The following is a 111692-nucleotide window of genomic DNA, read 5'->3' as shown; positions in this document are numbered from 1 at the left end:
GAACTTGCGCTCGACGAAGGAGATCATCGCCAGCTCCGAAAGAAGCGTTCCGCGGCCGACCGTGTCGACGACCTCGACGCTGCCATCTACCTGGCTGCGGGTGAGACTGAACGAGCCGCTGGCAATGGCGAACGCGCAATCGGCCGGTGCGCCCTCGCGAAACAGCTGCTGGCCCCGGCTCAGCCGGCGGCGCTCGGCCCCGAAGGCGATCAGCCGCAGCTTGTCGTCGTCGATATCCGCAAATAGCGGCACGAGGGACAGAAGGGCGATGTCGTCATTCAGCGACAAGGGAATACCTCGCAGGAAGCATAAGGCCGGGTGTCGTCACGCCCCCATGTCTTCAGGGAACGATCTTGTACCCGCCATTCTCTGTCACCAAAATCTCCGCATTGGAAGGGTCGCGCTCGATTTTCTGGCGCAGCCGGTAGACATGGGTCTCGAGCGTGTGGGTCGTCACGCCGGAATTGTAGCCCCAGACCTCTTCGAGCAGCACGTCGCGCGTCACCACCTTCTGGTCGGCGCGATAGAGATAGCGGATGATCGCCGCTTCCTTTTCGGTGAGCCGGATCTTCTGGCCGTTTTCCAGCGTCAGCAGCTTCTGCCCCGGTTTGAACGTATAGGGACCGACGGTGAAGGTCGCATCCTCGCTCTGCTCGTGCTGGCGCAGCTGCGCCCTGATGCGGGCAAGCAGCACGGCGAAGCGGAAAGGCTTGGTCACATAGTCGTTGGCGCCCGCCTCCAGCCCGAGGATCGTGTCGGAATCGGTGTCGTGGCCGGTGAGCATGATGATCGGTGCCTTGAAGCCGCCCTTGCGCAGGAGCTTGACCGCCTCGCGCCCGTCCATGTCCGGCAGGCCGACATCCATCACCAGAAGGGCGATCTGCTGGTTGCGGGCCGTATGGATGCCCTTGGCCGCCGTCGGCTCCTGAAGAATGGTGAATTCCTCATAGAGGGACAGCTGCTCGGTCAGCGTTTCGCGCAGGTCGTTGTCATCGTCGACGAGAAGAATGGTGCGGGCCGACATGCTGAGATCCCTCCTTGCTTCCGGATTGAAACTAACTCAAACGCTACCTTAAACAAGCCTGGAAGCTTCACCCGTTTGTTACATGTTGTGTAGTGCTATGGTGTGGTTTCCACTCACGGACAACGCAAAAAACTGTGTGTAAAATGCGACGAAAACCCCGCAAGGCCGCAAATCCCGTCCGCACCATCGTCGTCAGGAGAAAACCGGGAAATCACAGCCGCGCGCTTCTCACCTTCGCGGGCCGTACCGAGGAGGCCGCGATCGGCCGCGGCGGCATCAGCTCGCGCAAGCGCGAGGGCGACGGCGCCACCCCGATTGCCGCCATGCGCCTGATCGGCGGCTATGTCCGCCACGACCGCATCACCCCGCCGCCGACGGCCCTGCCGCTCCGCTTCACGCCGCAAAACCTGCTCTGGTGCGACGAACCGCGCGATGCCAACTACAACCGCCCGGTCACCGCCCCGTTCGCGCAAAGCCACGAAAAGATGCGCCGCGCCGACGGCCTCTACGACGTCTGCCTGGTGATGGACTGGAATTTGCGCCGCCGCAAACGCCATGGCGGCTCGGCCATCTTCTTCCATCTCGCCAAGCCCGGCTATATGCCGACCGAGGGCTGCGTCGCCGTCAGCCGGCCCGCGATGACGCGGCTGTTGCGGTTGATGCGGCGGGGGACCGTGGTGAGGGTGGTGGGATGACGGCCAGGGATGGGAACGTATCGGGTAACACAGCCCTCTATATCGCCGTGGAAAAATTCGATCCGTCAAAAGGATTGCAATGGCGCGACTACATCGTCTGGTCGGGCCTGACACAACTTGATGAGGTCGTTTCGCTTGACGGGATGCTTTGCCCCGTCATTCTCAAGGAAACCAAGGCCAGCTATTGGGATCACATCGTCAACGAAGACGGCATGCTCAACTTCTTCACCGATCTCGATTTCCTGAAGCAGCAACTCGGCGCGCCCGCGAACCTCAACATCCTCGCGGTTCTGCGCAATCCAACGGAAGAGGCGGTCCGGGAAGGTCTGGGCGATCGCTTTCGATTTGTCGGCTATGACCTCCTGGACCAGGACCAGGGCGTCAGCGCGCTTACCAACTGCGGCGGCTTTCCGGATGTCTTTGCCAATGCCGAGCTGTCAACAAAGGGTTTGCTGCAAAGCTACAGCAGGGCAAGAGAGGTTCAGCGCGACCTGAAGGAGCGGTACCCGGAAGAGTGCCACGCGGATTGCAACATCTGGGCCATTTTTCGGCTGGACGCGGCATGACATCCATCCTCCTTGTCCGCCTCAGCCCACGGATCGCGGCGTCACGAACCACTTGAGATAACCGCTGCCCGCTGCAACCTCGTCCCAGCCGTCGACATCGAAGTCGATGACGGCAAGGCCAGCCGTCGGGAACTTCGCCTTCATGCGGCCCATGGCATCCGCATCGCCATCCGCAACCAGCAGCGACGCGGCATTCTCCATGCCCGGATTGTGGCCGACGATCAGCAGGGTGCGGATAGCGGGCTCGACGGTGCGGATCACCTCGAGGATGCGCTCGGCCGCAACCTCGTAGATATCAGGCGTCTCGCGCTCGGCGACCTTTTTCGACAGGGCCTCGCGAACGAGTTTCCACGTCTCCTGCGCGCGGCGCGCGGGCGAGACGAGGGCGAGATCGGGAATCAGTTTTTCACGCGCCATATGGGCGCCGATGACGGGTGCGGCCTTGCGTCCGCGCTCCGCCAAAGGCCGCTCACGGTCGGCCACACCGTCCGGCCAGGCGGATTTGGCGTGGCGCAAAAGGATGAGGCGGTGTTTCGGCTTCGGCGATTTCTTGGTCATCTGGTAACCTCCCCCTTCTCCCCCGCGGGGAGAAGTGCCGAGCGTATGCGAGGCGATGAGGGGGCTTTCTCGGCGATTTCGGTGCCGCCCCCTCATTCGGCCCTGCGGGCCACCTTATCCCCGCCGGGGAGAAGAGGGAGAACCGCAAGCCCTCCCCCGTCAAGGGGAGGGGAGAAGTCTTACTTCCACTCGCGGATATCGACGAAGTGGCCGGAGACGGCGGCAGCCGCTGCCATGGCTGGCGACACCAGATGGGTGCGGCCCTTGAAGCCCTGGCGGCCTTCGAAGTTGCGGTTGGAGGTCGAGGCGCAGCGCTCGCCCGGCTTCAGGCGGTCGTCGTTCATGGCAAGGCACATCGAGCAGCCCGGCTCGCGCCAGTCGAAACCGGCCGCCTTGAAGATCTTGTCGAGACCTTCGGCTTCCGCCTGTTCCTTGACGAGGCCCGAGCCCGGCACGATCATCGCCGACACGGTCGGGGCGACGGTGCGGCCTTCCACCACCTTGGCGACTTCGCGCAGGTCCTCGATGCGGCCGTTGGTGCAGGAGCCGATGAAGACGCGGTCGATGGCGATGTCGGTGATCTTCGTGCCCGGCTTCAGGCCCATATAGTCGAGCGCGCGCCACTTGGACGTGCGCTTGTTCTCGTCCTGGATCTCGTCCGGGTTCGGAACGATGCCCTGGACGGAGACGACGTCTTCCGGCGAGGAGCCCCAGGAAACGATCGGCGGCAGGGCGGCGGCATCGAGCACGACGACCCGGTCGAAATGGGCGCCCTCGTCGGTGTGCAGCGTCTTCCAGTAGGCGATCGCCTGTTCAAGTTCTTCGCCCTTCGGTGCCCGCGGCTTGCCCTTGATGTATTCGAAGGTCTTCTCGTCCGGCGCGATCAGGCCGGCGCGGGCGCCGCCCTCGATGGTCATGTTGCAGATGGTCATGCGGCCTTCCATCGACAGCGCGCGGATCGCTTCGCCGGCGAACTCGATGACGTGGCCGGTGCCGCCGGCGGTGCCGATCTCGCCGATGATGGCAAGGATGATGTCCTTGGCGGTGACATGCTCCGGCAGTACGCCGTCGACACGCACCAGCATGTTCTTGGCCTTCTTCTGGATCAGCGTCTGGGTGGCGAGCACATGCTCGACCTCGGACGTGCCGATGCCGTGCGCCAGCGCCCCGAAGGCGCCATGCGTCGAGGTATGGCTGTCGCCGCAGACGATGGTCATGCCCGGCAGGGTGAAGCCCTGTTCCGGACCGACGATGTGGACGATGCCCTGGCGCTTGTCGCTGGCCGAATAGTATTCGACGCCGAAATCGGCGGCGTTCTGGGCCAGCGCCTCGACCTGGATGCGGCTTTCCTCGTTCTTGATGCCGAGATGGCGATCCGGCGAGGTCGGTACGTTGTGGTCGACGACGGCGAGCGTCTTTTGCGGCGCCCGCACCTTGCGGTTCGTCATGCGCAGCCCCTCGAACGCCTGCGGGCTCGTCACTTCATGGACGAGATGGCGGTCGATGTAGAGAAGACAGGTTCCGTCGTCCTGCTGATCGACCAGATGGTCGTCCCAGATTTTATCGTAGAGAGTACGCGGTGCGCTCATGGCTTTTCATCCAACATGAAGAAGAAGGTCTGGAAAATATCCGGCAAAAAGGGCGCCGGCAGCCGCATCAGGGATCAGCCCCAAGTCAGGAAAGTCGGCTGTTGAGCGCGCCTGAAACGCACGCAAAAAAACGTGCCGGCAGACGCTTGTGATCCTGCAGCACGACGATTTTCTGCGCAAAACATCCGAATTTGGATTCCATATGCGGTCACATAGCAATTTTTAAGCGGTTCATCAATTGCCATCGTGTCAGCATTGGTTCGATGAACTTAACGCCCGACGTTTATGTCTCTGTGGGCGTGCGCCGTGGCCAGTATATATGACTGAAAAGCGTCCACGCCCAATTGATCGAAAGCATTAAGATCAAAACAGTCAGAATCCAGGCAGTCACACCGCTCAGCGCAAACGCATTGGCCAGAACGTAAACCGGAAGGAGGAGCACTGCGGAAACAATCTTAACGGAAAGCGCGAAAAACAGGAGCCATTTTGCTGCAAACTTTAAAGCGATCATATTGATCCCTCAACCGAACCTAGGCTCAACCTATAGATGAATTTGGAGCGCACATCAACGATTGCTATCGGGCTGTCCGCCGCAGCCTCTTCTCCAACTGCCGCAACCCCAGCGACAGCCCGATCGTCAGGATCAGGTAGATATAGGCGACGATCGAATAGGTCTCGAAAAACCGAAACGAACCCGATGCGTAGATCTTGCCCATCTGGGTGATGTCGGCGACGCCGAGCACGGAGACCAGGGAACTATCCTTCACCATCGCGACGAAATCGTTGCCGAGCGGCGGCAGGATGACGCGGATCGCCTGCGGGAAGACCACCAGGCGGAACCGGTGGTAGCGCGACAGCCCCAGCGCCTTGGCCGCCTCGATCTGCCCCTTGTCGACCGACTGGATGCCGGCGCGAAACACCTCGGCGATGAAGGCGGAATAGCCGATAGTCAGCGCCATGATCGCCCGCCACATCAAGGACACATCGCGCACCAGAAGCGGCTTGGCATAGCCGGCCTCGACCAGCGGGCTGAGAACCGTGTTGACAAGTGTCACCAGTGCCGGCGCACCGACAAAGGCGATGTAGAAGAGCAGCACGAGGATCGGGATGCCGCGGATGACCTCGGTATAGAACCGGGCGATCTGGCGCAGGGCAGCGCGCTCCGACAGCGCCATCAGCGCGATGCCGAGCCCGAGCAGCGTGGCGAAGAAAAACCCCAGCAGCGTCACCAGGATGGTGATGCCGATGCCGGCCGAAACAATGCTGAAGACCTGGGTGTAGATATCATTGGAAACGATCACCACGGCGAGCGCTGCGGCGATAATGGCAAGGGCGACCAGCCACCAGGGATAGTCGCCCTTCTGAGACATGTCTTGCGGCTGCGCAGGCGTCATCGGGGAGCGATCATTCGCCCATCTTGTAATCGACGAACCATTTCTGGTTCAGCTTGTCGAGCGTGCCGTCGGCCTTCAGCGCGGCGATCGCGGCATTGACGGGCGCAACCAGGTCCGAGCCCTTCTTGAAGATGAAGCCGAAATCCTCCGTGCCGAGCGGTCCGCCGATCACTTTCAGCGCGCCGTTGGAGGAATCGACGTACCCCTTGGCTGCGACGCTGTCGGTCAGCACCGTATCGACATCGCCGGCTTTCAGCGCCTGCACCGTCGCCCCAAACGTCTCGAACAGCTTTATCCGCGGGTTCTGTTCGTTGCCGTCGAGGATTTCATAAACGGCGGTGTAAAAAGGCGAGGTGCCCGGCTGGGCGCCGACGAACCCGTCGGCAAGCGCGGCGAAGGACTTGGCGTCGGTGAAGCGGCTTTCGTCGCCGCGCACCAGCATGAACTGCTGCGACCGCATATAGGGATCGGAGAAGTCAACCTGCGTTTTGCGCTCGTCCTTGATGGTGATGCCGGTCATGCCGATGTCGTACTGGCCGTCGGAGACCGCCTGGATCATCGCGTCCCAGCTTGTGTTCTGGATTTCCAGCTTGAAATTCAGCCGCTTGGCGATCTCTTCCATCGCGTCGTATTCCCAGCCGATCGCCTTGCCCGACTTCGGCTCGACGAACTGCAGCGGCGGATAGGCATTCTCGGTCACGACGACCACCGTCCGGCCACCAAGATCCGGCAGATCGGCCGCGGAAACGCTCAAAGGTGCAAGGACGAGGGCGGTCAGCCCGGCAAGAACGGTACGGCGGGAAAGCATGAAAGGCTCCTGAATTGTGGCGGGCAAGACTGTCACGAAACCTCCGGCCAAAGCAAGCAGGGATCGCCCCTTGTGGCGGTGTTTCGACGGCGGGCGCTGGCACTATCGCCGATGAATCGGTGACGTGCTGGGAACCTGGTTCTCTTTTGCGCACCATGGGTGGAAAAACTGCCGTCTTTTCCTGCCGCCTCACAGGCTCTAGCGTCTGTCGAATGGCGGCAGGGATAGGCTTGCCGCTCACATCAGGCCGTGTGCCGGACCACAAGGAAAGACAATGAAAGCCGCTATAGCATCCGCCGTTCTCGCCCTGTCGCTGGGCGCAGCACTTTCGGCTCCTGAAGCGCTGGCCCAGGAAGCCGTGCTGGCGGCCGCGGACGCCGAAGCGCTCTTCACCAGTCCCGACCCGAAGCTGAATGCCAACAAGCAGGTGGTCTACGGCATCATCCGCGACCTCCTGGAAGCCAACCACTGGGACAAGGCCGGCGACTATCTGACCGAGCGCTACATCCAGCACAATCCCAATGCCGCTTCCGGCCGCGCCGGCGTGGTCGCCTATTTTACCGAGGTCCTGAAACTTAAGCCCGCGCCGATCCCCGAGAAGATCAAGACCCCCGTCGCCTTCGTCACCGCCGAGGGCGATCTCGTCACCGTCGGCTATGTTCGCGAAATCAAGAACGAGAAGGACCCGGCCAAGTCCTACACGACCACCTGGTTCGACACGTGGCGGATCAAGGACGGCAAGGCCGACGAGCATTGGGATCCCGCCACCCGGCCGGAGTGATCCGATGCATCTTGCGTGAGGCGCGCATCGGTCCTGACGCGGAGCGATTCAGGCGGCCTTCGTGGCCCCGACCGAAAACGACAGCGGCATTCTTGGATAGGTAGGCCCCAATCCGAACTGGTCCTCGCCCGTCTCGATCATGCCGGGATAGTGCCGCCAGGTCAGGATCTCGTGTTCGTTCAGGAAATCCAGCCGCAGCCCGGATTTCAGCAGCGCGTTGACGACATCGCCCACGGGATGGAACCATTCATACATGCGCTTGTGCGTCAGCGGCCGCGTGTCGCCGGTATAGGTATGGGTTTCCTCGAACAGGAGCGGCGCATCGTGCGGCGTGCGCCAGCTGTGAGCCGGCCGGAGCCTGCCTTCCAAGGCCTCATGCTGGAACATCTGCGGATGCCCATCGAGCAGGTAGAGCTTTCCACCGGGCCTTCCCCCATTCCCCGATGAAGGCCGCGCGCAAAGAAAAAGGCGGCCCGAAGACCGCCTTGTCCAACAATCGCTATGGATTGGAACTTATTCCGCTGCGGTTTCCGCAGCAGCAGCGGCTTCGGCCGCGGCCTTTGCTTCAGCGGCTTCGGCTGCTGCCTTTTCGGCGGCCAGAGCCTGTGCTGCTGCAACCTTTTCAGCTTCCAGACGTGCCTTTTCGTCGGCAACGGCCTGGCGCTCGGCGTCGTTCAGCTTGCGGGCGCGAACGCCGGTGTCTTCAACGATACGGGCCGACTTGCCGCGGCGATCGCGCAGGTAGTAGAGCTTGGCGCGGCGAACCTTACCGCGGCGAACGATCTCGACGCTCTCGACGAGCGGAGAGTAAACCGGGAATACGCGCTCGACGCCTTCGCCGTAGGAGATCTTGCGCACCGTGAAGCTTTCGTTGATGCCGCCGCCGGAGCGGGCGATGCAGACGCCTTCATAGGCCTGGATACGGGTACGCGAACCTTCCGTCACGCGGACGTTGACGCGAACGGTGTCGCCGGCGGAAAATTCAGGCAGGGTGCGCTTGGCTTCGATCTTGGCGGCCTGTTCGGCTTCCAGCTGCTGGATGATGTTCATTTGTCTAACCTTCTCGAGTTCTTCTGAAACAGCCAGAGCGCTCAACCATGCCTCTTGGATCGACCCTTTAAGAGGGCGCCGCCAGGATTTGTTTCTCGGCAAGAGAAACAGGAGCGAATTCACCATTCTTTGTTTTGCAGGCGACGGGAGATTCCCGAACCGGTCGGGCGAATACACCAAAGCCCGGCGTTTGTCATCCCCGAATGACAAAAATTCTCCGGCCCGCAAGCGCACGGATGTCAATTTCGGCGTCTTGCCGCCGGTTGAGCCGCAGGCTATGTCGTTTTCTATCGCCGGAGGAGCGTCATGTCCATCATCACCGCCTGCTTGCTGTTTGTCGCCGGCTTCCTGTCCGGAGCCGTCAATGCCGTGGCCGGCGGCGGCACGTTCCTGACCTTCGGCGCCATGACGCTTGCCGGCCTGCCGCCCATCGTCGCCAACGCCACCTCCTCGATCGTGCAGTTCCCGGGCTATGTGACCTCCGCACTCGCCTATCGCCGCGAAATCCGCAAGGATTTTCGCGAAGCCGCTATTCTCAGCATCATCTCGCTGATCGGCGGGCTGGCCGGAGCGCTGATCCTCCTGTCGCTGTCCAACCCGTCGTTCCGGGCGATGGTGCCCTGGCTGCTGATCGCCGCAACCGCGATCTTCGCGCTCGGCCCGCTTTTGCGCCCGAACCCGAAGGAAGGTGGCACGCCCGTCGGGATGGCCGGTTTGATCGGGCAATTCGTCACCGCCATCTATGGCGGATTCTTCGGCGCCGGCATGGGCATCATGATGCTTGCCGTGCTCGGCCTGTCGACCGGCGGCGACTACCACCGCGTCAATGCGCTTAAGAACTTCCTCGCCATGGTGATCGCCGCCGTCGCCATCGTTGTCTTTGCCGGCGGCAATGTCATCGGCTGGCTGCATGCCGCCTTCATGATCCCCGGCGGCGCGCTCGGCGGCTACGCCGGCGTCTGGCTCGCCCGCCGCGTGCCGCAGGTCTTCATCCGCGCGATCGTCATTGCCGTCGGGCTGCTGCTGGCGGTTTACTACTTTGTGACGGGGTGAGGCAAAAGATCCGGCCGCCGTTCGGCCGTCAGCTTGCGCGCCTCGGCCTCGCGCCATTTCTCGATCTCACCGTGATGGCCCGACGTCAGCACCGCCGGGATTTCCATGCCTTCGAACACCTGCGGCCGGGTATAGTGCGGATGCTCCAGGAGCCCACCCTCGAAACTCTCGTGGACGCCGGAGAGATCATTGCCCATGACGCCCGGCAGGATGCGCACGACGGCGTCGAGCAGCGTGAGCGCCGCCGGCTCGCCGCCCGAGAGGATGTAATCGCCGATCGACACCTCTTCGAGATGGCGACTGTCGATCACCCGCTGGTCGACACCCTCGAACCGCCCGCAGACGATGATCGCGCCGGGACCTGCCGCAAGTTCGCGCACGCGCTTCTGTGTCAACGGCCGCCCGCGCGGGCTCATCAGGAGCCGGGGGCGATCGTCGCCGGCGCAGGCATGGTCGATGGCCTTGGCGAGGATATCGGCGCGGAGCACCATGCCGGCGCCGCCGCCGGCCGGCGTGTCATCGACGGTGCGATGCTTGTCCTCGGCAAAATCGCGGATCTGCACGGTATCGAGCGACCACTGGCCGCGCTCCAGCGCCTTGCCCGACAGCGAATGGCCAAGATGGCCCGGAAACATGTCCGGATAAAGCGTCAGAACGGTCGCGCGAAAGCTCATCGTCCGGCCGTCACTTTTTCTTCTTCGGCTTGAACGGTGCGCTCGGGTCGTCCCGGTTGTCGTCGATCAGCCCGGCCGCCAAAGGATCGACCAGCATGGTGCCGGCTTCGAGATCGATTTCCAGTACCGACCATTCGGAGAACGGGATCAGCACCGGCCTCTTGCCGGGGCCTTTCAGCTCCAGCAGATCGCCGGCGCCGAAATCGAAGACGCCGGTGACGGTGCCGTAGCTCTTGCCTTCGCCGTCGAGCGCTTCCAGTCCCTCGAGGTCGGCATAGAAGAATTCATCGTCGTCGAGATCGTCGTCCGGCAGGTTGTCGCGCTCGACGTAGAGATCGAGCCCGTTCAGCGCCTCGGCGGCATTGCGGTCGTTGATGCCACGCAGGCGCACGATCACGACGTTCTTCGCCTCGCGCACCTCGAGCACCTCGAAGGAGCGGCCGTCCTCGGCATGGAGATGGCCGTAGTCGCCGATCGCCGTCGGTTCGGTGGCAAAGGATTTGACGCGCACCTCGCCGCGCAGGCCCTGCGCCGCGCCGATCGTTCCCATCAGGACAGGATTTTTCAGTTTGCTCATCGCCGTGCCGGTCTCCAGTGTGCCCTTCGAATAAACGAAAACGGGCGGCATGAAAACGCCGCCCGCCTTCAAAAAATATGCTGTTGCGCGGCTTATTCGGCAGCAGCTGCAGCGGCGTCTTCAGCCTTCTGCTTGGCTTCGGCGGCGCGCTCCTGGGCCTTCTTGCCCGGGACTGCCTTTTCCGGGTTGTTGCGGACTTCGCGCTTGGCGATGCCGGCTTCGTTGAGGAAACGCAGCACGCGGTCGGTCGGCAGCGCGCCGTTCGACAGCCAATGCTGGATGCGCTCATTGTTCAGCTCAACGCGCTTGGCGTCGTCCTTCTTCAGCATCGGGTTCCACGAACCGACCTTTTCGAGGAAGCGGCCATCGCGCGGCGAACGCACGTCGGCAACGACGATCTGGTAGAACGGGCGCTTCTTGGAACCACCGCGGGCGAGACGAATTTTCAGTGCCATGTCATGTACTCCTTGAGATATCCAACCGCCTCTGGCGGCCTTGTTTGTGTATTTGTCAAAGCTGATTTCCTTGGGATTGATCTGGCCCGAAAACCGGTACCCGCTTTTCGGGATCAATCCTTGAGATCGGCAGCGATTGCTTCATGATGCCGGATCACCTCGTGGATGATGAAGTTTAAAAACTTCTCCGCGAAATCCGGGTCCAGATGTGCGTCGGCGGCAAGCTGCCGCAGACGGGCGATCTGGTATTCCTCGCGCGCCGGGTCCGCCGGCGGCAAATTGTACTTGGCCTTCAGCACGCCCACCGCCTTGGTGCAGCGAAACCGTTCGGCCAGCATGTGGACGAGTGCCGCGTCGATATTGTCGATCGACTGGCGGTAGCTCGACAGTTCTGTTTTGACGGCAGGATCAACCATGCTCCCCGATCCTCACTTCTTCTTCGGCAGGCCGGGAAGCCCCGGGAAGCCGCCGCCGAGACCGGGCAGCTTGATGCCATTGCCCCCTAGACCTGGTAGACCACCCGGCAAACCACCGCCGCCGGGCAGGCCCTTGCCGAGACCGGCAGCTTCGGCCTGCTTCTGCAGGGCTTCGAGCTGCTTGGGGTCCATCTTGGAAAGGTCCGGCATGCCGCCCATTCCGCCGCCCATGCCGCCGAGGCCCATCTTGCCGGCAAGGCCGCCCATCATCTGCTTCATCATGCCGCCGCCCTTCTTGCCGCCCATCATTTTCATCATGTCGGCCATCTGGCGGTGCATTTTCAAAAGCTTGTTGATGTCGGCCGCATCCGTGCCGGAGCCCGCCGCGATGCGCTTCTTGCGCGAATGCTTGAGGATATCGGGATTGGCGCGCTCGGCCTTGGTCATCGAGGAGATGATGGCGAGCTGGCGGGAAAACAGCTTGTCGTCGAGACCGGCGGCGGCCATCTTGTCCTTCATGCCGGACATGCCGGGCATCAGCCCCATGATGCCGCCCATGCCGCCCATCTTCTGCATCTGACGCAACTGGTCGGCAAGATCGTTGAGGTCGAACTTGCCGGTCTTCATCTTGGCGGCCATCGCCGCCGCCTTCTCGGCATCGATGTTTTCGGCGGCCTTCTCGACGAGCGAGACGATATCGCCCATGCCGAGGATGCGGTCGGCGACGCGGCGCGGATGGAACTCTTCGAGCTCCGACATCTTTTCGCCGACACCGATCAGCTTGATCGGCTTGCCGGTGACGGCGCGCATCGAAAGGGCTGCACCGCCACGGCCGTCGCCGTCCATGCGGGTGAGCACGAGGCCGGTGATGCCGACGCGCTCGTCGAAATTGCGCGCCAGGTTGACCGCATCCTGACCGGTCAGCGCATCGGCGACGAGCAGGATTTCATGCGGGTTCGAGCGGCGCTTGATCTCCGCCATCTCGATCATCAGCGGCTCGTCGATATGGGTGCGGCCGGCGGTGTCGAGGATGACGATGTCATGACCGCCAAGCTTGGCGGCCTGCACGGCGCGCGCAGCGATATCGGTCGGCGACTGGCCGGCGATAACAGGCAGCGTATCGACGCCGGTCTGGGCGCCGAGCTGGCGCAGCTGTTCCTGCGCTGCCGGACGGCGCGTGTCGAGCGACGCCATCAGGACCTTCTTCCTGTCCCGCGTCGTCATGCGAAGGGCGATCTTGCCCGTCGTCGTCGTCTTGCCCGAGCCCTGCAGACCGACCATCATGATGACGACCGGCGCCGGTGCATTGAGATCGATCGGCACGCCTTCGGAGCCGAGCATGGCGATCAGCTCGTCATGGACGATCTTGACCACCATCTGGCCGGGCTTGATCGATTTCAGGATTTCCGCGCCGACGGCCTTTTCCCGCACCTTGTCGGTAAAGGACCGCACGACCTCGAGCGCGACGTCGGCTTCCAGGAGCGCACGGCGAACCTCGCGCAGGGCCGCCGACACATCGGCTTCCGACAGCGCGCCACGGCCGGTCAATCCATTCAGGATTGACCCAAGGCGGTCCTGGAGACTTTCAAACATCGCTTCATCCTTGTCGCTTCGGGTTTATGGTTTTGCGCCTATGCCCGGCTTTCTCGGCTTCGCCTCGAAAGGGACATGCGCGGATGCCCGAAACGTTGTGCTTTTCCTTGACGAAAACAAGACGCAAAGCCAAAAGGCACCCGAGGGCGCAACGCGCTGTCGGGTGTTGACCTCCGGGATCTGTTTATACCGCAATGGGTCCCGGTCGGCGGCTACAAGTCTCAGTTCTTGTCGCAGATTGCGGGCGGTAAACACGAAAGTGGCGGCAAAGTCAAGGATAGAGGCCAAAAATGCCGGAACGAGCGGCATCCGCCCTTACAAAGACGCTAGCGGCCTACCAGATCATCCTTCTCATCCTGTCGATCGGTCCCGCATGACACAGACATCACCATCAAAGAAAACGCGCAATCGCTATTACACCGGCCCCATATCAGATCATTTCGACGGTACGTTCTTCTTCAACCCCGAAGGCGAGGCGCCGCTCGGCTTTCGCGAACTGATGCGCTGGCAGTTCGGCGGCGGCAGGAGCCCCTGGCCGAAACAGGCACCAAGTCCGTTCCCGCCGGCAAAGCCCGACGAGCGCGTCGATGGCCTGCGTGTCACCATGGTCGGCCACGCCACGCTGCTGATCCAGGTCGCCGGCCTCAACATCCTCACCGATCCCGTCTGGTCGCCGCGCACCAGCCCGTTTTCGTTCGCCGGCCCGAAGCGCGTCGTCGAGCCCGGCATCCGCTTCGACGACCTGCCGCCGATCGATATCGTGCTCGTCACCCACAATCACTACGACCATCTCGACCTCGCAACACTGAAACGGCTGCACAAGGCGCACGAACCGCACATCGTCACGCCGCTCGGCAACGACATGATCATCCGCCGCGCCATTCCCGCGGCGAAGATGTCCGCGGTCGACTGGGGCGACCGGCTCTCCCTCCGGGACGGTGTCAGCATCGACTGCGAACCCTGCCACCACTGGTCGGCGCGCGGCACGCGTGACCGCCGCATGGCGCTCTGGGCCGCCTTCGTCGTTTCGACGCCCGCCGGAAAAATCTACCACATCGGCGACACCGGCTTTCACGGCGGCATCAACTACCGCGCTGCCTGCAGGAAGCACGGCTCCTTCCGCCTCGCCAACCTGCCGATCGGCGCCTATGAGCCGCGCTGGTTCATGAAGGCGCAGCACCAGAACCCGGCAGAAGCGGTGAAGGGCATGCGGCTCTGCCAGGCGGCCTATGTCGCCGGCCATCACTTCGCGACGATCCAGCTGACGAATGAGGGGATCGAGGAGCCGGTGGCGGCGCTGGAGAAGGCATTGAGCGAGCAAGGCGTTGCGCCGGAGCGTTTTCGGGCGCTGCGGGCGGGCGAGGTGTTCGATGTGCCTGAGGTCTAGCGGCAACCCGCCTCTTCTCCCAGCGGGGGAGAAGGTGGCGCGCAGCGCCGGATGAGGGGGCGAAGCCACCTGCATTGAACTTGCCGAACCACCCCTCATCGCCTCGCATGCGCTCGGCACTTCTCCCCGCTGGGGAGAAGAGGGAGCAAGCCGCCAGCCCTCAATCCTGCGGAAACTCCCGATACTGCGGCAAACCGTCGGTGATCTCGTACCACGGCGCCTTCGATCCCACGAAAATGTGCCCCGACGGGCGGATCGTCGGTGCATCCACCAGCGTGCCCATGGCAACGTGGACATAGGCGCCCTCGCGCACCACCGAATAGACGAGCGATCCGCAGGTGCTGCAGTGCACGTCATGGGCAGCGTCACCATCGCCGTAGATAAGCGCTGCGCCATCGCCCTTGACGACCCGCAGCCGCTCCCGCCTGATCCCGGCGAATGGCTTGAAGGCCGATCCCGTGGTGCGGCTACAGTTGGAGCAATGGCAGTTCATCGAATATTCGAAGGCATCGTCGACCGCATATTCGACGGCACCGCACATGCATTTTCCGGTCAGGACGGAAGATGTTTCAGGCATTTGTTGTCTCCGGTCTGGTCACAGACGGCAGTCAGGATGACCGGCGACCAGCAAGATGGCAATGCCTCGACCGACCGCCTCCCCGCAGTTTCCCCGCTGATCCCCGCCCCGAAAACCTGTGCGATGATCGTGGCGTTCCGTCATCGGCTACCCCGCGAGGCGTCGCGGCGAGGCGGGACCGGTGCCGGGTTAAGGAAGGACGTGAGCCTTTGCCCGGTGGACNGGCAGAAAATGGTTTCCCTCTCGTCTGAAACAGGACGGGGCGTGCCTGTGAGGCACACATCAGGACCGGCGACTGGCGTGTCGAAAGACAAGCCTTTCGTGGCGCCGTCGATGCTGGAGCAATCCGGCATCGGTCGAGCGCCACCCTGTACCGAAAAAAGGTGCCGCCATCCCCGCAGAGAAACCGGAGTTGTCCGTCGACCAACACTGAACGGGGCGCTGGAAGGCGTCATATAAAATTACTTCGTTGCGGCACTTTCCAGCGCCCCGGCCAAGTGAGACTGAAGCAAAACCACGGCGGACTTTTCCGGGCGTGGATAAAGGCGTTTGAACGAGATGCGATGGAAAGCAAACGCCGCGACACGCTCCCTCTTCTCCCCCCCCCCGCGGACCCACAAGGGGAGAACGTGGCGCAAAGCGCCGGATGAGGGGGCCACAAACTCCGAGCCAGCCGCCCCACTTCGCCTCAAGTAAGCGCGATTCGCACCACTGGTAATTTCCCTGCATTTCCGCCATATACACCGCGAGAAACGATGGAACGCACCTCATGAGCACAACGGTCGAATTCGCAAGGATGAACGGGCTTGGCAACAAGATCCTGGTCGTCGACATGCGCGGCCGCAAGGACAGGGTGACGCCGCAGGCGGCGATCGCGCTCAATGCCGATCCCGAGACCCAGTTCGACCAGATCATGGCAATCCACGATCCGAAGGCGCAGGGAACCGACGCCTTCATCGACATCCTGAATTCCGACGGCTCGAAGGCACAGGCCTGCGGCAACGGCACGCGCTGCGTCGTCCAGGCGCTGGCCAGCGAAACCGGCAGACGCGTTTTCACCTTCCAGACCGTCGCCGGCATCCTGAATGCCGAAGAGCATGCCGACGGAACGATCTCGGTCGATATGGGCACGCCGGTTTTCGAGTGGAACCGCATCCCCCTGTCGGAGGAATTTTACGACACGAGCCGCATCGAGCTGCAGATCGGCCCGATCGACGACCCGATCCTGCATTCGCCCTCCGTCATGTCGATGGGCAATCCGCACGCGATCTTCTGGGTGGATCGCGACGTCATGTCGTTCGATCTCGAACGCTTCGGCCCACTGCTCGAAAACCACCCGATGTTTCCCGAGCGCGCCAACATCACGCTGGCTCAGGTCACCTCACCTTCGTCGCTGACGACCCGCACCTGGGAACGCGGCGCCGGCCTGACGCTTGCCTGCGGCTCCGCCGCCTGTGCCGCCGCTGTTTCCGCCGCCCGCACCGGCCGCACCGGTCGCAACGTGGCGATCACGGTCGCCAGCGCCACCCCGCCCGGCATCCTGTCGATCGAATGGCGCGAGCGCGACGACCATGTCATCATGACGGGACCTGCCGAATGGGAATGGTCCGGGACGGTCGATCCCACGACCGGACTGTGGTCGCGCGAAGAAGTCGCGGCCACGGAAAGCCGGGCGCTTTGAGCGGCGTCGACGTCATAACCTTCGGCTGTCGCCTCAACACCTATGAATCGGAAGTGATGCGGGGAGAGGCCGAGAAGGCGGGGCTGAACAATGCCATCCTCGTCAATACCTGCGCCGTCACCGGCGAGGCCGTGCGTCAGGCCCGCCAGGCGATCCGGCGCGCCCGCCGCGAAAACCCTGGTGCCCGCATCATCGTCACCGGCTGTGCCGCCCAAGTCGAAAAGCACGCCTTTGCCGAGATGCCCGAGGTCGATGCCGTGCTGGGCAACGAGGAGAAGCTGAAAAGCGCCTCCTACCGGTCGCTACCCGATTTCGGTGTTTCGGCAGAAGAAAAGCTGCGCGTCAACGACATTATGAGCGTGCGCGAGACAGCGCCCCAGATGGTGAAGCTCATCGAAGGCCACGTGCGCGCCTTCATCCAGGTGCAGAACGGCTGCGACCACCGCTGCACCTTCTGCATCATCCCCTATGGCCGCGGCAATTCCCGCTCCGTGCCGATGGGCGCCGTCGTCGACCAGGCGCGCAAGCTCGCCGAAAGCGGCTACCGCGAAATCGTGCTGACTGGCGTCGATGCCACGAGCTACGGCGCCGACCTGCCCGGCACGCCGACGCTCGGCCTGCTGGCAAAGACCGTTCTCAAACAGGTGCCCGAAATCCGCCGCCTGCGCCTTTCCTCGATCGACAGCATCGAGGCCGACAGCCATCTCATGGACCTGATCGCCGATGAGCCGCGCTTCATGCCGCATCTGCATCTGTCGCTGCAGCATGGCGACGACATGATCCTGAAGCGGATGAAACGCCGCCACAGCCGCACTGATGCCCTGCGTTTCATCGACGACGTCCGCCGGCTGCGGCCGGCAACGAGCTTCGGCGCCGACATGATCGCCGGTTTCCCGACCGAGACAGAAGAGATGTTTACGAATGCCGTGAGCCTCGCCGAAGAGGCCGGCATCGCCCATCTGCACGTCTTTCCCTACAGCCCGCGAGAAGGAACGCCCGCCGCCCGGATGCCGCAGCTCGACCGCGCTCTGGTCAAGGAGCGTGCCGCCCGGCTGCGCACCACTGGACTTCAGCTCCATCAGGCCCATCTTGACAGCATGATCGGAACGCAGCAAAGCCTGCTCGTCGAGAACAACGGCCTGGCGCATACCGAAAATTTCACGCTTGCCGCTGTCCCCGGCCTGACGCCGCGCGATATGGTTGAGGTGACGATCACCGGCCACAACGGCAAGCACCTCACGCATGTCACCCAAGCCCGCTCAGCGGCCTAGAGGTGAGATGTGAGAACGACAAAGACCTGAAGCGCGTCGCGCTTTGGACATGCAACTGACGGCCCCGACCCGGCCCGAGTTTACGGATACCCAATGGCGCTCAGCTTTCTCAAAAAGGTCTTCACTTTCGGCAAGGACAAGCCGATCGAAGCCGAGCCCGCCGCCGAGCCTCCGGTAGACGAAGTCTTGGATCTCGCCGAATCGGCCTTCACGCCTGAAGAAACCCGGGCGATCGAAGCCGAGCTCGAGCCGGGCTTACGCGAGGACCACCTGCCGCTCGCCACCGATCCGGTGCTGGCGCAAGAAATGGACGCCGGCGACGGCCCCGCTGCCGATAGCGCCGCTGCGCCGGAGCTCGCGGCAGAGACCGCGGAAGAACAGGAACACGCCCTTCTGCCCCCGACCGAACAGATCGGCGATCTCGGACTGATCCCGCTGTCGCTGCTGGAGGCCGAGGCAGAAGATTCTGCGGTTGAGGAAAGCGTGACACCCCCCTCTGTCCCGGAGCCTGTCCTCGGGCTTGCCGAAGGCAAGAGCCGGGGGGGACATCTCCCCCACAAGGGGGGAGATCAGGCGGAGCAAGCGTCGACCTCCGCGAGCACAGAGGTCCTGACAACGGAGGAGCATGCCGCGAGTCCAATCTCCCCCCTTGTGGGGGAGATGTCGGCGGAGCCGACAGAGGGGGGTAGGCCCGCCGCAACGCTGGACGCCGATCAGCTGAGCGAAAGCGCGCCGCAAGCGATCTCCCCCCTTGAGGGGGAGATGCCCGGCAGGGCAGAGGGGGGTGACTCTTCTGCCAGCACGACAGATGCCGCAGAACCGCAAGCAGCTCCCATCCTCCCCAAGGGTTTTGCCACGGGCCGCGCTGCCGTCGAAGCCCAGCCCGAAGCACCGAAACAGAAACTCACCTGGTTCCAGCGCCTGCGCCAGGGCCTTGCCCGCACCTCGTCGCAGCTGACCGGCCAGATCGCGGCCCTGTTCACCAAGCGCAAGCTCGACGACGAGACACTGCAGGACCTCGAAGACCTGCTGATCCAGGCCGATCTCGGCGTCGAAACGGCGCTGCGCGTCACCGACACGCTGGCTTCCGAGCGCTACGGCAAGGACGTGACCGGCGAGGACGTCACCCGCATCATGGCGGCCGAGATCACCAAGGTTCTCGCCCCTGTCGCCAAGCCGTTGCAGCTCGATCTCTCCCACAAACCGCATGTCATCCTCGTCGTCGGCGTCAACGGCACCGGCAAGACGACGACGATCGGCAAGCTCGCGGCCAAGCTTTCAGGCGCGGGCCTCAAGGTCATGCTGGCGGCCGGCGACACTTTTCGCGCGGCAGCGATCGAGCAATTGAAGATCTGGGCCGAGCGCACCAAGTCCGACATCGTCTCCTCGAAACTCGGGGCGGATGCTGCGGGCCTTGCCTATGAGGCTTTCGAGCAAGCGAAACTGAAGAAGAGCGATGTGCTGATCATCGACACCGCCGGCCGCCTGCAGAACCGCACGGAACTGATGGCAGAGCTCGAAAAGATCGTCCGCGTGCTCGGCAAGCTCGATCCCGACGCGCCGCACACCGTGCTGCAGACGCTCGACGCCACCACCGGCCAGAACGCCCTGAACCAGGTCGAGATCTTCCGCAATGTCGCCGGGGTCAACGGCCTGATCATGACCAAGCTCGACGGCACGGCGCGCGGCGGCATCCTCGTGGCCATCTCCGCCAAGCACAAGCTGCCGGTCTATTTCATCGGCGTCGGCGAGGGCGTCGATGATCTCGAGCCCTTCGAGGCCGGCGACTTTGCCCACGCCATTGCCGGCATTGGCCATTGATGCCACAGATATGCCGTGGAAAGCGCCCATGGCGAGGCGAAACGAACAGGTTTGACCGACGCATGAAATTCGAAAGCGATACCACACCCACTGCCGAAGACCGGCACCACCCGATGCTGAAGCTCGCGCTCGAACTGGGGCCCTTGCTCGTGTTCTTCTTCGCCAATCTGCGCGGCGAATGGCTGGCGGCGAATTTTCCGGTTCTGGCGACGCTCGGCGGGCCACTGTTCATCGCCAGCGGTCTCTTCATGGCCGCAACGGTGGTTTCGCTCGTCGTCTCGAAGGTGGTGCTCGGCCACCTGCCGTTGATGCCCTTCGTCTCCGGCATCGTCGTCATCGTCTTCGGCGGCCTCGGCATCTACCTGCAGGACGAGCTGTTCTTCAAGATGAAGCCTACCATCATCAACACGCTGTTCGGCGTGGTGCTGCTCGGCGGCCTTGCCTTCGGCAAATCGCTGCTCGGCTATGTCTTCAACGCCGCCTTCCAGCTTGACGCCGAAGGCTGGCGCAAGCTGACCCTGCGCTGGGGCGTGTTCTTCCTGTTCCTCGCGATCCTCAACGAGATCGTCTGGCGCGGCGCCAATGCCTATTACCTGCCCGATGCCAAGGCCGCCGACAATTTCTGGGTCGCCTTCAAGGTCTGGGGCACCATGCCGATCACGCTTGCCTTCACCATGTTCCAGATGCCGCTGATCATGAAGCATTCGCTCAATCCGCCGGAAGAGGCCGGCAAGTGAGCGCCATCGACGCCCGCAACCCCGCGCAGCGGCAGGCCGTCTGGCTTGCCGCCTGCGCCGCCATCGTCGTGCTGCAGGCCGTCATCATGTACTGGATGGGCCGCATCCCGATCTGCGAATGCGGCTATGTCAAGCTGTTTGAACCAATTGCCAACGGCCCCGGCAATTCGCAGCATCTGGCGGACTGGTACACCCCCTCGCACATCATCCACGGCTTCCTGTTCTACGGCCTTGCCCATCTCCTGCTGCGCCGCAGGCCGATCGCCGCCGGGCTGCTTCTGGCGCTGGTGATCGAGGTCGGCTGGGAACTGCTGGAAAACTCGCCCATCATCATCGACCGCTACCGCGCCGCGACGATCTCGCTCGATTATTACGGCGACAGCATCCTGAATTCGGTGATGGACACCATCTTCATGGCGCTCGGCTTTCTGTTTGCCTGGCGCGCGCCGGTCGCGGCCACCGTCGCCATCGCCATCGTCTTCGAGATTTTCACCGGCTGGCTGATCCGCGACAACCTTACCTTGAACGTGCTGATGCTGGTTTATCCACTGGAGGCCGTGAAGGCCTGGCAGTCGTCTCTTTGAGATGAGTCGGTGCCGGTCTCAGGAGCCTGCCATCGCCTTTTCGATCGCCGGAAAAAGCCCTTCCTTCAGGCTTTTCTCATCGAACGGTCCGACGCGCTTGTAGACGATCGTGCCGGAGGCGTCGACGAGGTAGGATTCCGGGATGCCGTAGACGCCCCAGTCGATTGCCGCCTTGCCGCGCGGATCGATGCCGATGGCCGAGAAGGGGTTGCCGAGTTCGCCGAGGAACCTGAGCGCGTTGTCCGTCTGGTCCTTGTAGTTGATCCCGACCACCGTCAGGCGCGGGTCCTTCGCCAGGTCGAGGATGATCGGATTTTCCTCGCGGCACGGCAGGCACCAGGACGCCCAGACATTCACCAGCGTCAGCTTGCCTTTCACCGCCGCATCGTTCAGCGCCGGCATGGGGGCGCCCTTGAAGGTCGCGCCTTCGAGCGGCGGCAGGTCGAGCGACGGCGCCTTGGTGCCGATCAGCGCCGAGGGGATTTCGCTGATGTCGCGGCCGGAACCGAGCTGGCTCCAGAAAATTGCCGCCAGCCCCGCAAAAATCACCAGCGGGAGAAGCGCAAGGACGATGCGCGTCTTGCCTGGCCGGCCACCCTGCAGCTCGGTTGCTTCGTCGCTCATGGCGCCTCTCCACCTTGGGCCGAACGGCGGCGGATGCCGGCCTTCTCCAGCGCCTGCAATTCGCGGCGGCGCGCGCGTCCGTCAGTCCAGACCCAGAGGATCAGCGCCACCACCGTAAGGGCGGCGGTGCCATAGCTTGCGGCGACATAGGCGGTATGGGTCATCATGGTCAGGCCTCCCGGCCAGCGGCGCGCGCCGCCTGACGGCGCATCGAGGTCACCCGGCGGCGCCAGATCTCGTTGCGCATCGCGGCGATATGTAGCGCGAAGAACAGAAGCGTGAAGGCAACCGCCATCACCAGCAGCGGCCACAGGAATTCCGGATCGATCGCCGAGCCGCCGAGCCTGAGGACGCTCGCCGGCTGATGCAATGTGTTCCACCATTCGACCGAGAACTTGATGATCGGGATATTGACGAAGCCGACGAGGATCAGGATGGCCGATACCTTCGCCGCCTTGCCCGGATCGTCCATCGCCCGGTTGAGCGCGATCAGCCCGAGATACATCAGGAACAGCACGAAGACCGAGGTCAGCCGCGCGTCCCAGACCCACCAGGCGCCCCACATCGGCTTGCCCCACAGCGAACCGGTAACGAGGGCGAGAAAGGTAAAGCCGGCCCCGATGGGCGCTGCGGCGCGGGCGGAAACATCTGCGAGCGGATGCCGCCAGACCAAGGTCCCCAGCGCCGAGACCGCCATCACCGTGTAGCACATCATCGACAGCCAGGCGGCAGGCACATGCACATACATGATGCGCACCGTCTCGCCCTGCTGGTAATCGCCCTCGGTGGTGAAGGAAAGATAGAGGCCAATCGCAAACAGCACGACGGTCAACCCGATAAGCCACGGCAGCACGCGCGCCGCCAGCCCCAAAAACCGTGTGGGATTGGCGAGATCGCTGAATTTGCGGATGGTCAGGCTGTTTTCGCTCATGATGGTTCTTTAACGCCGAAGGACCTTCTCTTCAATGAATACCATGCGATCACATTTGCGTCAGTCCGACGCGGCCCTCAGCGCCAGTGCCGCCGAAAGCGGCCCGATCACTGCAAAGAAAAGCGTGATCGCGATCAAAATCAGGAAGGGCGGCAGGAAGGGCGTCGGATCCTCGACCGCCGCATAGGCTGCGCTGACCCCGAAGATCAGGACGGGAATGGTAAGCGGCAGCACCAGGATCGACACCAGCAGGCCGCCGCGCGGCAGCGTCACGGCGACGGCAGCACCCGCCGCGCCGATGAGCGTAATCGCTGGCGTGCCGGCAAGCAGCGTCAGCATGGTCGCACCGATCGCAACCTCGTTCATGTTCATGAACAGCCCCAGCAGCGGCGCGGCGATCACCAGCGGCAAGCCGGTCGCCGTCCAGTGCGCCAGGCACTTCATCAGCACCGTCAGCACCAGCGGTGTCTGCTGCATCAGCATCAGGTCGAGCGAGCCATCCTCACGCTCGGCCTGGAACAGACGGTCGAGCCCGAGCAGGGAGGCAAGCAGCGCGCCGATCCACAGGATCGCCGGCCCGATCCGCGACAGGAGATTGAGATCGGGACCCACGGCAAACGGCACCACGGCGACGACGGTCATGAAGAACAACACACCGATCAACGCCCCGCCGCCGGCGCGCATGGCAAGTTTGAGGTCGCGGAGGAAGAGGGAGGTCATGAAGCGATCTCCGCAATGTTTTGCGAAAGCCCCCTCATCCGACCCTTCGGGCCACCTTCTCCCCATGGGGGAGAAGAGGGAGTTTGCCGCCGCTCCTTCGAACTCAGTGTTTCGTTGACACGAGACGTGGGGATTTCTTCGTGGGCTTGCCGCAGCCACCCTCTTCTCCCCGTCGGGGAGAAGGTGGCCCGAAGGGTCGGATGAGGGGGGACGGCACGGCAGAGCGCCAGCCGATCTGCCCCCGTGAGGGGGAGATGCCCGACAGGGCGGAGGGGGGTGATTGCGGCAAACTCGATATTCAAACCAACTCCCCCACACCCGCAAACCCCGTCATCCGCAACTCCCTGGCCTCAACCCCCAATGGCTGATGCGTCGCGGCGACGACGATGCCGCCCGCGCAAAGATGCCGGGTCACCAACGTCGCAAATAGCCGGTCGGCGCTTGCATCGAGCGCCGCTGTCGGCTCGTCGAGCAGCCAGACGGGACGATAGGCGACGAGCAACTTGGCCATCGCCATGCGCCGCTGCTGACCGGCCGAGAGATAGCCGAATGGCAGATGCGCAATGCCGCCGAGCCCCAGCGCCTCGGCGGCTTCCTCGATGCCTGTCCCGACCCCGCCTTCCGAATCACCCATGAAGGATTTCCAGAAGGAAAGATTCTCTTCGACGGTCAGTTCCCGCTTCATCGCGTTGCGATGGCCGAGGTAGTGGCAGAGCTCGCGCGGATGGCCGATGTCACCCACCATTCCGTCAAGCAGCATGCTGCCGGATTCCGCTGCCAGAAGTCCCGCCAGAACGCGCAGCAGTGTCGACTTTCCGGACCCGTTCGCACCGGTCACGATCAGGGCCTCCCCGACTGTCAGAACAAAGGAAATATCCTTGAAAATCAGGTCCTCGCCGCGCTTCGCACTGAGGCCTTCGACGACGAGGCTGATCGGCATTCACATTCCTTTTACGACGTTCGTCGCAACGCAAAAAAATTGTCTCAAATTGGTCGCGCATGGTCTGGCACGTTCCGGAGAAATTATCTATAACCGCCCCAACACGCCAGCGGTCGGCGTGAATTTCATCCTAGCGCCGAACATGGAATGATTTCCACGTACGGACAGCGGAAATGGCCGTACCCGCATCCCATATCGCGCATAAAATGCGCTCGGGCGTTCGTACGTCACTTTGGCGATCAAACGGAACGGGGTATCCAGTGTCCAAATCCCTTGACAGTTTCAATTGTCGGTCGACGCTTTCGGTCAACGGCATAGACTATGTCTATTACAGCCTGCCGAAAGCCGAAGCGAACGGCCTCGCCGGCGTCTCCAAGCTCCCCTATTCGATGAAGGTTCTGCTCGAGAACCTGCTGCGCTTCGAAGACGGCCGCTCGGTCACGAAGGAAAACATCCTTGCCGTCGCCGAATGGCTGACCAACAAGGGTCTCGTCGAAAACGAAATCGCCTATCGCCCGGCGCGCGTGCTGATGCAGGACTTCACCGGCGTTCCGGCCGTGGTCGATCTCGCAGCCATGCGCGACGCGATGGTGTCGCTCGGCGGTGATCCGGAAAAAATCAACCCGCTCGTTCCCGTCGACCTTGTCATCGACCATTCCGTGATCGTCGACGAATTCGGCACGCCGACCGCCTTCGCCAAGAATGTCGAGCTCGAATACGCGCGCAACGGCGAGCGCTACCGCTTCCTGAAGTGGGGCCAGCAGGCTTTCAAGAATTTCCGCGTCGTTCCTCCCGGCACCGGCATCTGTCACCAGGTCAACCTTGAATATCTCGGCCAGACCGTCTGGACGAAGGAAGAAGACGGCGAGATCACCGCCTATCCGGATACCTGCGTCGGCACCGACAGCCACACGACCATGATCAATGGTCTCGGCGTTCTCGGCTGGGGCGTTGGCGGCATCGAGGCTGAAGCGGCCATGCTCGGCCAGCCGGTCTCCATGCTGCTGCCCGAGGTCATCGGCTTCAAGCTGACCGGCAAGCTCAAGGAAGGCGTCACCGCCACCGACCTCGTGCTGATGGTCGTGCAGATGCTGCGCAAGAAGGGCGTGGTTTCGAAGTTCGTCGAATTCTTCGGTTCCGGCCTCGACAACATGACGCTCGCCGACCGCGCGACGATCGGCAACATGGGCCCGGAATACGGCGCGACCTGCGGCTTCTTCCCGGTCGATTCGGAAACCATCAACTATCTCACCATGTCCGGCCGCGAAGAGCAGCGTATCGCGCTGGTCGAAGCCTATTCGAAGGCGCAAGGCATGTGGCGCGAAGGCGACGGCTCCGACCTCGTCTTCACCGACACGCTCGAACTCGACCTCGGTCAGGTGGTTCCGGCCATGGCCGGCCCGAAGCGGCCGGAAGGCCGCATCCCGCTCGAAAACATCGCATCCGGTTTCGCCGGCTCGCTTGAGAACGACTACAAGAAGCCGGGCCAGCTCGCCCTGCGTTACGCAGTCGAAGGCACGGACTACGATATCGGCCACGGCGACGTGGCGATTGCCGCCATCACCTCCTGCACCAACACGTCGAACCCGTCGGTGCTGATCGCGGCCGGCCTCCTGGCCCGCAACGCCGTTGCCAAGGGCCTGAAGACGGCACCTTGGGTGAAGACTTCGCTCGCACCCGGATCCCAGGTCGTCGGCGAATATCTCGCCAAGTCCGGCCTGCAGGATTCGCTTGATGCGCTCGGCTTCAACCTCGTCGGCTTCGGCTGCACGACCTGCATCGGCAACTCCGGCCCGTTGCCGGCACCGATCTCGAAGACCATCAACGAGAAGGGCCTGATCATGTCCGGCGTCCTCTCGGGCAACCGCAACTTCGAAGGCCGCATCTCGCCGGACGTCCAGGCGAACTACCTCGCCTCGCCGCCGCTGGTGGTCGCCTATGCGCTGGCCGGTACGGTCCAGAAGGACCTGACGACCGAGCCGCTCGGAACAGGGAGCGATGGCAACCCGGTGTTCCTCAAGGACATCTGGCCGACCTCGCAGGAAATCCAGGAATTCATCCTGAAATACGTCACCCGCGCACTCTACGCATCGAAATATGCCGACGTGTTCAAGGGCGACGCCAACTGGCAGGCGGTTCAGGTTCCGGCCGGCCAGACCTATGCCTGGGACGACAACTCGACCTACGTGCAGAACCCGCCCTACTTCGTCGGCATGGGCAAGACCGGTTCGGGCATTTCCGATATCAAGGGCGCGCGCGTGCTTGGCCTGTTCGGCGACAAGATCACCACCGACCACATCTCGCCGGCCGGCTCGATCAAGGCGGCGTCTCCGGCTGGTGCGTATCTCATCGGCCATGGCGTCGGCGTTGCCGACTTCAACCAGTACGGCACGCGCCGCGGCAACCATGAAGTGATGATGCGCGGCACCTTTGCCAACATCCGCATCCGCAACCACATGATGGGACCGAACGGCAAGGAAGGCGGCTATACGATCCACTATCCTTCGAAGGAAGAGATGTCGATCTATGACGCGGCCATGAAGTACAAGGAAGAGGGCGTTCCGCTGGTCATCTTCGCCGGTGTCGAATATGGCAACGGCTCGTCGCGCGACTGGGCGGCCAAGGGCACCAACCTGCTCGGCGTCAAGGCCGTGATCGCCCAGTCCTTCGAGCGTATCCACCGCTCCAACCTCGTCGGCATGGGCATCGTGCCCTTCGTCTTCGAGGAAGGCACGACATGGGAATCGCTCGGCCTGAAGGGTGACGAGATCGTCGATATCGATGGGTTGACCAATGTCCAGCCGCGCGAAAAGCGGGTCGCCAGGATCAGCTACAGCGACGGTTCGGTGAAGGAAGTCCCTCTCATCTGCCGTATCGATACGCTCGATGAAGTCACCTACATGAACAATGGCGGCATCCTGCAGACCGTTCTGCGCGACCTCGCCGCTTAAATCCATCCGGGTGAAAACAAGGGCCGGGGCTGCAAAGCCCCGGCCTTTTTGCGTCTCGTGCGCGCAGCGCCTTCGATGTCGTTCGCCTCACTCCAACGTGACTTTCTGTTGAAAGGCGAGCGGCGTATGAAAGGCTTCAATTGCTTCGCAGCTCCCCGCATCCTTTGAAATGGAACGACGCCCGATGCCTGGATCCCCTAACCTTCGCCGCATCATGCTCGCCTGTGGCCTCGGCCTGATGGCGCTGCCGGTCATAGCCGGCGAGCCGGCAGGTGTCGTCGAACTGTTCACCAGCCAGGGCTGTTCTTCCTGCCCCCCGGCGGATGCGGCGTTGAAGAAACTGATCGATGACGGCAAGGTCGTGGCGCTTTCCTATCACGTCGACTATTGGAACTATCTCGGCTGGGCCGATACGCTCGCCACCAAGGACAACACCGCCCGGCAATACGCCTATGCCCGGATGCTCGGCCGCAGCGGCGTCTACACGCCCCAGGCCATCCTCAACGGACGCGACCATATCAACGGGGCCGATCTCGACGGCATCAACCGGCGACTGACGGAAATGCGTGAAAAGGGCAAGGGTCTGACCGTCCCGGTTAATGCCACCGTGCGCAAGGACGAGGTCGACATCAATGTCGGTGCCGGCGACGGCAAGGCCAATGTCGTCGTCGTCTATTTCAACCGCGAGCAACTGGTTGACGTGAAGAAGGGTGAGAACAGCGGCAGGACGATTTCCTACTGGCATTCCGTGCGCGATGTCCAGACGATCGGCATGTGGGACGGCAACCCCGCCAATTTCGTGCTGCCGGCCTCCGTTCTCAGTGAAGGCGACAATGACGGCTGCGCCGTGCTGCTGCAAAAGATGAAGGACAATGAAACGCCCGGCGCAATCCTCGGCGCGACGACCGTCATGGCGGACGGCACCGCGAACTAATCTATGACGGGTCAAGTTAACTGGTTCGGCCCGGCAGCATCGAGGGGCTGGGGCTGAGGGTTCGAAGATACCGGACCGAACCGACCAGGCTTCTTGGCAACGGGCGTTGCCAGAAAACGTGGCGTTTGGAGTGGCCGCGCCCGATGGGCGCTGATGGCCAACCACTCCAACACTGCTCCCGCTCGAAAAACGCATCCCTCGAGCAGACAGCAGACCGGACAATCGGGAGGACTCCCCATGTCGGCGAGCGCGAGTGTCGTTTCGAAATGGGGCGCGGTTTTGACTGAAATGCGGCATACAGAAGAAAGTCTCTGGCAAACCGGTGCGGCTTGCGGCTTGCATTTCAGCGAAGGTCAGGCAAACTGTAACCGTCCTGTCACAATAAAGGCCGGGGTAAAGATGACCGATCAGCCGGATTTGCCGCAAGGCGAGACCCGTTCCGAAAGGCAGCCAACCTCCAATGTGGTTGTCCACCTGCACGAATACCGCAGCAGCAGCCAGGATCCGCCACCCATCACCTTCCACCGCAGGGAACTCGACCTGATCCTCAGAGTCTATGGCCGCATGGTCGGCGAAGGCGAGTGGCGCGACTATGCGATGGATCACCTGCGCGACCGGGCGGTGTTCTCGGTGTTCAAGCGTTCAGGCGAGTTGCCGCTCTTCAGGATCGAGAAAAACCCGAAGCTTGCGGCCAAGCAGGGTGCCTACAGCGTCGTCAATACACACGGCATGATCCTGAAGCGCGGCCACGACCTGCAGCAGGTCTTGAAAGTCTTCGACAAGATGCTGAAGCTGATCGAAACCTGAGTCAGCCGCGATAGAGCGTATCCGGATAGACGCCGGGCTCGGGATCGGTCGTCACGCCATCGCCGAGCGGCAATTGCATGATGATCGTATCGAGCCAGCGGCCGTGCTTGAAGCCGGTCCCCTTCATCAATCCGCCATGCTCGAAGCCGGCCGCGCGATGGACCGCCACCGAAGCCGGATGCGCGCCGCCGATGACGGCGACCATCTGGCGGAAGCCGAGTTCCGTGCAGCGCCGGATGAGTTCGGCAAGCAGAGCCTTGCCCGCGCCCTGCCCCCGCGCCTGCGGCGCCAGATAGATCGAATCCTCGACCAGGAAACGATAGGCCGGCCGTGTCCGGAACGCAGATGCATAGGCATAGCCGAGCAGGACGCCATCCGGAGCGACTGCGGCGATATAGGGGTAACCGTTGCTGATGATCGCCGAGAACCGCGACGCCATTTCCGCTTCGGCCGGAGGCGTCATCTCATAGGAGGCAACACCGTTCAGCACGGATTCCCGGTAAATATCGGTGATGGCCGGAATGTCGGAAGGGGTGGCGTCGCGCAGGGTGAAAGACATCGGCAGGCCTGATTGGATAAAACAACTCGTCCTTCATACCGGGATAGAGCAATCAGGCAAGCGCCAAACGTCACGGATCAGGCAACAAAAAAGGCGGCCAAGGCCGCCTTTTTCGATTGTCTCGGGGTTCCGGTTATTCGCGGTTTCCAAGGAAACGCAGCATGAACAGGAACAGGTTGATGAAGTCGAGGTAGAGCGTCAGGGCGCCCATGATGGCCTTGCGGCCGGCGACTTCGGCACCGTCTGCTTCGAAGTACATTTCCTTGATCTTCTGGGTATCCCAGGCGGTCAGGCCGGCGAAGATCAGAACGCCGATGACGGAGATCGCAAAATCAAGCGCGGACGAGCCGAGGAAGATGTTGACGATCGAGGCGATGATCAGGCCGAACAGACCCATGATCAGGAACGAGCCCATACCGGAAAGGTCGCGCTTGGTGGTATAGCCGTAGAGCGACAGACCGCCGAACGAAGCCGCCGTGACGAAGAACGTCTGGACGATGCTCTGGCCGGTATAGATCAGGAAGATCGACGACAGCGAAAGACCCATCAGGCCCGCATAGACCCAGAAGGTGGTCTGCGCGGCGGACACGCTCATGGAGTTGATCCGGAAGCTCATGTAGAACACCAGAGCCAACGGCGCGAGCATGACGACCCACTTCAGCGGGCTCACATAGATCGCCTGACCGAAGGCGGTCAGCTGTCCGTCCGCAAATGCGAATTGGAACGCAGCGAAGGCGGCGATACCGGTGATCGCCAGACCAAGGGCCATCAGGTTGTACACCTTGAGCATATAGGTGCGCAGACCTTCATCGATTACGGCCCCCGCCTGCGCACCAGTCTGCGCCGTCCGGGTTTGGTAGTTTCTAAGATCAGCCATTGTTTCCTCTTATAAGCCCCGGTTAAGTTTACGGTGTCAGGCCACGAGGGCGCATCATCTGAATGATGCCAGCCACTCGGCCCAGGCGCCGCTGCGGGGCTCCAGCATGCCTTGGTAGAATATGATGTCGAAATATGACTTGCACAAGACCGGCAGGGCCGCGAATCGATCGAAAAGCCGCTGCGAACGCCCTTTTGCGCCATAGCATTAACGGTTAACTGGCCGATCAGAGTGCCCGCAGCACCGGTGCAGCCTTCTGACCGAGCACCCGCCAGGTGCCGGCAAGGCCGAAACCGACCGTGACGACCAGCGCGACGGCCATCGTCGCCAGGGCGACATCCGGCAGGAAGGACGACGGCAAGGTCATGATCCGGCTCACCACGTACCAGGCCGCCACGCCGCCGGCGAACAGAGCGAAGATGGCCGTCGACAGGCCGAGCATCGCGTATTCGTAGCAGAAGGCACGGATCAGGGTCGAACGTGTCGCCCCGAGAGTCTTCAGGACGACGGCATCGTGGGTGCGGGCCCGGTTGCCGGCGGCAAGAGCGCCGGCCAGCACCAGAACAGAGGCCACCAGCGCAACGGCGGCTGCGGCGCGGATGGCCGTCGCAAGCTGCCCCAGCAATTGGTTGATGATATCGAGCGCATCCTTGACGCGGACGCTGGTGATCGTCGGATAGGCATTCGTCACCGCCTTCAGCGCTGCCGCCTCGTCGGCCGCCGTGGCGTTGGGATCGATCACCGTGGCGAGCCAGGCATGCGGAGCGCCGGCAAAGGTGTTCGGCGAGAAGACCATGACGAAATTGATCGACAGGGATTCCCACTCCACCGTGCGGAAATTGGCGATCCGGGCCGTGATGTTGCGGCCAAGCACGTTGACGGTGACGGTGTCGCCGAGCTTCAGGCCCAGTTCGCCGGCTTCCTCCGCCGAAAACGAGACGAGCGGCTCGCCGGAATAGTCCGGCGCCCACCAGCTGCCCTGCGTCAGGGACGAATTTTCCGGTCGGTTCTCGGCATAGGTGATGCCCCGGTCGCCGCGCAGCACCCATTGCCCGCCCGGCGGCACGGTCATCTTGCTGACATCCTGCCCGTTGAACGCAAGGATGCGGCCACGCAGCATCGGCACTTCGACGATCTTGCCCTCAGGCAGGCTTTTCTGCAGCAGCGAGCGGAACCCCTCCACCTCGGCGCCCTGAATATCGACGAAGAAGAAGTTCGGCGCCCGCTCCGGCAGGCTGCCGGTGAGCTCGCGGCGCAGATTGCCGTCGATCAGCGCCAGCGTGACGAGAAGCGCAAGCCCGAGACCGAGCGACAGGACCACCGACGGCGTCAGCGCGCCGGGACGATGGATATTGCCGATGGCGAGCCGAAAGGCCGGCGAGCTGACGCGCGGCGCCCGGCGGGCAAGCATGGCGACGAGAACGGCGACGCCGCGCAGCACGATGAAGGCGAAGGCGATGGCGCCGAGGAAGGTGAGCGAAATCCGCCGGTCATAGGCCGTCAGGATGGCAAGGCCGGCAAGCGCTGCAAGGCAGAGAGCGGCGGCAAGCAGATAGGGCCAGGACGGCAGGCGCGACCGTTCGAAGCTCTGCTCGCGGAAGAGCGCGGTCGCCGGTACTTCGCGGGCGTGGCCGAGCGGCAGGATGGCAAAGGCGAGCGCCGTCAGAAGGCCGAACAGGGCGGCAAGGCCAAGCGCTTGCGGGTAGAGCTGGAACGCGGTCGACACCGGCAACATGTTCGCCAGGAATTGCGCGGCGACGAAGGGGATAAGCGCGCCGAGCACAAGGCCGACGACGATGCCGATCAAGGCGATCATCAGGATCTGGATGAGATAGATGGCGGTGACCATCGCGGCGGGCGCGCCGACGCATTTGAACGTTGCGATGACGCCGCGCTTGGAATCGAGGTAGGAGCGCACCGCATTGGCAACGCCGACGCCGCCGACGATCAGCGCCGTCAGGCCGACGAGGGTCAGGAACTGCGAGAAGCGGGTGATGTTGGCCGTCAGCGCCGGCGCCGCGTTCTGGCTGGTGCGAATCGACCAGCCGGCCTGCGGAAATTTCTCCTCGGCCTGTCGGCGCAAGGCCGGAACGCTGGAGGGATCGTCGACCTTCACCTTGTAGGCATGTTCGACGAGGCTTCCCGTCTGCACCAGGCCGGAGGCAGCAAGCGCATCTGCTGACAAGAGCAGGCGCGGCGCAAAGCCGAACCCGTCCGACAAGGCGTCCGGCTCGCGCACGATCAGGCCGGAAATGCGGATGCGCGCCGTGCCGAGCAGAATTTCGTCGCCGGTCTTGATGCCGAGCCGCTCCAGAAGCAACGGGGCTGCCAGCGCATCATGGACATCGCCATGGCTGGCCAGAAGCTCGCCGAGTGGTGCCACCGGCTCGCTTTCGAGCTTGCCGTAGAGTGGATAGGCGCCATCGACCGCCTTCAGCTCGACCAGCGCCTGGTTGGAGCCATCGGGCAGCCTTGCCATGGAGCGCAGGCCGGCGGATACCGCGACCGTGCCCATGTCGTCGACGAAGGCCTTTTCCTCTGGCGTCGCGACGCGGTTGTTGAGTTCGAAGCGGATATCGCCGGCGAGCAGCTCGCGGCCCTGGCTGGCGATCGAGCTGGTGATCGACTGCGACAGCGAATTGACGCCGGCAATCGCCGCCGTGCCGAGCGCAACGCAGGCGAGAAAAATGTAGAAACCCTTCAGGCCGCCGCGCATTTCCCGCAGCGCCAGGCGAAAGGCGAGCCCGGGACGAAAACCGTTGGCAACACGGCCCGTCACGCGGAAACCGCCTTCGACAGCGATGCGGCAAGAGCCGGGTCATGGCCCGAGCCGGAAACGATCTCACCGGAGCGGACCCGCACCTGGCGCGAGCAGCGGGCTGCAAGCGAGGCATCATGGGTCACGAGGACCAGTGTCATGTCGCGCTCGGCCTGCTTGGAGAAGATGAGATCGGCCACCTGGCGGCCGGTTTCGGCATCGAGATTGCCGGTAGGCTCGTCGGCGATCAGCAGTTTCGGCGCCGGCGCCAGGGCGCGCGCGATCGCCACGCGCTGCTGCTCACCGCCGGAAAGCTGGCCGGGATAGTGCGACAGCCGCTCGCCGAGGCCGACGGAGGCGAGCTCCTGGCGGGCAATGTCGAAGGCGTTGCGGACATTGGCAAGCTCGAGCGGCACCGCGACGTTTTCGAGCGCCGTCATGTTCGGGATGAGATGGAAGGACTGGAAGACGATGCCGATATTGCGGCCGCGGAATTCCGCCACCCGGTCTTCGCTCAAGCCGTGCAGCGGCGTGCCGTCGATGATGATTTCACCGCTGTCGAGACGCTCCAGACCGGCAAGAACCATCAGCAGCGTCGACTTGCCTGAGCCCGAGGGACCGACGATGCCGACGGACTCACCGGCCCCGATGGTCAGGCCCATTCCCTTCAGCACATGAACGGACGCAGCGGCCTGGCCGAGTGTCAGATCCGCATTTTTCAGTTCGATCATGGTTTTTGCCAAAGGAACCTGTCCTATATGTAGGATATGGAGATTGCCGAGCGGCTGATGTTTTACCGATTTAAGGGCGCATTCATGCGAATAAAAGGTTTCATGGCTTTTTTGTTGGCGATCACGGCAATTGTGATCACCGCGATCCCGGCCCGTTCCGCCACGCTCAATCTCGTCGGCTTCGGCGACAGCCTGATGGCCGGCTACCAATTGCCGCCGGAAGACGCCTTTCCCGCCCGTCTGGAAAAGGCCCTGCGCGCAAAGGGCCATGACGTGACGATCGCCAATGCCGGCGTTTCCGGCGACACGACCTCGGGCGGGCTGGCGCGGATCGACTGGTCGGTGCCGGATGGCACCAAGGGCGTGATCCTCGAACTCGGCGCCAACGACGCGCTGCGCGGCATCGCCCCCGAAGAAAGCCGCAAGAACCTGATAGCCATGATCGAGAAGCTTAAATCGCGCGGCATCCCGGTTCTCCTGGTCGGCATGCTGGCGCCGCCGAACATGGGCGACGACTATGCGGGCCGGTTCAATCCGATCTATCCGGAGCTTGCCAAGGCCTATGGCACGGAACTCTATCCGTTTTTTCTTGACGGCGTCGTGGAGAATGCGAAGCTGAAGATCGAGGATGGCATGCATCCGAACGGCGACGGCATCGGCGTCATGGTCGAGCGCTTCCTGCCGGTCGCCGAACGCTTCGTACAATCGCTTTCAACGGGAGGCTGAGGAAACCAAAAAAATAATCTCTTGTTCAACGACTGATAATTGCGTTGGATAAATATTGCAGGTGCGAAATTATAGTTGCGTGCAGATGTCAAGCGTGATTCGCTGACGATATCTGCCAGAGATTCGGGGAGCTCGTCATGCCGAGACTTTTCACCGCCCTCGAGATTCCGCGTAATGCCGCAATGAGCCTTTCATTGTTACGTGGTGGTCTTCCCGGTGCCCGTTGGATCGATGTGGAGAATTACCACATCACACTCCGCTTCATCGGTGACGTCGACAACCGGACCGCAGACGAGATCGTCGACCGGCTCGACCGCATCGAACGCCCGGAATTCCAGCTGCAGCTCACCGGCACCGGCGCCTTCGGTTCGAAGAAGCCGCATTCCGTCTGGGCCGGGGTCAGCAACCCGCCGGAACTCTATGCCCTCCAGGCCGAAATCGAGCGCATCTGCCAGCGGCTGGGCCTGCCGGCCGACCCGCGCAAGTTCACGCCGCATGTGACGCTCGCGCGGCTGCGCTCGTCGCGGGTCGAGGATGTCGTCGGTTACCTGTCAGGACGCGGCGGCTTCTACACCAACCCCTTCACCGTCTCGCGCTTCGTGCTCCTGTCGTCGCGCGATTCGATCGGCGGCGGCCCCTACATCACCGAGGAGGTCTTCCCGCTCTACGAGCCGATCTCTTCCAGCCTGCCGATCAGCGAAGAGCAGCCTTCGAAGAGCATGCTGTAGACGGTCTGGAAGCCTTCCGGGCCTCCATAATAGGGGTCGGGCACGTCGCGCTCGACGCCCAGCGTATAGCTGAGGAAAAGATGCAGCTTGTGCTGCGTGGCCGGCGGTGCGAGCGCGCGCAGCGTCGCCAGATTGTTCCGGTCCATCGCAAAGATCAGATCGAAGGCCGCAAAATCGCCGGCATCGATCTTGCGGCCGCGCTGGCCGGCAATATCAATGCCGTGGCGCCGGGCGACGGCAATCGAGCGAGGATCCGGCAGGTCACCGATATGCCAGCCGCCGGTTCCGGCGGAATCGACATCGACGGGGTAACCCAGCGACAGATGCCGCAAAATGCCTTCGGCCAGCGGCGAACGGCAGATATTGCCGAGACAGACAAAGAGAATTCTGACAGGTTTCATGCTATCCAACGGGCAGGAGAAAAATTGAACCTATCCAAGGCTGTCGCGTTGTGAAACCACAATGTTGCCGTCACAAAAAGAGGGATTGTCATGAAACAGGAAAAGCTCAGCCCTGAGACCGTTACCGAGAACCTGCACAAGATGGACGGCTGGGTGCTTGCTGAAGATGGCCTTTCGATCTGGAAGACCTTCCGCTTCAAGAGCTTTGTCGAAGCCTTCGGCTTCATGAGCGAATGCGCGCTGGCGGCGGAGAAGTTCGGCCATCACCCCGAATGGTTCAATGTCTACAACAAGGTGGACGTGACGCTGACCACCCATGATTCCGGCGGGCTGACCGAGCTGGACTTCAAGCTCGCCGCCAGAATGGACCGCGCGGCAGCCGGGCGCATGCCCGACCATATGAAGGAAGCCCATTTGAAATAGGCGCCGCGCTCACCCATATGCTTTTTCATGAAGGACGAGACGAAGAAGATGGATGACGTCAAGATCGGCGAGATTCTGCTGCCTGGCGAGGAGAGCGAGCAGGAGGCAAAGGCCCGCAAGGTCGAGCGCCGCTTCTGGCCGACGCTCAAACGCGCGATGCGGCAGGTGCCGTTCAGCCGCGACCTTGTTGCCGCCTATTATTGCGCCATGGACCCGGCGACGCCGATGCGCACCCGCGGCATCCTTCTCGGCGCGCTTGCCTATTTCGTCCTGCCGTTCGATTTCATCCCGGACGTTCTGGCCATGGTCGGCTTTTCCGATGACATCGCCGTGCTGACCGCCGCCTTTGCCGCGATCAGCGGCCAGATCAAGGAACAGCACTACGTCAGGGCGGACGAGGCCTTGCAGGATAAACTGCCCGACTGAGCCGCTCTGGCGCTTGACGAAATGCCGGCCTGCTTACCCGCCCTGCCCCACGTTTTCTCGCTATCCCCCGCCAGACACGAGGCTTTTTTCGAAGGTCAAACTCTTGCCTGATTCTTTGTGACATAAACGCGCGTCGAGCACGCTTTGGCTGATGGGCAAGCGCTCAGCAAGCCAAGCGCGCACGGCAGACGGAATTCGGCACGTTCTCGCCGGGAACCGTTCCCTGGATTTTCGCAAAACCGTGAAGCAATCAGGCTGGCATCGTTCGGGCGCGCCCTGGCTAGCCTGAAGATCTTGCGAAGCCTGACCTGAAGCAGGATTTGCGTCGCAATGTGTTCCGTATTAAAGCGGGTGCGCAGTGAATTCAGAGAATGTTGACGGTTTGGTAACCTGAATTAAGTCAAAATAAATCAAATCATGACCATGCGTTGCCCGGCTGATGCTGATCGGGCACCGGCGCCCAAGAAACCGGCAGGACAAGATGTTTGTAAGAAAGCTCATCACCGCACTCGCACTCGTGACGGCATTCGCCGGCGTGGCCTCGGCCCAGTCGCCGACCCGTATCCAGCAGTTCAATGCCTGGGGTGCCTATTCCTATACCTCCGGTTCCAGCAAGGTCTGCTACGTTCTTTCGGTACCGAAGGAAAAGAGCCCGGCCAATGTCGACCATGGCGATATCTTCTTCCTCGTGTCGCAGCGCCCGGGCCAGAACATCTCCTACGAGCCACAGGCCATGATGGGCTATCCGCTGCAGGAGAATTCGAAGGTGACAGTCACCATCGACGCCAAGGATTTCGTGATGTTCACCAAGGGCAATTCCGCCTGGGTCGAGAACGCCGCTGAAGAGCCGGCGCTCGTCGCCGCGATGAAATCCGGCAAGGCGATGTCGGTTGCCGCAAAGTCGCGCAAGGGCACGCCGACGGCCTACTCCTATTCCCTGTCGGGCATTTCGGCCGCGCTGAAGCAGATCGAAGGCTGCAAGTAGGCCGTTCTATCTGATCGTTGTTGCAGAAGGCCGGTTCGTCCGGCCTTCTGCCGTTAAGGCATCTGTCTGTTTGCAGGTCTGCCCTGCTGCGCCGGAGGGTGACGGCGGGCGAAATCCGTGCTAAAGGCCCGCTCCATGATGGCTGCGCGGATCCTTGGCGATCCCCAGGCGCGGCAACCGAACTCTGATCTCAGCATTTTACGCGACCGGCTCCAGGCGAAAACGCTGGAACGGGCATTGCGTAACCAGGACACGGGAACTGGCGAGAATGGCCGCGACTGAAGCACTCAATCTGGACCGCCCCTCGAAAGCGCCGGTCCGCCCGGCCATGGCGGCCGAAATGCCGTCGCTGATCGGTCTTTCGCGCGAGGACATGGGCACGGCCCTGGTCGAGATCGGCCTTCCGCAGAAGCAGGTGAAGATGCGGGTGAGCCAGCTCTGGCACTGGCTCTATGTGCGCGGCGTCTCCGACTTCGACCACATGACCAATGTGTCGAAGGACATGCGCGAGATGCTGAAGAAGCATTTCACCATCGCCCGGCCGGAAATCGTCGAGGAGCAGATCTCGACCGACGGCACCCGCAAGTGGCTGTTGCGCTTCCCGCCGCGCGGCGCCGGTCGGCCCGTCGAGATCGAGACCGTCTACATTCCCGAGGAAGGTCGCGGCACGCTGTGCATTTCCAGCCAGGTCGGCTGCACGCTCACCTGTTCCTTCTGCCACACCGGCACGCAGAAGCTGGTGCGCAATCTGACGGCCGAGGAAATCCTGGCGCAGCTTCTGCTGGCCCGCGACCGGCTGGGCGATTTCCCGGACCGCGATACGCCGGCCGGCGCCATCGTGCCCGCCGAGGGCCGCAAGGTCTCCAACGTCGTCATGATGGGCATGGGCGAGCCGCTCTACAATTTCGAAAACGTCAAGACGGCGCTTTTGATTGCCACCGACGGTGACGGGCTCTCGCTGTCGAAGAGGCGCGTGACGCTCTCGACCTCCGGCATCGTGCCGGAAATCCACCGTACCGGCGCCGAGCTCGGCGTCATGCTGGCGATCTCGCTGCATGCCGTGCGCGACGACCTGCGCGACATGCTGGTGCCGATCAACAAGAAATATCCCCTGAAGGACCTGCTCGATGCCTGCCGCGCCTATCCCGGCCTGTCGAACGCGCGCCGCATCACCTTCGAATATGTGATGCTCGAGGGCGTCAACGATTCGCTTGAAGACGCCAAGGAACTGGTGCGGCTCCTGAGGGGCATACCCGCCAAGATCAACCTCATCCCCTTCAATCCCTGGCCCGGCACGAACTACCAGTGTTCCTCCTGGGAGCACATCGAGAAATTTGCCGACTTCATCAACGCGGCCGGCTACGCCTCACCGATCCGCACGCCCCGCGGCCGCGACATTCTCGCCGCCTGCGGCCAGCTGAAATCCGAGTCCGAGCGCATGCGCAAGGTCGACCGCATGGCCTTCGAGGCCATGATGATCGCCAATCACGGCGAGGATTGATCAGCAAATTTGATGAATGCCGGTCTCCAAGTCGATTGATTTAGCCTGTCGCGCTTCCTAAGAAGGCCGAAAAAATCAGTCTCGGAGGACACCCATGCGCTCAATCCTGCTTGCTCTCGCAGCAACCGTCGCCCTCGCCCTGCCCGCGCGGGCAGACGAAGTGACCGTCGCCGTCACCGCCATCGTCGAACACCCGGCGCTCGATGCCGTGCGTGACGGCGTCAAGGAAGCACTGGCCGCAGCCGGCTACAAGGAAGGCGAAAACCTCAAGTTCCTCTATGAGTCCGCCCAGGGCAATCCGGCGACGGCAGCCCAGATCGCTCGCCAGTTCGCCGGCGAAGGACCGGATGTCATCGTTCCGATCTCGACGCCCTCGGCGCAGGCTGTGGTCTCCTCGACGCGCGACATTCCGGTCGTCTTCACCGCCGTGTCCGATCCGCTCGGCGCGCAGCTCGTGAACGACATGGACAAGCCGGGCGGCAACGTCACCGGTCTCTCCGATTTGTCGCCGGTTGCCGAGCATGTCGCGCTCATCAAGGAAATCCTGCCGAACGCGAAATCGATCGGTTATCTCTACAATTCCGGCGAGGCGAACTCGGTTTCGCTGCTCGCCGTTCTGAAGACGCAAGCCGAGAAGGCCGGCCTGACCGTCGTCGAATCCGCCGCGACGAAGTCCGCTGAAGTCCAGGGCGCCGCTCGCGCCCTCGTCGGTCGCGCCGACGTCATCTATATCCCGACCGACAACACGATCATCTCGGCGCTCGAAGGTGCTGTCGCCGTCGCCGAGGAAGCCAAGCTGCCGCTCTTCACGGCCGATACGGACTCCGTTTCGCGCGGCGCGGTCGCTGCTCTCGGCTTCAACTACCATGATGTCGGCAAGCAGACTGGCGACGTCGTCGTGCGTGTCCTCAAGGGTGAAAACCCGGGGGATATCGCCGTCAAGGTCGCAGCCGGCACCGATCTCGTCATCAACAAGGCTGCCGCCTCGAAGATGGGCGTGACCTTCCCCGAAAGCGTGCTCGGCCGCGCCACGCGCGTCATCGAATAGGCGCGCATCGCATCACGCCTTGCACAATCCGATTGATTTCGAACCGCCCTCCTTCCATACGGGGGCGGTTCATCTGTAAAAGCACGCGCCCTTCCATTTGCCGATGCGGGCGGAAGCGCGCGAAGACGTCAAGAGAAGAGGACCGACAGCGGTGAGCCAAATTGCCTTCTGGGGAGCGGTGGAACTGGGGCTCGTCTACGCCTTCGTCGCCATCGGCGTGTTCCTTGCCTTCCGCGTACTCGACTTTCCGGACCTGACCGTGGACGGCTCATTTCCACTCGGCGCCGCCGTTACCGCCGTGCTGATCATCGCCGGCGTCAATCCCTGGCTTGCCGCCGGCGTCGCCATGGTCGCCGGTGCCGCCGCCGGGATCGTCACGGCCATCCTCAATGTGCGCTTCCGCATCCTCAATCTGCTGGCTTCGATCCTGACGATGATTGCGCTGTTCTCGGTCAATCTGCGCGTCATGGGCAAGCCGAACGTCGCGCTGATCAATGCCGACACGATGCTTTCGCCCTTCTACGGCCTCGGCCTGCGCGATTTCTATGTCCGGCCGCTGTTCGTCGGCCTGCTCGTCGTGGTCGCGGCGCTCGCCGTGTGGCGCTTCCTCGAAAGCGACGCCGGGCTTGCCATGCGGGCAACCGGCGCCAATGCGCGCATGGCCCGGGCGCAGGGCGTCGACACCAGCCGCCAGATCTATCTCGGCATGGCGATGTCGAACGCTCTGGTCGCACTCGGCGGCGCGCTGTTTGCCCAGACGAACGGCTTTGCCGATGTCACATCCGGCGTCGGCACCATCGTCGTCGGGCTCGCGGCCGTCATCATCGGTGAGACCCTGCTCGGCAGCCGCGGCATCCTGATCGCGCTTGCCGGCTGCGTGCTCGGCTCGATCCTCTATCGCATCGCCATCCAGCTCGCGCTTTCGACCGACATGCTGGGGCTGCAGGCCTCCGACCTCAACCTGGTCACCGCAGCACTCGTCACCGTCGCCCTCGTCCTTCCCCGCCTGCGCCGCGGAGGTGCCGCATGATCAAGCTCGACAACATCCAGGTCGTCTTCGGCAAGGGTACCCCGCTCGAGAAGCGGGCGCTGAACGGCATCAGCGTCACCATCGAGGAAGGCACCTTCGTCACCGTCATCGGCTCGAACGGCGCCGGCAAATCGACCGTGCTCGGCGTTCTGGCCGGCGACGTGCTGCCGACCGGCGGACAGGTGACGATCGGCAACGCGGACGTGACCCGCAAGGGAACCGCCGCCCGCGCCGGGCTCGTTGCCCGCGTCTTCCAGGACCCGCTGGCGGGAAGCTGCGGCGCGCTGTCGATCGAGGAAAACCTGGCGCTTGCCGCCAAACGCGGCGAAAGCCGCGGGCTGACGCCGGCGCTCGGGGCCAAACGCCGCGCGTATTTCCGCGAACGCATCGCCGAACTCAACCTCGGCCTCGAAAACCGCATGGGCGACCGCATGGACCTGCTCTCGGGCGGCCAGCGCCAGGCCGTCTCGCTGGTGATGGCGACCCTCGCCGGCTCCGAAGTGCTGCTGCTCGACGAACACACGGCAGCGCTCGATCCCGGCATGGCCGAGTTCATCATGAACCTTACCCAGAAGATCGTTTCCGAGCGCAAGTTGACGGCGCTGATGGTCACCCACTCGATGCGCCAGGCGCTCGATTTCGGTCACCGCACGATCATGCTGCACGCCGGCGAAGTCGTGCTCGACGTCTCCGGCGACAGCCGCAAGACGCTGCAGGTCGAGGATCTCATCGCCATGTTCCGCCGCATCCGCGGCCAGACGCTGGATGACGACGCGCTGCTGATCGGCTGACGCCGGTCAGCGCGTCTGGGTGAACAGGATCTTTACCGCGAAGATCGAGAACACGCCGGCAAACGCATAGTCGATGCCGCGCATGACGCTCTTCTTGCGCTGCAGCCAGCCGGACAGCCAGTCGGCCGTCAGGATGACCAGCATATTGACCGGCATCGCGGCCACAATGAAGAAGAAGCCGAGGAACAGGAGCTTCTGCGTCACGGCCGGATCGTTGGCAGTGACGAATTGCGGCAGGAAGGTCATGAAGAAGATGATGACCTTCGGGTTGAGCAGGTTGACCCATAGCCCGGTCGAGATATTGTCCAGGGCGGACGCGCCGGTATCCTCCACCTTCTTCACCGACAGGCTCGACCCGTAACGGATCGCCTGCACTGCCAGCCAGAACAGATAGGCAGCGCCGCCGGTCTTCAGCACCATGAAGGCCGTCGGCGAGGCGGTGATCAGCGCCGAGATGCCGAAGGCAACGAGCAGCGTATGCACGACGCAGCCAAGGCTCGTGCCGATTACCACGAAGAAGGCGGCGGCCTTGCCCTGCGACAGCGCCCGGCTGATCGACAGCGTCATGTCGGGACCCGGCGTCGCCGCCAGAAGCAAAGTCGCCGCGGTGAAGGCAAGAAGCGTCGGCAGGCTGGGCAGAAAATCCATGGCGTAAGATCCTCGAATGACAACGGGCGCGATCCCTGGAGCATGTAGCGAAAACACAACGATGCTACCAGTTCTTTCGCGGGAAAACGCGCTCTGTTTCGCATAGTGAAACTCTTTGTATTTTCAGGTATCCTTATAGATGGAGACAGGAAAAGGAGAAGGGCTGAAACAGGAGAGAAGCGGATGAGAAAACTCGCGATCGTGATTATTTCGCTGATCACAGCTTTCATGAGCGTAGCGCCGGCACAGGCTTTTCCACGCGTCAACACAGCCAACGCCGTTAAAAATCCGGATGTCATCGACGTCCGTTATCGGCGTTATTACGGCGGGCACCGCCACCACGGGCACCACGGCCACGGGCACCATTATGGCGGCGCGATCATCGGCGGTTTCGCGACCGGCATGATCCTTGGCGGCCTGCTCGCCAGCCCGTATTACGGGTCGGGTTACTATGGCCCCGGGACTTACTACGGCCCGGGCGCTTATTACGGTCCCAGAGCCTACTATGGCCCGCGGGCTTTTTATGGCTACGGAGGCTATTATGGCCGTAGAGCCTACTATGGTCCGCGAGGCTACTATTATGGTCCCAGAGCTTATTATGGCCGCAGAGGCTATTATCGCGACTGGTAGGAAGGTGTGATGAGATAGAGTGACCTGATCAGCGCCCGCCACCATCCCTGGCGGCGGGTTTGCTGTTTTGGCGTCGGCCGACACTCGGACCCTGTTCACCCCCTGGGCAGGCAAAGGCGCGCTCTCAGCAATTCCCTTGGCCGAAAGGCTTGCACACCCCGGCAATCTCGCTAAAAGTGCCGCAGAATTTTTGTGGCACGATCCCGTGCCTTTCCGACAAGACGGGCAGATTAACATGGCAAAGCAAGTGAAAAAGGTCGTTCTCGCCTATTCCGGCGGTCTCGACACATCGATCATCCTGAAATGGCTGCAGACCGAACTGGGCGCCGAAGTCGTCACCTTCACCGCCGATCTCGGCCAGGGCGAAGAGCTGGAGCCGGCCCGCAAGAAGGCAGAGATGCTCGGCATTAAGGAAATCTACATCAAGGACGTCCGCGAGGAGTTCGTGAAGGATTTCGTCTTCCCGATGTTCCGCGCCAATGCCGTCTATGAAGGCGTCTACCTGCTCGGCACCTCGATTGCCCGGCCGCTGATCTCCAAGCACCTGATCGAGATCGCCCGCGAAACCGGTGCCGACGCGATCGCTCATGGTGCCACCGGCAAGGGCAACGACCAGGTCCGTTTCGAACTGTCGGCTTACGCGCTCAATCCCGACATCAAGATCATCGCGCCCTGGCGCGACTGGTCGTTCAAGAGTCGCACCGACCTGCTCGAATTCGCCGAAAAGCACCAGATTCCGGTTGCCAAGGACAAGAAGGGGGAAGCGCCCTTCTCCGTCGACGCCAACCTCCTGCACTCCTCCTCCGAGGGCAAGGTGCTCGAAGACCCGGCCCAGGAAGCCCCCGAATACGTGCATATGCGCACGATCTCGCCGGAAGCCGCTCCGGACAAGGCGACTGTCATCAAGATCGGTTTCGAAAAGGGTGATGCCGTCTCGATCAACGGCGTCCGCCTCTCGCCGGCGTCCTTGCTGGCCAAGCTCAACGAGTATGGCCGCGACAATGGTATCGGGCGTCTCGACCTGGTCGAAAACCGCTTCGTCGGCATGAAGTCGCGCGGCGTCTACGAGACCCCCGGCGGCACCATCCTGCTCACCGCCCATCGCGCCATCGAATCGATCACCCTGGATCGGGGTGCAGCCCATCTCAAGGACGAGCTGATGCCGCGCTATGCCGAGCTGATCTATTACGGCTTCTGGTTCTCGCCGGAGCGCGAGATGCTGCAGGCACTGATCGACAAGAGCCAGGAACATGTCGAGGGCGAGGTCACACTCAAGCTCTACAAGGGCAACGTCATGGTCACCGGCCGCGAGAGCGACAAGTCGCTCTATTCCGACAAGCTCGTCACCTTCGAAGACGATCAGGGCGCCTACGACCAGAAGGACGCCGCCGGCTTCATCAAGCTCAACGCGCTTCGCCTGCGCACGCTGGCTGCCCGCAACCGCGACAAGTAAGGGCGGAAAACGCCTTTCGAATTGAAGGCCCGCTTCCGGCTGAACTCGCCCCTAAAAGTTGGACACAGCTTTCTGGGTCGGTTCACCAAGCGGGTTTTTGTTGTTGCCACCGGCCGCTTCCGCCCTGGCGCACGCGTTTCGACAGGCAACGACGGGCAATCCCCTCAAGTCACGACCGGCCGCTGAAAGCGAATGTCTAGGAACAATCCGGTACTTATGTCTCCGGGTCGGACAAACGGTGAATGGCGGAGAGGGTGGGATTTGAACCCACGATACCCTTGCAGGTATGCCGCATTTCGAGTGCGGTGCATTCGACCACTCTGCCACCTCTCCGGATGTTTTGGTCGGCGCTTGTCAGCGCGAGGCGGTTCATAGCGGCAGTTTGGTGCAATGACAAGGGGGTAGGGGCAAGGAATATTTGACGAATTCGTCACGCTTGCCTTGACAGTTTTCCCGGCTTCCATTAATCCGCGCAACTGAAGTGGTGTGGCATGTCCTCACCGCGCCGGGTGTCCATTACGCCCGTTCACCGGCAAGGTCCTGTGGCCTTGTCATGTCCGACTGGCAAAAAGACGGCCCCACTTTCTTAAGGTGGAGAGCCGGAACGAACATGAAAGGATAAAAAATGTTCGCAGTCATCAAGACCGGCGGTAAGCAGTACCGCGTGGCCGCCAACGATGTCGTCACGATCGAAAAGCTCGACGGCGTAGCAGGCGACAAGATTGAATTCACCGAGATCCTGATGGTCGGCGTCGGCGCAGACGCAACCATCGGCGCTCCGTTTGTCGAAGGTGCCGTTGTCAGCGCCGAGGTCGTGGAACAGGGTCGCGCCAAGAAGGTCATCGCCTTCAAGAAGCGCCGCCGCCAGAACTCGAAGCGCACCCGCGGTCATCGCCAGCATCAGACGACTGTCCGCATCCTGGACATCGCTGCTGCCGGCAAGGCGAAGAAGGCTTCCAAGAAGTCTGAAGTCGCCGCCGAAGCTGCAAACTGAGACAACGGATCTAAGGTTTAAAGGAGAACACCAATGGCACACAAAAAAGCTGGCGGTTCGTCGCGCAACGGTCGTGATTCCGAATCCAAGCGCCTTGGCGTGAAGAAGTTCGGCGGCGAAGTCGTCGTAGCGGGCAACATTATCGTGCGTCAGCGCGGTACGCAGTGGCATCCGGGCGCCAATGTCGGCCTCGGCAAGGATCACACGATTTTTGCGCTTACGGCGGGCAACGTGGACTTCCGTACGAAGGCCAATGGCCGCGTGTACGTGTCTGTAATGCCGAAAGCCGAAGCAGCGGAATAAGCCGGTAGCGCTCTAAAACAGCCGGCGTCTCATCGACCCGGCTGACCGCACCTGGTTCAGGCCAAGATCAAAAGGGGAGATGGGGCAAGACCCAACTCCCCTTTTTCACGTCTTGGAGGACTGACCATGCAGAGCGAATTGTTGAGGGAGAGCCAATCGCGGTCTCCCCGGGAAGATTCCCTGGAATCTTCTCAGGAGAGGCCGAGGCCTCAGCGGTCAAGGACCGATTGCCCGATATTGTTATCGCCCCGGCTCGTTTTGCGCGCGCCGCATGAAGACGATATCGACGCCCTTGCCCATCTTGCCAACAACGCCAATATCGCCACCATGGTTTCGCGCATGCCGCACCCGTACACGGTGGCCGATGCCGCGGATTTCGTACGCCGTACGAAGACGGGCGCGATTGGCAAGTGCGTCTATGCGATTACCAAAGCGGACAATGGCGCATTCCTGGGCTGCTGCGGTATCGAGCCGCATCCCGACGGCAAGACGGCAGAGCTCGGCTACTGGCTGGGCGAGCCCTACTGGAACAAGGGTTATGCCACCGAAGCAGCGCAGGCACTGACCGACATGGCCTTCCGCACCCGCGACATAGACCAGATCGATGCGCGCTGCCGGGTCATGAACGTCGCCTCGCGGCGGGTCATCCAGAAATGCGGTTTCCAGTTCCAGGGATCAGGCATGGTCGGCAGCCTGGCGCTCGGCGGCATGATGTCTGTCGAATGGTACCGGCTCGACCGCAAGACCTGGATGTCGCTCAGAAGCTGGGGAGGTCTGCGATGACCGCTCATCTTCGCGAACGGCCGAAGATTGCGGCCCGTCCCGATCCCGGCCCCTGCCCGGTCATCGAGACCGCGCGGCTGACCCTGCGTTCGCACCGGCTCTCCGACGCGGACGCGGTGGCGCAATCGCTTGGCGACTACCAGATCTCGCGTATGCTGGCGCGCGTGCCGGTGCCGTATCATCGGCAGGATGCACTCGACTGGCTGGTGCGCCAGACGGCAGGCCTCAACGGCGATTGGACGCTGGCGATCACCACCGGCGACGATGTCCATATCGGCTGCGTCGGCATCGAGCTTATGCATGGCCAATGGCATCTGGGCTACTGGCTGAACCGCTACTACTGGAGCCGCGGCTATGCGAGCGAAGCAGTTCATGCGGCGGTCGGGCGGTTCTTCCAGCGCATGCCCGACACCGTGCTTCATTCCGGCGTGTTTGCCGACAATGCGGCCTCGCTGAAGCTGCAGAAGAAGCTCGGTTTCGAGATCACCGGCTGCAGCCAGATCTACGCGCTCGCCCGCAACAGCCTGGTGAGCCATATCGAAACCCGCATCACGGCAGGCGACCTGCGCAAGCCGTGACACGAGATGAAGCCCGCGGCAGCGATGCCGCGGGCTTTTTGCCGTCATGCGAGTTCGAAACCGACGGGCAGGTGATCGGAGCCGAACGCGTCGAAATCGATCCAGGCATCCTTCAACCGCGGCACGAGCCCGCTGCTCAGGAAACAATAGTCGAGATGCATGCGCTTGCTATGATTGGCGGGATCGATCCAGCTATAGCTGTCCGGCGTCAGCCGGCCGAGATGCGCCAGTGCATCGACCGGGTTTTCAAGACGCAGCGAGCGTCCGTAAAAGGCGTCGCGCGTGCCGGCCATCGCGCAGTATTCGGGGCTCTCCGGCACCATGTTGAAATCGCCCATCAGCACGAAATCGTCGGGATGCGGCAATTCGTCGAAACCGAAATCGGCGCCGCCGGTCATGGCGCCGCCTTCGATGCCATAGGAAATTGCCCTGGCCTTCAGGTAGGAAATCTGGGCGATGCGTTCGGCGGGATAGACATGGTCGAGATGCACCGAATAGACGCGCAGCGGACCGCTTGGCGTATCGATCAGAGCTTCGGTTGCACCCCGCTGCGGGTTGATCGGCGAGATCGTGCGGGTGCGCGGCAGGGGAAGCAGGCGCGTCGACAGGATCGGGAAGCGCGACAGGATCATGTTGCCGAACTGGAAGCGCCGGTCGACGGCGCGGCCGTTCTCGATCGCCGATCCGGCATCGATCTCGCAGGCCGGCCAGAAGGCGCAGAAGTATTGCGGCTTGAGGTCGCGGAAAATCGCGACGAGATCGGCATTGCCGTTGCGATGAAAATTCCGCGTCACTTCCTGCAGCGCGATGATGTCGGCCCCCTCGAGGCTTCTGGCAATGCGCTCAGGATCAAAACGGCCGTCGAGACCGACGCCGTACTGGATGTTGTAGCTCAAAAACTTCACGATATTCTTTGACCTCCGGGGTAAGCGCCTATATCGATGGCGGCAAATACGGCAGGCAAATACACCCAACAGATGGCAGTGCGATGAAATTTCTCGACGAAGCAAAAGTCTATATCCGCTCCGGCGATGGCGGGGCTGGCGCTGTGTCGTTCCGGCGCGAGAAATTCATCGAGTTCGGCGGCCCGGACGGCGGTGACGGCGGCCGCGGCGGCGATGTCTGGGTCGAGGCCGTCAACGGCCTCAACACGCTGATCGATTTTCGCTTCCAGCAGCATTTCAAGGGCGGCACCGGCGTTCACGGCATGGGCCGCAACCGCACGGGCGCCGGCGGCGCCGATGTGACGCTGAAGGTGCCGGTCGGCACGCAGATCTTCGAGGAAGACGGCGAGACGCTGATCGTCGACATGATCACCGAGGGCCAGCGCTTCCGGCTCGCGGCCGGCGGCAATGGCGGCTTCGGCAATGCGCATTTCAAGTCCGCGACAAACCAGGCGCCGAGCTGGGCCAATCCGGGCCTGGAGGGCGAGGAAAAGACCATCTGGCTACGGCTGAAGCTGATCGCCGATGCCGGCCTCGTCGGCCTGCCCAATGCGGGAAAATCGACGTTTCTGGCAACGACGACACGCGCCCGGCCGAAGATCGCCAACTATCCGTTCACGACGCTGCATCCGAACCTCGGCGTCGCAACAATCGACGGCCGCGAATTCATCCTAGCCGATATTCCCGGCTTGATCGAGGGCGCCCATGACGGTGTCGGCCTCGGCGACCGCTTCCTCGGCCATGTCGAACGCACCCGCGTCCTCCTCCATCTCGTCTCGGCGCAGGAAGAGAATGTCGCCAAGGCCTACAAGACGGTGAAGCATGAGCTCGAAGCCTATGGCGGCGAGCTCACCGACAAGCCGGAAATCGTCGCCTTGTCGCAGATCGACGTGCTCGATCCAGACGAGCTGAAGAAAAAACAGAAGGCGCTGGCCAAGGCGAGCGGCCAGACGCCGCTGCTTCTGTCGGCCGTCGTCGGCACCGGCATGACCGATACGCTGCGGGCGCTGCGCGACGTCATCGTCCGCGCTCAGACCTACGGGGACGAAAACTGATATGGCCACCACCCGCAAACCGCTGGAAAAACACCGCCGGATTGTGATCAAGATCGGCTCGGCTCTGCTCGTCGATCGCAAGAGCGGCCTGAAGAAACAATGGCTGAACGCCATGTGCGCCGACATCGCCGTGCTGAGGGCCAAGGGCGTCGACGTTCTCGTCGTCTCCTCGGGTGCCATCGCGCTCGGCCGCTCGGTGCTCGATCTCGCCCCCGGCGTGCTGAAGCTCGAGGAAAGCCAGGCGGCCGCGGCCGTCGGCCAGATCGCGCTCGCGCGCGCCTGGTCGGAAAGCCTGTCGACCGGCGAGATCGTCGCCGGCCAGATCCTTTTGACGCTCGGCGACACCGAGGAGCGCCGCCGCTATCTCAATGCCCGTGCGACGATCAACCAGCTTCTCAAGATGGGCGCCGTGCCGATCATCAACGAGAACGACACGGTCGCCACCACCGAAATCCGCTATGGCGACAACGACCGGCTTGCAGCCCGCGTCGCGACGATGACCGGTGCTGACCTGCTCGTCCTTCTTTCCGACATCGACGGCCTCTATACGGCGCCGCCGCACCTCGATCCGAACGCCCGCTTCCTCGAAACCATCGCGGAAATCACCCCGGAGATCGAGGCGATGGCGGGCGGTGCGGCATCCGAGCTGTCGCGCGGCGGCATGCGCACCAAGATCGATGCCGGCAAGATTGCCACGGGCGCCGGTTGCGCCATGATCATTGCCTCCGGCAAGGCCGATCATCCGCTTTCGGCCATCGGCACTGGTGCCCGCTCCTCCTGGTTCGCGCCGTCGCGATCACCGGTCACGGCGCGGAAAACCTGGATTGCCGGTCAATTGTTGCCGGCCGGCAGCCTGATCATCGACGCAGGCGCCGAGACCGCCCTGCGCTCCGGCAAGAGCCTGCTTCCGGCCGGCGTCCGCCAGGTCACCGGTTCCTTCAGCCGTGGCGATACGATCGCCATCATCGGTGCCGAAGGCCGTGAGATCGCCCGCGGGCTGGCCGGCTACGACGCCGACGAAGCGCGGCAGATCGCCGGCAAGAAATCGGCTGAAATTGCCGTTATTCTGGGATACGCAGGCCGCGCGGCGATGGTGCATCGCGACGACATGGTGATGACGGCACCGGCAAAACGGGACATGGATGCGGCAAGGAGCGACGCGCATGCTTGACGACGTGCGGAAAAAGGAAATTCAGGAGCTGATGGCGGTGATCGGCAAGCAGGCCCTTGCCGCCAGCCGGCCGCTCGCCACCGCTTCCGCCGAACGCAAGCACGCCGCCCTTGTCAGCATGGCGAGCAACATCGTCGCCCGCAAGGACGACATCCTTGCCGCCAACGCGCTCGACCTGGAGCATGCCCGCGAAACCGGCGTCGCCGCTTCGTTCCTCGACCGCCTGACGCTGTCGGAAGGCCGCGTTCTCGACATGGCCAACGCGATCCGCGCGATTGCCGAGCTCCCGGACCCGGTCGGCGACGTTATCGCCGAATGGGACCGCCCGAACGGACTGCATATCGAGCGCGTCCGCACGCCGCTCGGCGTGATCGGCGTCATTTATGAAAGCCGCCCCAATGTGACGGCGGATGCCGGCGCGCTCTGCCTCAAGGCCGGCAATGCCGTCATCCTGCGCGGCGGGTCTGACAGCCTGCATTCATCGCAGGCTATTCATGCCTGCCTCGTGCAGGGTTTGAAGGATGCCGGCCTTCCAGAGCATGCGATCCAGATGGTGCCGGTGGCCGATCGCTCCGCCGTCGGCGCCATGTTGACCGGTCTTGGCGGCACGATCGACGTCATCGTTCCGCGCGGCGGCAAGAGCCTCGTGGCCCGCGTCCAGAACGAGGCGCGCGTGCCTGTCTTTGCCCATCTCGAGGGCCTGTGCCATGTCTATGTCGATGCTTCGGCCGACCTGGAAATGGCAATCAAGATCGTCGTCAACGCCAAGATGCGCCGCACCGGCGTCTGCGGCTCGGCCGAAACGCTGCTGATCGACCGCAAGGCGAAAGACACGTTCGTCACGCCCCTCATTGCCGCGCTGTGCGATGCCGGCTGCGAAGTCCGCGCCAGCGAAGACATCCGCGCCATCGTTCCGGACCTGATTGCGGCGACGGAAGAGGACTGGGCGACCGAATATCTCGATTCAATCATCTCGGTGAAGCTGGTGGATGGCATCGATGGCGCCGTCGATCATATCGCCAACTGGTCTTCGTCCCATACGGAGGCGGTGATCGCCGAGGATCCGGCGGTCGTCGAGCGCTTCTTCTCGGAAGTCGATTCGGCCATCCTCCTGCACAATGCCTCGACACAGTTTGCCGATGGCGGCGAGTTCGGCATGGGCGGCGAGATTGGCATCGCCACCGGCAAGATGCATGCGCGCGGCCCGGTCGGCGTCGAGCAGCTCACCTCGTTCAAGTACAGGGTGCGCGGCACCGGACAGGTGCGGCCTTAAGTGCATCCTGTGCAGCCTGACAGGGTCGATCCGTTCTACCTGAAAATGCCGCATGTGGAGAGCGGCATGACGGTCGGCCTGTTCGGCGGCTCGTTCAATCCGCCGCATGACGGCCATGTGCTGGTCGCCGATATCGCGCTGCGCCGTCTTGGGCTCGATCAGCTCTGGTGGATGGTAACCCCGGGCAACCCGTTGAAGAACCGCAACCATCTCGCTCCGCTCGCCGAGCGCATCAGCCTCAGTCAGGCGATCACCCATGACCCCCGCATCAAGGTGACCGCGTTCGAGCAGTCGCTGGGGCAGAGCTACACGGCCCGCACGCTGGAAAAGATCCGCGATCGCAACCGCGACATCCGCTTCGTCTGGGTCATGGGCGCCGATAACCTGAAAAACTTCCATCTCTGGCAGGACTGGCAAAAAATCGCCCGCACCTATCCCATCGCCGTGATCGACCGGCCGGGCGACACGCTGTCCTATCTCTCCTCAAAGATGGCGAAGACTTTTGACTATGCGCGCGTCGACGAAGCCCATGCCGCAAGTCTCGCCTGGCGCAAGGCGCCGGCCTGGACCTTCATTCACGGACCACGCTCTCCGCTCAGCTCGACGGCGCTCAGGGCGCAATCGTGAACAATGATTAACCGTCATTTACTTCTCACGTCTTGAAACGTTAAGGCATTGGTGCCTACATTTACCATAGCGGTTCGACCGACATTCGAATCGTGGTGCCTGTTCTGTTCAACTGGAAAGGAAAGACCCTGACAACAGTACACGCGAAGGGAAATGTCACACGCATTTTCCCGCAAAGCCCGGATCGCAGCGACGAAGCCGCTGCCCGTGCTCTTCACCTGGTCCTCAACAGTCTCGAGGACTCGAAAGCAGAAGATATCGTCACCATCAACATTGCCGGAAAATCGGCGCTGGGAGACTACATGGTCGTCGTCTCCGGGCGCTCGAGCAGGCATGTCATGGCGATTGCCGATCACCTGATGACCGACCTGAAGGACGAAGGCCATGGCAATGCCCGCGTCGAAGGCCTGGAAACCGGTGACTGGGTGCTGATCGACAGCGGTGACATCATCATCCACGTCTTCCGTCCGGAAATCCGCGAGTTCTACAACATCGAAAAGATGTGGGCCGCGCCGGATATGGAAGACGGCAGGCTGCACTAGGATCCTGTGATGGTCGCACAGGTGAAACCATCTGGTTGCGGCCGGTAGCAGAACGGAATCGCGCGCCGGCGTTTGCCGGAGAAAATCGACTGCGTGTCAGGCGGCCATCGCGGAAATGCCTGCATGACTGTCGGCGCGCCGATAAATAGAGGAAATGACATGCGGGTTGGTCTCTTTGCCGTCGGGCGCCTCAAGGCCGGCCCGGAGAAAGATCTTGCGGCCCGCTATCTCGACCGCTTTTCCAAGGCGGGACCGGCGATCGGCCTCGAACTGTCCCGCGTCACCGAAGTCCCCGAGAGCCGCGCCTCCAGCGCCGAGACGCGCAAGCGCGAAGAAGCGGTCCTGCTTGAAAAATCCCTCCCCGATGCCAGCCTTCTCATCCTGCTTGACGAGCGCGGCAAGGCGCTGGATTCGGAAGGTTTCGCCTCGCTCATCGGTTCGTTCCGCGACAGCGGCAAACGCGACATGGTGCTGGCGATCGGCGGTGCCGACGGCCTCGACCCGTCGCTGCACGGCAAGGCAGATGCCGTCATCTGCCTCGGCAAGATGACCTGGCCGCACCAGTTGGTGCGCATCCTGATCGCCGAACAGCTCTACCGCGCCGTTACCATTCTCTCCGGCCATCCCTATCACAGGGTCTAGGCGCAGCCGCCCGCCATGCGGATGCCGCAATTGCCGGGGATGGCTGTTGGCGGCGACGGCCAAATCAGCGTAGGGTTTTGCCCGACAGGTGGCTGACAACGAATGGCAGAATGACGACAGGGTTGAAGAGGCGGGGAAACAGGGGGCAGCCGGCCCATGCCGGCTGGCGCGGCTTGTGCACGGGCCTGTTGACCATCGGTCTCCTGCTTGCCGCCGACGCGGCCGCGCAGACCGCCGAGACGACGGATCGGGTCTCCCAGGCCAACGCCGGACAGGCGCCCGCGCAGGCCGATCCCATCGCCGATCTCGCACTCAGGCGCGACAGTACCCGCAGCGAACTGGAAGCCCTGTCGAAAACCATCACTCTTTCGAAGGACCGGGCAGCCGCGCTGCAGGCCGGCATCGCCGAGCTTGAAAAGACCAGCGAGTCACTGAGAGCGGCGATCGTCGACTCGGCGAACAAGCGCAAGGCGCTGGAACAGCAGATCGTCGACGGCGAAGAGAAGCTGACCGCGCTGCGGACGAAGCAAGATGCCGTTCACGCATCGTTGCGCGCCCGGCGCAGCGTGCTGGCCGAGGTGCTGGCGGCGCTGCAGCGGATGGGGCGCAATCCGCCGCCCGCCCTGCTCGTGACGCCAGAAGATGCGCTGGCCTCCGTTCGCAGCGCCATCCTGCTCGGTGCCGTTGTTCCCGGTATCCGCCATGAGACGGAAGACCTGGTCGCCGACCTGCAGGCCCTTGCGGGTCTCAGCAAGGAAATCACCGCGCAGAAAAAGGCGCTCGGCGACGACATGGCATCCCGGCTCGAGGAAGAGCGGCGCATGAACATGCTGATCGCCGAAAAGCAGAAACTGAAGCAGCGCAGCGCCACCGAGCTGGCCGCCGAGCGCCACAAGGCCGAGCAGCTGGCTTCACAGGCGACCAGCCTCGAAGGCCTGATCGGCTCGATCGAGAGCGAGATCGCCTCGGTGCGCGACGCCGCGGCCGCGGCCCGGGCCGAAGAGGAAAACCGCAGGCGGATGTCGGAGGAACAGCGGGCTCAAGCCCGCGAGCTGGCCAACAGCGTTACGCCCGACAAAAACCGCATTGCGCCTGCATATGCATTTTCGGACCTGCAGAAGAAGCTCGCATTGCCGGTTGCCGGCTCGATCCTGCGCCGGTTCGGCGACGCGGACGGTACCGGGCATTCGCTTCAGGGCATGATGCTCGAAACCAATGCGGGAGCCTTGGTGACGGCGCCTTCCGATGGATGGATCGTCTTTGCCGGAACGTTTCGCAGTTACGGCCAGATGATCATCCTCAATCCCGGCGACGGTTACCACATCGTCCTGTCCGGGCTTGAAGGCGTAACAGTGCAGCAGGGGCAGTTCGTCGTCGCCGGCGAGCCGCTCGGCACCATGGGTAACAAAAGAGTGGCAAGCGCTACCGCATTGGCGCTGGAAACCGAGCGTCCAACGCTTTACATTGAATTCAGGAAAGACGGAAAACCGGTTGATTCCCGACCGTGGTGGACCGCAGCAGACACCGGAAAGGCACGCAATGATTCGTAGAACGTCACTTGTTCTGGTCGGGGCACTCATGGGTGCAGCGGCCACGGGCGTTGTATATTCCTCCATCGTCCCGGCGGTCGCGGCCAACGCGTCCACCTATCGCGAGCTATCGATCTTCGGCGATGTCTTCGAACGGGTCCGTGCGCAATATGTGACGCCGCCGCAAGACGACAAGCTGATCGAGAATGCCATCAACGGCATGCTCTCCTCGCTCGATCCGCATTCCAGCTACATGAATTCCACCGACGCCGAGGACATGCGCACCCAGACCAAGGGTGAATTCGGCGGTCTCGGCATCGAAGTCACCATGGAAGACGATCTCGTCAAGGTGACCAGCCCGATCGACGACACGCCGGCCGCCAAGGCAGGCGTTCTTGCCGGCGACTTCATTTCGAAGATCGACGGGCAGGACGTGCGCGGCCTCAAGCTCGAGGAAGCCGTCGACAAGATGCGTGGCGCCGTCGGCAAGCCGATCAAGCTGACCATCCTGCGCAAGGGTGCTGAAAAGCCGATCGAACTGACGATCATCCGCGACATCATCGCGGTGCGCGCCGTCAAGTTCCGCGTCGAGGGTGATGTCGGTTACCTGCGGGTGATTTCCTTCACCGAAAAAACCTATGACGACCTGAAGAACGGCATCGAGAAGATCAAGGCCCAGGTCCCGGCCGACAAGCTGAAGGGCTTTGTGCTCGACCTGCGCCTCAACCCGGGCGGCCTGCTCGACCAGGCGATCAATGTCTCCGACGCCTTCCTGGAACGTGGCGAAGTGGTCTCCACCCGCGGCCGCAATCCGGACGAAACCCGCCGCTTCAATGCCACGGCGGGCGACCTGACGGATGGCAAGCCGGTGATCGTGCTCGTCAACGGCGGCTCGGCTTCGGCCTCGGAAATCGTCGCCGGCGCCCTGCAGGACCTGAAGCGCGCCACCGTTCTCGGTACGCGCTCCTTCGGCAAGGGCTCGGTTCAGACGATCATTCCGCTCGGTGAGGCCGGCGCGCTTCGCCTGACGACTGCGCTTTACTATACCCCCTCCGGCAAGTCGATCCAGGGAACCGGCATCTCGCCCGATATCAAGGTCGAGCAGCCGTTGCCGCCGGAACTGCTTGGCAAGGTCGAGACGACCAGTGAATCCAGCCTGCGTGGCCACATCAAGGGGCAGAACGAGAGCGAGGAAGGATCGGGTTCGGTTGCCTACGTGCCGCCGGAGGCCAAGGACGACCTGCAGCTGAACTATGCGCTCGACCTCTTGCGCGGCAAGAAGTCGGATCCGGCCTTCCCGGCCAATCCGGAAAAGGCAGAACTGAAGCCGTAAGCCTCTCGTCCGTGGTTTAGCGGACGCCGATAAACATCGCCGCCTGGCTCCGGCCGGGCGGCGGTTTCGATTCTTGAACCAGCGGCCTGCCAAGCTTTCCGCCCCTTGCAACCCAGATCGACAGAGGCCCTCTTGGGAACAGACCTCAACGCTCCTCTTGGTCAGAACCGCAAGGCGCGCCCTTCCGAACCGCAAAAATCCGCCCTTTCTCTCGGCCGCATTCTTCTGGGCGTTAGCGTGGCAGTGCTGATTGGCGTCTCCGCATGGACCGTGTTGCGGCCGACCGGCCTGATCGAACCGACGCCTGCAGCGGAAACGGTGACCGATGCCGCGAATTCGGCTGAAAAGCCGGAAAACGGCGCAACCCCGACCGGCAGCAAACTGACGAAACCACAGACGAGCGGGGCGCTGTCCGGTGCGCATGTCAAGGAAACGCTGACCAACGACGGCTCGGTTGTCACGACGTTCTCGCCCAAGCAGCGCGACGGCGACGGCCCTGCCTTCATCGAAGTGGGAGGAACCAAGGGGCAGGATCCGCGCATGGCCGCCTTCCCGAACGATGCCCTGCTGGAGGATGCGCCGGAAGGCCGCCTGCCGATCACCGGTCCGGATGGCCTCAGACCGATGGACCAATATGCGCGGCCGTGGTCGGGCGCGCGCGGCACGCGCATCGCGCTGGTCGTCGGGGGCCTCGGACTGAGCCAGACGGGCACGCAAAACGCTTTGCGCCAGCTTCCACCCGAAATCACCATGGCCTTTGCGGCCAGCGGCAACAGCCTGGAGCGCTGGATGCAGGAAGCCCGGCGCAACGGCCACGAAATCCTGCTGCAGGTACCGTTCGAGCCCTTCGATTACCCGGACAACAATCCTGGCCCCCATACGCTGCGCGTCGGCCTGGATGCCAGGAAGAATCTGTCCGAACTGCGCTCGTCACTTGCCAGGATCACCAATTATACCGGCATCATGAATTTCCTCGGCGGCCGTTTCCTCTCGGATGCCGATGCGCTCGAGCCGGTGATGCGCGATATCGGCCGGCGCGGCCTGCTCTTTCTCGACGATGGCACCTCGGCCCAATCGCTGACAGGCACGCTCGCAGAAACGATCGGTGTACCGCATGGTTTTGCCGACATGGTCATCGATACCGAGCTCGACCGGACCGCCATCCTCAAGAAGCTTGACGAACTCGAGCGCATCGCCCGCCGCAATGGCAGCGCCATCGGCGTCGCCTCGGCCTTCGACGAGAGCGTCGAGGCAATTTCCCAATGGGCCGACGAGGCGGGCACCCGCGGCATCGAATTCGTCGGCGTCTCGGCGCTCGTCAAAGATCCGCAACAACAATAGCCTAAGCCTGCGAGACGGGCGAAATCCGCACGGGCCTCAGCGGCGCGCGAAAACATGATCAGCAAGGAACACTCGGATGAGCAAGGACAAGTCGAAACCGGTCAAGGCGGAAGATCTTCCCTATCGCCCCTGCGTCGGCATCATGGTGCTGAACAGCAACGGTCTGGTCTGGGTCGGACGGCGCATTCCGGTCGGCAACTCCGAATATGACGGCTCCGCCCAGCTCTGGCAGATGCCGCAGGGTGGCATCGACAAACATGAGGACCCGCTGAAGGCGGCTTACCGCGAGCTTTATGAGGAAACCGGCATGCGCTCGGTCTCGCTGCTTGCCGAAGCGCCGGACTGGATCAACTACGATCTGCCCGACCACCTGATCGGCATCGGCCTCAAGGGCAAATACCGCGGCCAGACCCAGCGCTGGTTCGCCTTCCGCTTCGAGGGTGACGAGTCCGAAATCGCCATCAACCCGCCGCCGGGCGATCACGATCCGGAATTCGACGAATGGGCGTGGAAACCGATGCACGAGCTGCCCGCGCTGATCGTCGCGTTCAAGCGCAAGGTCTATGAGGACGTCGTGGCGGCTTTCCGGCATCTGGCTGGATAGGCGGCAGATGCCGGCAGCGATGTTGGCGCCGGTGATGACATCGCCGTGGAGATTTCGCGTCGACGCGCGGCGCCGGAGCGATTGCCTTTGGTGAGCATCGGGGTGACACTCTTTGATGTGGCGCCGCGCCGGCCGCCATGCCTGCCATCAATGGAGACAACCATGAAGCTCCGGTCTCTTGTCACTGCGGTCGCGATAGCATTTTCGATTGTGACGATTTCTGCATGCCAGAGCGGGCCGAGCTACGATAGCCGCCCCGCCGACCACGGGTCTGGCGGAGGCAACTCAGGCTATTAGTTCTGGCAACGGCCACCATGGATCAGCCGCGGGCTGGCCGCGTCCCCCACGGCCGAAATGGCCGATCGCTCACTGCATCGTATAGACGTCGATGGTGAAATACTTGTCGTTGATCGCCTTGTAGGTTCCGTCGGCGCGAATATCGGCCAGTGCCTTGTTCAGCTTTTCGCGCAGATCATTGTCATCCTGGCGCACGGCGATGCCGACGCCTTCGCCGACGAACTTCGGATCGGTGATCGGTGTGCCGATCAGTTCGCAGCATTTGCCGTCGTCGTTCTTGCTCACCCAGTCGAGCATAGGCAACATGTCGCCCACCTGGATGTCGAGGCGGCCATTGACCATGTCCAGATTGGCTTCGTCCTGCGTCGGGTAGAGCTTGATCTCGGCGTCGGGATAGGTTGCGGCGATAAAATCGGCCTGCGTCGTGCCGGATTGCGCGCCGATCACCTTGTCCTTCAGCGCCTCATTGGTGAACGTTGTGATGCCGGCGCCCTTCGGTGCCACATGGGTCATGGCGGCGAGGTAATAGGGGTCGGTGAAGGCTACCTGCTTCTTGCGCTCCTCGGTGATGAACATCGAGGCGATGATCAGGTCGTATTTCCTGGCGATCAGGCCGGGAATGATGCCATCCCAATCCTGCGCCACCACCTCGCACTCGACCTGCATCTTGGCGCAGAGCGCGAGACCGATATCGACGTCGAAGCCGCCGATCTTGCCGGCGGAATCGACGAAATTGAATGGCGGATAGGCGCCCTCCGTGCCGATCTTCAACTTTTCGGCCGCCGTCGCCGACGTTGCGGAAAAAGCCGCGGCACAGGCGAGCACCAGCGCAATGATTTTCTGTCTCATCTCTTCAGTTCCCCTTTTGCGCACCGTTCCTCGATGCTTCACCGAACTGTAGGGCTGGCGACTGCATAAACGAAATAGATAGAGACAATAGCTGGTATAAATCAGCATGATGGTATTGCGTGTTACGCGAGGAAGACGCGTTAGAATGTCGGCGGCGTGTTGATCCACAACAGCACCGTCTCGCCGTCGTGCCGGTTCGACCAGGCGTGATGCCGCCGGCTGTCGAAATACAGTGAATCGCCGGCGTTCAGGTCATGGAACTGATCGGAATCGAGCACGAACTCCACCCGTCCCGATAGCACATAGACAAACTCCTCGCCTTCATGCTTGTAGGCGCCTTCGCTGGAAGCTCCGGGTTCGAGCACGAAACGATGGCAATCCATCTGGTTGCGACCTTCGGCGAGAAGCTGAACCGTCACGCCCGGCGTTGTGCGCGGCCAGGTTCGCCATTCGCCGGCGCGGACCAGCGCCCGGACCTCAGGCTCGTCCTCGCCGGAAAGGCTGGAGACCGTCGTTCCGAAATATTCGGCAAGATTGTGCAGCACGGCGACGGACACACCCTGTGAGGTGCGCTCCAGCGTCGAGAGCACCGAGGCCGCAATGCCGATATCGCCGGCCACCTGCTCGAGCGTTTTGCCCGCCGCGTGACGCAGGCTCCTGAGCTTGCGTCCCACCTGCGATGCCGGATTGGCATCTGCGGCGGCGCTGGCGTCATCGGTCTCGCCGGCTTCCGCCTCGAGCGCTTCGCGAATGGCTGCCGGATTGAGGCCACGCTCGGCGCGGAACCAGGAGACGCGCTTCAGCTGGGCGACGTCGCTCTCGCTATATTGCCGGTGTCCGGTGGCGGAGCGCTCCGGCACCACCAGCCCCTGCGTCTCCCAGAGCCGCAAAGTCGAGGCCGAGACGCCGGCAAGCCGGGCCGCCTCCGCCACCTTGTATCGAACGGGGATGGCGTCGCTCATGGGCCACCACTGGGAATTCTCATGCCGTCAATGTTCCAGATCGCGAAACAGATCTTCGCCGCTGTCCAGATGGCGAGAGCCGCGCTCGCCGGCCTGCACCGGATCGCCATTCGGCACCTTAAGTTCGAACGGCAGGCGCTTTTCCTCGGCAATGCGCAGCATCAGGAGACGAATTGCGTCGGAAACCGAAAGGCCCATGGCGTCCAGCGCCGCAATCGCCTTCTGCTTCGTTGCGGAATCGATGCGGGCACGGATAATGGCATCAGCAGTCATCGGCATCATTCTCCTATTGCTACGCGTTACACTGATGCGGCGCGAACCCCGAAAACAGGCCACTCGGCCATCATTGCGAAAATTCTAAGTGTTCGAACTATCAGAAAAATATCCGTCCAATGCTCCAAGCATCAATGTAGCCACACATGCCGCCGGGTGACAAGAAAAAGCATCACAAACGGTGTATTTGTGATCACCATATTTAATTTGCAAACTTACAGAAAAAATGTAGGATTTGCAAATTATTCCTCTCACCTCAGGATGACGACCGTGACCAGTTTGACCGATCGCAAGAATGCAGCCATTTCCCGCGGCGTAGGCATGACCACGCAGATTTACGCGGACCGGGCGGAAAATTCCGAAATCTGGGACAAGGAAGGCAATCGCTATATCGATTTTGCCGCCGGCATCGCCGTGGTCAACACCGGCCACCGTCATCCCCGCATCGTCGAGGCCGTCAAGGCGCAGATCGACCGCTTCACCCATACCTGCCATCAGGTCGTACCCTACGAGAGCTACGTTCACCTCGCCGAGCGCCTGAACACGCTGACCCCCGGCAATTTCGCCAAGAAGACGATTTTCGTCACCACCGGTGCGGAAGCCGTCGAAAATGCCGTCAAGATCGCCCGCGCCGCGACAGGCCGCCAGGCCATCATCGCCTTTGGCGGCGGCTTCCATGGCCGCACCTTCATGGGCATGGCGCTGACCGGCAAGGTCGTGCCCTACAAGGTCGGCTTCGGCGCAATGCCCGGCGATGTCTTCCACGCCCCCTTCCCGATCGAGCTGCACGGCGTCAGCGTCGAGCAGTCGATTGCCGCCCTGAAGAAGCTGTTCGCCGCCGATGTCGATCCGGGCCGCGTCGCCGCCATCATCCTCGAGCCTGTCCAGGGCGAAGGCGGGTTCTATCCAGCGCCCGCAGCCTTCATGCGCGCCCTCCGCGAGATCTGCGACCAGCACGGCATTCTCCTGATCGCCGACGAAGTGCAGACCGGCTTTGCCCGCACCGGCAAGCTGTTTGCCATGGAGCACCATGACGTGGCGCCCGACCTGATGACCATGGCAAAGAGCCTTGCCGGCGGCTTTCCGCTTGCTGCGGTCACCGGCCGCGCGGAAATCATGGATGCGCCCGCACCGGGCGGGCTCGGCGGCACCTATGGCGGCAATCCGATCGGCATTGCGGCCGCGCACGCCGTTCTCGATGTGATCGAGGACGAAAAGCTCTGCGAGCGCGCCGAGCAGCTCGGCAGCCGCCTCAAGCAGCGCCTCGCCGCCATCCGCGAACAAGCCCCGGAAATCGTCGACATCCGCGGCCCGGGCTTCATGAACGCCGTCGAGTTCAACGACGTGAAGACCAACCTCCCGAGCGCGGATTTCGCCAACCGGGTGCGCCTGATCGCCCTGGAAAAGGGACTGATCCTCTTGACCTGCGGCGTCCACGGCAATGTCATCCGTTTCCTCGCGCCCATCACCATCCAGGACGATGTCTTCGCCGAGGCGCTCGACATCCTCGAAGCGTCGATCATGGCAGCGCGAGCCTGACCCGGACATTAGTGAAAATCCCATCGGGCAGCCGTTCTGCCGCTGCCCGGTGGACCAAGCCGCGTTTATCGGCTATCGGCATCGTCCCGCGACGACATATGCCGCCCCGCGCCCTTGATGGGTGGACCGCCAGAAAGAACCACCGATGATCTTTACCGAGACGCTGATCGCCCATGTGAAGGAGCCGCATCTGCTCGGGCTGGTCGGCGCGGCCGGAGCGGCCACGACAAAGACCTTCGACGTGCATAATCCGTCCAACGGCGCGCTGCTCGCGACCTTGCCCGATATGGGCGTGGCGGAAACACGAACCGCGATCGATGCGGCCTATGCGGCACAGTTTCCCTGGGCGGAACGCCCGGCCGGCGACCGTAGCGCGATTCTTCGCCGCTGGCATGATCTCGTCATTGCCCATCTCGATGATCTCTCCGCAATCCTGACCGCGGAAATGGGCAAGCCGCTGCCCGAATCCCGTTCCGAACTGCAGCACGCGGCCGCCTATATCGAATGGTATGCTGAAGAAGCCAAGCGCATCTACGGCGAGACTATTCCCGCCCCCTCGACCGACCGCCGCATGCTGGTGATCAAGCAGCCAGTCGGGGTCGTCGGCACGATCACGCCCTGGAACTTTCCGGCCTCGATGGTCGCGCGCAAGATATCGCCGGCGCTTGCCGTCGGCTGCACGGTCATTCTCAAGCCCGCCGAACAGACGCCGCTCATTGCGCTTGCCATGCACGCGCTGGCGATCCGCGCCGGTTTTCCGAAGGGCGTCTTCAACCTCATCCTCGCTTCGCAAGGCGACGCGATCGGCCGCGAACTCTGCGCCAATCCCAGGGTGCGCAAGATCAGCTTCACCGGCTCGACAGAGGTCGGCCGCATCCTGATGCGGCAATGCTCCGACCAGATCAAGAAAATCAGCCTCGAGCTCGGCGGCAGCGCGCCCTTCATCGTCTTCGACGACGCGGATATCGATGCCGCCGTCGACGGCGCCATCCAGGCGAAATATCGCAATGCCGGCCAGACCTGCACCTCGGCGAACCGGATCTACGTGCAGAGCGGCGTTCATGACGAATTTGCCCGCAAGCTGGCGGCGCAGGTCGGCAAGCTTTCGGTTGGCGACGGCTTTTCGTCCGGCGTCGCGATCGGCCCGCTGATCGACGACCGGGCGATCGAGAAGGTCGAGGCGCATGTGAACGATGCGACCGCGAAGGGTGCATTGCTTCTGTGCGGCGGAAAGCGCGTCTCCGGCGCCTTCTTCGAGCCGACCGTGCTTTCCAATGTCGACAAGAGCATGCTGGTCGCCTGCGACGAAACCTTCGGGCCTGTGGCGCCGATCATCCGCTTCGAGACGATGGAAGACGTCATCCTGCAGGCCAACGACACGATCTACGGTCTTGCCGCCTATTTCTACGCAACCGAACTGAAAAAGGTCTGGCGTGTGGCCGAAGCGCTGGAATACGGCATGATCGGCATCAATACCGGTCGCATGTCTTCCGAAGCCGCCCCTTTCGGCGGCCTCAAGCAATCCGGCATCGGCCGCGAAGGCTCCCGCCATGGCGCGGAGGATTATCTGGAGATGAAGTATCTCTGCATGGGGAATATTTGAGGCGGCCGCACATTTGGGGTGGTCACAATCAAGTGTCCTCGTCGGTCCAGGGGCGTCGCCTCGGAATATATTCCACATCCGGTTGGCTGCCGCCAAGCTCCGCCAACCTCGTTGAGGCTTCATGCTGTATGAGTGATTTCAACGCGTGCCAGATGACCGCCGATTTCTTCGCAAATCCTGTGTAGGCCTGCGCCATGGCAAATATTTCATCGTCCAGAACGACTGTAATCCGCATAAGCCAATCCCCAAAAAGAGACGCAGTCTACCACCGAACAATCCCTAGTTGAATGCGTCCGGCCGCATCCCGATCTCTGCCAGGACCTCCTGCGTATGCTCGCCCAGCCGTGGAGCGCCGTGATCCAGCGCGAGGTCTGCCGCTGAAAACGTGATGGGCGTACGCACGCCCGGCGCCGTTCCCGAGGCGGCTCCGGTGTGCGGGGTGTCGATCCGCATCCCGCGATGGATGATCTGCGGATCGGAAAAGACATCCGACACGGTATTGATCGGCCCGCCGGGAACACCGGCCGCTTCGAGCTTCGCAAGCAGGTCATCGCGGCTGAACGTTGCCGTCCGCGCCGCGAGCTCCGGCGTCAACGTGTCGCGGTGCTTTACGCGGGTCGCATTGGTCAGGTACCGCTGATCGGTCGCCAGTTCATCCACCCCCAGCAGCTGGCAGAACTTGACGAATTGCCGGTCGTTGCCGACGGCGACGATCAGGTGACCGTCGGAGACCGGGAAGACCTGATAGGGCGCGATGTTCGGATGCGCATTGCCGAGGCGGCGGGGCGATTTTCCGGAGACGAGGAAATTCAGTGCCTGGTTGGCCAGCACGCCGGTCATGCTGTCGAACAGCGCCATGTCGATCTGCTGGCCAACACCGGTCCGCTCGCGCATGTGAAGCGCCGCCTGGACGGCAATGACGCCGTAGAGCCCGGTGAAGATATCGGCAAAGGCGACACCGATCTTCTGCGGCTCCCCTTGCGGATCACCGGTCAGGTCCATGATGCCGCTCATCCCCTGGATGATGAAGTCGTAGCCGGCGCGGTGCGCATAGGGCCCGTCCTGGCCGAAGCCGGTGACCGAACAGTAGATCAGCCGCGGGTTGATCTTCTTCAGGCTTTCATAGTCGAGACCGTATTTCGAAAGGCCGCCGACCTTGAAATTCTCCAGAAGCACATCCGATTGCGCTGCCAGGCGGCGCACCGCCTCCTGCCCCTCCTCGGTGGTGAAGTCGAGGACGACCGACCGCTTGCCGCGGTTGCAGGCGTGGAAATAGGCGGCATCCAGATGGTCGCCGCCATCGCCCTCGACGAAGGGCGGCCCCCAGGTACGGGTATCATCGCCGGCCGGGCTTTCCACCTTGATGACGTCGGCGCCGAGATCGGCGAGGGTCTGGCCGATCCACGGCCCGGCGAGGATGCGGGCGAGTTCGAGAACCTTCAGTCCCTTGAGCGGCGTTTCCATCACGGCACTCAGAAGAAGGCCTGCAGCCCGGTCTGGGCGCGGCCGAGGATCAGGGCATGCACGTCGTGGGTGCCTTCATAGGTATTGACCGTTTCCAGGTTCACCATGTGGCGCATCACCTGATACTCCTCGGAAATGCCGTTACCGCCATGCATGTCGCGGGCCGCGCGGGCGATATCCAGCGCCTTGCCGCAATTGTTGCGCTTGACGATCGAGATCATCTCCGGCGCCATGCGGCCGGCATCCATCAACTGGCCAACCCGCAGCGACGCCTGAAGTCCAAGGGCGATTTCCGTCTGCATGTCGGCAAGCTTCTTCTGGAAAAGCTGCGTCTGCGCCAGCGGCCGGCCGAACTGCTTGCGGTCGAGGCCATATTGCCGCGCCGCATGCCAGCAGAATTCCGCCGAGCCGAGCACGCCCCAGGAAATGCCGTAGCGGGCGCGATTGAGGCAGCCGAACGGCCCTTTCAGCCCCTCGACCTCCGGCAGCAGCGCGTCCTCGCCGACCTCGACATTGTCGAGCACGATTTCGCCGGTGATCGAGGCGCGCAGCGACAGCTTGCCGCCAATCTTCGGCGCACTCAGTCCCTTCGTGCCCTTTTCCAGCACGAAGCCGCGAATGGCATTGCCATGCGCCTCGGATTTCGCCCAGACGACGAAGACGTCGGCGATCGGTGCGTTGGAGATCCACATCTTCGAGCCAATGAGCCGGTAACCGCCCTCGGTCTTCACCGCCCGCGTCTTCATGCCGCCCGGATCGGAACCGGCATCCGGCTCGGTCAGGCCGAAGCAACCGATCCATTCGCCGCTGATCAGCTTCGGCAGATACTTTTGGCGCTGTGCCTCGGAGCCATAGGCGTGGATCGGATAGATCACCAGAGAGGACTGCACGCTCATCATCGAGCGATAACCGGAATCGACCCGTTCGACTTCGCGGGCAACCAGGCCGTAGGCGACATAGGAGGCACCGACGCCGCCATAGGTATCCGGCACGGTGACGCCGAGCAGGCCGAGTTCGCCCATCTCGCGGAAGATCGAAGGATCGGTCGCTTCATTGCGATAGGCCTCGATCACGCGCGGCTGCAGCTTTTCCTGGGCGTAGGCGCGCGCCGTATCGCGGATCATCCGCTCGTCTTCGGAAAGCTGCTCCTCCAGCAGAAAGGGATCATCCCATTGGAATTCCTGTCTAGCCATGCCGTCCTCCCTTCGCTTTCCTTCTTGAAACGGTTATGGCAAGCCAGACGGAACGATACAAACGAAAATGCCGCACTGCCTCATGCGCTGCCGGAATGCCGCCGGCCTTGCCGTCCCGGATTACGGGGCTATCGTCGATGAACCACCGTGCTGGACAAGCCATGCCTGACAATCGCCTGGAACGCTTCGCTCATAACCTCGACTGGAATCTCTTGCGCACCTTCGTCGTGCTGGTCGAGGAGGGCAGCATCACGGCAGCGGCCAACCGGCTGCTCCTGCAACAGCCTGCCGTCAGCATGGCGCTGAAACGACTGGAACAGACCGTCGGCCAGAAGCTGATCGACCGTCGCCCCGGGCGTTTCGACCTCACCGAAGCCGGCGAAAGACTGCATCGCCAATGTCGCGATATCTTCGCCGCCGTTGTCCGGCTGCCCAACACCCTCGAAACCGCAGGCGAGGACGTGACGGGCCATGTCAGCATCCATTCGGTCAGCCATGCGCACAACCCCGCCTGGGACCGGCATCTCGAAGGTTTCTTTCGGCTGCATCCGAAGGTGACGATCAGCATTACGATCGAGACCACCGTCAGCGTCATCAGATCGGTGGAGCGCAGCATCGCGACCATGGGCCTCTGCGACGGCAATATCCCCGACGGTCTCGCCAAGGCTCTCCACATCCGCGAGCAATATGCCCTCTATTGCGGACGCGGCCACAGGCTGTTCGGCGTCAAGGGCGCGACGCTCGACTGCCTGCGCGGCGATCCCTATGTCGCCTTCACCGCCGATATTCTCGGCGGACAGCATATGAACGCGGTGACGGCCGTGCGCGCCATCGGCTCCTTCGGCCAGCAGGTTCGTGCCGTCTCCAGCAATGTCGAGGAGGTCGTGCGCTTGATCGTCGCCAATATCGGCATCGGCATGCTGCCGAACCACTTGGCAGCGGCGGGACTGGCGGCCGGCGAACTCTGGCAGTTGCCGCCCTACGATCGGCTGCCGACGACGGATGTTTTCCGCATTTCGAATCCCAATGCCATCCTCAACCCGGCCGAGGCGGCCTTTCTCAAATATGTCGAGGACGTCGAGCCGCTGGATCACAGCGCATAGCATCAATGAATTTTATAGCCACCTTTGCCACTATAAATTTGAACGGCGGTGACCACACCCATAAGGTCTTCGCACCACGAGGCGCGAAATAACAGCCGGCAGAGAACGCTTCCGGATAGCTGCGCCGATCAAGGGGCGGAGCACATCCAATGCAGACTTTCGACGTGGCGATCATCGGCGGCGGCATTGCCGGCTTGTCGCTCGCCTATTTCCTCAGCCCGCACCGTTCGGTCGTTGTTCTGGAGCGCGAAACGGCGCTCGGCTATCACAGCACCGGCCGCTCTGCCGCCGAATTGGTGCTGCGCTACAACGCGGATGAGGTCTGTGCGCTGGCAACGATCGCCAAGGACTTCTTCGACAATCCGCCGGATGGCTTCTCCGACATCCCGCTCCTGACGCAGCGCGGTGGCGTCATGGTCGCCAACGCGCAAAAGGCCGCGCGGCTGGCAGAGGTTTTTCGCGCCGGCCTTGCCTTCACGCCGGAACTCGAACCGCTTGAAGAGGAGGAATTGCTGCAGCGGGCGCCGATCCTGAAACCCGGTTATGCGGCCGCCGCCTTCTACGATCCGAACTTCTGGGACATCGAGGTCGAAAGCCTGCTGCAAGGCTATGTCAAAGGCGCGCGGCGCTGCGGTGCGGAAATCCGCGAGCGCCACGATGTCGTTTCCGCGCGCCATGACGGGAGCGCCTGGGTGATCGAGACCTCGTCGGGCACCGTGCGGGCAAGGATCGCCGTTGACGCGGCGGGCGGCTGGGCCGATCCGATGGCGGAGATCTTCGGCGTGAAGGCGCTCGGTATCGTCCCGCACCGCCGCACGGCCATTACCGTCGACCTGCCCGAAGGGATCGACACATCGTGCCTGCCGGCCATCAACGAGATCGACGAGGATTTCTACATGAAGCCCGATGCCGGCCGGCTTTTGGCTTCGCCGGCCGACGCAACCCCGTGTGAACCGAGCGACGTGCAACCGGAGGAGATCGACATCGCCTGGGCCGCGCATTACGTCGAGGAAGCGACCATCATCCCGGTCCGCCGCGTCGCCAAGAGCTGGGCCGGCATGCGCAGCTTTTCACCCGACAGGCTGCCGGTTGTCGGCCCTGCTGCCGATCGCCCGGATTTCTTCTGGCTGGCCGGCCAGGGCGGCTACGGCATCCTGACCTCACCGGCCCTTGGCGCCTTGGCGGCAAGCCTCCTCACCGGCGGCGCGCAACCGGAAGGCTTCGAGGTGCAGGCACTCGACCCGCAACAATTCAGCCCGGCGAGATTCCGGAGCTGATCTGACGGTCTTCCACGCCCTACCCGCCCTTTCACCGGACCGGGAAATTCACAAACCCTGGAACGATTGCCGGACGCGCCCGTTGTAAGCACGAACCCTCCCTTATGATTTCAGAAGGAGCCGGCGAAATGCCTTTCATCGACAAATCGAAAATCCTCATCCTCGCGACGCATGGCTATGAGCGTTCGGAACTGCGCGTGCCGTTGGACGAGCTGAAAAAGCGTGGCGCGCAGGTGAAGGTCGCATCCGTCAAGAAGGAACCGATCAAGAGCTGGGACAACAAGAACTGGGGCGACACCGTCGATGTCGATCTGCTGGCCAAGGACGTGAACATTGATGATTTCGATGCGCTTGTCCTGCCCGGTGGTCAGATCAATCCGGACATCTTGCGCCTTGAGGAGGACGCCATGCGCGTCGTCCGCGAATTCGTGAGATCCGGCAAGGTGGTGGCGGCCATCTGCCATGCGCCGTGGCTGCTGATCGAGGCGGATGCCGTGCGCGGCCGCAACGCAACTTCCTATGCTTCCATCAAGACAGACATGAAAAATGCGGGGGCCCACTGGTCGGATGAGCCCGTCGTCACCGACAAGGGCATCATCACCTCCCGCAACCCGGGCGATCTTCAGCCCTTCGTCAACAAGATCATCGAGGAAATCGAAGAAGGCCGCCACGAAACGCGCGCCGCCTGAGCATATCCGACGAGGACAATCGCCCCTGTTCAGAAAGAAAACCGGCCGTAACGGCCATTGCTGTAGACGAGCGAGTGACCGTCGCCGGCAACGATCGAGACGACACGGCCGAGAATGATGGCGTGGCTGTGCCGCTCGATCACCTCGTCGACCTCGCAGTCGATGCCGGCCAGCGCGCCGCGCAGCACGGAGGCGCCGCTGGCAAGCGTGAACCATTCGGCCCCGTCATACCGCTCGGCGCCTTTCAGTCCACCCTTGCCGGCGAAGCGGTCGGCAACCGCCTGCTGCTCGGCAGAGAGGATGTTGACGCAGAAATGGCCGTAGCGGCTGATCACCGGCCAGCTGGAAGAGCCGCGGTTGATATTGACGATCATCGTCGGCGGATCGACCGAAAGGGCAGTCGCCGACGTTACGGTCGCGCCCGTGCGCTCGTCACCGACCCCGGCGGTGATGACGGATACGCCGCCCGACATCCGCCGCATGGCTGCTTTCAGCGCGTCCTGATCAGCCACATGCTCGAAGGGCTGTTCCCGTTTGTTGACTACCGGGTCGATCGAATTTCGCAAGGCAAGGTTCATGCGCGTCCACTCTTTTGCCGTTTCCTGCAGGGTATTTACGCACGGAAAGCCCGGTTTTCTCAAGCAAAGAACGCCCGCGCATGCCCTCGACGCCGGATCGATTTTTCACTCTTCATAAAATTTATAGATTTTATTATTTTCCGGCAGGCGCGGGATTTTGCGAGAGTGATGTGCTGCCGAAATGCAGCCTTCGGCAATAAGGCACGATTTTCATAGACTATTGACAGCCTCCTCAATTGTGGCAGGATTGTGTTAACAGCCGTTAACAAATCCAAGGGAACAGCGGAGAACGAATGTTTTATCACGGTGGAATGACACTCGGTTACCTGACGCCGCCGGCCAAGCCGGAAAAGACTGTTCGCGTCGAAATATCGGCGCGCAAGGACCGGGAGGAAGCCATCGACATCGAGCAGCAACGCGATCAGGAACTGAGCCGCGCGTTTCTCACGCCCTGGCACCTTTTCTACTGACCTTCCCGTTCATTTCCCGGCCTCATTCCGGCTGCGCTGCCGATGAGGCCGACCCATTCCGGGCGTTGGTGGCAACGCTGGAATACATGCCGGTGGTGCGGAACTCCGTCGGGCTCGCGCCGAAGTAGCGCCTGAACACCTTGGCGAAGTAGTTCGGATCCTCGAAGCCGGACATGATCGCCACTTCCTTCACCGACAGGTCCGCGGCCTTCGTCAGAAGCTTGGTCGCCCGCTGCAGCCGCTTGCGCAGCACGAATTCGGCCGGCGGCATGCCCTCGCTGGCGGCAAAGACCCGGGAGAAGTGCGCCCGACTGAGGCCGGAAACGTCCGCCAGCTTCTCGACCGGAAGCGGATGCTCGAGATTGGCCATGATGTGATCGATGACGTGCTGCATCGTGCGGTATTCCTGGCTGAACACCGGATGTGCGCCGAAGACGTCGTCATAAAGCGCCATCGCCGCCTCGTAGGCGATGGCCGAGGCACTGCCCGGGGCGTCGGCACCGCCCGAGATGAGCCGCAGGCTGCAATCTGCCAGGTGCTCGATCGTCTCCGGCTTCAGCGTGAGGATCGGCCCGGTTATCGACAGGATGGCCTTGTGGATGCGCAGCGCCTCCTCGCCATTCATCGATATCCAGAAGAATTCCCAGCGACCGTTCTGTTCGAGCCAGTAGCGGTGGTTGTGCGGCACGAGCACGAGCAATGTCTCACCCTCGCGAACCCGGTAGTTGCGGCTCTCGTAGCGAAGATTGCCTGCGCCCGCGATCGTGTGCTGCAGCACGGTGAACGGAGTCTGGCCACGTTTTCGGCCGTCCCAGTCATAGCTCGGATCGGTGCGGATCTCGTATCCCGTGCTGGTCGGCATGGTGTGCAGGCTATGACGGCCGCGGGGCAGCGAAACCGTCCGCATGACCGGGCCATTCTCGATCAACTGTTTCAGCACAGAATTACCCATGAAAGCACAATACCTCTCTGGCGACGTCGGATATTATACGCATAATGCACCTCAACAAAGCAAGATGACCGGGTTGGAGCGGCATCGGCAGGGAGAACTGGGAGGATAAGAGCGCCAGAGCGCCTCATTTCCCCGTGCATTGATTTTACCCTGTCCGTTTTTCCCGGCCGAATGACCAGCGACGAGGACAGCATGAGCAGCTTCAAGATTGCCATTATTGGCGCCGGCAGTGTCGGCTTCACCAAGAAACTCTTCACCGACATTCTCTGCGTGCCGGAATTCCGCGATGTCGAGGTCGCGCTCACGGACGTCAGCGAGCACAATCTGGGCATGATCAAGTCGATCCTCGACAAGATCGTTGAGGCCAACAAACTGCCCACCAGGGTGACCGCCTCGACCGACCGTCGCGAGGCAATCGCCGGTGCGCGCTATATCATCTCCTGCGTGCGCGTCGGTGGCCTCGCCGCTTACGCGGACGATATCCGCATCCCGTTGAAATACGGCGTCGACCAGTGCGTCGGTGATACGATCTGCGCCGGCGGCATTCTCTATGGCCAGCGCAACATCCCGGTGATCCTCGATTTCTGCAAGGATATCCGCGAACTCGCCGAACCCGGCGCGAAGTTCCTCAACTACGCAAACCCGATGGCGATGAACACCTGGGCGGCGCTTGAATATGGCAAGGTCGATACGATCGGTCTTTGCCATGGCGTCCAGCACGGTGGCGAACAGATCGCCGAGATTCTCGGCGCCAAGGATGGCGAACTCGACTACATCTGCTCGGGCATCAACCACCAGACCTGGTTCGTCGATGTGCGTCTCAAGGGCCGCAGAATAGGCAAGGACGAACTCGTCGCCGCTTTCGAGGCGCATCCGGTCTTCTCGCAGCAGGAAAAGCTCAGAATCGACGTTCTGAAGCGTTTCGGCGTCTATTCCACCGAAAGCAACGGCCACCTGTCGGAATACCTGCCCTGGTACCGCAAACGGCCGGAGGAAATTACCCGCTGGATCGACATGTCCGACTGGATCCACGGCGAAACCGGCGGCTACCTCCGCTATTCGACCGAGACCCGGAACTGGTTCGAAACCGAATTTCCGCAGTTCCTCAAAGATGCCGAAAAGCCGATCGATCCGGCCCGCCGCTCCAATGAGCATGCCAGCCACATCCTTGAAGCGCTGGAAACCGGGCGCGTCTATCGCGGCCACTTCAACGTCAGGAACAACGGCGTCATCACCAACCTGCCATCGGACGCGGTCATCGAATCTCCCGGCTTCGTCGATCGCTTCGGCATCAACATGGTCGCCGGCATTACGCTTCCGGAAGCCTGCGCCGCCACCTGCATTTCATCCATCAATGTCCAGCGCATGTCTGTCCATGCCGCCATCACCGGCGATATCGATCTTCTGAAACTGGCCGTGCTTCACGATCCGCTGGTCGGCGCGATCTGCACCCCGGAGGAGGTCTGGCAGATGGTCGACGAAATGGTCGTCGCCCAGGCGCAGTGGCTGCCGCAATATGCCCATGCCGTCCCGGCCGCCAAGGAGCGCCTGAGCAAGGCAACCGTCAAGACCCGCGAATGGAACGGTGTCGCCCGCCGCGAAGTCCGTTCGGTCGATGAGCTGCGCGCCGAAAAGGAAGCAACCAGGCTGAAAGCGGCAAGCTGAACGGCTTCAGCGAAATATGCGAGGCCCGTTTTCCTGAGGAGGAGACAGGTCTGGGAGTGGGCAATCCGTTGCCCGCTCTCTTCCGGCAGGCGGCATGACGCCGTCCCGTCGGGTGCTGGTAGGAGGAGAGCCGCCCATACCGGGCAGGCCGAAGCATGAGGGAGAAACAACGACAATGAAACGCTTTCGCCATCTGAAGACGACCACCGCCCTTCTCTTGGGCGTGTCGGCATTCGCCGTAACGGCCTGGGCTTCCGAGCCGACCGTGGTGCCCGAGCAGCCACCATTCCCGGCGCAGGGCAAGATCACCTATGTGCCGCGCGATTCGATCGTCGAGTTCAAGGCGCTGCCGGAATATCGCGAGCCCGACTGGGTGACCGAGAAATTCGTCAAGACCGGCAAGCTGCCGCCGGTGGCCGAGCGGCTGCCGAAGGAGCCGATGGTATTCAAGACCGGCAACATGCCCGACGGGATCGGCGTCTATGGCGACACGATGCGCCACGTGATCGGCGGCCGCCCGGAAGGCTGGAACTATTCGGCCGGCCAGACTCAAGGCTGGGGCGGCATCGATATCGGCATGTCCGAATGCCTGACCCGAACTGCTCCGCTTTATCAGGTCGAGGCGAGCGACGTCGAGCCGCTGCCCAACCTGGCCAAGAGCTGGGATTGGTCGGAAGACGGCCACAAGCTAACCATGCACCTGATCGAAGGCGCGAAATGGTCCGATGGCGTCCCCTTCTCCTCCGAAGACCTGATGTTCTACTGGGAGGACAATGTCGTCGATCCCAATGTATCGCCGCTCAATGGAGCAACCCCCGAAACATTCGGCGAAGGCACGACGCTGAAAGCCATTGACGCCAACACCGTCGAATGGACGTTCAAGGAAGCCTTCCCGCGCCAGTATCTCTATGCCATGGCCTACGGCACGTTCTGCCCCGGTCCGGCCCATATTCTGAAGACCAAGCATCCCAAGTACAACAAGGAGGTGACGTACGACGAGTACAAGAACGGCTTTCCGGCGGAGTACATGAACATTCCCGTCATGGGCGCCTGGGTCCCGGTCTCCTATCGGCCGGACGACATCATCGTGCTGCGCCGCAATCCCTATTACTGGAAGGTCGACGAGCAAGGCCACCAGCTGCCCTATCTCAACGAGATGCACTACAAGCTGTCGACCTGGGCAGACCGCGACGTGCAGGCGATTGCCGGTTCCGGTGACTTCTCCAACCTCGAGCAGCCGGAAAACTTCGTTGAATCGCTCAAGCGCGCCGCGTCCGACGCGGCACCGGCACGCCTTGCCTTCGGCGCCCGCCTGATCGGCTACAATCTGCGCATGAATCTCTCCGCCAACGGTTGGGGCGAGCCCGACTCGCGCGGCAAGGCCGTACGGGAGTTGAACCGCAACGAGGACTTCCGCAAGGCGGTCACCATGGCACTCGACCGCAAGAAGATCGGGGAAGCACTGGTCAAGGGTCCGTTCACTGCGATCTATCCCGGTGGCCTGTCGTCAGGCACGAGTTTCTACGACCGCCAGTCGACCGTTTACTATCCCTTCGATCTCGAAGGCGCAAAGGCGCTTCTCGAAAAGGCCGGCCTGAAGGACACGGACGGCAACGGTTTCGTGAACTTCCCAGCCGGAACGGAAGGCGGTCAGGATGTTCAGATCGTACTCTTGAGCAATGGCGACTACGGCACCGACCGCAACCTTGCGGAGGGCGTGATCGGCCAGATGGAGCATCTCGGCTTGAAAGTGACGCTCAATGCGCTCGACGGCACCAAGAAGGACAATGCCCACTATGCCGGCCAGTTCGACTGGACGATCCGGCGCAACGATCCGGAGCTGACATCGGTGGTGCAGAACACCACCCAGCTCGCTCCGACGGGGCCTCGCACCAGCTGGCATCATCGTGCCGGCACGGACGGCACGGTCGACCTGCTGCCCTATGAGAAGGAACTCGTGGACATCGTCAACAAGTTCATCGCCTCGAACGACAACACCGAGCGTACCGAACTGATGAAACAGTACCAAAAGGTCGCAACTGAGAATGTCGATTCGGTCGGCCTCACGGAATATCCGGGCGCGCTGATCATCAACAAGCGCTTCTCGAACATTCCGGTCGGCGCCCCGATCTTCATGTTCAACTGGGCCGAGGATACGATCGTCCGCGAACGGGTCTTCGTCGCCGCCGACAAGCAGGGAGACTACGAACTGTTCTCGCAGCAGCTTCCGGGCAAGCCGGGCGAAAACGGCCCGATCAACTGATCTGTCCCGAAACACGCTCCGGCCGCCGATCGCGGCCGGAGCAGACCCCCGAACACACAAGAGAACCCAACAGCCATGTTCCGATTTCTGCTTGTGCGCATCGCATCCGCCATTCCCGTGCTCTTCGTGCTGAGCGTCGTGACCTTCGCGATCATCCAGGCGCCGCCGGGCGACTACAGCGACTACATCCGCTCGCAAATGATCAACCAGGGCGGCGCCTCCTTCGAGGAAGCCGATGCCCAGGCACAGGCCTACAGGATCGCCAACGGCCTCGATAAGCCGCTGCCCGTGCAATACGTCAACTGGGTCACGGGCATCGTCACGCGCGGCGATTTCGGCCATAGCCTGTTCTACAACAAGCCGGTGGCCGAGGTTGTCGGCGAACGCCTGCCCCGCACGCTGGCGCTGGCCCTTGTCTGCCATATCCTCGCCTCGGTGATCGGCATCACCTTCGGTATTCTCGCCGCCACCCGGCAATATTCCTGGGTCGATAGCCTGCTATCCGGCATTTCGTTCCTCGGCATGACGGTGCCGCGCTTCCTGATGGCGCTGATCATCGTCTACATCATGGTGTTCCATTTCAACGTCACCGAGATCAACAGTTTCCACTCGGCCCGCTACGGCGGCGCGCCCTGGTCCTGGGACAAGTTCGTCGATCTCCTGAAGCACGTCTGGCCGGTGATCGCCATCGCCACCTTCGGCGGCCTCGCCTACAATATGCGGGTGATGCGCGGCAATCTGCTCGATACGCTGAACGCCCAGTATGTCGAAACCGCGCGGGCCAAGGGCCTCTCCGAACGCGCCGTCATCCTGCGCCACGCCGTCCCGAACGCGCTGCATCCGCTGGTGATGTACCAGGGCGTCGTGCTGCCTTACATGCTGACCGGCGAGATCGAGACGGCGATCATCTTTGCCCTGCCAACCGTCGGCCCTGCCATCGTCGGCTCGATGTGGGTGGGCGACGTCTATGTCACCGCCACCTTCATGCTGGTCCTGTCGGCAACACTCATCGTCGGCAACATCATCGCCGACATGCTTTTGGCCATGCTCGATCCTCGGGTTCGCCTTGGAGGTGCGCACGCATGAAAGCCGACGTTGAAAACACCATCATCGTGCCCGTGGCGGCACCGCATCACGGCAACGAAACGTATCGCGCCCTCGTCTGGCGCCGCCTGAAGCGGTCCTGGACCGGCATGATCGGGCTGATCCTCGTTTGCCTCCTGATGATCATGACGATCTTCGCCGAGTTCTTTTCACCCGTCGATCCGAAGCTGACAGGCGTTGGCTTTGCGCCGCCGCAGACGATCAGCATCACCGATCAGGAGGGCAATCTCGTCTGGCCGCGCACCTACCAGGTCGGCGAGGGCACCGAGCTTGACCCGATCACCTTCCAGCCGATCATCGGTCCAGACTACGCCAACCCGAAAGACCTCGGCTTTTTCGTCAAGGGTTTCAGCTACCGGCTGCTCGGCCTGATCCCCACCGACCGGCACTTCTTCGGCGCCGTCGATGGCACGCCGGTCAATTTCCTCGGCACCGACAAGTTCGGCCGCGATGTGCTGTCACGCATCTTCTACGGCTCGCGCGTCTCTCTGATGATCGCGTTGACGGTGGTCTTCATCGTCACTGTCGTCGGCACCACCATCGGCATGGTGTCGGGCTATTTCGGCGGCCGCTTCGATAACTGGATGCAGCGCTTCGTCGAACTCGTGCTCGCCTTCCCGCAATTGCCGCTCTACCTGGCGCTGACCTCGTTGATCCCGGTAACGGCGCCGACAAACGTCTTCCTCGCCTTCGTCATCGTCGTGATGTCGGCACTCGGCTGGGCGCAGATGTCGCGCGAAGTGCGCGGCAAGACCCTGGCCCTGGCTCGGATCGACTATGTCCGCGCGGCGATGGCGATCGGCGCCACAGATCGGCGCATCATCTTCCAGCATATCTTCCCCAACGTCATGAGCCATGTGATCGTCTCGGTAACGTTGGCGATCCCGAGCGTCGTGCTGCTTGAATCCTTCCTCGGCTTCCTCGGCTTTGCGGTAAAGCCGCCGCTGATCTCCTGGGGGCTGATGCTGCAGGACACCTCGACCTATTCCGTCATCGGATCCTATCCCTGGATCCTTTCCCCCGTGGCCTTCGTGCTCGTCACCGTCTTTGCGTTCAATGCGCTTGGCGATGGCCTGCGCGACGCCGTCGACCCATACTGAGGAGACGACCCATGGCACTCGTGGACATCAGCACTTTGGCGCCCGAACAACGGCACGATCACGCCGCTGCCGTCGGCACCCCCATCATCGACGCCCGCCATGTGGGCGTGAAATTCAAGGTCGAGCATGGCATGGTCGATGCCGTCAAGGACGTCTCCTTCCAGCTCTACCGCGGTGAGACGATCGCCGTCGTCGGGGAATCCGGCTCGGGAAAATCGGTGACGGCGCGCACCATCATGGGCCTGCTGACCAAGCGCGCCACCGTGTCGGATCGCTCCAGTATCGCCTATGACGGCAGGAACGTCCTGAAATTTTCCGATCGCCAGCGGCGGGCACTGCGCGGCGACCGCATCTCGATGATCTTCCAGGAGCCGATGAGCTCGCTAAATCCGGTCTATACCATCGGCGCCCAGATCATCGAGGCGATCCGGGTGCACCAGAAGATGAGCCGCAGCCAGGCCAGGGAGCGGACGCTGGAGCTGCTGCGCCAGGTGCAAATTCCCGATCCGGAATCCCGCCTCAACCAGTATCCGCACCAACTCTCGGGTGGCCAGCGCCAGCGCATCATGATCGCCATGGCGCTCGCCAACAGCCCGGATGTCCTGATCGCCGACGAGCCGACGACTGCGCTCGACGTTACCGTGCAGGCGCAGATCCTCAACCTCATCCGCGACCTGCAGAAGACGCTCGGCATGGCGGTGATCCTGATCACCCACGACCTGACCGTGGTGCGCCAGTTCTCGGACTATGTCTATGTCATGCAGAACGGCGAGGTGAAGGAACACAACACCACAACGGCGCTGTTCCAGAACCCGCAGCATCCCTATACCCGCCACCTGCTCAATTCCGAACCGAGGGGCAATGCCAACCCGCTGCCGGTCGATTCCGCCGCCATCCTCGAAGGGCGAAACGTCCGCGTTTCCTTCATGCTGAAGGCCGGCGGCTTCTTCAGGCCGCAGCTGAAGGAGCTCGTTGCGGTGGACAGCCTCAGCATCAAGCTTCACCGCCACGAGACGCTTGGCCTCGTCGGCGAATCCGGCTCGGGAAAGACGACGTTCGGCCAGGCGCTGGTCAAGCTTCTGAAGGCGGAAGGCGGCGAGATCCTGTTCGACGGCCAGCCGATCCAGGACAAGACCCGCGACGAGATGCGGCCGCTGCGCTCGCGCATGCAGATCGTTTTCCAGGACCCGTTCTCGTCGCTCAATCCGCGCATGTCGGTCGGCCAGATCATCGAGGAAGGCCTGATCGTCAACAGGCTCGGCGCAACCCGCAGCGAGCGGCTGGAGCGGGTGAAGGAAGCGCTGAACAATGCCGGCCTGCCGAACAACATCCTGTCGCGCTTCCCGCATGAATTCTCCGGCGGCCAGCGCCAGCGCATCGCGATCGCCCGCGCGATCGCACTCGAACCGGAATTCATCCTGCTCGACGAGCCGACCTCGGCGCTCGATCTTTCGGTGCAGGCGCAGATCATCGAACTGCTGCGCAAGCTGCAGGACGATAAGGGGCTGAGCTACCTTTTCATCTCCCACGATCTGAAGGTCGTGCGCGCACTCTGCCACCGAGTGGTGGTGATGCAGCACGGCAAGATCGTTGAAGAGGGGCCGGTTGAAGACGTTCTATCCCATCCCAAGACCGCCTACACCGAACGGCTCGTCAGAGCCGCCTTCGAAGTGGCAGCATAATCGCTAGACAAGAGGCTTATTCCATGGCGAGACAACCCAAAATCACCTTCATCGGCGCCGGCTCGACCGTCTTCATGAAGAACATCATCGGCGACGTTCTGCAGCGTCCGGCGCTTTCCGGCGCGAAGATCGCGCTGATGGACATCAACGCGCAGCGGCTTGAAGAAAGCGAGATCGTCGTCAGGAAACTGATCTCGACGCTCGGTGCAAAGGCAACCATCGAGTTGCATTCCAACCAGCGCAAAGCTCTCGACGGTGCCGATTTCGTCGTCGTCGCCTTCCAGATCGGCGGCTATGAGCCCTGTACCGTTACCGATTTCGAAGTGCCGAAGAAATACGGCCTGCGCCAGACGATCGCCGACACGCTCGGCGTCGGCGGCATCATGCGCGGCCTGCGCACCGTGCCGCATCTCTGGAAGATCTGCGAAGACATGATGCAGGTCTGCCCCGAGGCGATCCTTTTGCAATACGTCAACCCGATGGCGATCAACACCTGGGCGATCGCCGAGAAATACCCGAGGATCAAACAGGTGGGCCTCTGCCACTCGGTGCAGGGCACGGCGATGGAACTGGCCCACGACCTAGACATTCCCTATGAGGAAATCCGTTACCGCTCGGCCGGCATCAACCACATGGCCTTCTACCTGAAGTTCGAGCATCGCCAGCCGGATGGTTCCTACCGCGACCTCTATCCGGATCTCGTGCGCGGCTACCGCGAAGGCCGGGCGCCGAAGCCGACCTGGAACCCGCGCTGCCCCAACAAGGTGCGCTACGAGATGCTAACCCGGCTCGGCTATTTCGTCACTGAAAGCTCGGAGCACTTCGCCGAATACACACCTTATTTCATCAAGGAAGGCCGCGAGGACCTGATCGAAAAATTCGGCATTCCGCTCGATGAATATCCCAAGCGCTGCATCGAGCAGGTCGAGAGATGGAAGGGCGAGGCGGCCGCCTACCGCACGGCCGAGAAGATCGAGGTCGCGCAATCGAAGGAATACGCTTCCTCGATCATGAACTCGGTCTGGACCGGCGAGCCCTCGGTGATCTACGGCAACCTGCGCAACAATGGCTGCATCACGTCGCTGCCGGACAATTGCGCTGCCGAAGTCCCCTGCCTCGTCGATGAAAACGGCATCCAGCCGACCTTCATCGGCGACCTACCGCCGCAGTTGACGGCGCTGATCCGTACCAACATCAACGTGCAGGAACTGACGGTCGCCGCCCTGATGACCGAGAACCGCGAACACCTCTACCATGCCGCAATGATGGACCCGCATACGGCCGCCGAACTCGATCTCGACCAGATCTGGTCGCTGACCGATGATCTTTTGGCCGCACACGGCCAGTGGATCCCGGAATGGGCCCGGGTCGCCAAGAAGGTCCAGGCCGCGTAACTCTTCTCCCGGTTGCGCGACGAGGAAACCCCGGAACAACAATTCCGGGGTTTTCCTTTCATGCCGAGTGTGATCGAAAGGAACGACGCACCGCCGAGACCCGCAGGAGACAGAGATGCCCGCCAGTTCCGCCGTCGAAACGCTTGCCCGCCAATTGTCCGACGCTGACCGCCAGGGAATCCGGCTTTCTTCCGCCTCGCTGATCGAACCCGGCACCCTGGCGGAAGCCTTTGCAGTACAGCGCGAGACACTGGCATTGAACGGCTGGTTGACCGGCGGCTACAAGGTCGCTATCCGCCCGGACGGAAGCTCCGTGTCGGCGCCGATGGCGCACATCACCCATGCGAGTGAATCAGGCACAGCCGGATTCGAGCGACCGGCCGTCGACGCGCTGGAGGTCGAAATCTGCTTCGTGCTCGGCAAGGACCTGCCGCCGCCGGGCAGTGAGCCCTTTACCCGCGACACACTTCTCGGCTTCGCGAGCGGCATCTATTCCGGTGTCGAATTCCTCGGCCACCGCCTCGAAGACGGCAGCCGCGCACCGGCGCTGCTGTTTCTCGCCGACCGCCTTGGCAATGCCGGCTACATACTTGGGGAAGAATTGCCCGCCGAGGTGCTCGAACCGGGCCAGGACTCTCCGCTGGTCATCACGATCAACGGTGACACCGTCTTCCCCGGTCCCGGAAAACATCCCAACGGCGATCCCGTGGCTCCCTTCCTCGCCTTTGCCAATGCATTGACCGAGCCCGTCGCCAAAGGCCGGATCATTACCACCGGCAGCCTCTGCGGCGCGATCCCGATACCGGAGCGGGCGGCAATCGCGATCAGCGGCTTTACGACGCTGACGGTGACGGCGGCCTCGACGCGCGAGATTTGACCGGGTCACCAGCCCGACCTGAAGGTGGGGCAAATGCCCGCCTTGTGCGGCCAGAAGCGGACGCTCCGGCGCAATGGCGCCTCAACCACGCAGAGCAGTTTCGATCGCCCGAACGTCGATCTTCCTCATCGTCATCATCGCATCAAAAGCGCGCTTCGCTTGATCACCGCCGACCGCAAGCGCCTCGGTCAGTACGCGCGGTGTGATCTGCCAGGACACACCCCATTTGTCTTTGCACCAGCCGCAGTCACTTTCCTGGCCGCCGTTGCCGACAATGGCGTCCCAGTAGCGGTCGGTCTCCTCCTGATCGTCAGTTGCGATCTGAAATGAAAAGGCTTCGTTGTGTTTGAACGCGGAACCGCCGTTCAAGCCGATACAAGGAATGCCGGCGACGGTGAATTCAACAACCAGGACATCTCCCTGCTTGCCGCTTGGATAGTCTCCAGGCGCACGAATGACAGCACCCACTGCGCTGTCGGGGAAGGTTTCGGCGTAGAACCGGGCGGCAGCTTCAGCGTCCTTGTCATACCATAGGCAGATGGTGTTCTTTGCCATTGCGTGGGTCCTTTCGCTCTTCGTTTCCCGTCTCTCGCTGAAACTAAGAGACAAACCGAATTTCTCCAGCCCCTGTAAGCCATTTTACACCGGCCACAACCCTCCAAATGGTCGACGACCAAAGGGCGTGATCTAAAGGCCTGCCCGCCGTGCCATAGCGGCCTCAATCGCCGACAGCCCGTCATAGATCAGCACGGCCAGCGCCCCGACGATCAGCCCGCCCTGCAGCACGAAGGCGATATTGTTGGATTGCAGCCCGGCGATGATGACTTCGCCGAGCGTCTTGGCCGCGACCGTCGAGCCGATCGTCGCGGTGGCCAGGCTGATCACCACCGACAGGCGAATGCCTGCAAGGATCACCGGCATCGCCAGCGGTACTTCCACCTTGAAGAGGCGCTGGCGATCCGTCATGCCGGCGCCGCGCGCCGCCTCCATCACCGAGGGCGGCAGGGTCGTCAGACCCGTCAGCGTATTCTCGAAGATTGGCAGAAGGCCGTACAGAAACAGCGCCACCAGCGTCGGCTTTTCGCCGAAACCGAGGGCCGGCACCGCCAGCGCCAGCACCGCCACCGGCGGAAATGTCTGGCCGACATTCACCAGGCTGCGCGACAACGGCAGGAATTCCGCCCCGAAGGGCCGCGTGACCAGAATGGCAAGCGTCACGGCGATGACGATGGCGGCGATCGTGGCGATTGCCACTGTGCGCAGGTGCAGAAGCGTCAGGGTCAGCAGGCTGCCCTGATTGTAGATCGCCGGCGCATTGTCCTGCACCAGCGGCTTCAAGAGCGGTTCGAACCAGCCGGGCGAGACAAGGAACGCAAGCAGGAATGCCAGCAGAGCGGCACGCAGGAGAGAGGGGAGCCAGGCCCTCATTGCGGCCTTGCTGCGCGCCGGGCGAGCCCTTCCAAGGTCACTTTGCCGAGGAGCGTGCCGTCAGCCGCCGCCACCGGCAGCGCATCGCGGCCGGTCCACAGCAGTTCGGAAAGCACGTCGCGCTGGCTGGTTGCCGCGTCAACGGGCTGTCCATCGGCAGTGCCAGGCTCCACCGCCTGCCCCGCCGTCTCGATCGACAAAAGCCGGAACGGCCGCTCGCTGGCGCCGATCAGCGTCTGGACGAACTCCGTCGCCGGATTCGTCACCAGCTCGGCGGGCGTGCCGTATTGGACGAGTTCCCCCTTGTCCATGACGGCGATCTTGTCGGCGAGATGAAACGCCTCGTCCATATCGTGCGTCACCAGCACGATCGTCGTCTTCAGGAGTTTCTGGATGTCGAGAAGATCGGCCTGCGCCTTCGCCCTGATGATCGGGTCGAGCGCGCCGAACGGCTCGTCCATCAGGAGAACCTTCGGCTCCGCCGCCAGCGCCCGCGCCACGCCGACCCGCTGCTGCTGCCCGCCGGACAACTCATGCGGAAACCGCGCGGCGAAGATGGCCGGGTCGAGCTGGAACAACGCCAGCAGTTCCGCCACCTTGGCATCGATGCGCGCCTTGTCCCAGCCGAGCAGCACCGGCACGGTGGCGATATTCTGCGCAACGGTGCGGTGCGGAAAAAGCCCGTGCCCCTGGATGGCATAGCCGATGCGGCGGCGCAGCTCGTAGCCCGGCATCGAGCGGTTGTCGTCACCGTCGAGCCGAATGGCGCCGGCGCTCGGCTCCACCAACCGATTGATCATGCGCAACAGCGTCGTCTTGCCGGAACCGGAGGTTCCGACGATGACCGTCACCGTGCGCGGCGCAATCGTCATCGTCACATTGTCGACGACCGCGGTGCCGTCGTAGCGCTTGGTGATGCCGTCGATCTCGATCATGCGGTCCTGCCTCGGTTTTGCGACGGAGTGTTCATTTCGATGAGGGCGTCGAGCACGATGGCTGCAGCAAAGGCGAGCACCACCGTCGGCACCGCGCCGAGAAGCACCAGATCCATCGCCGTCTGGCCGATCCCCTGGAAGACGAAAACGCCGAAGCCGCCGCCGCCAATCAGGGCCGCAATCGTCGCAAGGCCGATATTCTGCACCAGCACGATGCGGATGCCGGTGAGAATGACCGGCATGGCGAGCGGCAGCTCGATGCCGAAAAGCCGCTGCCGGTCCGTCATGCCGATGCCGCGTGCCGCCTCATTGGCCTCGCGCGGCACGCCGGCAAGCCCGACCACGGTATTGGCGACCACCGGCAGCAGTGAATAGAGAAACAGCGCCACGAAGGCCGGAGCCGCACCGATGCCGCGAATGCCGATAGCAGCGGCCCCCGGCACATTCACTGCAATCCAGCCGAGCGGCGCGATCAGAATGCCGAACAGCGCGATCGACGGGATCGTCTGGATGAGGTTCAGCGTGTTGAGCACACCGGCGCGCAAGGGCTCGACGCGATGGCAGAGAATGCCGAGCGGCAGGCCGACGACGACCGAGGCAAACAGCGAGCCGAGCGCAAGCGCCACATGCCTGCCCGCCTCCAGCCAGAACACGTCGGCGCGGCCGGCATATTCCTTGAGGATCGACAGTCCGTCCCAGAGCCCCGATACCAGGATCGCGGTGGCGCCAGCGAGGGTCGCGATCAGCAACAGGACCCGTACGCCCGGCCTCGGCCTCAGCCGCGTGATCGAATCGGCAGCGAGCAGGGCATAGGCAAACAGCAGGACCCAGAAACCCGAAGCCGGCGACACCCGGGCATAGGTGTTTTCCGGCGGGGTCAGATACGTCGCCGTCAAGCCGATGAAAAGCGCAATCGCGCCAAGCGAAACCGCCGCGGCAGCGAGCCTGAGCAGCGCCGGCGTTTTCAGAAGGATGATTGCGGCGGCGACAACCATAAGGCCGAGCAGCACAACGCCGGCGCTCACAGGCAGCGCCGCAAGGATCGATTTTGCCTCTCCCGGCACGATGCGATTGGCGCGAAAGGTCGCAAATGGCGCGACGAGCGTGCCATAGGCAACCAGAAGCGCGATCACCACGCCCAACTTATCCAATCGAAGGCTCAAACCGGCATCCCTGCAGAGTGGATAAAAGGCCGGTTCCGCTCACGAAACCGGCCTCGAATTCGAGGCGGCTTATTTCAGAAAGCCGTTCTTCTTCAGAAAGTCCTCCGCCACCGCCTTGGCTGGTTCGCCACCCACCTGGACGCGGCCGTTCAGATCCTGCAGCGTCGTCAGGTCCAGCTTCTCGAAGACCGGCTTCAGCAGCGTTTCGATCTCGGGATGCTCCTTCAGCACCGCCTCGCGGATGATCGGCGTCGGCTGATAGACCGGCTGGACGGATTTGTCGTCCTCCAGAACCACCAGCCCGGACGGCGCGATGCCGCCATCCGTGCCGTAGACCATGGCCGCATTGGCCCCGTTGGTCTGGTTGGCGGCCGCCGAGATCGTCGCTGCCGTGTCGCCGCCCGATAGCGTGATCAGCTGGTCAGACTTCAGCGTGAAGCCATAGGTGGTCTGGAACGCCGGAAGCGCCGCCGCCGAATTGACGAATTCCGAGGAAGCCGCCAGCACGACCTTGCCGCCGCCGGAAACATACTTGCCGAAGTCGCTGAAGGTCTTGATGCCGTTGGCATCGGCAAGATCCTTGCGAACGGCGACCGCCCAGGTGTTGTTGGCCGGCGACGGCGTCAGCCAGACGATCTTGTTGGCGTCGTAATCGAGCTTCTTGGCCTCTTCGTAACCCTTGGCCGCATCCTTCCAGAGCGGGTCGTCGGCCTTTTCGAAGAAGAAGGCGGCGTTACCGGTATATTCCGGATAGATGTCGATCTCGCCCGCGATGATTGCCTTGCGCACGACGGGCGTCGCCCCGAGCTGCACCCGATCGGTCGTCTGGATGTTGTTGGCATTCAGGACGGCCAGAATGATGTTGCCGAGCACGCCACCTTCGGTATCGATCTTGGAAGCGACGACGACCTGAGCATTTGCCGCCGCGGCGGAAACGAGCACCGCAAACGCGGCGGCGATAAGTTTTGTGTTGAGACCCACGATACTTCTCCCTTGAAACTGCTTCACAATTTCTCCCATGGCGACCGACCTTCGTCGGGGCATAAACTGCCAATATGTGGCGGGGTTCGGAGAAAAATAGAGCGTTTTGGTAGAAAATCGCGCGCCTTTCTTCACACTCTCCATCAAGAGGCGCGCGAGACGGTGCGCAACGAGCGGCGATGCACCACCCTTGGGCTTTTGACGGATAAGGAACGGCAGAACGGCGGAAGTCCGAGCCGTGAACGGGTCGCTATCGATTAGCGCGTCACATCGATAACGACGCGGCCGCGGATCTTTCCGGCGACGATGTCCTCTGCCAATTGCGGCAGGTTCGATAGCGGCTCGACCGTCGTCAGCGCCGCCAGAAGCGTGCGCTCGAGGCTTTCTGCGAGGATCGCCCAGGCCTTGTCGCGTTCCGCATGCGGCGCCGTCACCGAATTGATGCCGAGCAATGCCACGCCGCGCAGGATATGCGGCATCACGGTGGCAGGCAGGTCGGCGCCACCGGCGAGGCCGCAGGCCGCGACCGCACCGCTCTGGACGGTCTGCGCCAGCACATTGGCGAGCGTCGTCGAACCGACGGAATCGATGGCGCCGGCCCAGCGCTCCTTCTGCAGTGCGCCACCTTTCGCGGCCAGTTCGGCCCGGTCGACGAAGGCGGTTGCACCGAGCGTCGCAAGATAGTCGTGGGTTTCCGGGCGTCCCGTCGATGCCGTCACCCTGTAACCGCGTCTGGCAAGCAGCGTGACGGCGACGGAGCCGACGCCGCCTGCGGCGCCGGTCACGAGAACCTCGCGATCACCCGTCTTGATCTTTCCCCAGCGTTCGAGTGCGTCAATGGCCAGGGCGGCGGTATAGCCGGCAGTGCCGATCGCCATGCTTTGCTCGAGACTGAAGGCATCCGGCAGGCGGGTCAGCCATTCCGGCTTCAGCCGTTGAAAGCGGGTATAGCCGCCCCATTCGGTTTCGGACATGCCCCAGCCGTTGACGACCACCTTGTCGCCAGGCTTCCAGTCCGGACTGCGGGATGAGACGACGATGCCTGCGAGATCGACGCCGGCAACCATCGGCAGACGGCGGGCGATGCGGCCCTTGCCGGAAATGGCGAGGCCATCCTTGTAATTGAGCGTCGAAAACAGCACCTCGACCAGCACATCATGATCCGGCAGGTCCGACAAGGTCAGGTCCTTGAAGCCGCTGACCGGCTTGCCGTCACGTTCCTCGATCACAAGCGCCCTGAAATGATCCGCCATGGTTTTCTCCCGTCTGTTTTCGCGCAACCATCGCACGGGAAAACGCGAAAAGCCATTTGGACCAAAGGCAAAGGGACAAGGGCCATGGCCGTACACGACAAGGCCGGCAGTGGTCGGGTCTGGCGGTTCCGGGCCAGAAAAGCTGCGGCACCCTGTTGACACCTACCCAAGCAAGTCATTGAATCAAAAGGTTATTACCAATGATTTGTGAAAGATAGTTCTGATTTTTACTTTTGGCGTAATGTATAAAGCAAAGATAAATTCAAATTTATCTGCCATGCTTGCCGCGCACGGCAGATTTGCCTGCCGCGCTCTGGAGAAATACCTGTCAACGTGCTATCAGGCGCTCGCAACAATCCTATGGAGCTTATCATGTTCCCGCAGCGCAAGCTGTCGAACCCGTCTGATCGCAGTCTTGTCCAGATGATCTGGAGCGCGATTCTTCTCGTTCAGACCCGTGAAACGTCCTCGCTGATGACGGGTCGCCAACGCTAGGACGAGCCAGCGGCCGGAAATGTCACGGAGGCCTTCAGCCCCTTGCCATCCGGCCCTTCGCCCAGCGTGAGATGTCCGCCGAACAGACCGGCGATTTCTTCGACGATCGGAAGTCCCAACCCCATTCCCGGTGCTTCGCCGCGTCCGCCGCGCGCGAAACGCTGGCGCACGACCTGCCGCTTCTCCGGCGGGATACCCGGGCCATTGTCTTCGACGTCGAGGCGGACGGTGTCGTCTTCGGTTCCGACACGAACGGTCACTTCCGCGCCCTTGCCGGCATAGGCGATGGCGTTTTCGATCAGGTTGCGCAGAAGTTCGCCGATCAGGAGAGGCTCGGCGCGGATCAGCACCCTGCCCTCGCCTTCAAAACCGAGATCGACGCCTGCGTCGCCAGCGCCGGGCACGCGATCGCCGGTGATCTCCTGCGCCAATGCCATCAGGTCGATGTTCTCCACGGGCTGCGGCTCGGTCGAGCCGGCGGCGTCGATCTTCGCCATCAGCAGCAGTTGCGCGAGGATGCGTTCGGCATGCGCCACGGCCTCGTCGCTCTTGCGCGCTGCGGCCTGCGCCTCCTTAAGCGTCGCAGCGCGGGTGGAAAGGGCAAGCTGGGTGCGGATGATTGCGAGCGGCGTGCGCAACTGGTGGCTGGCATTGCCGGAGAAATGCCGGAGCGCATCGAGCGCCGATTGCAGCCGCACCATGAAGGAATTGACCGTCTCGACCAGCCCCTCGACTTCGCTCGGCACCGATTGCTCGATCGGGTGCAGATCGTCTGGATTGCGCTCGGCAATGGCGTCTCCCAGACGATAGAGCGGCCGTAGCGAAAAGGTCACCGCGATCCAGACGATTGCCGCCGCGCCAAGGATCATCATCAGCAGGCGCAATGCCGAGCGCAACAGAATGGCCTGCGTCAATTGCCGCCGCGCAATGGTCGTCTCGGCAACGGTGACGACGAAGGGCACGGAGTTGATGCCGGTCGAGGCAGAGCGTTCCAGCGCCGCGACGCGGATCGGCTCGCCGCGGAACTGCGCGTCGGCATAGACCGCGGACTGCCCCTTCATGTCGGTGATCGAGGGCAGGTTCTGGTAGCCGGTGATGAACCGGCCGGGCGGCCCGTCGACGCGGTAGAACACACGATCCTGTGCCGCCGAGGTCAGCATTTCCAGCGCGACATAGGGAATGTCCACTTCGAGCGAACCGTCTTCGGCGACCACGACCCGCTCGGCAATCGCCAGCGCCGAGCCGGCAAGCACGCGATCGGAGACGACGTTCGCCGTCTTCACAGCCTCGCGATAGGTATCGATCAGGGCGAGGCATCCGATGACCACCGTCGAGATCAGCAACCAGGCAAGCAGCCTGCGACGCAGCGAATAGGCGGCCCTCGCCATCAGCCGTCCGCCATCTTGTCGAGATAGTAGCCGATGCCGCGCGCCGTGCGGACCGTCAGACCGTGCGGCGCGAGCCGCTTGCGCAGCCGGCTGACATATTGCTCGATCGCATTGGCGCTCAGGTCGTCGTCGAAGGCGGTCAGCGACTGAATGATCGCTTCCTTGGCGACGACCTTTCCGGCCCGCATGAACAGGATTTCAAGCAGGCCAAGCTCACGGGCCGGAATATCGACGGTGATGCCGCCGGCGGAAAAGGTGCGGGAGTTGAGGTCGAACGAGATCTTGCCGTAGCTGACGAGTGAGGAGCGAAGCCCCGCCTGCCGGCGCAACAGCACGCGGACGCGAGCCTCGAACTCGCTGACGTCGAAGGGCTTGATCATGTAGTCATCGGCGCCGAGATCGAGGCCGCGGATCTTCTCCTCCTGTGTGCCTCGCGCCGTGAGGATCAGCACCGCCGCCTTGTTCTGCCGCGCGCGCATCGAGCGCAGCACGTCGAGGCCGTCCATTTCCGGCAGGGTCAGGTCGAGGATGACGAGATCGAAATTTTCGGTCGCGGCCACGGCATCGGCCGACGCGCCGTCGCCGACGACATCGACCGCATAGCCGCTGCCGCGCAGGATGGCGACAAGCCCTTCCGCAAGCGCCGTATTGTCTTCGACCAGTAATATCCGCAAATCCGCTGTCTCCCTTCAGCTACTCTAGCGGTCGCCATCCGGCTTGTGAACGGGCCGGGGCTGCGGCAATATCGTTTTATGCGTTTCCTTCTGTGTCTCAGTTTTCTCTGCGGATTTTTCCTGCCTGCCGCCGCCGAGCCGGTCGTGTTTCCGGCGCTCTCGGGCAATCCGGACGCCCCGACCGTCATCGTCTATTCCTCGCTCGACGAGCCGCTGGCGCGGCCGATGATCGTCGGTTTCCAGAAGGCCAATCCGGATGTGGCCGTGCGCTACGAGGATATGCTGACCGGCGAGATCTACGACCGGATCGTCAAGGAGACCGACACAGGCGAAAAGACCGCTGACTTCGCCTTCTCCTCGGCGATGGACCTGCAGGTCAAGCTCAGTAATGACGGCTATGCCCAGCGCAGCGACCTGCCGATGAGCGCCCGCTGGCCGGGCTGGGCCAATTGGCGCAACACGGCTTACGCGCTGACGTTCGAGCCGGCGGTCTTCGTCTATCACAAGCCGAGTTTCACAAAGGAGAAGCCGCCCTCGACGCGGGCCGAGTTCGTCGATTATCTCAAGCGTCATGGCAGCGCCGTTTATGGAAAGATCGGCACCTATGATATCGAGCGGTCCGGCGTGGGCTTCCTGTTCATGGCGCGCGACCAGGAGCAGTTCGGCGACATCTGGTCGGTGATCCAGACGATGGGTGCTGCCGGCGTCAAGCTCTATTCCACCAGTTCGGCCATTCTCGAGCGGGTCTCCGACGGCCGCTTCGTTCTCGGCTACAATATTCTCGGCTCCTATGCCGCCGATTGGGCCTCGCGTCACCCGGATGTCGGCATCGTCCTGCCGCGCGATTATACCGTCGTCATGTCGCGCATCGGGCTGGTGCCGCAGGCGGCCGCCTCGCCCGACCTCGGCCGGCGCTATCTGGAATTCTTCATGTCGAAGGAAGGCCAGACGATCATGGCGCGCGAGTTGCAGATCCCCGCCGTCAGCCCGGACGTTGCCGGCGCCAACACGGCCAATACGATGCGGGAAATGCTCGGCGGGCAGTTGCGGCCGGTTCCGGTCAGTCCCGGGCTGATGGTTTACCTCGATCAGGTCAAGCGGGCGCGGCTGATCGCCCGCTGGAACGAAGTTTTGCGGCTCCAGTAGACGAAGCAGCAAAATTAGCGGAGATTAATCCGGCAGGGTTCCGTTCGATGTCAGGTAGATGACAGCTTCTTGTGGTGCCTTGCAGTTCTTCATCGTCCGTGGAGGCGGATGATCGAGGCGAATGGGAGGAGTTTCACCAGACCCGGCGTCGTTCTGCTCAGGAAGCGAATGCGCCCGATTCAGAGTGAGCCAACCCCCGTCCGCAAAGATGAACACTGCGCGCCAGATAACGAGCGCGCCTGACGGAGGACTAATCTTGAAACAGTTTTTTCTGGCATCCATTCTCGCCGGTGCTCTTGCCCTGCCGGCTTTTGCTGCTGACTACACCATCATCGCCCCGGCGAACCCCGGCGGCGGCTGGGACCAGACCGCGCGCTCGATCCAGACCGTGATGCAGCAGGAAGGCATCTCCGGCAACGTCCAGGTGCAGAATGTGCCCGGCGCCGGCGGTACCATCGGCCTTGCACAGTTCGCCAGCCAGTCGAAGGGCAATCCGAACGCCCTGATCGTCGGCGGCTACGTCATGGTCGGCGCAATCCTGACCAACAACTCGCCGGTGACGTTGAATGATGTCACCCCGATCGCCCGCCTGACCGGCGAATACGAAGCCATCGTCGTGCCGGCTGATTCGCCGCTGAAGACCTTCGGCGATCTCGTCGAGGCGCTGAAGAAGGATCCGGGCGCAGTCTCCTGGGGTGGCGGCTCGGCCGGCGGCACCGACCATATCGCTGTCGGCCTGATCGCCAAGGCTGCCGGCGTCGATCCGACCAAGATCAACTACATCGCCTTCTCCGGCGGTGGTGAAGCGCTGGCCGCCATTCTCGGTAGCCAGGTAACGGCCGGCATTTCCGGCTACGGCGAATTCGAAAGCCAAGTGAAGTCCGGCACGCTGCGCCTTCTCGCCGTTTCGAGCGCCGAACGCATTGCCGGCGTCGATGCGCCGACCATCAAGGAAAGCGGCCTCGACGTGGTGGTTCAGAACTGGCGCATGGTTGCCGCCGCTCCCGGCCTGACCGACGAGCAGAAGGCTGCCGTTTCGACCGACATCGAGAAACTCGTCAAGTCCGCCAGCTGGCAGGAAACCCTGAAGACCAAGGGCTGGCAGGATACCTATCTGGCCGGTGATGCCTTCAAGGAGCAGCTCGCCAAGGACATTTCGGCAACCGAAACCGTCCTCAAGGACATTGGTCTGGTAAAATGAGCAAGGGTCACACCCCTTCGACGGAGACACGCCGCCCTGACAGGGCGGCGCTTGTCATCGCCGTCTTCCTCGCGGCCCTCGGCGGCCTGATCTTCTGGGATGCGTCACGGCTGGCGAGCGCTACCGGCTATTCCGGTATCGGCCCGGCCACCACGCCCTTCGTGATCGCCGGCTGCCTGCTGATACTGGCGGTCTGGACCGTTTTTGAAGCCCTGCGCGGCGATTTCCCGACGCGCGATCGCCAGGAAGTCGCTCCGGTCGTCTGGATCATCGGCGGCTTGGCCTTGCAGATGCTGCTTCTGAAAACGGCGGGGTTCTCGATCGCCACGGGTGTGCTCTTTGCCGCAACGGCGGCAGCCTTCGGCAAGCGCAAGCTGTGGATGACGATTCCGCTCGGTATCCTCATCTGTCTTGGCGTCTGGCTGATCTTTGCGGGGCTGTTGCAATTGTCGCTGCCCGCCGGTCCGCTCGAACACCTGTTTTGGTAAGGCCCTGACATGAACACATTCGATTTCCTGCTGCAGGGCCTGCTTGTCGCCGCCCAGCCCATGAATCTCCTCTACGCGCTGATCGGCGTGACGCTCGGCACCGCCGTCGGGGTTCTGCCCGGCATCGGCCCGGCGCTCACCGTGGCGCTGCTCCTGCCGGTGACCTACAAGCTCGATCCGGGCGGCTCGCTGATCATGTTCGCCGGCATCTATTATGGCGGCATGTATGGCGGCTCGACCACTTCGATCCTTCTGAACACCCCGGGTGAAAGCTCGTCGATCGTCACCGCACTCGAGGGCAACAAGATGGCCCGGGCCGGGCGCGGCGGACCGGCATTGGCGACAGCCGCGATCGGTTCCTTCGTCGCCGGCCTGATCGCGACCATGGCGCTTGCCTTGATCGCGCCTTTTGTCGTCAAGCTGGCGCTGGTTTTCGGCCCGCGCGAATATTTCGCGCTGATGGTGCTTGCCTTCGTCACGGTTTCCTCGGCCTTCGGCGATTCGACGCTGCGCGGGCTGACGTCGCTGTTCATCGGCTTTGCGCTCGCCATCGTCGGCATCGACCAGCTGACCGGCCAGACGCGCATGAGCTTCGGCATTCCCGATCTGCTCGACGGAATCGAGGTGACGACACTGGCGGTCGCGATGTTCGCCATCGGCGAATCGCTCTATATCGCGGCACAAGGCGACCTCGGCCCGGACAAGGTCGAAGCGGTCAAGGGATCCGTCTGGATGAACAGGCAGGATTGGGCGCGTTCGTGGAAGCCGTGGCTGCGCGGCACGGCGATCGGTTTCCCGATCGGCGCGATGCCGGCGGGCGGCGCTGAAATCGGCACGTTCCTCTCCTATGCCACCGAAAAGCGGCTGACCAAGCATCCGGAAGAATTCGGCAACGGCGCCATCGAGGGTGTCGCCGGTCCGGAAGCGGCCAACAATGCCTCGGCTGCCGGCACGCTGGTGCCGCTCCTGACGCTCGGCCTGCCGACGACCGCAACGGCGGCGATCATGCTGGCCGGCTTCCAGCAGTACGGCCTGCAGCCCGGTCCGCTGTTGTTCGCGACCAACCCGCAGCTCGTCTGGGGCCTGATCGCCAGCCTGCTGATCGCCAACTTCATGCTGCTTGTGCTGAACCTGCCGCTGGTCGGTCTCTGGGTGAAGCTCCTGACGATCCCGAAACCCTGGCTCTATGCCGGCATTCTCCTGTTTGCGACGCTCGGCACCATCGGCGCCAACCCGTCGGTGTTCGAACTCGGCATGCTGCTCGCCTTCGGTGTCCTCGGCTATGTCATGCGCATCTTCGGCTATCCGATCGCCCCTGTCGTCGTCGGCCTGATCCTCGGCCCGCTGGCCGAACAGCAGCTTCGCCGGGCACTGTCGATCAGCCAGGGCGATGTCACGGTGCTGTTCACCTCGCCGATCGCCGCCGTACTGCTGGTGATTGCGGCCGCCGCCCTGATCATCCCCTTGATCCTGCGGGCGCGGGGTCGTGGAGAAGTGCTCGCCCAGCTGGCAGCAAGCGAAGACTGACGTTCCTCCCAAGACCGTCACAGGGAAAGGCCCGGTTAGCTGATGTTAACCGGGCCTTTCCTATTTGCATGGCTGGGATGAATTCCTGTGCATTGTAAAGCGATGCCCAAAGGATCATCTTCCACTCATCGAACGAAACACGATCAACCAACTGGAAAGTGAGTAAAAGAGATGTCCGCCCTTCGTAAACCTGCCCGAGGCTTCTTCGGTAATGCCATCGCCATCTTTGGCGCGGCCACGGCCGCAGCCGCGGCTGTTGAAGGCCACCGCCGTCCGCTGGACCGCGACCTCTACACTCTCGGTATCGATCCGAAGAACTTCAACTCCGTGAAGAACCGCTAACACCAAAGCTGAAATATTGCGCGCTGGCCGTTCTGCTGGAATCCGAATGAAAAAGCCCGCCAATCCTTGGGATTGGCGGGCTTTTCGTTGCCGCGATAGTGTCAGGCGTTGACGTGTTCAGAGCGCTCCCGCCTGTTGTGGCGGATCGAAGACCACAGCGAGATGCCGATCAGGGCCGCCCCGCCGAGACCGGTGATGACCTCCGGAATATGCACCAGCGTCTGGCAATACATGATCACCGACAGGATCAGGATCGCGTAGAAGGCGCCGTGCTCCAGGTAACGATATTCGGCGAGCGTCCCCTTCTCGACCAGCATGATCGTCATCGAACGCACATACATGGCGCCGATCCCAAGACCGATGGCGATGACGAAGAGGTTCTGCGTCAGCGCGAAGGCGCCGATCACGCCGTCGAAGGAGAAGCTGGCATCCAGCACTTCAAGATAGATGAAAGCGCCGAGACCGCCTCTTGCTGCAGCACTCATCGTCTGCTGCGAGGCGTCAAGCAGCCCGCCAACCACCTCGACCGCGAGGAAGGTCAGGAGGCCGTAGATGGAGCAATAGACGAAGGTGGTGGCTTCCTCGCCGTGCAGGAAGGAGGAGAACACCAGGATCAACACGAGCACGAAGGCGATTTCGACGCCCTTGATCGTCGCGAAGCGTGACATGCCGCGTTCGAGTGACGCGATCCAGTGGATGTCCTTCTCGTGGTCGAAGAAGAACTTCAGGCCGACCATCATCAGGAAGGTTCCGCCGAACGCGGCAATCGGCAGATGCGCCTCGTGCATGATGCGGGCGTATTCCTCGGGACGCGAGGCGGCCAGTACCAGGGCATCGATCGGCCCGATATTGGCGGCGATCACCACGATCAGCAGCGGGAAGACGATGCGCATGCCGAAGACGGCGATCACGATGCCCCAGGTGAGGAACCGGTGTTGCCAGACCGGCGTCATTTCCTTCAGTTTGTTGGCGTTGACGATGGCGTTGTCGAAGGAAAGCGAGATTTCCAGCACGGCAAGCACCGTACAGACGAAGAAGACGGTGGCCATGCCGCCCAGCGTACCGGTCGTGGTCCAGCCGAGCCAGGCGCCGAGCGCAAGACCGGCTGCCGTCGTGATGAAGGCCCAGGTGAAATAACCGAGAGCCGAAGTTTGCGAGGCGGGCTTCATGGCCGCACCTCCGATCCGTCAAAACTCAGAGCAACGGGTGCATAGATGGAGAAATCCCGCATGCCATGATCGGCATGCGAAGAACGCATGAGATGGATTGTCATGTGCTTATAGTCCGCCGGCTTATTTGCGGGTGATACCGACATCACGAGAGCGCCGTAGATTCTCGCCAGAGGGGCCCGGTATCAGGTTTAGCTCCGCAGGCGTGTTAGAATGCCCTGCACTGCGGAGATGGTTCTTACTTAGCGACGATCTCGCCAAGGTCAAGCACGCCGGCCATAAGCGTGTCGCCTTTTACCGTAAGTTTGATGCGCGTTCGCTGCGTGCGGGCATCGCGACCGACGATTTCGATCGGCGCCTCCGGCCCGCAAAGCAGATTGACCTCCCGCAGGACGAGCGCGTGGGCGATGCCGAACAGCCTGGCAAAGGTGCGGCTGTCGTCGGCGATCCCCTGGGAAATTGCCGCGATGATGCCCGCGCCCAGCCGCGAAAGCGTGGCGTCCCGTCTTCTGACCGCCTCGACCAGGGCAACGAAATCGGCTTCGGGCGGGCTATCTGGCATCAGGCCGCATCTGCCTGCCTGGCTTTGGTGCGGAAGGATACCAGCACCGATTTTGAGGTCGGCGTATCGCTCTCATCCCCGGCGCTCGACAAGGGCACGAGCACGTTGAGCTCCGGGTAATAACCGGCGACGCAGCCGCGCGGGATATCATAGGGCACGAAGCGGAAATCGCTGGCGACACGGGAAAGACCGTCTTCATGGCGCCCGATCACGTCGACGCGGTCACCGGCCTCGCCGCCCAGATCGGCAAGGTCGGCGGGATTGATGAAGACGACGTTGCGCTCGCCGTAGACGCCGCGATAGCGGTCGTCCATGCCGTAGATCGTTGTGTTGTACTGATCGTGCGAGCGGAAGGTCTGCATCACGAAAACGCCATCCCTGCCGCGGGCGATCTGATGTTCGACGGCATCAGGGAGCGGGCCGCTCCAGAATGTGGCGCGACCCTCCGGTGTTTCCCATTCGCGATTGGCGGCGGCATTGCGCAGATGGAAGCCGCGCGGCTTGCGGACGCGCTGGTTGTAGTTTTCAAAGCCGGGAATGACATTGGCGATGTGATCGCGGATCAGGTCGTAGTCATCGGCGAGCGCTGCCCAATCGACCTTTGCCGAGCCGACGGTCGCGGCTGCGATCCCGGCGATGATCGCCACCTCGGAGCGCAGTTCCGGCGAGGCCGGCCTGTTGATGCCGCCGGAGCCGTGCACCATGCTCATCGAATCCTCGACCGTGACGATCTGGCTGATGCCCTTCGAGTTGCGGTCGATTTCCGTGCGGCCGAGGCAGGGCAGGATGAAACTCACCTCGCCCGGCATCAGGTGCGAGTGGTTGAGCTTGGTGGCGATGTTGACCGTCAGCTTCTGCCTGGCCAGCGCCTTTTCGATGAGCGGGCTGTCCGGCGTTGCACGCGCGAAATTGCCGCCGAGGCCGATGAAGGCCCGTGCCGCGCCGTCCAGCATGGCGCCGATGGCTGCAAGCACATTGTGGCCCTCATGTCGGGGTGCCTTGAAATCGAATTCCTGTTCCAATGCATCGAGGAAGGCGGCCGGGGGCTTCTCGTTGATGCCGACGGTACGGTCGCCCTGGACGTTGGAATGGCCGCGCACGGGGCAGAGGCCGGCGCCCGGCTTGCCGATATTGCCGCGCAGCATCATGAAGCTGGCGATCTCGCGGATGGTGATCACCGAATGCCGGTGCTGGGTGACGCCCATCGCCCAGGTGCAGATCACCCGTTCGGCGCCGAGATAAACCGCCGCCGCCCGCTCGATTTCATCGCGCGTCAGGCCGGACTGGTCCTCGATCTCGGCCCATCCGGTCGCCTCGACGGCGGCACGATAGGCATCGAAATCCGCGGTGTGCCGGCTGATGAAATCGAGGTCGAGAACGGAGGGCCGGCCTGCAGCCCGTGCTGCGTCGTCTGCGGCGAAGACCGCCTTGGCCATGCCGCGCACCGCGGCCATGTCGCCGCCGAGGCGCGGCTGGAAATAGTCGCTGGCGATTTCGCTCGAGCCGCCACGCAGCATTTCCAGCTTGTCCTGCGGGTCGGCGAAACGCTCGAGGCCGCGCTCGCGCAGCGGATTGAAGACGACGATTTTTGCACCGCGTCGAGCGGCGCGGCGAAGATCGCCGAGCATGCGCGGATGGTTGGTGCCGGGATTCTGGCCGATGACGAAGATGGCGTCGGCCTTCTCGAAATCTTCGAGCAGCACCGTGCCCTTGCCGACGCCGACCGCCTGCTTCATGGCGATGCCGCTTGCCTCATGGCACATGTTGGAGCAATCGGGAAAATTGTTGGTGCCGTAGAGCCGGACGAAGAGCTGATAGAGGAATGCTGCTTCGTTGGAGGCGCGGCCGGAGGTGTAGAACTCGGCCCGGTCCGGCGTGTCGAAACTGTTGAGGATCGCGCCGATCTCGGCAAAGGCGGCATCCCAGCCGACACGGACATAGCTGTCCGTGACGCGGTCGTAGCGCATCGGATGGGTGAGGCGGCCCTGCTGCTCCAGCGCATAGTCGCTCCACGTCTTCAGCTCGGAGACGGTGTGCGTGGCAAAGAAGTCCGGTAGCGTGCGCTTGTCGGTCGCCTCCCAGGCGACGGCTTTCACGCCGTTCTCGCAGAATTCGAACGAGGAGCCGTGCTCCGGATCACCCCAGGCGCAGCCGGGGCAGTCGAATCCATCCGGCTGGTTGGCCTTCAGCAGGGTGCGCGCGCCCGAAAGCGGCGAGCCGCTTTCCAGAAGGCGCTTGCCGCAGCTTTTCAGCGCCCCCCAGCCGCCTGCGGCGCGGGAACGTTTGCCGATGAAAACAGTCTTGCCCATGAACGAAGCGATCCCTGCGCGCGGTCAATAGAAGAAACATGATCAAAAAACCGGATTACACAGGCTTGTGATCGAATTTTTGTTTTCTTTCAATGGCCCATTTTGCATGTGCTAATAGGATATTTCTATTGTGCTGCAGTGCAAAATTCGGAGGGATGGGGACCGAGCGTGGCTCCTATTCCGATTGTTCATCGAACCATCGATTTTCGTGGATGGATTGAAGTGCCGGAATATGCGAGGGCAAGCCGTCTTTCCCGGAGCCGAAGCCATGACGGTCGCAACAGCCCCCTTTGCTCACACTTCGAATGCCGCACGAACCGGCGTTCTCTTCATGCTGCTCGGCATGCTGATGTTCTCGCTGAACGACACGATGGGGAAATGGCTGGTGTCGACCTATTCCGTCAGCCAGTTGATGACGATCCGCAGCCTCGCGGCTCTGGTGGTGCTCATTCCCTTCTTCGTCAAGCGCGGGTGGCGCAGCCTGCTGATCGTCGATCGCCCGTGGCTGCAGGGACTGCGGTCGCTGCTGTTTGCGTTCGATGCATCGGCCTTCTACTTTGCCGTCGCCTACATGCCGCTTGCCGACGCGATGACCTATTGGCTGGCGGCGCCGATCTATGTCGCGGCTGCCTCGCCGCTGCTTCTGGGCGAGAAGGTCGGCTGGCGGCGGTGGACGGCGATCATCATCGGCTTCCTCGGCGTCCTCATTGCGCTCGAGCCGTCGGCCGAGAGCTTTTCCCTGCCGGCGCTGATCGCGCTTGCCGGCAGCACAGCCTATGCCTTCGCGCTGCTTCTCGGGCGAACCCTGCGGGCAACGCCGGATACGACGCTGATCTTCTGGCAGTTGAGCGGCGCGCTGATCTTTTCTCTGGCGGGTGTCGGCGTCAATCCGGCCGGCTGGGCGCCGATGGACCTGCAGGCCCTGGCCTGCCTCAGCCTTCTCGGCATCGTCGCCATGCTCGCCCATCTCCTCGTTACCCGCTCGCTGAAACTCGCCGATGCGGCCACCGTCGTGCCGTTGCAATATACGCTGCTTTTCTGGGCGGTGATTTTCGGCTGGATCTTCTTCGGCGATACGCCGCGCTGGACCGTGATCCTCGGCTCCGCTCTGATCGTTGCATCCGGCCTGTTCATCTTCTTCCGCGAACAGCAGCTGAAGCGACGCAAACCGCTGCAGCCGGACCCGGCCATGGAAGCCGGGCACGGAGAGGTCACGCGGTAAAGGCCGCGCTCATCAGGGTCTGCGTATAGCTCTCGCGCGGCGCCTCGAAGATCGCGTCGGTATCGCCTTCCTCGACGATCCTGCCGTTCTTCATCACCACCACATAGTCCGACATCGCCTTGATCACCGACAGGTCGTGGCTGATGAAGATGTAGGAGAGGCCATTGGCCTTCTGCAGAGCACGCAGAAGGTCAATGACCTGTCCCTGCACGGAGCGGTCGAGCGCCGAAGTCGGTTCGTCGAGAATGACGACCTTCGGCTTGAGAATGATGGCGCGGGCAATGGCGATGCGCTGCCGCTGGCCGCCGGAGAATTCATGCGGATAGCGGTTGCGGGCCGCCGGATCGAGGCCGACCTCCTTGAGTGCCTCGATCGCCCGCTTGTCACGCTCGGCGCGGCTTAGCTGCGGTTCGTGGACGTACAGCCCCTCGGTGACGATCTCGCCGACGGTCTGTCGCGGCGAGAGCGATCCATAGGGATCCTGAAACACCAGTTGCAGCTGCCGGCGCAGCGGACGCATGGCGGAGCGGCTGAAATCGGAGATGTTCGTCGCGCCGAAGCGGTAACGCCCGCTGCTTGGGATCAGCCGCAGAAGCGCGCGGCCGAGCGTCGATTTGCCGGAGCCGGATTCGCCGACGATACCGATTGTCTGGCCCTCCCGCAACCGGATGCTGACGCCATCGACGGCGCGAAACACGCCGGCTGAACTGCCGAACAGGCCGCCGCCGGTGGCATAGTCGACGGCCACATTCGCGCCTTCGAGAACGATCGGCGCGGTGTTCGCCGGCGGCTCCTTGCGGCCGCGCGGTTCGGCGGCGAGCAGCAGCTTGGTATAATCCGCCTGCGGTCGCTCGAAGATGTTGGTGGTGGCTCCCGTCTCGACCACCTCGCCGCGGCGCATGACGGCAACGCGGCTGGCGAAATGGCGGACGATGCCGAGGTCGTGGGTAATCAGCACGACGGCCATGCCGAACTTGGCCTGCAGCGAATTCAGCAGGTCGAGGATCTGTGCCTGAATGGTGACGTCGAGCGCCGTCGTCGGCTCGTCGGCGATCAGGATGTCCGGATCGTTGGCGAGCGCCATGGCGATCATCACGCGCTGCCGCTGGCCGCCGGAAAGCTCGTGCGGATAGCTGTCGATCCGCCGTTTCGGTTCGGGAATGCCGACCAGCTCGAGCAGTTCCAGCACGCGGGTGCGCGCCTGTTTGAAGGTGCCGCCGCGATGATGGACGATCGGTTCGGCGATCTGCCGGCCGATCGTATAGAGAGGGTCGAGCGAGGTCATCGGCTCCTGAAAGATCATGGTGATCTTTTCGCCGCGCACATGGTTCAGCGCCTTCAGCGGCAGGCCGACGAGCTCCTGGCCGCGGTATTTTGCCGATCCCGTGACCGTGCCGTTTCCGGCAAGCAGCCCCATGATGCCCATCATCGTCTGGCTCTTGCCGGAGCCGGATTCGCCCACCACGGCCAGCGTTTCGCCGGCCTTGACGTCGAGATCGATGCCCTTGACCGCCTCCACCGTTCCATCCGGCGTCGAGAACGAGACCTTGAGATTGCGGACGGCGAGAATTGTTTCCCGTGAATCAGTCATGTCAGCGGTCCTTCGGATCGAGCGCATCGCGCAGGCCGTCGCCGGCGAAATTCAGCGAGAAGAGGGTGAGAACGAAGAAGATCGCCGGGAAGATCAACAGCCACGGGGCCGACTGGATGTTGTTGGCGCCTTCCGCAATCAGCGCGCCCCAGCTCGTCAACGGCGCCTGGACGCCCAGGCCGAGGAAGGAGAGGAAGCTTTCGAGCAGGATGACCTTCGGCACGACGACGGTGACGAAGACGACGACCGGGCCGATGGTGTTGGGGATGATGTGTCGGCGGATGATCTGCCAGTCGGTCAGCCCCAGCGCCTGCGCCGCGCCGATGAACTCTCGTCGTTTCAGCGCCAGCGTCTGGCCGCGCACGATGCGGGCCATGTCTAGCCATTCCACCGCGCCGATGACGAGGAAGATCAGGATGAACGAGCGTCCGAAAAAGACGACGAGGACGACGACGAGGAAAACGAAGGGCAGCGAATAGAGGATCTCGACAAAACGCATCATGACGTTGTCGACGCGCCCGCCGATATAGCCGGATGTCGCACCGTAAAGGACGCCGATCGAGAGCGAGACGAGGCTCGCGAGCAGGCCGACGGCAATCGAGATCTGGCCGCCGAGCATGACGCGCGCCATCAGATCGCGGCCGTTGGAATCGGTGCCGAACAGGAAATATTCCCGCGAGACGCTGCCGGTGAGCTTCAACGTCTTGCCATCGTTTTCGGTTGCCACGACCTGCGTGCTGTCGAATTCGTTGGCCCGGTCGAAATAGCGCGTGGCGCGCGGATCGATCGGCTTGTCCGATGTCACCGTCGCCGTGAAGGTCTGGCCTTCGACGGCAAACTCCTTCAGCTCGACACGGGCCCGTCCGGCAACGCCTTCGATCACGTCCTGCAGGCTCGATGCATCCGGCCGCGGTTCGAAGCTCGGTGGGATCGACACGTAGGATGGAAACACCTGGTCGTAGCTGTGGCTGATGAAATGGGGGCCGAGGAAGGAAAACATTGCGATCAGCACCAGCATGACGCAGCCGGCCATGGCGGCGCGGTTGCGGCGGAAGCGGAGTGCTGCGAGCTGGAACAGGCTTCGGCTGGCGGTTTCGGGCGGCAGAGCCGGCGTGGTGACGATATCAGTCATGGCGAACCCTCGGATCGAGAAGGCCGTAGAGAATATCGACCACAAGATTGAAGACGATGACGAAGATGGCGATCAGCACGACGGTTCCCATCACCAGCGTGTAGTCGCGATTGATCGCTCCGAGCACAAAATAGCGACCGACACCCGGAATGGTGAAGATCGTTTCGACGACGGCCGAGCCGGTGAGCAGGGCGGCGGCGGCGGGCGCGAGATAGGAAACGACCGGCAGCATGGCGGCGCGCATCGCGTGCGTGACGACGACGACGCGCGGCGGCAGGCCGTAGGCGCGGGCCGTGCGGATATGGTCGGTGTGCAGCGCCTCGATCATCGAGCCGCGCGTCAGCCTGGCAAAGACCGCCAATTGCGGCAGCGCGAGTGCTACCATCGGCAGGATCAGGAAGCGCAGCGAACCGTCACCCCAGCTTCCGGCCGGCAGCCAGGCAAGCACGACGGCAAAGACCAGCGTCAGCACCGGACCGACCACGAAATTGGGAACTGTGACGCCGACGGTCGAGACCGACATGATGAGGAAATCGAGGACACTGTTCTGCCGGAGCGCGGCAAGGGTGCCGGCAAGTACGCCGCCGATCAGTGCCAGCAGCAGGGCGTAGGAACCGAGTTGGATCGAATAGGGCAGGCCCTTGCCGATCAGTTCCGCCACGGTGTTGTCCTTGTAGATGTAGCTCGGCCCGAAATCGCCGGTGACGGCGTTGCTGATGTAGGTGAGGTACTGGTTCCAGAGTGGCTGATCGAGATGATAGGTCGCCATCAGGTTCGCCATGGTCTGGGGCGGCAGCGGACGTTCGAGATTGAAGGGGCCGCCGGGGGCGAACCGCATCAGGAAGAAGGAAATCGTGACGACGATGAACAGGGTCGGCACGGCGCTCGCGAGGCGGCGCAGGACAAAGGAGATCATGGTTTTGCTCTCTGACCGTGACGCGCGGCGGCGCCAAGCCGCCGCGCGTCAAAAATCCGTTATTCGGAAACGCTCAGGAAGCGGCTGAGATGCGCGTTGACGGCGTTATCCTGCCAACCCTTCACCTTGTCGGACACCAGCCAGAGGTCGGCCTGGGTCAGGAACGGCGCGATCGGCTGTTCCTTCATCAGAAGCGCCTCGGCTTCATGCAGGATCTTCGAGCGGGCCGTCGGATCGACCTCCTCGTAGGACTTCTTCATCAGGGCGTCGAACTCGGCATTCTCGAAGTGGCCGTAGTTGAAGGTCTTGTTCGAGGAGAGGCTGAGCGCCAGGAAGTTTTCGGCGTCGGCATAGTCGGCTACCCAGCCGGCGCGGGCAACGTTGAACTTGCCGCCTTCCTGAAGGTAGGCGTAGTGCGAGGAGACGTCGAGATTGACCAGCGACACCTTGGCGCCGAACGTGTTCTTCCACATGTCGGCGACGGCGGTGGCAACACGCTCATGATTCGGGTTGGTGTTGTAACGGATCTCGATGTTGAGCGGCTTGCCGCCTTCGCCGTAGCCGGCTTCCTTCATCAGCTTGACCGCTTCATCCTCGCGATCGAGCTGCGACATCTCGGAGAAGTCGGCCTTTGCCGGATCGCCGTAGCTCGCCATGCCCGGAGGCACCATGGAGTAGGACGGCAGCTGCGAGCCCGAGTAGATTTCCTTGGCGAGGAAGTCGCGATCGACCGACATCGACAGCGCCCGGCGCACGCGCACGTCGCTATAGGGTTCCTGGCGGGTGTCGAAGGCGTAGTAGTAGGTCGCGAGCGTCGGGGAAACATGGACCTGCTCGCCATAGGACTTGCGCAGCCGGTCCAGCTGGTCGGCCGAGAAGTTGTAGGCAAGGTCCATTTCCTTGGCCTCGAAGCGGCGAACGGAGGCGGCCTGGTCGTCGATCGGGTAGAAGATCACCTTGTCGATCTTGACGTTCGCAGCGTCCCAGTATTCCGGGTTCTTTTCGGCGGTCAGGCTGTCGTTCGGCGTATGGGCGACAAGCTTGTAGGCGCCGTTCGAGACCATGACGCCCGGCTTGACGAAATCGGCACCGTTCTTTTCGACGCTTGCCTTGGAGACGGGCAGCGCGGTCTGATGCGCCAGCAGTTCCAGGAAGAACGGAGTCGGGCGCTCAAGGGTGATTTCAAGCGTCTTGTCGTCGACGGCCTTGACGCCGAGCTGATCGACGGGAACTTCACCCTTGTTGACCTTTTCGGCGTTCTTGATCGGGAAAAGGATGTTGGCGTAGCCGGCAGCTGTCTTCGGATCCTCGATGCGCTGAAGCGAAAAGACGAAGTCGGTGGCGGTGACCGGAGAGCCGTCCGACCATTTGGCGTCGGCGCGCAGCTTGAAGGTGTAGACCAGGCCGTCGTCGGAGAGGTCCCAGGTTTCGGCCGCACCCGGAACGACCTTGCCGGCCGCGTCATAGATGGTCAGGCCTTCATAGAGATCCTTGAGGATGAACTCTTCGATATTGATCGAGGTGTGGGCCTGATCGAGCGTCTGCGGTTCGCCAGCATTGCCGCGATGCAAGACGGTTTCGGCGAGTACGGGGCTTGCGCCGATGAGAAACGATCCGAGCAGGATCGCTGTGCTGAGCTTGATGTTCGCCAATGTCATTTTGTTTTCCTTCCCCTCTTTTCAGGTTTTGAAGCGGCGAGAGAATGCCAATTTTTTCGCAAAGGCAAGGCCATCGGCCGTCGTTCAAACGCCACGATGAAGCTGACGGATATGTATCTATAGCGCCGCGGTTGCATTTCAATTGCGGCATTTAGCGTTGGATTTGCGCCTGTCGAAATCGCCGCACCGACCACCAGAATCGGCCGCCGCGAAATTATCGGGATCATTTTCGGCAGTTTACGTAATATGCATTCGTCCGGTGACCGCCTCTCGAAACGAAAGTGTCGATCACCGTTATCGGCAGGTCGCCTTCCCTCTGAGGTTGCAGGCGCGGAGGTCCGGCCAGGCCTTGCCCGAACACAACCTCAGATTGATTCTTCGGGGAGGACAAAAAAATGCGGAAAGTTTGGCCAGAGAGCCGTATCTGCAACGTTTCCGTCGCAAGAGTGATGGAATTTTCCGTTTCGGCAGTGGTTGCCAAACCATGATCATCAATTATGGTGCAGGAAAATCCTGCCCCACAGTTGCCAGGAGGCCTGGTCGCGATACCAGTCGGCGTTTGTGGCGGGCGCTTTTGCTCAAGTGGAGAATAAAGTCGACGCCCCTGGATCGGCGGCGACAGGACAACGGGAGACTTTTGAATGGCATTGATCACCTTGCGGCAGTTGCTGGACCACGCCGCTGAAAACAACTACGCCCTGCCCGCCTTCAATGTGAACAATCTGGAATATATTCAGGCGGTGATGCGCGCCGCCGATGCCACGGATTCGCCCGTCATCCTGCAGGCCAGCCGCGGCGCCCGCGCCTATGCAGGCGATGCTTTCCTGCGCCACCTGATCCTTGGTGCTGTGGAGGAATATCCGCATATTCCGGTTTGCCTGCATCTCGACCACGGCGACCAGCCCTCGACCTGCATTTCGGCAATCACCAACGGCTTCACCTCCGTGATGATGGACGGTTCGCTGCTGGCCGACGGCAAGACGATCGCCAGCTATGATTACAATGTCGGCGTCACGGCGGAAGTGGTGAAGATCGCCCATGCGGCCGGCGTCTCGGTCGAAGGCGAGCTTGGCTGTCTCGGCAATCTCGAGACCGGTGCCGGGGAAAAGGAAGACGGCCATGGCTTTGAAGGCAAACTGTCGCGCGAGGAACTACTGACCGATCCGGAGCAGGCATTCGATTTCGTCGAGAAGACCGGCGTCGACGCGCTGGCCGTCGCGATCGGCACCAGCCACGGCGCCTACAAGTTCACCCGCGCGCCGGACGGCGACATCCTGTCGATCGAGACGATCGCCAAGATCAACAAGCGGCTGCCGAACACCCACATGGTCATGCATGGCTCGTCGACGGTGCCGCAGGACCTGCAGGACCTGTTCAACGAATTCGGCGGCAAGATGAAGCAGACCTGGGGCGTGCCGGTGGCCGAGATCCAGAAGGCTATTCCGCTCGGCGTCCGCAAGGTCAATATCGACACCGATCTTCGCCTTGCCTTTACCGGCGAGATCCGCAAGCATCACCTGCAGCACCCCGATAATTTCGATCCGCGCAATTATCTGAAACCCGCGACCGCCCGCATGGTCGAGGTCTGCAAGGAGCGCTTCATCGCCTTCAACGCCGCCGGTCAGGCGTCGAAAATTCGCGTCAAGCGCCTGCCGGACATGGCAAAGGCCTATTCCAAGGCGGCCTGAGAGCACAATTTGGCGGGAGAAATCCCGCCACAATCTCCTTCGGCGGGCCGCGTCGGGGCGAGGGCGTCCCGATCGCCAGCAAGATTTGGCTACCCGCCGACCCCTCGAACCGGCAAAAGCGCTTTACAACGCTGTCCGCCTTTGATTTGTCAGGCGGCACGAGCGTTCCAAGGGAAGAGGTAACATGAAACTTTTGCGCTATGGGCCCCTGGGGTCGGAAAAGCCGGGCGTTCTCGACAAGGATGGCCAGATCAGGGATCTGAGCGGCGTCATCGCCGATGTCGGCGGCGACGCCATCAGCGATATGGCCTGGGCCAAGGGGCTCGATATCGATAGCCTGCCGATCGTCGGTGGCAGCCCGCGCCTCGGCGCCTGCGTTGCCGGAACCGGCAAGTTCATCTGCATCGGACTGAACTATGCCGATCACGCCGCAGAGACCGGCGCCACGGTGCCGCCGGAACCGGTGATCTTCATGAAAGCGACATCGGCCATCGTCGGTCCGAACGACGACGTCATCATCCCACGCGGCTCGGAAGCCACCGACTGGGAGGTCGAGCTCGGAGTGGTAATCGGCAAAAAAGCCAAGTACGTCTCCGAGGCGGATGCGCTGGAGCATGTGGCCGGCTACTGCGTCATCAATGACGTCTCCGAGCGCGATTTCCAGACCAAGCGCTCCGGACAGTGGACCAAGGGCAAGTCCTGCGACACGTTCGGCCCGACCGGCCCGTGGCTGGTGACGCGCGACGAGGTTGCCGATCCGCAGAAGCTGAAGATGTGGCTGACCGTCAACGGCGTTACCAAGCAGGACGGCTCCACGAAGACCATGGTCTATGGGGTCGCCAATGTCGTCAGCTATCTCAGTCAGTTCATGACGCTGCATCCCGGCGATATCATCTCGACCGGTACGCCCCCCGGCGTCGGCATGGGCTTCAAGCCACCGCAATACCTCAAGGCCGGCGACGTCGTCGAGCTCGGCATCGAGGGCCTGGGTACGCAGAAGCAGACCTTCATCGCCGACGTCTGAGAGCGCGATCACATGTGAACAGGGCGCGTGCTACGGCATTGCGCCCTTTTTCGTGGCCTCACGTTTCGATCTTCAGCTTGACGCGGTCGGCGGCGAAGCGGGTGCGGGCAAACTGCACCGGCACGCCGTCCGGATCGGCATTGATGGCGGTCGCCTCGATGACGATGGCGCCGGGTGAAAGGCGAAGCAGGGCCAGCTCGTCGGCATCGGCGTGGCGGGCGACAAGCTCCGTCGAGACGCGCACGTAGTCCGGCAGGCCTTCGGCGGCAAAGGCCTTGGTGATCGAGCCCAGCCTTTCGACTTGCTCTGCCATGTGCGGAAAGCGATCTGCAGGAAAGAAATTGGTGGAACAGGATACCGGCCGGCCGTCGGCGCTGCGAATCAGGTCCAGCATGATGCAGTTCGTTCCGGGAGCGATCCCCAACCCGGCGGCAACCTCGACGGCAGCCGGAAGGGCGGCTTGGGCAAGCAGTTTCGCTTCCGTCTCGCGTGCCTGGTCGCCAAGCCCCTCCGCGAAGCGCGTGCGCCTCGAAATCGGAAAGCTCAGCCGTTCCTTCCGCTGTATCAGCGTGCCTCTCCCCTGGATCGCCTGCACCAAGCCTTCCTCGGCAAGGGCGGCAAGGGCGCTGCGCACCGTGTGGCGGTTGACGCCGAACTGGCTTGCCAGGACGATTTCCGGCGGTATCATGCCGGTCTGGTCGTAATCGCCATTGCTGATCGATAGCCGGATCAGATCGGCAATCTGCCGCCAGAGGGCAACGCCGGTTTGCCGTTCGACCACCTTTTTCGCATTCATGTCACAAGCCCGTCATGCAGCAGTTCTAGAAAAGCAATCATCAGATGTATAGTTGTCTATAATAATAGTCATTTCGGATGGAAGCAATGGACCCGATCAAACAAGATGGCAGCGCGGCGGTGAATGGGCGCAAGCGGGCGATGGAATTGCTGGCCAAAGCGTCGACCGAGGAGCTCCAGGCTGGTTGGCAGGCGATCAAGGCCAAACCGAAGGTGCATGCGGTGCGCGGTCCGGAAAGCGGTCTCGTGATGGTGCGCGGTCGAATCGGCGGTGGGGGTGATGCCTTCAATCTCGGCGAGGCGACGGTCAGCCGCGCCACGGTGCGGCTGGGCTCTGGCGAGATCGGTCATGGCCAGCTGCTTGGCAATGATCGCGAAAGAGCGCGTCTGGCGGCGGTGTTCGATGCGCTTCGCCAGCGGCCCGACCACCGGCAGGCGGTCGATGCACTGGTCGACGCGGTGGAAAGCCGCGTCGCGGCCGAGGATCGCAAGCGTGCCGAACAGACCGCGGCAACGCGGGTTGATTTTTTCACCATGGTGCGGGGAGACGACTGATGGGCATTCAAACCGAGATCCACGCCAGCGCCTATGCCGGTGCCTTTACCGATCCCGTGTTCCAGTCGCAGGCCGTGTTCCGGGCGCTGATGGATACCATGGCGCGTCCGGGCACGATCACGCCGCTCGGCGCTGCGGCGGCGCCGCCGGCGCCGCTCGGTCCAGGAGCCGGAGCGATTGCGTTGACGCTGTGCGACGACGGAACCCCCGTCTGGCTGAGCCCCGCCCTTGCCAAATCATCGGTGCCGGCCTGGCTGTCCTTCCATACCGGGGCCGCGCGGACAGACGTCAAGCCGGAGGCCCGATTCGTCTTCGTGGAGGCCGGCGGCATTGTTCCGGGCTTCGATCAGTTCGCGCTCGGAACGCAGGAATATCCGGATCGTTCGGCAACGCTGGTGCTTGAAATCGCAGCGCTCGAAGGCGGCGCCCAGTTGACTGCCACCGGCCCCGGCATCAATGGCGAGGCCGTCGTTTCTCCGATGGGCCTGCCGGACATTTTCCTCACGCTCTGGGCGGAAAATCGGGCGCTGTTCCCAAGGGGCGTCGATCTGATCCTGGTCGCCGGCACGGACGTTCTCTGCCTGCCGCGCACCACCAAGCTTCGCCATCGGGAGGTTTGAGCATGTATGTTGCCGTCAAGGGTGGCGAAACCGCCATCGCCAATGCGCACCGGCTTCTCGCCGACCGCCGCCGGGGAGACCGGTCGCTGCCCGCGATCTCCATCGACCAGATCGTCGCCCAGCTCGGCCTCGCCGTCGATCGCGTCATGGCGGAAGCCTCACTTTACGACCGCGAACTGGCAGCGCTTGCTGTGCGGCAGGCGCGCGGCGACATGATCGAAGCAATCTTCATCCTTCGCGCCTATCGCACGACGCTGCCACGGTTCGGCCTGTCGGTGCCGATCGATACGGGCAGGATGAAGATCGAGCGCCGCGTCTCGGCGACCTACAAGGATCTGCCCGGCGGCCAGCTTCTCGGGGCGACCTTCGACTATACCCACCGCCTGCTCGACCCATCGCTGCTTGCGGACGAGCCGGTCGCCGATCCCGTCCGCAAGCAGGCTGACGAGAGCGCGATGATGCGCGTTTCCGATATTCTCGCCGATGAAGGGCTGATCGAAGCCGACGGGAGGTTGCCGGAGGACCATGTCCCGGGCGACCTGACGCGTGAGCCGCTGGAGTTTCCCTTGGACCGCGACCTGCGCCTTCAGGCCTTGGCGCGCGGCGACGAGGGGTTTCTGCTGGCGCTCGCCTATTCGACGCAGCGCGGCTATGCCCGCACCCATCCCTTCGTTGGCGAAGTCCGCATCGGTGACGTCGAGGTCGAACTCGACATGCCGGAACTCGGCTTTGCGGTGTCGCTGGGCCGCATCCAGGTCACGGAATGCCAGATGGTCAACCAGTTCAAGGGCTCGGCCAACAACCCGCCGCAGTTCACCCGCGGCTATGGTCTCGTCTTCGGCCAGAGCGAACGCAAGGCGATGGCGATGTCGCTGGTCGATCGGGCGCTTCGGGCAGAAGAGTTCGGCGAGGATATCGTCGCACCGGCGCAGGACGAGGAATTCGTCATTTCGCACTCCGACAACGTCCAGGCGACCGGTTTCGTCGAGCACCTGAAGCTGCCGCACTACGTCGATTTCCAGGCCGAACTCGATCTCGTTCGCCGCATGCGCGCCGAATATGACGCAAAGTCCGACGGCAATGATGTCCGGGAGGCGGCGGAATGATCGAGGATCTCTCCCACATTACTTTCATCGTCAGCGATCTCGACCGGATGACGGAGATTCTCGAAACGGTTTTCGGCGCCAAGCAGGTTTACGACAGCGGCGAAAAGCACGTCTCGCGAGCACCGGAAAAATTCTTCACCGTCGGCGATCTCTGGATCGCGATCATACAAGGCAAGGGCCTGAGCGAACGCACGTATGATCACGTCGCCTTCAAGATAAGGGATGAGGATATCGATATTTATCTCGAGCGCATCCGCTCGCTCAATCTCGAGGTGATGCCGCCGCGCCCGCGCGTCGAAGGCGAGGGGCGGTCGATCTACTTCCACGACGCCGACAACCATCTCTTCGAACTGCACAG

114 protein-coding genes and 1 tRNA gene (2 of these 115 only partly in view) are annotated in these 111692 nt (G+C 62.6%); 64 read left to right on the top strand and 51 right to left on the bottom strand.

Annotation, left to right across the window (positions count from 1 at the left end; all coding sequences use genetic code 11):
* Both A3AY_RS0125830 and A3AY_RS0125825 read right to left on the bottom strand, forming a co-directional pair.
* A protein-coding gene (locus A3AY_RS0125830; RefSeq protein WP_018328577.1) for a cyclic nucleotide-binding domain-containing protein crosses the window boundary here: on the bottom strand, positions 1-288 show its 5' portion. The gene continues 168 nt to the left of window position 1, outside the view; the window shows 288 of its 456 coding nt (coding positions 1-288); the start codon lies at positions 286-288; its stop codon lies off the left edge, out of view.
* Positions 289-340: 52 nt separating this feature from the next.
* The gene (locus tag A3AY_RS0125825; RefSeq protein WP_018328576.1) at positions 341-1024 is read right to left on the bottom strand and encodes a response regulator transcription factor; all 684 of its coding nucleotides are present in this window, start codon (positions 1022-1024) and stop codon (positions 341-343) included.
* A 143-nt stretch (positions 1025-1167) separates the two neighbouring features.
* On the opposite strand from A3AY_RS0125825, the gene A3AY_RS0125820 reads away from it, so the two are divergent.
* Both A3AY_RS0125820 and A3AY_RS0125815 read left to right on the top strand, forming a co-directional pair.
* The gene (locus tag A3AY_RS0125820) at positions 1168-1719 is read left to right on the top strand and encodes a L,D-transpeptidase family protein (RefSeq protein ID WP_018328575.1); all 552 of its coding nucleotides are present in this window, start codon (positions 1168-1170) and stop codon (positions 1717-1719) included.
* The gene (locus tag A3AY_RS0125815) at positions 1716-2285 is read left to right on the top strand and encodes a hypothetical protein (protein ID WP_018328574.1); all 570 of its coding nucleotides are present in this window, start codon (positions 1716-1718) and stop codon (positions 2283-2285) included. The genes A3AY_RS0125820 and A3AY_RS0125815 overlap by 4 nt, the downstream gene beginning before the upstream one ends.
* A gap of 21 nt (positions 2286-2306) precedes the next feature.
* On the opposite strand, the gene A3AY_RS0125810 is transcribed toward A3AY_RS0125815, so the two are convergent.
* From A3AY_RS0125810 to A3AY_RS0125785, 4 genes are all read right to left on the bottom strand, one after another.
* The gene (locus tag A3AY_RS0125810; protein WP_018328573.1) at positions 2307-2843 is read right to left on the bottom strand and encodes a SixA phosphatase family protein; all 537 of its coding nucleotides are present in this window, start codon (positions 2841-2843) and stop codon (positions 2307-2309) included.
* 179 nt (positions 2844-3022) lie between these two features.
* Positions 3023-4432: a 3-isopropylmalate dehydratase large subunit gene (leuC, locus tag A3AY_RS0125805; protein ID WP_018328572.1), complete on the bottom strand. Its 1410-nt coding sequence runs from the start codon at positions 4430-4432 to the stop codon at positions 3023-3025.
* Positions 4433-5007: 575 nt separating this feature from the next.
* Entirely contained in the window at positions 5008-5826 is an 819-nt protein-coding gene (locus A3AY_RS0125790) for an amino acid ABC transporter permease (RefSeq protein ID WP_018328569.1), read from the bottom strand.
* Positions 5827-5836: 10 nt separating this feature from the next.
* Positions 5837-6634: a basic amino acid ABC transporter substrate-binding protein gene (locus A3AY_RS0125785; protein WP_018328568.1), complete on the bottom strand. Its 798-nt coding sequence runs from the start codon at positions 6632-6634 to the stop codon at positions 5837-5839.
* Positions 6635-6908: 274 nt separating this feature from the next.
* On the opposite strand from A3AY_RS0125785, the gene A3AY_RS0125780 reads away from it, so the two are divergent.
* Positions 6909-7415 carry a nuclear transport factor 2 family protein gene (locus A3AY_RS0125780; RefSeq protein ID WP_018328567.1) on the top strand — a complete coding sequence of 169 codons (507 nt, stop codon included), beginning with the start codon at positions 6909-6911 and terminating at the stop codon, positions 7413-7415.
* Between the two features lie 48 nt (positions 7416-7463).
* Here A3AY_RS0125780 and A3AY_RS36125 read toward each other — a convergent pair whose 3' ends face one another.
* Together A3AY_RS36125 and rplS are read right to left on the bottom strand one after the other, a co-directional pair.
* Positions 7464-7802, bottom strand: coding sequence for a hypothetical protein (locus A3AY_RS36125; RefSeq protein WP_018328566.1), 339 nt, complete (start codon positions 7800-7802; stop codon positions 7464-7466).
* A gap of 126 nt (positions 7803-7928) precedes the next feature.
* Entirely contained in the window at positions 7929-8465 is a 537-nt protein-coding gene (gene rplS / locus A3AY_RS0125770; protein WP_018328565.1) for a 50S ribosomal protein L19, read from the bottom strand.
* 306 nt (positions 8466-8771) lie between these two features.
* On the opposite strand from rplS, the gene A3AY_RS0125765 reads away from it, so the two are divergent.
* Positions 8772-9518, top strand: a complete 747-nt coding sequence (locus A3AY_RS0125765) for a sulfite exporter TauE/SafE family protein (RefSeq protein WP_018328564.1) — start codon at positions 8772-8774, stop codon at positions 9516-9518.
* Here the strand turns inward: A3AY_RS0125765 and trmD are convergent.
* The 5 genes from trmD to ffh all read right to left on the bottom strand — a co-directional run bounded on the left by trmD (position 9500) and on the right by ffh (position 13233).
* On the bottom strand, positions 9500-10192 hold the full coding sequence (trmD, locus tag A3AY_RS0125760; protein ID WP_018328563.1) for a tRNA (guanosine(37)-N1)-methyltransferase TrmD: 693 nt from the start codon (positions 10190-10192) through the stop codon (positions 9500-9502). The genes A3AY_RS0125765 and trmD overlap by 19 nt on opposite strands.
* A gap of 10 nt (positions 10193-10202) precedes the next feature.
* Entirely contained in the window at positions 10203-10769 is a 567-nt protein-coding gene (gene rimM, locus A3AY_RS0125755; protein ID WP_026203830.1) for a ribosome maturation factor RimM, read from the bottom strand.
* Positions 10770-10861: 92 nt separating this feature from the next.
* On the bottom strand, positions 10862-11224 hold the full coding sequence (gene rpsP / locus A3AY_RS0125750) for a 30S ribosomal protein S16 (RefSeq protein WP_018328561.1): 363 nt from the start codon (positions 11222-11224) through the stop codon (positions 10862-10864).
* Positions 11225-11337: 113 nt separating this feature from the next.
* Positions 11338-11640: a chorismate mutase gene (locus A3AY_RS0125745; protein WP_018328560.1), complete on the bottom strand. Its 303-nt coding sequence runs from the start codon at positions 11638-11640 to the stop codon at positions 11338-11340.
* Between the two features lie 12 nt (positions 11641-11652).
* Positions 11653-13233, bottom strand: coding sequence for a signal recognition particle protein (gene ffh, locus A3AY_RS0125740; RefSeq protein ID WP_018328559.1), 1581 nt, complete (start codon positions 13231-13233; stop codon positions 11653-11655).
* A 373-nt stretch (positions 13234-13606) separates the two neighbouring features.
* On the opposite strand from ffh, the gene A3AY_RS0125730 reads away from it, so the two are divergent.
* Positions 13607-14620 (top strand): MBL fold metallo-hydrolase, encoded by a 1014-nt coding sequence (locus tag A3AY_RS0125730; RefSeq protein ID WP_018328558.1) that lies wholly within the window; start codon positions 13607-13609, stop codon positions 14618-14620.
* Positions 14621-14780: 160 nt separating this feature from the next.
* On the opposite strand, the gene A3AY_RS0125725 is transcribed toward A3AY_RS0125730, so the two are convergent.
* Positions 14781-15197, bottom strand: a complete 417-nt coding sequence (locus A3AY_RS0125725; protein ID WP_040669229.1) for a GFA family protein — start codon at positions 15195-15197, stop codon at positions 14781-14783.
* Between the two features lie 769 nt (positions 15198-15966).
* Here A3AY_RS0125725 and dapF point away from each other — a divergent pair.
* The 5 genes from dapF (at position 15967) to A3AY_RS0125695 (ending at position 21291) form a co-directional block, all read left to right on the top strand.
* Positions 15967-16878: a diaminopimelate epimerase gene (gene dapF, locus A3AY_RS0125715; protein WP_018328555.1), complete on the top strand. Its 912-nt coding sequence runs from the start codon at positions 15967-15969 to the stop codon at positions 16876-16878.
* A complete protein-coding gene (gene mtaB, locus A3AY_RS0125710) occupies positions 16875-18149 on the top strand; it encodes a tRNA (N(6)-L-threonylcarbamoyladenosine(37)-C(2))-methylthiotransferase MtaB (protein ID WP_018328554.1) in 1275 nt (424 codons plus the stop codon). Before dapF ends, mtaB begins: the two co-directional genes overlap by 4 nt.
* A 93-nt stretch (positions 18150-18242) precedes the next feature.
* Complete coding sequence (gene ftsY / locus A3AY_RS0125705; protein ID WP_018328553.1) at positions 18243-19970, top strand: signal recognition particle-docking protein FtsY; 1728 nt, start codon at positions 18243-18245, stop codon at positions 19968-19970.
* A 62-nt stretch (positions 19971-20032) separates the two neighbouring features.
* Positions 20033-20707: a septation protein A gene (locus A3AY_RS0125700; protein WP_018328552.1), complete on the top strand. Its 675-nt coding sequence runs from the start codon at positions 20033-20035 to the stop codon at positions 20705-20707.
* Positions 20704-21291 (top strand): DUF2585 domain-containing protein, encoded by a 588-nt coding sequence (locus A3AY_RS0125695; protein WP_018328551.1) that lies wholly within the window; start codon positions 20704-20706, stop codon positions 21289-21291. The genes A3AY_RS0125700 and A3AY_RS0125695 overlap by 4 nt, the downstream gene beginning before the upstream one ends.
* Positions 21292-21309: 18 nt before the next feature.
* On the opposite strand, the gene A3AY_RS0125690 is transcribed toward A3AY_RS0125695, so the two are convergent.
* The 5 genes from A3AY_RS0125690 to ccmA form a co-directional block, all read right to left on the bottom strand.
* Positions 21310-21915, bottom strand: coding sequence for a DsbE family thiol:disulfide interchange protein (locus A3AY_RS0125690; RefSeq protein ID WP_018328550.1), 606 nt, complete (start codon positions 21913-21915; stop codon positions 21310-21312).
* Positions 21912-22082: a heme exporter protein CcmD gene (gene ccmD, locus A3AY_RS0125685; protein ID WP_018328549.1), complete on the bottom strand. Its 171-nt coding sequence runs from the start codon at positions 22080-22082 to the stop codon at positions 21912-21914. The genes A3AY_RS0125690 and ccmD overlap by 4 nt, the downstream gene beginning before the upstream one ends.
* A 2-nt stretch (positions 22083-22084) precedes the next feature.
* On the bottom strand, positions 22085-22846 hold the full coding sequence (locus A3AY_RS0125680; RefSeq protein ID WP_018328548.1) for a heme ABC transporter permease: 762 nt from the start codon (positions 22844-22846) through the stop codon (positions 22085-22087).
* A 60-nt stretch (positions 22847-22906) separates the two neighbouring features.
* On the bottom strand, positions 22907-23566 hold the full coding sequence (gene ccmB / locus A3AY_RS0125675) for a heme exporter protein CcmB (RefSeq protein WP_018328547.1): 660 nt from the start codon (positions 23564-23566) through the stop codon (positions 22907-22909).
* 298 nt (positions 23567-23864) lie between these two features.
* Positions 23865-24500, bottom strand: a complete 636-nt coding sequence (gene ccmA, locus A3AY_RS0125670; protein ID WP_026203828.1) for a heme ABC exporter ATP-binding protein CcmA — start codon at positions 24498-24500, stop codon at positions 23865-23867.
* 266 nt (positions 24501-24766) lie between these two features.
* Between ccmA and acnA the strand changes: the two genes are divergently transcribed.
* The 3 genes from acnA (at position 24767) to A3AY_RS0125655 (ending at position 29198) form a co-directional block, all read left to right on the top strand.
* Positions 24767-27457, top strand: a complete 2691-nt coding sequence (acnA, locus tag A3AY_RS0125665; protein WP_018328545.1) for an aconitate hydratase AcnA — start codon at positions 24767-24769, stop codon at positions 27455-27457.
* 184 nt (positions 27458-27641) lie between these two features.
* Entirely contained in the window at positions 27642-28391 is a 750-nt protein-coding gene (locus tag A3AY_RS0125660; protein WP_026203827.1) for a DUF1223 domain-containing protein, read from the top strand.
* A 399-nt stretch (positions 28392-28790) separates the two neighbouring features.
* Positions 28791-29198, top strand: a complete 408-nt coding sequence (locus A3AY_RS0125655) for a DUF2794 domain-containing protein (protein ID WP_026203826.1) — start codon at positions 28791-28793, stop codon at positions 29196-29198.
* Position 29199: 1 nt separating this feature from the next.
* On the opposite strand, the gene A3AY_RS0125650 is transcribed toward A3AY_RS0125655, so the two are convergent.
* The 4 genes from A3AY_RS0125650 to A3AY_RS0125635 form a co-directional block, all read right to left on the bottom strand.
* On the bottom strand, positions 29200-29757 hold the full coding sequence (locus tag A3AY_RS0125650) for a GNAT family N-acetyltransferase (protein ID WP_018328542.1): 558 nt from the start codon (positions 29755-29757) through the stop codon (positions 29200-29202).
* A 133-nt stretch (positions 29758-29890) separates the two neighbouring features.
* Positions 29891-30634, bottom strand: a complete 744-nt coding sequence (locus A3AY_RS0125645) for a Bax inhibitor-1/YccA family protein (RefSeq protein WP_018328541.1) — start codon at positions 30632-30634, stop codon at positions 29891-29893.
* Positions 30635-30860: 226 nt separating this feature from the next.
* Positions 30861-33350 (bottom strand): ABC transporter permease, encoded by a 2490-nt coding sequence (locus A3AY_RS0125640; protein WP_051108414.1) that lies wholly within the window; start codon positions 33348-33350, stop codon positions 30861-30863.
* 59 nt (positions 33351-33409) lie between these two features.
* Positions 33410-34135: an ABC transporter ATP-binding protein gene (locus A3AY_RS0125635; RefSeq protein WP_026203825.1), complete on the bottom strand. Its 726-nt coding sequence runs from the start codon at positions 34133-34135 to the stop codon at positions 33410-33412.
* A 72-nt stretch (positions 34136-34207) separates the two neighbouring features.
* Between A3AY_RS0125635 and A3AY_RS0125630 the strand changes: the two genes are divergently transcribed.
* Positions 34208-34849 carry an arylesterase gene (locus A3AY_RS0125630; protein ID WP_026203824.1) on the top strand — a complete coding sequence of 214 codons (642 nt, stop codon included), beginning with the start codon at positions 34208-34210 and terminating at the stop codon, positions 34847-34849.
* Positions 34850-34986: 137 nt separating this feature from the next.
* The gene (gene thpR / locus A3AY_RS0125625; RefSeq protein ID WP_018328537.1) at positions 34987-35577 is read left to right on the top strand and encodes an RNA 2',3'-cyclic phosphodiesterase; all 591 of its coding nucleotides are present in this window, start codon (positions 34987-34989) and stop codon (positions 35575-35577) included.
* Here thpR and A3AY_RS0125620 read toward each other — a convergent pair.
* A complete protein-coding gene (locus A3AY_RS0125620; protein ID WP_018328536.1) occupies positions 35514-35978 on the bottom strand; it encodes a low molecular weight protein-tyrosine-phosphatase in 465 nt (154 codons plus the stop codon). The two genes, thpR and A3AY_RS0125620, sit on opposite strands and share 64 nt — an antisense overlap.
* Positions 35979-36068: 90 nt before the next feature.
* Between A3AY_RS0125620 and A3AY_RS0125615 the strand changes: the two genes are divergently transcribed.
* The 7 genes from A3AY_RS0125615 (at position 36069) to A3AY_RS0125580 (ending at position 42182) form a co-directional block, all read left to right on the top strand.
* Positions 36069-36401 carry a 4a-hydroxytetrahydrobiopterin dehydratase gene (locus A3AY_RS0125615; protein WP_018328535.1) on the top strand — a complete coding sequence of 111 codons (333 nt, stop codon included), beginning with the start codon at positions 36069-36071 and terminating at the stop codon, positions 36399-36401.
* A 48-nt stretch (positions 36402-36449) separates the two neighbouring features.
* Positions 36450-36827 carry a YkvA family protein gene (locus A3AY_RS0125610; protein WP_026203823.1) on the top strand — a complete coding sequence of 126 codons (378 nt, stop codon included), beginning with the start codon at positions 36450-36452 and terminating at the stop codon, positions 36825-36827.
* A 481-nt stretch (positions 36828-37308) separates the two neighbouring features.
* Positions 37309-37812 carry an invasion associated locus B family protein gene (locus A3AY_RS0125605; protein ID WP_026203822.1) on the top strand — a complete coding sequence of 168 codons (504 nt, stop codon included), beginning with the start codon at positions 37309-37311 and terminating at the stop codon, positions 37810-37812.
* Positions 37813-38140: 328 nt separating this feature from the next.
* A complete protein-coding gene (gene rlmN / locus A3AY_RS0125595) occupies positions 38141-39313 on the top strand; it encodes a dual-specificity RNA methyltransferase RlmN (RefSeq protein WP_420830257.1) in 1173 nt (390 codons plus the stop codon).
* A gap of 94 nt (positions 39314-39407) precedes the next feature.
* Positions 39408-40361 carry an ABC transporter substrate-binding protein gene (locus A3AY_RS0125590; RefSeq protein WP_018328530.1) on the top strand — a complete coding sequence of 318 codons (954 nt, stop codon included), beginning with the start codon at positions 39408-39410 and terminating at the stop codon, positions 40359-40361.
* A gap of 151 nt (positions 40362-40512) precedes the next feature.
* A complete protein-coding gene (locus tag A3AY_RS0125585) occupies positions 40513-41391 on the top strand; it encodes an ABC transporter permease (protein ID WP_026203821.1) in 879 nt (292 codons plus the stop codon).
* Positions 41388-42182, top strand: coding sequence for an ABC transporter ATP-binding protein (locus A3AY_RS0125580; protein WP_018328528.1), 795 nt, complete (start codon positions 41388-41390; stop codon positions 42180-42182). Before A3AY_RS0125585 ends, A3AY_RS0125580 begins: the two co-directional genes overlap by 4 nt.
* A gap of 6 nt (positions 42183-42188) precedes the next feature.
* Here the strand turns inward: A3AY_RS0125580 and A3AY_RS0125575 are convergent, their stop codons facing one another.
* Entirely contained in the window at positions 42189-42830 is a 642-nt protein-coding gene (locus A3AY_RS0125575) for a LysE family translocator (RefSeq protein WP_018328527.1), read from the bottom strand.
* Positions 42831-43031: 201 nt separating this feature from the next.
* Here A3AY_RS0125575 and A3AY_RS36120 point away from each other — a divergent pair, with 201 nt between their 5' ends.
* Positions 43032-43460, top strand: a complete 429-nt coding sequence (locus tag A3AY_RS36120; protein ID WP_154663335.1) for a BA14K family protein — start codon at positions 43032-43034, stop codon at positions 43458-43460.
* A gap of 235 nt (positions 43461-43695) precedes the next feature.
* A complete protein-coding gene (locus A3AY_RS0125565) occupies positions 43696-44913 on the top strand; it encodes an argininosuccinate synthase (RefSeq protein ID WP_018328525.1) in 1218 nt (405 codons plus the stop codon).
* A gap of 243 nt (positions 44914-45156) precedes the next feature.
* Here A3AY_RS0125565 and A3AY_RS0125560 read toward each other — a convergent pair.
* Positions 45157-45246, bottom strand: a tRNA-Ser gene (locus tag A3AY_RS0125560).
* Positions 45247-45538: 292 nt separating this feature from the next.
* Here A3AY_RS0125560 and rplU point away from each other — a divergent pair.
* From rplU to A3AY_RS0125540, 4 genes are all read left to right on the top strand, one after another.
* Positions 45539-45907, top strand: a complete 369-nt coding sequence (gene rplU, locus A3AY_RS0125555; protein ID WP_018328524.1) for a 50S ribosomal protein L21 — start codon at positions 45539-45541, stop codon at positions 45905-45907.
* Positions 45908-45940: 33 nt separating this feature from the next.
* Complete coding sequence (gene rpmA, locus A3AY_RS0125550; RefSeq protein WP_018328523.1) at positions 45941-46210, top strand: 50S ribosomal protein L27; 270 nt, start codon at positions 45941-45943, stop codon at positions 46208-46210.
* Positions 46211-46336: 126 nt separating this feature from the next.
* Positions 46337-46993 (top strand): GNAT family N-acetyltransferase, encoded by a 657-nt coding sequence (locus A3AY_RS0125545; RefSeq protein ID WP_026203820.1) that lies wholly within the window; start codon positions 46337-46339, stop codon positions 46991-46993.
* Entirely contained in the window at positions 46990-47571 is a 582-nt protein-coding gene (locus tag A3AY_RS0125540) for a GNAT family N-acetyltransferase (RefSeq protein WP_018328521.1), read from the top strand. Before A3AY_RS0125545 ends, A3AY_RS0125540 begins: the two co-directional genes overlap by 4 nt.
* A 44-nt stretch (positions 47572-47615) precedes the next feature.
* Here A3AY_RS0125540 and A3AY_RS0125535 read toward each other — a convergent pair whose 3' ends face one another.
* A complete protein-coding gene (locus A3AY_RS0125535) occupies positions 47616-48476 on the bottom strand; it encodes an endonuclease/exonuclease/phosphatase family protein (RefSeq protein WP_018328520.1) in 861 nt (286 codons plus the stop codon).
* Between the two features lie 83 nt (positions 48477-48559).
* Between A3AY_RS0125535 and obgE the strand changes: the two genes are divergently transcribed.
* The 10 genes from obgE to A3AY_RS0125485 all read left to right on the top strand — a co-directional run bounded on the left by obgE (position 48560) and on the right by A3AY_RS0125485 (position 58632).
* Positions 48560-49570 (top strand): GTPase ObgE, encoded by a 1011-nt coding sequence (gene obgE / locus A3AY_RS0125530; RefSeq protein WP_018328519.1) that lies wholly within the window; start codon positions 48560-48562, stop codon positions 49568-49570.
* A 1-nt stretch (position 49571) separates the two neighbouring features.
* A complete protein-coding gene (gene proB, locus A3AY_RS0125525; RefSeq protein ID WP_018328518.1) occupies positions 49572-50741 on the top strand; it encodes a glutamate 5-kinase in 1170 nt (389 codons plus the stop codon).
* Positions 50734-52014 carry a glutamate-5-semialdehyde dehydrogenase gene (locus A3AY_RS0125520; protein ID WP_018328517.1) on the top strand — a complete coding sequence of 427 codons (1281 nt, stop codon included), beginning with the start codon at positions 50734-50736 and terminating at the stop codon, positions 52012-52014. Before proB ends, A3AY_RS0125520 begins: the two co-directional genes overlap by 8 nt.
* Positions 52015-52059: 45 nt before the next feature.
* The gene (locus A3AY_RS0125515; protein WP_026203819.1) at positions 52060-52641 is read left to right on the top strand and encodes a nicotinate-nucleotide adenylyltransferase; all 582 of its coding nucleotides are present in this window, start codon (positions 52060-52062) and stop codon (positions 52639-52641) included.
* 95 nt (positions 52642-52736) lie between these two features.
* On the top strand, positions 52737-53183 hold the full coding sequence (gene rsfS, locus A3AY_RS0125510; RefSeq protein ID WP_018328515.1) for a ribosome silencing factor: 447 nt from the start codon (positions 52737-52739) through the stop codon (positions 53181-53183).
* A gap of 159 nt (positions 53184-53342) precedes the next feature.
* Complete coding sequence (gene rlmH / locus A3AY_RS0125505; protein ID WP_018328514.1) at positions 53343-53825, top strand: 23S rRNA (pseudouridine(1915)-N(3))-methyltransferase RlmH; 483 nt, start codon at positions 53343-53345, stop codon at positions 53823-53825.
* Positions 53826-53935: 110 nt separating this feature from the next.
* Complete coding sequence (locus tag A3AY_RS0125500) at positions 53936-55375, top strand: murein hydrolase activator EnvC family protein (RefSeq protein ID WP_083926042.1); 1440 nt, start codon at positions 53936-53938, stop codon at positions 55373-55375.
* Entirely contained in the window at positions 55365-56687 is a 1323-nt protein-coding gene (locus A3AY_RS0125495) for a S41 family peptidase (RefSeq protein WP_018328512.1), read from the top strand. Before A3AY_RS0125500 ends, A3AY_RS0125495 begins: the two co-directional genes overlap by 11 nt.
* Before the next feature lie 132 nt (positions 56688-56819).
* Positions 56820-58028 (top strand): divergent polysaccharide deacetylase family protein, encoded by a 1209-nt coding sequence (locus A3AY_RS0125490; RefSeq protein ID WP_018328511.1) that lies wholly within the window; start codon positions 56820-56822, stop codon positions 58026-58028.
* Between the two features lie 76 nt (positions 58029-58104).
* On the top strand, positions 58105-58632 hold the full coding sequence (locus A3AY_RS0125485) for an RNA pyrophosphohydrolase (RefSeq protein ID WP_018328510.1): 528 nt from the start codon (positions 58105-58107) through the stop codon (positions 58630-58632).
* 366 nt (positions 58633-58998) lie between these two features.
* On the opposite strand, the gene A3AY_RS0125480 is transcribed toward A3AY_RS0125485, so the two are convergent.
* The 3 genes from A3AY_RS0125480 to A3AY_RS0125470 all read right to left on the bottom strand — a co-directional run bounded on the left by A3AY_RS0125480 (position 58999) and on the right by A3AY_RS0125470 (position 61013).
* Positions 58999-59778, bottom strand: coding sequence for an ABC transporter substrate-binding protein (locus tag A3AY_RS0125480; protein ID WP_018328509.1), 780 nt, complete (start codon positions 59776-59778; stop codon positions 58999-59001).
* Positions 59779-59918: 140 nt separating this feature from the next.
* Complete coding sequence (locus tag A3AY_RS0125475; protein WP_018328508.1) at positions 59919-60740, bottom strand: MerR family transcriptional regulator; 822 nt, start codon at positions 60738-60740, stop codon at positions 59919-59921.
* A gap of 27 nt (positions 60741-60767) precedes the next feature.
* Positions 60768-61013, bottom strand: coding sequence for a type II toxin-antitoxin system RelB/DinJ family antitoxin (locus tag A3AY_RS0125470; protein WP_026203818.1), 246 nt, complete (start codon positions 61011-61013; stop codon positions 60768-60770).
* Positions 61014-61283: 270 nt separating this feature from the next.
* Between A3AY_RS0125470 and A3AY_RS0125465 the strand changes: the two genes are divergently transcribed.
* Together A3AY_RS0125465 and A3AY_RS0125460 are read left to right on the top strand one after the other, a co-directional pair.
* Entirely contained in the window at positions 61284-62552 is a 1269-nt protein-coding gene (locus A3AY_RS0125465; protein WP_026203817.1) for a 4-aminobutyrate--2-oxoglutarate transaminase, read from the top strand.
* Positions 62553-62697: 145 nt separating this feature from the next.
* Positions 62698-64155 (top strand): NAD-dependent succinate-semialdehyde dehydrogenase, encoded by a 1458-nt coding sequence (locus A3AY_RS0125460; protein WP_018328505.1) that lies wholly within the window; start codon positions 62698-62700, stop codon positions 64153-64155.
* Positions 64156-64183: 28 nt separating this feature from the next.
* Here the strand turns inward: A3AY_RS0125460 and A3AY_RS0125455 are convergent, their stop codons facing one another.
* The 3 genes from A3AY_RS0125455 to A3AY_RS0125445 are packed head-to-tail and all read right to left on the bottom strand — an operon-like array spanning position 64184 to position 66812.
* On the bottom strand, positions 64184-64390 hold the full coding sequence (locus tag A3AY_RS0125455) for a type II toxin-antitoxin system VapB family antitoxin (RefSeq protein ID WP_018328504.1): 207 nt from the start codon (positions 64388-64390) through the stop codon (positions 64184-64186).
* 44 nt (positions 64391-64434) lie between these two features.
* Positions 64435-65619 carry a CaiB/BaiF CoA transferase family protein gene (locus A3AY_RS0125450; protein WP_018328503.1) on the bottom strand — a complete coding sequence of 395 codons (1185 nt, stop codon included), beginning with the start codon at positions 65617-65619 and terminating at the stop codon, positions 64435-64437.
* An 8-nt stretch (positions 65620-65627) separates the two neighbouring features.
* Positions 65628-66812, bottom strand: coding sequence for an acyl-CoA dehydrogenase (locus tag A3AY_RS0125445; RefSeq protein WP_018328502.1), 1185 nt, complete (start codon positions 66810-66812; stop codon positions 65628-65630).
* A gap of 161 nt (positions 66813-66973) precedes the next feature.
* On the opposite strand from A3AY_RS0125445, the gene A3AY_RS0125440 reads away from it, so the two are divergent.
* The 3 genes from A3AY_RS0125440 (at position 66974) to A3AY_RS0125430 (ending at position 69881) form a co-directional block, all read left to right on the top strand.
* Complete coding sequence (locus A3AY_RS0125440; RefSeq protein WP_018328501.1) at positions 66974-67915, top strand: LysR family transcriptional regulator; 942 nt, start codon at positions 66974-66976, stop codon at positions 67913-67915.
* A 149-nt stretch (positions 67916-68064) separates the two neighbouring features.
* A complete protein-coding gene (locus tag A3AY_RS0125435) occupies positions 68065-69192 on the top strand; it encodes an NAD(P)/FAD-dependent oxidoreductase (RefSeq protein ID WP_018328500.1) in 1128 nt (375 codons plus the stop codon).
* A gap of 128 nt (positions 69193-69320) precedes the next feature.
* Positions 69321-69881, top strand: a complete 561-nt coding sequence (locus A3AY_RS0125430; protein WP_026203816.1) for a DJ-1/PfpI/YhbO family deglycase/protease — start codon at positions 69321-69323, stop codon at positions 69879-69881.
* A 29-nt stretch (positions 69882-69910) separates the two neighbouring features.
* Here the strand turns inward: A3AY_RS0125430 and A3AY_RS0125425 are convergent, their stop codons facing one another.
* Entirely contained in the window at positions 69911-70459 is a 549-nt protein-coding gene (locus tag A3AY_RS0125425) for a flavin reductase family protein (protein ID WP_018328498.1), read from the bottom strand.
* A gap of 293 nt (positions 70460-70752) precedes the next feature.
* On the opposite strand from A3AY_RS0125425, the gene A3AY_RS39870 reads away from it, so the two are divergent.
* Positions 70753-70929, top strand: coding sequence for a hypothetical protein (locus tag A3AY_RS39870; protein ID WP_018328497.1), 177 nt, complete (start codon positions 70753-70755; stop codon positions 70927-70929).
* Between the two features lie 22 nt (positions 70930-70951).
* Here A3AY_RS39870 and A3AY_RS0125415 read toward each other — a convergent pair whose 3' ends face one another.
* Entirely contained in the window at positions 70952-71881 is a 930-nt protein-coding gene (locus A3AY_RS0125415) for an AraC family transcriptional regulator (protein ID WP_026203815.1), read from the bottom strand.
* A gap of 192 nt (positions 71882-72073) precedes the next feature.
* Between A3AY_RS0125415 and melA (A3AY_RS0125410) the strand changes: the two genes are divergently transcribed.
* From melA (A3AY_RS0125410) to A3AY_RS36115, 7 genes are all read left to right on the top strand, one after another.
* Positions 72074-73546, top strand: a complete 1473-nt coding sequence (gene melA / locus A3AY_RS0125410) for an alpha-glucosidase/alpha-galactosidase (RefSeq protein WP_026203814.1) — start codon at positions 72074-72076, stop codon at positions 73544-73546.
* Between the two features lie 175 nt (positions 73547-73721).
* Positions 73722-75809 carry an ABC transporter substrate-binding protein gene (locus A3AY_RS0125405; RefSeq protein ID WP_018328494.1) on the top strand — a complete coding sequence of 696 codons (2088 nt, stop codon included), beginning with the start codon at positions 73722-73724 and terminating at the stop codon, positions 75807-75809.
* 75 nt (positions 75810-75884) lie between these two features.
* Entirely contained in the window at positions 75885-76895 is a 1011-nt protein-coding gene (locus A3AY_RS0125400; RefSeq protein ID WP_018328493.1) for an ABC transporter permease, read from the top strand.
* The gene (locus A3AY_RS0125395) at positions 76892-78013 is read left to right on the top strand and encodes an ABC transporter permease (RefSeq protein WP_018328492.1); all 1122 of its coding nucleotides are present in this window, start codon (positions 76892-76894) and stop codon (positions 78011-78013) included. Before A3AY_RS0125400 ends, A3AY_RS0125395 begins: the two co-directional genes overlap by 4 nt.
* Positions 78014-78024: 11 nt before the next feature.
* The gene (locus tag A3AY_RS0125390) at positions 78025-79695 is read left to right on the top strand and encodes an ABC transporter ATP-binding protein (protein WP_018328491.1); all 1671 of its coding nucleotides are present in this window, start codon (positions 78025-78027) and stop codon (positions 79693-79695) included.
* 23 nt (positions 79696-79718) lie between these two features.
* Positions 79719-81089, top strand: a complete 1371-nt coding sequence (melA, locus tag A3AY_RS0125385; protein ID WP_018328490.1) for an alpha-glucosidase/alpha-galactosidase — start codon at positions 79719-79721, stop codon at positions 81087-81089.
* 115 nt (positions 81090-81204) lie between these two features.
* Positions 81205-81966 (top strand): hypothetical protein, encoded by a 762-nt coding sequence (locus A3AY_RS36115; RefSeq protein ID WP_018328489.1) that lies wholly within the window; start codon positions 81205-81207, stop codon positions 81964-81966.
* A gap of 81 nt (positions 81967-82047) precedes the next feature.
* Here A3AY_RS36115 and A3AY_RS0125375 read toward each other — a convergent pair whose 3' ends face one another.
* The 6 genes from A3AY_RS0125375 to A3AY_RS0125350 form a co-directional block, all read right to left on the bottom strand.
* Positions 82048-82521 carry a VOC family protein gene (locus A3AY_RS0125375; RefSeq protein WP_018328488.1) on the bottom strand — a complete coding sequence of 158 codons (474 nt, stop codon included), beginning with the start codon at positions 82519-82521 and terminating at the stop codon, positions 82048-82050.
* A gap of 132 nt (positions 82522-82653) precedes the next feature.
* On the bottom strand, positions 82654-83394 hold the full coding sequence (locus A3AY_RS0125370) for an ABC transporter permease (RefSeq protein WP_018328487.1): 741 nt from the start codon (positions 83392-83394) through the stop codon (positions 82654-82656).
* Complete coding sequence (locus A3AY_RS0125365; RefSeq protein ID WP_018328486.1) at positions 83391-84329, bottom strand: ABC transporter ATP-binding protein; 939 nt, start codon at positions 84327-84329, stop codon at positions 83391-83393. Before A3AY_RS0125365 ends, A3AY_RS0125370 begins: the two co-directional genes overlap by 4 nt.
* Positions 84326-85492 (bottom strand): ABC transporter permease, encoded by a 1167-nt coding sequence (locus A3AY_RS0125360; RefSeq protein WP_026203813.1) that lies wholly within the window; start codon positions 85490-85492, stop codon positions 84326-84328. Before A3AY_RS0125360 ends, A3AY_RS0125365 begins: the two co-directional genes overlap by 4 nt.
* 69 nt (positions 85493-85561) lie before the next feature.
* Entirely contained in the window at positions 85562-86512 is a 951-nt protein-coding gene (gene osmF, locus A3AY_RS0125355) for a glycine betaine ABC transporter substrate-binding protein OsmF (protein WP_051108411.1), read from the bottom strand.
* Positions 86513-86730: 218 nt separating this feature from the next.
* Positions 86731-87726: an MDR family oxidoreductase gene (locus A3AY_RS0125350; protein WP_018328483.1), complete on the bottom strand. Its 996-nt coding sequence runs from the start codon at positions 87724-87726 to the stop codon at positions 86731-86733.
* Positions 87727-88098: 372 nt separating this feature from the next.
* Between A3AY_RS0125350 and A3AY_RS41105 the strand changes: the two genes are divergently transcribed.
* Positions 88099-88221, top strand: a complete 123-nt coding sequence (locus A3AY_RS41105) for a hypothetical protein (RefSeq protein WP_268841571.1) — start codon at positions 88099-88101, stop codon at positions 88219-88221.
* Here A3AY_RS41105 and A3AY_RS0125340 read toward each other — a convergent pair.
* Complete coding sequence (locus A3AY_RS0125340; protein WP_018328481.1) at positions 88218-89609, bottom strand: sensor histidine kinase; 1392 nt, start codon at positions 89607-89609, stop codon at positions 88218-88220. The two genes, A3AY_RS41105 and A3AY_RS0125340, sit on opposite strands and share 4 nt — an antisense overlap.
* Positions 89609-90283, bottom strand: coding sequence for a response regulator (locus tag A3AY_RS0125335; RefSeq protein WP_018328480.1), 675 nt, complete (start codon positions 90281-90283; stop codon positions 89609-89611). Before A3AY_RS0125335 ends, A3AY_RS0125340 begins: the two co-directional genes overlap by 1 nt.
* Before the next feature lie 78 nt (positions 90284-90361).
* Here A3AY_RS0125335 and A3AY_RS0125330 point away from each other — a divergent pair, with 78 nt between their 5' ends.
* From A3AY_RS0125330 to A3AY_RS39865, 5 genes are all read left to right on the top strand, one after another.
* The gene (locus A3AY_RS0125330) at positions 90362-91429 is read left to right on the top strand and encodes an ABC transporter substrate-binding protein (protein ID WP_018328479.1); all 1068 of its coding nucleotides are present in this window, start codon (positions 90362-90364) and stop codon (positions 91427-91429) included.
* Between the two features lie 256 nt (positions 91430-91685).
* A complete protein-coding gene (locus tag A3AY_RS0125325; protein ID WP_018328478.1) occupies positions 91686-92630 on the top strand; it encodes a Bug family tripartite tricarboxylate transporter substrate binding protein in 945 nt (314 codons plus the stop codon).
* The gene (locus tag A3AY_RS0125320; protein WP_018328477.1) at positions 92627-93118 is read left to right on the top strand and encodes a tripartite tricarboxylate transporter TctB family protein; all 492 of its coding nucleotides are present in this window, start codon (positions 92627-92629) and stop codon (positions 93116-93118) included. Before A3AY_RS0125325 ends, A3AY_RS0125320 begins: the two co-directional genes overlap by 4 nt.
* A gap of 9 nt (positions 93119-93127) precedes the next feature.
* On the top strand, positions 93128-94645 hold the full coding sequence (locus tag A3AY_RS0125315; protein WP_018328476.1) for a tripartite tricarboxylate transporter permease: 1518 nt from the start codon (positions 93128-93130) through the stop codon (positions 94643-94645).
* Positions 94646-94816: 171 nt separating this feature from the next.
* Positions 94817-94987 (top strand): hypothetical protein, encoded by a 171-nt coding sequence (locus A3AY_RS39865; protein WP_018328475.1) that lies wholly within the window; start codon positions 94817-94819, stop codon positions 94985-94987.
* Positions 94988-95088: 101 nt separating this feature from the next.
* Here A3AY_RS39865 and A3AY_RS0125305 read toward each other — a convergent pair whose 3' ends face one another.
* The 3 genes from A3AY_RS0125305 to A3AY_RS0125290 all read right to left on the bottom strand — a co-directional run bounded on the left by A3AY_RS0125305 (position 95089) and on the right by A3AY_RS0125290 (position 99027).
* Positions 95089-96156: a DUF475 domain-containing protein gene (locus A3AY_RS0125305; RefSeq protein WP_018328474.1), complete on the bottom strand. Its 1068-nt coding sequence runs from the start codon at positions 96154-96156 to the stop codon at positions 95089-95091.
* Positions 96157-96394: 238 nt separating this feature from the next.
* Entirely contained in the window at positions 96395-96718 is a 324-nt protein-coding gene (locus tag A3AY_RS36110) for a hypothetical protein (protein WP_018328472.1), read from the bottom strand.
* Positions 96718-99027: an FdhF/YdeP family oxidoreductase gene (locus A3AY_RS0125290; RefSeq protein WP_018328471.1), complete on the bottom strand. Its 2310-nt coding sequence runs from the start codon at positions 99025-99027 to the stop codon at positions 96718-96720. The genes A3AY_RS36110 and A3AY_RS0125290 overlap by 1 nt, the downstream gene beginning before the upstream one ends.
* A 268-nt stretch (positions 99028-99295) precedes the next feature.
* Between A3AY_RS0125290 and A3AY_RS0125285 the strand changes: the two genes are divergently transcribed.
* The gene (locus A3AY_RS0125285; protein WP_026203810.1) at positions 99296-100249 is read left to right on the top strand and encodes a DMT family transporter; all 954 of its coding nucleotides are present in this window, start codon (positions 99296-99298) and stop codon (positions 100247-100249) included.
* On the opposite strand, the gene A3AY_RS0125280 is transcribed toward A3AY_RS0125285, so the two are convergent.
* Genes A3AY_RS0125280 through A3AY_RS0125265 form a run of 4 tightly spaced genes read right to left on the bottom strand, consistent with a single transcriptional unit; the run spans position 100239 to position 105546 of the window.
* Complete coding sequence (locus A3AY_RS0125280; protein WP_026203809.1) at positions 100239-101840, bottom strand: ABC transporter ATP-binding protein; 1602 nt, start codon at positions 101838-101840, stop codon at positions 100239-100241. The two genes, A3AY_RS0125285 and A3AY_RS0125280, sit on opposite strands and share 11 nt — an antisense overlap.
* Position 101841: 1 nt before the next feature.
* Positions 101842-102972 carry an ABC transporter permease gene (locus A3AY_RS0125275; RefSeq protein ID WP_018328468.1) on the bottom strand — a complete coding sequence of 377 codons (1131 nt, stop codon included), beginning with the start codon at positions 102970-102972 and terminating at the stop codon, positions 101842-101844.
* Positions 102965-103888 carry an oligopeptide ABC transporter permease OppB gene (oppB, locus tag A3AY_RS0125270; RefSeq protein WP_018328467.1) on the bottom strand — a complete coding sequence of 308 codons (924 nt, stop codon included), beginning with the start codon at positions 103886-103888 and terminating at the stop codon, positions 102965-102967. The genes A3AY_RS0125275 and oppB overlap by 8 nt, the downstream gene beginning before the upstream one ends.
* 59 nt (positions 103889-103947) lie before the next feature.
* Positions 103948-105546 (bottom strand): peptide ABC transporter substrate-binding protein, encoded by a 1599-nt coding sequence (locus A3AY_RS0125265; protein ID WP_018328466.1) that lies wholly within the window; start codon positions 105544-105546, stop codon positions 103948-103950.
* A gap of 641 nt (positions 105547-106187) precedes the next feature.
* Here A3AY_RS0125265 and fba point away from each other — a divergent pair.
* Both fba and A3AY_RS0125255 read left to right on the top strand, forming a co-directional pair.
* Complete coding sequence (gene fba, locus A3AY_RS0125260) at positions 106188-107234, top strand: class II fructose-bisphosphate aldolase (protein WP_018328465.1); 1047 nt, start codon at positions 106188-106190, stop codon at positions 107232-107234.
* A gap of 184 nt (positions 107235-107418) precedes the next feature.
* The gene (locus A3AY_RS0125255; protein WP_018328464.1) at positions 107419-108258 is read left to right on the top strand and encodes a fumarylacetoacetate hydrolase family protein; all 840 of its coding nucleotides are present in this window, start codon (positions 107419-107421) and stop codon (positions 108256-108258) included.
* Positions 108259-108316: 58 nt separating this feature from the next.
* Here the strand turns inward: A3AY_RS0125255 and phnF are convergent, their stop codons facing one another.
* A complete protein-coding gene (gene phnF / locus A3AY_RS0125250) occupies positions 108317-109054 on the bottom strand; it encodes a phosphonate metabolism transcriptional regulator PhnF (protein ID WP_018328463.1) in 738 nt (245 codons plus the stop codon).
* An 86-nt stretch (positions 109055-109140) separates the two neighbouring features.
* On the opposite strand from phnF, the gene phnG reads away from it, so the two are divergent.
* The 4 genes in view from phnG to fosX are tightly spaced (at most 2 nt apart) and all read left to right on the top strand, a layout consistent with a single transcriptional unit that may run on beyond the window.
* The gene (gene phnG, locus A3AY_RS0125245) at positions 109141-109608 is read left to right on the top strand and encodes a phosphonate C-P lyase system protein PhnG (protein WP_018328462.1); all 468 of its coding nucleotides are present in this window, start codon (positions 109141-109143) and stop codon (positions 109606-109608) included.
* Positions 109608-110228, top strand: coding sequence for a phosphonate C-P lyase system protein PhnH (gene phnH, locus A3AY_RS0125240; RefSeq protein ID WP_018328461.1), 621 nt, complete (start codon positions 109608-109610; stop codon positions 110226-110228). Before phnG ends, phnH begins: the two co-directional genes overlap by 1 nt.
* 2 nt (positions 110229-110230) lie before the next feature.
* On the top strand, positions 110231-111334 hold the full coding sequence (locus A3AY_RS0125235) for a carbon-phosphorus lyase complex subunit (RefSeq protein ID WP_018328460.1): 1104 nt from the start codon (positions 110231-110233) through the stop codon (positions 111332-111334).
* A protein-coding gene (fosX, locus tag A3AY_RS0125230; protein ID WP_018328459.1) for a FosX/FosE/FosI family fosfomycin resistance hydrolase crosses the window boundary here: on the top strand, positions 111331-111692 show its 5' portion. It continues 58 nt past the right edge of the window; the window shows 362 of its 420 coding nt (coding positions 1-362); its start codon is at positions 111331-111333; its stop codon lies beyond the right edge, outside the window. Before A3AY_RS0125235 ends, fosX begins: the two co-directional genes overlap by 4 nt.

The sequence above is a fragment of the Rhizobium giardinii bv. giardinii H152 genome, from assembly GCF_000379605.1.
GTDB classification, from domain to species: Bacteria; Pseudomonadota; Alphaproteobacteria; order Rhizobiales; family Rhizobiaceae; genus Pararhizobium; species Pararhizobium giardinii.
Note: the sequence above shows the minus strand (reverse complement) of the source record. Positions and strands in the feature narration are given on the sequence as shown.

Excerpts from the sequence above, each read along its gene's own strand:
- A3AY_RS0125825 (WP_018328576.1), bottom strand. The coding sequence starts at position 1,024 with ATGTCGGCCCGCACCATTCTTCTCGTCGACGATGACAACGACCTGCGC.
- A3AY_RS0125820 (WP_018328575.1), top strand. The coding sequence starts at position 1,168 with ATGCGACGAAAACCCCGCAAGGCCGCAAATCCCGTCCGCACCATCGTC.
- A3AY_RS0125815 (WP_018328574.1), top strand. The coding sequence starts at position 1,716 with ATGACGGCCAGGGATGGGAACGTATCGGGTAACACAGCCCTCTATATC.
- A3AY_RS0125810 (WP_018328573.1), bottom strand. The coding sequence starts at position 2,843 with ATGACCAAGAAATCGCCGAAGCCGAAACACCGCCTCATCCTTTTGCGC.
- leuC (WP_018328572.1), bottom strand. The coding sequence starts at position 4,432 with ATGAGCGCACCGCGTACTCTCTACGATAAAATCTGGGACGACCATCTG.
- A3AY_RS0125790 (WP_018328569.1), bottom strand. The coding sequence starts at position 5,826 with ATGACGCCTGCGCAGCCGCAAGACATGTCTCAGAAGGGCGACTATCCC.
- A3AY_RS0125785 (WP_018328568.1), bottom strand. The coding sequence starts at position 6,634 with ATGCTTTCCCGCCGTACCGTTCTTGCCGGGCTGACCGCCCTCGTCCTT.
- A3AY_RS0125780 (WP_018328567.1), top strand. The coding sequence starts at position 6,909 with ATGAAAGCCGCTATAGCATCCGCCGTTCTCGCCCTGTCGCTGGGCGCA.
- A3AY_RS36125 (WP_018328566.1), bottom strand. The coding sequence starts at position 7,802 with ATGTTCCAGCATGAGGCCTTGGAAGGCAGGCTCCGGCCGGCTCACAGC.
- rplS (WP_018328565.1), bottom strand. The coding sequence starts at position 8,465 with ATGAACATCATCCAGCAGCTGGAAGCCGAACAGGCCGCCAAGATCGAA.
- A3AY_RS0125765 (WP_018328564.1), top strand. The coding sequence starts at position 8,772 with ATGTCCATCATCACCGCCTGCTTGCTGTTTGTCGCCGGCTTCCTGTCC.
- trmD (WP_018328563.1), bottom strand. The coding sequence starts at position 10,192 with ATGAGCTTTCGCGCGACCGTTCTGACGCTTTATCCGGACATGTTTCCG.
- rimM (WP_026203830.1), bottom strand. The coding sequence starts at position 10,769 with ATGAGCAAACTGAAAAATCCTGTCCTGATGGGAACGATCGGCGCGGCG.
- rpsP (WP_018328561.1), bottom strand. The coding sequence starts at position 11,224 with ATGGCACTGAAAATTCGTCTCGCCCGCGGTGGTTCCAAGAAGCGCCCG.
- A3AY_RS0125745 (WP_018328560.1), bottom strand. The coding sequence starts at position 11,640 with ATGGTTGATCCTGCCGTCAAAACAGAACTGTCGAGCTACCGCCAGTCG.
- ffh (WP_018328559.1), bottom strand. The coding sequence starts at position 13,233 with ATGTTTGAAAGTCTCCAGGACCGCCTTGGGTCAATCCTGAATGGATTG.
- A3AY_RS0125730 (WP_018328558.1), top strand. The coding sequence starts at position 13,607 with ATGACACAGACATCACCATCAAAGAAAACGCGCAATCGCTATTACACC.
- A3AY_RS0125725 (WP_040669229.1), bottom strand. The coding sequence starts at position 15,197 with ATGCCTGAAACATCTTCCGTCCTGACCGGAAAATGCATGTGCGGTGCC.
- dapF (WP_018328555.1), top strand. The coding sequence starts at position 15,967 with ATGAGCACAACGGTCGAATTCGCAAGGATGAACGGGCTTGGCAACAAG.
- ftsY (WP_018328553.1), top strand. The coding sequence starts at position 18,243 with ATGGCGCTCAGCTTTCTCAAAAAGGTCTTCACTTTCGGCAAGGACAAG.
- A3AY_RS0125700 (WP_018328552.1), top strand. The coding sequence starts at position 20,033 with ATGAAATTCGAAAGCGATACCACACCCACTGCCGAAGACCGGCACCAC.
- A3AY_RS0125690 (WP_018328550.1), bottom strand. The coding sequence starts at position 21,915 with ATGAGCGACGAAGCAACCGAGCTGCAGGGTGGCCGGCCAGGCAAGACG.
- ccmD (WP_018328549.1), bottom strand. The coding sequence starts at position 22,082 with ATGATGACCCATACCGCCTATGTCGCCGCAAGCTATGGCACCGCCGCC.
- A3AY_RS0125680 (WP_018328548.1), bottom strand. The coding sequence starts at position 22,846 with ATGAGCGAAAACAGCCTGACCATCCGCAAATTCAGCGATCTCGCCAAT.
- ccmB (WP_018328547.1), bottom strand. The coding sequence starts at position 23,566 with ATGACCTCCCTCTTCCTCCGCGACCTCAAACTTGCCATGCGCGCCGGC.
- A3AY_RS0125660 (WP_026203827.1), top strand. The coding sequence starts at position 27,642 with ATGCCTGGATCCCCTAACCTTCGCCGCATCATGCTCGCCTGTGGCCTC.
- A3AY_RS0125655 (WP_026203826.1), top strand. The coding sequence starts at position 28,791 with ATGACCGATCAGCCGGATTTGCCGCAAGGCGAGACCCGTTCCGAAAGG.
- A3AY_RS0125650 (WP_018328542.1), bottom strand. The coding sequence starts at position 29,757 with ATGTCTTTCACCCTGCGCGACGCCACCCCTTCCGACATTCCGGCCATC.
- A3AY_RS0125645 (WP_018328541.1), bottom strand. The coding sequence starts at position 30,634 with ATGGCTGATCTTAGAAACTACCAAACCCGGACGGCGCAGACTGGTGCG.
- A3AY_RS0125640 (WP_051108414.1), bottom strand. The coding sequence starts at position 33,350 with ATGCGCGGCGGCCTGAAGGGTTTCTACATTTTTCTCGCCTGCGTTGCG.
- A3AY_RS0125630 (WP_026203824.1), top strand. The coding sequence starts at position 34,208 with ATGCGAATAAAAGGTTTCATGGCTTTTTTGTTGGCGATCACGGCAATT.
- thpR (WP_018328537.1), top strand. The coding sequence starts at position 34,987 with ATGCCGAGACTTTTCACCGCCCTCGAGATTCCGCGTAATGCCGCAATG.
- A3AY_RS0125620 (WP_018328536.1), bottom strand. The coding sequence starts at position 35,978 with ATGAAACCTGTCAGAATTCTCTTTGTCTGTCTCGGCAATATCTGCCGT.
- A3AY_RS0125615 (WP_018328535.1), top strand. The coding sequence starts at position 36,069 with ATGAAACAGGAAAAGCTCAGCCCTGAGACCGTTACCGAGAACCTGCAC.
- A3AY_RS0125610 (WP_026203823.1), top strand. The coding sequence starts at position 36,450 with ATGGATGACGTCAAGATCGGCGAGATTCTGCTGCCTGGCGAGGAGAGC.
- A3AY_RS0125605 (WP_026203822.1), top strand. The coding sequence starts at position 37,309 with ATGTTTGTAAGAAAGCTCATCACCGCACTCGCACTCGTGACGGCATTC.
- rlmN (WP_420830257.1), top strand. The coding sequence starts at position 38,141 with ATGGCGGCCGAAATGCCGTCGCTGATCGGTCTTTCGCGCGAGGACATG.
- A3AY_RS0125590 (WP_018328530.1), top strand. The coding sequence starts at position 39,408 with ATGCGCTCAATCCTGCTTGCTCTCGCAGCAACCGTCGCCCTCGCCCTG.
- A3AY_RS0125580 (WP_018328528.1), top strand. The coding sequence starts at position 41,388 with ATGATCAAGCTCGACAACATCCAGGTCGTCTTCGGCAAGGGTACCCCG.
- A3AY_RS0125575 (WP_018328527.1), bottom strand. The coding sequence starts at position 42,830 with ATGGATTTTCTGCCCAGCCTGCCGACGCTTCTTGCCTTCACCGCGGCG.
- A3AY_RS0125565 (WP_018328525.1), top strand. The coding sequence starts at position 43,696 with ATGGCAAAGCAAGTGAAAAAGGTCGTTCTCGCCTATTCCGGCGGTCTC.
- rplU (WP_018328524.1), top strand. The coding sequence starts at position 45,539 with ATGTTCGCAGTCATCAAGACCGGCGGTAAGCAGTACCGCGTGGCCGCC.
- rpmA (WP_018328523.1), top strand. The coding sequence starts at position 45,941 with ATGGCACACAAAAAAGCTGGCGGTTCGTCGCGCAACGGTCGTGATTCC.
- A3AY_RS0125545 (WP_026203820.1), top strand. The coding sequence starts at position 46,337 with ATGCAGAGCGAATTGTTGAGGGAGAGCCAATCGCGGTCTCCCCGGGAA.
- A3AY_RS0125540 (WP_018328521.1), top strand. The coding sequence starts at position 46,990 with ATGACCGCTCATCTTCGCGAACGGCCGAAGATTGCGGCCCGTCCCGAT.
- obgE (WP_018328519.1), top strand. The coding sequence starts at position 48,560 with ATGAAATTTCTCGACGAAGCAAAAGTCTATATCCGCTCCGGCGATGGC.
- proB (WP_018328518.1), top strand. The coding sequence starts at position 49,572 with ATGGCCACCACCCGCAAACCGCTGGAAAAACACCGCCGGATTGTGATC.
- A3AY_RS0125520 (WP_018328517.1), top strand. The coding sequence starts at position 50,734 with ATGCTTGACGACGTGCGGAAAAAGGAAATTCAGGAGCTGATGGCGGTG.
- A3AY_RS0125515 (WP_026203819.1), top strand. The coding sequence starts at position 52,060 with ATGCCGCATGTGGAGAGCGGCATGACGGTCGGCCTGTTCGGCGGCTCG.
- rlmH (WP_018328514.1), top strand. The coding sequence starts at position 53,343 with ATGCGGGTTGGTCTCTTTGCCGTCGGGCGCCTCAAGGCCGGCCCGGAG.
- A3AY_RS0125500 (WP_083926042.1), top strand. The coding sequence starts at position 53,936 with ATGACGACAGGGTTGAAGAGGCGGGGAAACAGGGGGCAGCCGGCCCAT.
- A3AY_RS0125495 (WP_018328512.1), top strand. The coding sequence starts at position 55,365 with ATGATTCGTAGAACGTCACTTGTTCTGGTCGGGGCACTCATGGGTGCA.
- A3AY_RS0125485 (WP_018328510.1), top strand. The coding sequence starts at position 58,105 with ATGAGCAAGGACAAGTCGAAACCGGTCAAGGCGGAAGATCTTCCCTAT.
- A3AY_RS0125480 (WP_018328509.1), bottom strand. The coding sequence starts at position 59,778 with ATGAGACAGAAAATCATTGCGCTGGTGCTCGCCTGTGCCGCGGCTTTT.
- A3AY_RS0125475 (WP_018328508.1), bottom strand. The coding sequence starts at position 60,740 with ATGAGCGACGCCATCCCCGTTCGATACAAGGTGGCGGAGGCGGCCCGG.
- A3AY_RS0125470 (WP_026203818.1), bottom strand. The coding sequence starts at position 61,013 with ATGACTGCTGATGCCATTATCCGTGCCCGCATCGATTCCGCAACGAAG.
- A3AY_RS0125460 (WP_018328505.1), top strand. The coding sequence starts at position 62,698 with ATGATCTTTACCGAGACGCTGATCGCCCATGTGAAGGAGCCGCATCTG.
- A3AY_RS0125455 (WP_018328504.1), bottom strand. The coding sequence starts at position 64,390 with ATGCGGATTACAGTCGTTCTGGACGATGAAATATTTGCCATGGCGCAG.
- A3AY_RS0125450 (WP_018328503.1), bottom strand. The coding sequence starts at position 65,619 with ATGGAAACGCCGCTCAAGGGACTGAAGGTTCTCGAACTCGCCCGCATC.
- A3AY_RS0125445 (WP_018328502.1), bottom strand. The coding sequence starts at position 66,812 with ATGGCTAGACAGGAATTCCAATGGGATGATCCCTTTCTGCTGGAGGAG.
- A3AY_RS0125440 (WP_018328501.1), top strand. The coding sequence starts at position 66,974 with ATGCCTGACAATCGCCTGGAACGCTTCGCTCATAACCTCGACTGGAAT.
- A3AY_RS0125435 (WP_018328500.1), top strand. The coding sequence starts at position 68,065 with ATGCAGACTTTCGACGTGGCGATCATCGGCGGCGGCATTGCCGGCTTG.
- A3AY_RS0125430 (WP_026203816.1), top strand. The coding sequence starts at position 69,321 with ATGCCTTTCATCGACAAATCGAAAATCCTCATCCTCGCGACGCATGGC.
- A3AY_RS0125425 (WP_018328498.1), bottom strand. The coding sequence starts at position 70,459 with ATGAACCTTGCCTTGCGAAATTCGATCGACCCGGTAGTCAACAAACGG.
- A3AY_RS39870 (WP_018328497.1), top strand. The coding sequence starts at position 70,753 with ATGTTTTATCACGGTGGAATGACACTCGGTTACCTGACGCCGCCGGCC.
- A3AY_RS0125415 (WP_026203815.1), bottom strand. The coding sequence starts at position 71,881 with ATGGGTAATTCTGTGCTGAAACAGTTGATCGAGAATGGCCCGGTCATG.
- melA (WP_026203814.1), top strand. The coding sequence starts at position 72,074 with ATGAGCAGCTTCAAGATTGCCATTATTGGCGCCGGCAGTGTCGGCTTC.
- A3AY_RS0125405 (WP_018328494.1), top strand. The coding sequence starts at position 73,722 with ATGAAACGCTTTCGCCATCTGAAGACGACCACCGCCCTTCTCTTGGGC.
- A3AY_RS0125400 (WP_018328493.1), top strand. The coding sequence starts at position 75,885 with ATGTTCCGATTTCTGCTTGTGCGCATCGCATCCGCCATTCCCGTGCTC.
- A3AY_RS0125395 (WP_018328492.1), top strand. The coding sequence starts at position 76,892 with ATGAAAGCCGACGTTGAAAACACCATCATCGTGCCCGTGGCGGCACCG.
- A3AY_RS0125390 (WP_018328491.1), top strand. The coding sequence starts at position 78,025 with ATGGCACTCGTGGACATCAGCACTTTGGCGCCCGAACAACGGCACGAT.
- melA (WP_018328490.1), top strand. The coding sequence starts at position 79,719 with ATGGCGAGACAACCCAAAATCACCTTCATCGGCGCCGGCTCGACCGTC.
- A3AY_RS36115 (WP_018328489.1), top strand. The coding sequence starts at position 81,205 with ATGCCCGCCAGTTCCGCCGTCGAAACGCTTGCCCGCCAATTGTCCGAC.
- A3AY_RS0125375 (WP_018328488.1), bottom strand. The coding sequence starts at position 82,521 with ATGGCAAAGAACACCATCTGCCTATGGTATGACAAGGACGCTGAAGCT.
- A3AY_RS0125370 (WP_018328487.1), bottom strand. The coding sequence starts at position 83,394 with ATGAGGGCCTGGCTCCCCTCTCTCCTGCGTGCCGCTCTGCTGGCATTC.
- A3AY_RS0125365 (WP_018328486.1), bottom strand. The coding sequence starts at position 84,329 with ATGATCGAGATCGACGGCATCACCAAGCGCTACGACGGCACCGCGGTC.
- osmF (WP_051108411.1), bottom strand. The coding sequence starts at position 86,512 with ATGGGAGAAATTGTGAAGCAGTTTCAAGGGAGAAGTATCGTGGGTCTC.
- A3AY_RS0125350 (WP_018328483.1), bottom strand. The coding sequence starts at position 87,726 with ATGGCGGATCATTTCAGGGCGCTTGTGATCGAGGAACGTGACGGCAAG.
- A3AY_RS41105 (WP_268841571.1), top strand. The coding sequence starts at position 88,099 with ATGTTCCCGCAGCGCAAGCTGTCGAACCCGTCTGATCGCAGTCTTGTC.
- A3AY_RS0125340 (WP_018328481.1), bottom strand. The coding sequence starts at position 89,609 with ATGGCGAGGGCCGCCTATTCGCTGCGTCGCAGGCTGCTTGCCTGGTTG.
- A3AY_RS0125330 (WP_018328479.1), top strand. The coding sequence starts at position 90,362 with ATGCGTTTCCTTCTGTGTCTCAGTTTTCTCTGCGGATTTTTCCTGCCT.
- A3AY_RS0125320 (WP_018328477.1), top strand. The coding sequence starts at position 92,627 with ATGAGCAAGGGTCACACCCCTTCGACGGAGACACGCCGCCCTGACAGG.
- A3AY_RS0125315 (WP_018328476.1), top strand. The coding sequence starts at position 93,128 with ATGAACACATTCGATTTCCTGCTGCAGGGCCTGCTTGTCGCCGCCCAG.
- A3AY_RS39865 (WP_018328475.1), top strand. The coding sequence starts at position 94,817 with ATGTCCGCCCTTCGTAAACCTGCCCGAGGCTTCTTCGGTAATGCCATC.
- A3AY_RS0125305 (WP_018328474.1), bottom strand. The coding sequence starts at position 96,156 with ATGAAGCCCGCCTCGCAAACTTCGGCTCTCGGTTATTTCACCTGGGCC.
- A3AY_RS36110 (WP_018328472.1), bottom strand. The coding sequence starts at position 96,718 with ATGCCAGATAGCCCGCCCGAAGCCGATTTCGTTGCCCTGGTCGAGGCG.
- A3AY_RS0125290 (WP_018328471.1), bottom strand. The coding sequence starts at position 99,027 with ATGGGCAAGACTGTTTTCATCGGCAAACGTTCCCGCGCCGCAGGCGGC.
- A3AY_RS0125285 (WP_026203810.1), top strand. The coding sequence starts at position 99,296 with ATGACGGTCGCAACAGCCCCCTTTGCTCACACTTCGAATGCCGCACGA.
- A3AY_RS0125280 (WP_026203809.1), bottom strand. The coding sequence starts at position 101,840 with ATGACTGATTCACGGGAAACAATTCTCGCCGTCCGCAATCTCAAGGTC.
- A3AY_RS0125275 (WP_018328468.1), bottom strand. The coding sequence starts at position 102,972 with ATGACTGATATCGTCACCACGCCGGCTCTGCCGCCCGAAACCGCCAGC.
- oppB (WP_018328467.1), bottom strand. The coding sequence starts at position 103,888 with ATGATCTCCTTTGTCCTGCGCCGCCTCGCGAGCGCCGTGCCGACCCTG.
- A3AY_RS0125265 (WP_018328466.1), bottom strand. The coding sequence starts at position 105,546 with ATGACATTGGCGAACATCAAGCTCAGCACAGCGATCCTGCTCGGATCG.
- fba (WP_018328465.1), top strand. The coding sequence starts at position 106,188 with ATGGCATTGATCACCTTGCGGCAGTTGCTGGACCACGCCGCTGAAAAC.
- A3AY_RS0125255 (WP_018328464.1), top strand. The coding sequence starts at position 107,419 with ATGAAACTTTTGCGCTATGGGCCCCTGGGGTCGGAAAAGCCGGGCGTT.
- phnF (WP_018328463.1), bottom strand. The coding sequence starts at position 109,054 with ATGAATGCGAAAAAGGTGGTCGAACGGCAAACCGGCGTTGCCCTCTGG.
- phnG (WP_018328462.1), top strand. The coding sequence starts at position 109,141 with ATGGACCCGATCAAACAAGATGGCAGCGCGGCGGTGAATGGGCGCAAG.
- phnH (WP_018328461.1), top strand. The coding sequence starts at position 109,608 with ATGGGCATTCAAACCGAGATCCACGCCAGCGCCTATGCCGGTGCCTTT.
- A3AY_RS0125235 (WP_018328460.1), top strand. The coding sequence starts at position 110,231 with ATGTATGTTGCCGTCAAGGGTGGCGAAACCGCCATCGCCAATGCGCAC.